This is a genomic window from Quadrisphaera sp. INWT6 (assembly GCF_015390235.1).
Classification (GTDB): Bacteria; Actinomycetota; Actinomycetes; order Actinomycetales; family Quadrisphaeraceae; genus Quadrisphaera.
Genome location: NZ_VUOH01000004.1, coordinates 224609 through 338689 on the forward strand (window position 1 = coordinate 224609; position 114081 = coordinate 338689).

Below are 114081 nucleotides of genomic sequence, written 5' to 3' on the forward strand. Positions count from 1 at the left end.
GGCCACCAGGCCCAGTGGTCTCGATCCGGGTGATACGCGCATCGGTCTGCACCCCCTGCGTGTGCAGCTGCACCGCTCGGGCATCAGCGCCGGGACCAGAGCGCAGGATCGCGAACCCGATGAGCAGGAGCAGTGCAGCCAGCACCCCCGCCAGCAGCCACTCCCACTCCGTGCCCGGCCAGCGCCACAGGCTGATCGGCTCAGTACGCGCGCTGGGCTCGGCCGAGCTCATCTGCGCTGCCCCGCCGCATCGGTGTCAGCGGCGTCAACCGACCACAGGTACCGGTCCAGGAACCGTTCAGCGGCCCCCCTCTCGCGTAGCAGCCGCACCGATGCGGTCGCGAAGAGCACCAAGCAGAGCACCCACACCCACAAGAACACCGGCCGCTGGGGAGCCCCAACGGCCTGAGCGGCGACGTTCGTGATCGACCCGCAGATCGTCAGCACGTACCCCCACGGCCGCAGGAGCCCTGCGGCCACTGCCAGCAGGACCACCATGCGCTGGTCGTCTGCGGTGTCCACGGGCAGCTGGCCGCGCAGCTGGCGCATCACCAGTCGTCGCTCGGGCCGGTCCAGGAGGCTCAACGGACCGCGGGCAGCAGCTCGCCAGGTGCCGCTGCGCACGATGACGACGACGCCGGTCACCAGCAGGGCTAGGCCGAGGACGGTCAGGCCAAGCTGCAGCTCCAGACGCGTCTGGGACGTGCCGGAGGCTGAGGCACCGGAGGCCAGGTGTCGCCCGTAGGCCAGCACCAGGCCGGTGGCTGTGAGAGACAGGACGACTGCGGCTGAGGCTGCCTCGTCTCGGCGGGCCCGCCGAGCCTGACCATCTCGAGGCGGCAAGGCGATGGTGCGAGCGATGGCGAGGGCGTGTTGCCACTGCCCCTGGCCGGCGGCCTGGGTCAACGGGAGCGGCGCTGGCTGGGAGGGGTCGGGCGCCATGAGTGCTCCAGTGGTGTGAGTGCTTCGCCGCAAGGTAGTGCGCTCAGGCTCTTGTCGCCGCAGCAGGTGGTCCAGGTGTGGAGCCTGCTCGAGGAGCCGATCTCGTGCTGGCGGCGGCACGCTCCGGGTGGGTCGTCGCGCCTCGGTCTTGTTTTGAGAGTCGTGGGGGCGCGCCACTGGGGACCGCTCACCGGACGGCTACGTGCTCGCTGGAGACATCGGGCCGACGTGGTGGTCACGGTCGCCTCATGATGAGGGGCTGGCGTGACGAAACCGATGGATTCGGGACGAACCGTGCCTGCATGCTGACCTCTGTGGAGAGCGGCGGGGGGCAGCAGGCGTACGACGAGGGGTACGACCTCGCTGAGGAGGGTCGCCACGTGGAGGCGATCGAAGCTTTCCGTCGTGCTGCTGAAGTAGGCCACCCCGATGCCCTGTTGGGCTGGGGGAACTCGCTGTACGCCCTTGACCGCAACGCCGAGGCCGCGCAGGTCTTTGCCCGCGCCGAAGCTGAGGGTGATGTCAGTGCTGTGCTCAACCTCGGTCTGGCGCTTGACGCGACCGGTGACCGCGAAGCCGCCGAGCTGGCCTACCGGCGTGCCCACGACGCTGGCGACCCGAAGGCCCGCGCGGTGCTAGCCGACCTGTGGCGTTGGCACGGACGCCCCGATGATGCCCGTGCCCTGCTGCGCGAAGCAGCAGAGCGCGGCGACCCGTACGCGGCTGGGTACCTCGGGTGCTGGCTCTACCTCGACGCCGACCACGGCCTGCAGCACGGCGGCGAGCGCGAGGCCGAGTCCGTGATCGAGGCCCTGCTGCGCGCGGGCGCGGAGGTCGACGACGACGCGTGCGGTGATCTGGGGTGGCTCCTGCGGCGTCGCGGTGATCTCGATGAGGCAGAGCAGGTGCTGCGCACGGGCCACGAGCGCGGTGCGCTCGACTGCTCCATCAAGTTGGCCTTCCTGCTGGAGGAAGACCGCGGCGATGTGGCTGCGGCGGAGGTGGTGCTGCGGGTGGCCGTCGAGGGCGGTGAGCGGAACGCCTACAACAACCTCGCGAACCTGTTGTGTGACCGGGGCCTGCTGCTGGAGGCTGAGCGGCTCTACCGGGAGGGCGCCGCGCGCGGTGATGCGGTGGCCCGTCAGAACCTGCGGCGCCTGCGCCGCGACCACCACCGCCAGCTCGGGCGCGCTCACCGTCGAGAACATCGCCGTACGTCTCAGACTGAAGCGTCCCGGGTTCGCTGCCGTTTCCTTGTGAGCAAGGATGGCGGGGAGGCCGTCGCTGTCGAGTGAGAGCGACGACGCCTTGACGAGCGTGAGTTCCTCGCTGACTACCGCTGTCCGGTCAGCGTCTCGCTTATCACCGCCGCCCGGTCGGCCTCCCGCTGACCGCCGTCGAACGGGCCGCGAGCTACTCGCTCAGACACAGCCGGGCAAGTGCAACGCGCACGTGGCCACCGGCGTCTTGCTCTCGTCCCCAGCCAGGCTCACGGAGGAGTGCCGGTGCTTCGACGCATCGCTCTGCCAGCCGCGGCACTGCTCACCTGCGTCGCAGGTGCAGCGGCGTGCTCGTCGTCGGGATCACGGCTCACGCTGGATGACGGCACGGCGGTTTTCGTCGGTGAGGCGTACGACGGCGCCGTCGCCGCGATCGGCATTCCCGGCACCGTCGTGCGGCTCGACGGTGACTGCTGGGGGCTCGACGACGGAGGCTCGGGCCTTGACGTCCTCGTCCTGGAGCACGGTACGACCGTGTCCGAGGACGGCGGCGGTGTCGTCACCCCGGACGGGGTCGAGCTGCACGTGGGCGATGACATCTACGGGGGTGCAGGTGTCGTCGTCGACAGCGGCCTCGTGGAGCAGTGGCGCGAGGAGCTGCCCGTGTGCTTCTCAGAACGGGGGCTTGCAGCGGTCAGCGACATCGAGGTCGAGATCCAGTAACCGTTCGCCTGTCCGGTCCGCTCAGGGACCGCTCACCGGGCGCACCGGAGCGGACGCTCAGGGTTGACGGCCGCGGTCGATCGGCGACGATCGGAGTGCATGCGTGGCAGCCCAACGCGACGCGGCGGTCTTCCTCATTAGACCGTTCAGGCGGACCGCTGGTCTAGGCCATCCGTGGGCCTCGAGGTGACACGTCAGCGCCTGCTCCCACAAGATCATGCGTGAGCGGGCTCCCTTCGCTGCTCCGTCAGGGCCGTCTGAGGGCGCCAGCTCGCTCGACTGCTCCTCTGGATGTCTTGCGCATGGCTGGCCGCTGGACGGCACAACTGCCCACGCTCTCTGGAGTCACGATGGGAATTCTGAGCCTCGTCCTAGGCCTCACTGCCATCACTTCGGTAGGCGGAGTCATCTTCGGGCCCATTGCCTTCTTCGTGGGTGTTCTCACTCACAAGCGAGCGGCAGTGGACAGCGACCGCAAGCTGGGCAGGGTCGGCGCCTGGCTCGGCGCCATAGCTTTCGTGGTGTGGTCGTTGATCGTGGCCATCTCGATCGTGGTTATCGTCCATTCCGAGTAATCATCAGGTAATCTCGTGCAGCGCTAATGAAGTCGGCAGTTGGGCCTGCGGCGTCACTGACGCTCATACCGCTTGACTGGCTGCCACCGCTACCCAGTCAGCGTCTCGTTGACCACCGCTAACCGGGTGGCGGGAGCGGAGAGGTCAAGGCGTCGTGACGCTCGTGATGCTCAGGTAACCCGTGAGGCTGTTCAGACAGGCGGCCGGAGCGTCGGACCACTGGTCCCGCACCTGGTGGAAGTCACCGGGGCCACCCTGACCGCCGCCTCCTTCCAACACATCTCCAACGGCGTACGTCAAGTTCTGTCCTGTCTGCGGGTCCCTACCCACGATCACCGCGCGCCCCGACGCGTCGGCGCGTGAGCCGGCTGGCAGGCCGAGGAAGAAGGTGCCGCTTTCGTTCTTGATGGCCAGGCAGCCGCCGTCAGAGACAACCAGTTCCCCGCCAGCGGGGAGAGCGGCGCTACCACCGGCAAAGGACAGGGGGTTAGTGAAGGCAGTGACCCCGTGCTTGAGCTTGATCTCGCCACCGGTGTGGGTGACGTAGTAAAGGGCAGAGAGACCAACTACCGCGATCGCCATCCCCGCCAAGACGACGCGCGTCTTCATGGGAAGTGGAGTCACGGTGTTCTCCCTGGTCGGAACGCACAGTGGTGTGATCGCCTACTTGGGCAGGTGAGCTGCTTGCGAGCCGCCGGTGACGGCTGGCGGTTGGCACTTAGATGATCTCATCGACTCTCCTCTGACGTCGCGCTTGTTGTGCATGTTGCGCATGTGCCTGATCAAAGGAGTTGGCGGATCAGGAGGCAGGCGAGGCTCACGCACATGCGCCAGATGACCTTGCCCTAGTCGGCGTCTCGCTGACCGCCGCTGTCCGGTCAGCGTCGCCCCGCCCTGTTAATGGCTCGAAGGACGACGACCAACACCGTCACTGCCACCGCAGCGAAGGCGAGAAGCACGAGCAGAAGCGCCGGGTTGTCAAAGATCGCTCATATGGCATGAACGTAGACCCAAGGACGAGTTCCTGCGCCAAGTCTCGTGGCGTGTCTTACAGACGACCGCTGTCCGGGGGGTTCGCCCGTACGACCCCACTCACTTCGAGGGCCACTAGGTAGCCGCTCTCTGGGCGTCGCAGGCCCTTTCGCTAGCCCGGCGGCTGGCTTCGCTTGCCGTCTCACGCGGGACCGCTTACCGGGCCAGTGTGCGCAGAAGCGCTCATCGGGCTCACCGGCGCGAGGCGTCGCCGCTTAGCTCAGGGCGCATCCTTGGGCGGCATCATCAGGCCCGTTGAGTCCGCGAACTCTGCGAGAAAGTCCAGGTGGCCGTCGTCTTCGGCGCCAGGGGTCAGCTCTGAGCGGCAGTGCGTCACCCATGCCTCGAACTGCTGCTGGGCTGCCTGCCGGCTCCCGGCGCCCAGGTGCATCCGCACCGCCAGCAGACGGTCCGGGCCAGCGCCGGCATCACCGCAGATGTCGCGGGAGTCCACGGGCACGGCCTCGAGCTGCTCGAGGATGGACTGCCGCGTGCTGAAGCGCTGCAGCCAGGGCAGGGCGTCGCTGTGTAGCAGCTGAACCTGCAGCGCTGCCGCGGACTGTGGATCGTGCAGGGAGAACATCCAGTTCAGGTCTGGATCAAAGCTGACGAGCTGCTCGCGGATGTCGCAGTCGTAGTCGTTCACCCACTCCTTCGCGGCGCGGCTGCTTGAGGTCGCTGGGTCGGTGTCGCTGCGGTGGACGTGCTGCAGCTGCCAGGACTCAGCGATGTGCACCCCGAGTTGGACGCCGAACAGGCCCCGCAGGTTCATGTGCACCCCGGGAACCTCCCCGACGCCGGACGGGTCGGCGGGGCCGAGTAGGTACTTGATGACGTGTACAAGGCCGGGCTGGACGGTGCGGTTGAAGGTGTACCGGCGTTTGCGGAACCCGGCGGCTGTCAGCGCTGGGTGGATCTGGGCCACGACCTCGCGCATCGCGTCGGCTTGCGGTGTCCCCACGCTGCCAGCATGCATCCCGCTCACGCCGGAGTCACCGTAGGCGCCCGCCGGCCGCGACACGGAGCTCCTCGCCGGTGATGACGAACGGCGCCGCTGCTCATCGCACTAGGGACCGCTCACCGAACGTTGTGAGCGTCCGTCACTCCTGGGACCAGTGGCCTGTCCACAGGGAGGGGTCGGGCCAGCCATGGTCGGAGTCGGTGAGGAAGGGATAGGTCTCCGAGCCCAACGGGCTGCCGTTGTGGTCGAGCGCCCGCACGAGCACCTCATCTCGCCAATTGCGCACCGGACGGGCCACGCTGAGCAGTCCGCTGGCGGGCACGGGAAGACGCCTGTGCTCCTCGCCGTGCACGAACTCCACCGAGGTCACTGCCTTGGAGGCCATGACCGTGACGTCCCCACACCAGCTGTGGCCCCCGACGAATGCGAGCTGTCCGGTGAGCACCCACAGGTGTTCACCGTGCCAGGGCTCGAAGGCACCCTCGGGACGGTGCAGCACCCACTCGGGCATCACAGAGCCAGCTGGTGTGTCGGGTGCGCGCCACCGTCCGCCCCCGTCGTGGGAGAGCAAGTAGGTGTCATCGAGGAGCTCTCCGTCTGCGTCGCGACGCAGGACCAGGACGGAGCCGAGCTGGTCCCAGCTGCCAGCTGCAGCGATGGCCTGTTGCTCAGGTAGGAGTTGTGGAGGCAGCGGCGGGGGGCCACTGGTTAGAGCGTCGACCATGTCTTCTGTGGTCATCTCGGATCGATCACCCATCACGGCACCGTAACCACGTTGCCGCTGGATGCCGCTGATGAAGTTGGCTGGGGCGTTTCCCGCCTCCTCGCCCGCTCATGGCGGTGATCCCGGCACCAGTCTCAAGTGGGACCGCTGGACGGTCAGCGTCTCGCTGACCACCGCTGGACGGACGCCTGCTCCCCCGTAAGCGACGATGACGGACACAACTGACCGTCTCGGAGGGGTTCGCTGGGCGCAGCGCTCAGGTCCGACGAAGGTGGACCCAGACGACAACCAGCACACTGACCAGCCAGGCGCCGACGGCGACGAAGACGGAAGTAGCTAGCCGTCCGCCGAAGACGACACCGAGGTAGGCCAACGCTGCGAAGAAGACAGCCAGCAGGACTACGCGCAGCCACATCAACCTGGAACCAGTCCTCAATGTTGCTCCCCATCTTGGGTGCTGGCTGCCGCGTCCTGCTGGCGTCAGTCCAGCGACGGACTGTTCTGGCGCGTCAGGTTCGTGTGCAACTTGGACCCCCGCTGTTCGGTCAGCGTCTCGCTAACCAGCAAGACCGTTGCACCCCACGTCACAAGAACAGGAAAAGCGTCCCTGTGGCGCAGAGGGCGACCCCCAGCACGAGGGCTCTGACACGGAATCGACGTCGCTGACGGGTGTCCACTCCGGCGCCACGGGCGCCGGCGCCAAACGCCATGAAGACCCCGACGAGCAGCAGCAACATGCCTGGGGCCAGTAGTAGGGCGCCGACACTTGTCATGAGTGGTGTTCCTTCCGCGGTCCTGTCAGCCGTTCAGTGACCGCTGAAGTGTCCGGTCTGCGTTTCGCTGACCACCGCGGTCACTGACGCGGACAGGCGGGCCTCCACAGGTGGGGGAAGGGCGATGCCTTCGGTGTCCTGCGCTGACGTGGCGCCGTGGTGGGGCCGACGATGGTCAGTGGGCCAGGAGTGCCGGTGTCAGCGGCTCAGTGGAGTGCGCACCTGACCGCCGTCAGCGACGGCCCCAGGCCGCGGATCCGGTTGTTGTCACTCTCAGTGCGCAAGTCTCGTTCGACCCGCCCGGTGGTCCGTCTCACTCCGGTGCGGCGACTGAAGATCGACATGGGTCGCCTGTGCTTGCGGCATCGGCGACCCCTTCGCACAGACGACCGGTCCCGCGACGTCGCACCGCTCCCGTGTCGTCCAGGGGGCGCTGTCCCTCCACACGTGGTCTCCGTGGCCCTGCAGAGGCGACTCGTGGTGCTGACGAGTTCTGCGACGCCTGCAGTCAGCCGGTGACTCCCGCGCAGGCCGCGGCTGTGCGTACGGAACCGCTGGTCGGGCGGGGGGCAAGGCCCGGAAGGAGGCAGCGCTGCCCCCAGCCGGGTCGACCCCCAGCACGACCCTTCTGACCTGCGAGCCCCCGCCGCAACCCGCCGTCCGCAGTCCGCCGTCCACAGCCCACCGCCGTACGACGTCGTCAGTGGTGGCCGGCGACCCTCCCCGCGAGCCCCGCGAGCGGTGACGTCCGGGTGCGCCCGCGCGCCTCCGCCGCGTCCGCGGCCCGGTAGGCGGCGTACAGCCCGTGGACGGCGAGCCACCGCAGGGGCTCGGGCTCCCACCGGCGCACCCGGTGCCCCACCCACGGCAGCTCGGTGAGCGTCGTGCGCTGGCCGAGCACGAGGTCGCGCAGGGTCCGGCCGGCGAGGTTGGTGGCGGTGACGCCGGTGCCGACGTAGCCGCCCGCCCAGGCGAGCGCCGTGCCGTCGTCGGCGCGCTCGAGGCCGACGGACGCGTGCCAGTCGCGGGGGACCGCCAGGACCCCCGACCACGCGTGCTCCAGCGGCGCGCGCCCGTCGGGGGTGAGCTCGCGGAGCACGGGGAAGAACCGCTCCAGCACGGTGCGGAGCCCCTCGACCGTGCGGGCGGGGGTCTCGCCGTCGGCGGTGGTACGGGCGGTGCGCGAGCCGTAGGAGTACGGGACGCCGCGGCCGCCGATCGCGATCCGGTCGTCCGCGGTCCGCTGCGCGTACGCGTAGACGTGCGCCGCGTCACCGAGCGTGGCCCGCCCGTCCCACCCGATCGCTTCCCACACCGCCGCCGGCAGCGGCGCGGTCACGACCATGGAGGAGTTCATCGGGAGCCAGTCGCGGTGGTGGCCGGCGAGGTCGGCGGTGTACCCCTCCGTGGCGCGCACGACCACGCGGGCCCGCACCTCACCGCGCTCGCCCCCGAGCCCGCCGACCTCCGTCACCACCCGACCCGGCGCGACCGAGGTGGCGCGCGTCCCCTCGTGCAGCTCCACCCCGAGCCCGACGACGGCGTCCGCCAGACCCCGCGCCAGCTTCGCGGGATGGATCCGCGCGCAGTGCGGGTGCCACAGCGCCGCCGACGTCCCCGCCACGCCGATGCGCGCCGTCGCCTCCTCGGCGTCGAGCCACCGCACGTCGGTCCCCGCGCGCGACGCCATCGACGCGTGCAGCGCCCGCAGCCTCGCCAGCTGCGCCGGCCCGCGCGCCACGGTGTGCTCCCCGCCGAGGTGCACGTCGGCGTCGATCCCCTCCGCCGCGGCGACGCGCACCACCTCCTGCACCGTCTCGTCCACCGCGAGCTGGAACGCGTCGACGGCGGCCGCCCCGTGGGAGCGCCGGTACCCCTCCACCCCGCCGGTGATCTCGTTGGTGAGCCAGCCCCCGTTGCGCCCGGACGCCCCGCACCCCGCGAACTCCCGCTCCAGCACCACCACCCGCAGCGACGGGTCGGCGCGCTTCAGGTAGTAGGCGGTCCACAGCCCCGTGTACCCGCCGCCCACCACCGCGACGTCGCACTCCAGGGGCGACGACGACGGCGGCAGCGGCGCCCGCCGCTGCCCGGCGGCCGGGAGCCCCAGCTGCTGCCACCAGAAGGACGTCCCGCCGTCACGAACCCCGCCCACCGCGCGCTCCACCGGTCGATCTTCTCGCGCGCGAGCGGGCCCGCGGCGCGACGATGGGCGGGTGCCCGCTGTGAACCCCGCCGTGCTGCGCCAGCTGGTCGCGCTCGCGGCCAAGCGCGGCCCCGACGCCATCCGCTGGATGACGATCGTGGCGCCCTACCTGCGCGAGCCCGAGACCCGCGACAGGTTCCGCTCGCTGACCCAGCGCTGGTCCGACGCGCGCTCGGCCAAGACCCCCGAGTCGCGCCTGGCGCAGCAGATCGCCGCCCTCGTCGACCACGCCACCTCCGCCCGCGCCGACGCCGACGGCGACGCCCAGCGCGCGCAGGCCGACGCCTGGCTCCGCCGCGCCCGCGCCCTGGAGCGCTCGCGGCACCTGCTGCTCGGCACCACGACGCCGTCGAAGGCCGACGCCCCGCGCCGGCGCCAGGCGGTGGAGCGGCTCACCCCGGAGATCGAGCGGCTCCGCACCGAGATGCTCGAGGCGATGCTCACGCTCGGCCACGGTGACGGTGACGGGTCCGACGGCGGCGCTGCGACGACCTGACGTCCGGGTGCTCCGCAGATGGGCCCCTTCAGCGTGACCAGACGGTCACGCCGAAGGGGCCCATCTGCGGAGCAGCGCGACCCGGCTCCGCGGCCCTCAGACCACCGGGCCGCGCCCGAGGCGCACGGTGCTCGACTCGACGCGTCGCCTCAGGTCCGACCACCGCGACCACACGGCCCACCCGAGCAGCACCACGGCGCCCACGGCGGCCAGCGCCGCCAGCACCCCGCCGCCCTCGCGGGCACCCGCCCCGAACGCCACCGCGAGCAGCCCCCACACCGCGGCGAGCGTGCTCGCCGCCCGGGCCCGCCACCGCGAGACGACGGCGGCGCCCGCCCCCAGGGCCAGCAGCAGAGCGCCCGCCTGCCACGCGGCGGCTCCCGCGCCGACCACCGGCAGGCCCAGCCCGGCCAGCGCCGAGGCGAGGTTCACCGGCACGGCCACCGCCGACCACCCCGTGTACACGCCGAGCGTGCCGATCAGCAGGAGCCGGGTGGGGACGCCCATCAGACGCCGGTGCCGCAGCGCGGTGCTGTACGCGACCACCAGCAGCGCGAGCACCACCACGAACACCGCGAAGGTCGCCCACGCCGGGGCCGTCGCCGCGACCACGAGCCACGCCGTGAAGCCCGCCATCGCCCCCATCAGCGGCCAGGCCACCCGGCGCAGGGCGGGCTCGTCACCGCGGTGCGCCGGCAGCTGGTGGACGCCGTACAGCAGGCACCCCGCGACCACGACGCCCCAGATGCTGAAGGCCCACCCCGCCGGCGTGATGAGCAGGTCGGCGCTGGTGCCGGAGGGGCGGCCGCCCCCGGTCGCCGTGGCCACGACAGCCGCCAGGACCTGCGCGACGGCCAGCACGAGCACCCCCCAGCGGCGGCCGCGGGAGACCAGCGACGGGCAGGCCGGGGCGGGCGGGGGAGCGGAGGGGAGGACGCCGGCGGGCATCCCCCAGTGTCCCACCGCTGGGTCAAGAGACGGTCAAGAGATGGCTGGGAGGTCTTCCGGGGCGAGCACGCTGCGTCGTCGTGAGCCTCGTCCGACGCAGCGCGCGAGGAGGCTGCTGACCCGCCCGGGTGGCCGGGGCGCGGCGGGGGAGGACCTCCGCGCCACCCTGCCCCGGTGATGATCACCGCCCTGCGCCGGACGACCCGTCGCGCGGGCGCAGCGCTCGTGCTCGTGGTCCTCCTCGCGGCCACCTCCTCTCCTGCGACCGCAGCTGCGAAGACCTGCGGAGGCGTGGGCAGCGCGGCGAAGGAGGCGACGGTCCACGTGCGCGGCTGCCTGAGCGGCCCCGGAGGTGGGCAGGCGCCCGGCTCGAGCGGTGAACCCGCAGGCGCCGGGTCGGGGGCGACCGGCCCGCGACCCGTCGTCAAGTACGTCATCGCCTGCCCCGGCAACAGCGTCGACACCCCCGCGGAAGCCGTCATGTGCGCCCAGGCGGTCGCGGCCTGCGACCCGCCCCGCCTGCTGCACTGGCGCTACGCCGCCCCCGCGGGGCAGGCCCTGCGCCTCGACGGCACCCGCTGCCTCACGGGGGCCGAGGCCGCCGCCGGCGACGGCGCGGCGTTCCCCGGCTTCACCGTCGAGGACCTCCGCCGCCTCCCGCTGCCCCCGGGGGGCGTGGTGCTGGAGCCCGGCAACGGGTACGCCCTGACCGGGGTGCCGCTGAACGCCGTCGCCGAGGCCGCCGCGCTGGTGCTGCCCGCCGACGTCGCCGGCTTCGCCGTCCAGGTGCGCGCCACCCCGGTCAGCTACGCGTGGGACTTCGGCGACGGCACCGTCCTCGGTCCCACGGCCGACCCGGGCCAGCGGTGGGCACCCGGCCGGGGCGGCGGCGCAGCCGGCGGGGTCCAGCACACCTACCTGGCGGGCGGCGCGGTCGGCGTCGTCCTCACGACGACGTACGCGGGCGAGTTCTCGGTCGACGGCGGGGCCTTCCAGCCGGTGGTCGGCACGGCCGAGGTGGCCTCCCCGGCGGTGCCGCTGGACGTCCTGGAGGGCCGCGGGGCTCTCGTCGCCGGCGCGACACGCCGGTAGCGGCACCAGATGCCCGCCGTCGAGGCTCGGCGGGGGCACCATCGTCTGCACCAGAAGCACCACGAGTCACACCCGACTCACGCGAACGCCCGTTCGTCCGCTTTTCCCGCCGGTCCCGCCTCCGCGCGACGCACGGAGACGTCATCCGCGGCGACGCGCCGGACGCCGCACCACACCCGACGCGCCGGAAGTCCCACGCGGAGAGCGTTCGAGGTGTCACGATCCGTGCATGGAGACGCCGCGACCCGGGTACCCGGGCGAGCCGTCTCCCTGGCAGTCCGCTGAGGACGACGCCGCCGCCGCGCTCCCGCGCGTCCGCGTCGCCTCGCACCGCCAGCACACGTCCGTCGCCCTGCCGGCGGTGGCGCCCGGCGCACCGGTGCCCACTCCCACCCCCGTCGGGGCCGCCACCCGACCCGGCGCCCGGGGGCGCCCCGCCATCGACGTCCGTGACGGCCAGCCCAGGGTCTCCGACCACCTCGACCAGTGGCTCGGCACCGCCCCCGCCGCTCAGCGCCGCGCGGCCCCCGCCGTCGTCCAGCCGCAGCTGCAGCACCAGGCGCAGGCCCCCGCGCCCGCCGCCCCGGCCCCCGCGGCCCCGGCCCCGGCTCCCGAGCCCGAGCACTGGTACGGCTCCCCGCCGGCGGCCCAGGCCACCCAGCAGCCCGTGCACCACCAGCAGCACGTGCTGCCGCCGTCGTCGCAGCCGCTGGCCCCCCAGTCCGCGCGCTACGCGGCCCCGCCCCAGGCGAGCCACCAGGCCAGCTACCCGGTCGGCTACCAGGCGTCCGCCTCGTACGCCCCCGCCGCACAGCCCGCACCGCCCGCGCCGCCCGCCGCGCAGGAGCCCGGTCCCTACGAGCGCGCCGTCGAGCTGCTGAGCCTGGCCCAGCGCCACGCCGACGAGGTCCGCGCCGCCGCCGACCGCGACGCCCACGAGGCCGTCGAGCGCGCCACCGCGCACGCCGCCGCCGAGCGCGGGGAGTCCGCCCGCCAGGCCGCCGTCCTCATCCAGGCCGCCGAGGCCCGCGCCGCCGTGCTCCTGGAGCAGGCCGAGTCCGAGGCCGCGCAGTTCGACGCCCGCACCGAGGAGGGCCGCCGCGCCCTCGCGGCGATGGGCGAGGAGTACACGACGCTGCGCGAGCAGGTCGCGCTGCTCCGCACCGACCTGGGCGCGCTGCGCACCCGCCGCACCGAGGTGGGCGCCGAGGCCGCCGCCCTGGAGGACCGCGTCAGCGTGCTCCGCCAGGTCGCCGACTCCGTCGTCGACGAGGCCGCCGCCCGCGCCGCCGAGGTCACCCGCGAGGCTGCGAGCACCGTCGAGCTGGCCTCCGCGGCCCGCTCGCGCGCCGAGGCCGACGCCGCCGAGCTGCGCCTGCAGCTGGAGGCCGACCTCGAGGAGGCCCGCGCCGCGGTCGCCGCCGTGCGCACCTCCGCCGACGACGACGTGGTCCGCCTCCTGTGCGAGGCCGAGCAGACCCTCGCCGCCGCCGAGACCGACGCCGCCGCGCGCCGCGAGGCCGCCGCCGCGGACGCCGACGCCGTGCGCGCCGAGGGCCGCGCCGACGCCGACCGCCTCCGCTCCGACGCGAGCAAGCAGGCCGCGGCCGCCGTCAGCTACGCCGAGCAGCTGCGCGCCGAGGTGGCCGAGGAGGCCGACCGCATCCGCAGCGAGGCCACCGGCGTCGCCGAGCAGATGCTCGCCCAGGTCCGCGCCGACGTGGAGCAGGTGCGCGCCGACGCCGACGCCGACCGCGACGAGGCCGACCGCCTGCGCGCCGAGGCCGCCCAGCACGCCGACGACGCCGTCCGCCAGGCCCTGGAGGCCGCCCGCGCCGAGGGCGAGCGGGTGCTCGCCGACGCCGCCGCGCGCGCCGACGCCCTCGACGCCGAGGTCGCCGCGGCCGCGGAGGCCCGGCTCGCCGAGGCCGCCGCCCGGGCCGAGGCGCGCCTCGCCGAGGCCCTGACCGCCGCCGAGCAGCTGCGCTCGGAGACGGCCGCCGCCGCCGAGGAGGTCCGGGCCCGCGCCGTCGCGACCGCCCAGGCGCGCGTCGCCGAGGCCGAGGCCCACGCCGCGCGCGTGGCCGGGGAGGCCCAGAGCACCGCCGACGCCCTGCACGAGGACGCCGAGGCCGCCCGCGACGAGGCCGAGCGCATCTGCGCCGAGGCCACCGAGCTCGCCCACGAGGTCCGCGCCCAGGCGCAGGCCCTGCACGCCGAGGCCGCAGGTGCCGCTGAGGCCGCCCGCGCCGAGGCCGCGGCCCTGGTGGAGCACGAGCTGCGCGCCGTCCGCGGCGACCTCGACGCCGAGCGCACCGCCGTCTTCGCCGCCCTCGACCTCGAGCGGACCGCTGCCCTGGAGGACCTCGAGCGCCTGCGCGAGGCCGCCCGCTCGGAGAGCTCCGCGCTGCTCGAGGGGGCTCGCACGGAGGCCGCCGAGCTCGTCGCGCTGGCCCGCGCCGAGGCGTCCGCCGCGTCCGGCGACGCCGACCGCGTGCTCGCCGAGGCCACCGCCGAGGCGTCCGCGCTGCTGGTGCAGACCCGCACCGCCGCCGAGGCGATGCGCACCGAGGCCGTCTCCGACCACGAGACCGCCCTCGCCGCCGCCCGCACCGGGGCCGCCGCGCTGCTCGCCAGCGCCCGGACCGAGGCCGACGAGCTGCGCGCGGCCGCCGAGGTCGAGGCCGCCGGGCTCCGCGCCGCCGCCGAGGCCGACGCCGCGTCCGTGCGCGCCCTGGTCGAGGAGGTGCGCGAGGCCGCGCGCCTGGAGTCCGAGGCCCTGGCCGCGGACCTTGAGGGCGCCCGCACCGAGGCCGCTGCCGTGCGGGAGCGGGCCCGCGCCGAGGCCGAGGCCGCCCGCGCCGCCGTCCAGGAGCTGCAGCTCACCGCCGTCGCCGACGTCGAGGCGCTGCGCGTGCGCGCCGAGGCCGACGCCCACGCCCTGGTCACCGCCGCCGACGCCGAGGTCGCCGCCCTGCGCGCCGAGGCCACGGCCGACGCCGAGGCCCTGCTGGAGCAGGCCCGTGCGGACGCCGACGCGGTGCTGCTGGCCGCCCAGGAGCACGACGCCACCGTCCGCGGGGCCCTGGAGGCCCTCGCCACCGCGGCCCGGGTCGACGCCGCCGCCGTGCAGACCGCCGCCGCTGCCGACGCGGACGCCGTCCTCACCGCTGCCCGCGCCGAGGTCGAGGCCCTCCTCGCGGCCGCCGAGGCCGCGCGCGCCACCCAGCAGGCGGCCGTGGACGCCGACCTCGGCGCTGCCCGCGCCGAGGCCCAGCAGCTGCGCGTGGTCGCCCGCGCCGCCGCCGACGTCGTCGCCGACCGCGCCACCCGCGAGGCCGCCACCACCCTGGAGGTGGCCCGCACCGCGGCCGCCGCCGACCGCGCCCAGGCCCAGGCCCTCCTGGACGGGGCCCGCCGCCACGCCGTCGCCAGCCGCGACCGCGTCGAGGCCGTGCGCGCGCAGGCCCAGGCCGACGCCGTCGAGCTCGGCGAGGCCGCCCGCGCGTCCGCCGCCGTGCTCCACGCCGAGGCCGAGGCCGTGCTCGAGGGCGCCCGCCAGGCCGCCACCGCCACCCGCCGCGCCGCCGAGCAGCACGCCACCACCTCCGCCGACGCCGTCGACGCCCTCACCGCCGCGGCCCGCGCCGCGGCCGAGGAGCTCAACGTCGAGGTCGCCGCCGAGCTGGCCCGCACCCGCGCGCACGCCACCCACGCCCGCGGCGAGGCCGAGCGCCTGGTCGAGGAGGCCCGCGACCGCGCCCGCGGCGTGCTCGCCGAGGCCGCCGTCGACGCCGACCGGCTCTGGAAGACCGCCGCCGCCGAGGCCGACTCCCTCCACGACGACGCCGTCGAGCTGGCCGACGTCGTCCTCGAGCGCGCCCGCACCACCGCCGAGGAGCTCTGCACCGAGGCCGAGAGCGCCCTCGCCGACGCGCAGGCCGCCGTCGAGCAGGTCCTCGTCGACGCCACGGCCGAGGCCGAGTCCGTGCTGCTCGCCGCGCGCGCCGAGGCCGACGAGGTCGCCCGCGACGCCGACGCCGCCCGCGAGGAGGCCGCCGTCGAGCTCGACGAGCTGATGGCGGTGGCCCGCGCCCAGGCCGAGCGCAGCGCCGTCGCCGCGGCCGCCGAGGCCGACGACGTGCGCGCCGCCGCGCAGGTCGACGCCGAGGAGCTGCTCACCCTCGCCCGCCAGCGCGGGATCTCCCTGCTCAACGACGCCGAGGCCGCCCGCACCGCGCAGGAGGTCGAGGGCGCCGAGCTCCTGGCCTCCGCCCGCGCCGAGGCCGCGCAGATGCTGACCAGCGTCCAGACCGCCGCCGACGAGATCACCGGCCGCGCCCAGGCCCGACAGCGCGCCGCCGAGGCCGAGGCCGAGCGCGTCACGGCCCTCGCCCAGGAGCGCGCCGTGCGCGAGCGCAGCGCCGCCGAGCAGGCCGCCGCCGCCGTGCGCGCCGAGGCCCAGGGCCAGGCCCAGCGCATCGTCAAGGAGGCCACCTCGGTGCGCGAGCGCGCTCAGGCCGAGCTGGCCCGCGCCGCCACCGAGGCCGCTGCGCTGGTCGAGCGCACCGCCGCCGACGCCGTCATCACCGCCGAGCAGGCCGCCTCGGCCGCCGCCGCGCTGCGCGACGAGGCCGTGCTGCTGCGCGAGCAGGCCGACGGCGTGCTGGAGCGCGCCCGCGCCGAGGCCGCGGCCCTGCTCGCGACCACCCGCGAGAGCGCCGACGCCGAGGCCGCCCGCACCCGCGCCGAGGCCGACGCGCTGCTCGCCGCGGCCGTCGCCGAGGCCCGCCGGGCCACCAGCGACGCCTACACCGAGGCCAAGAAGGCCCTCACCGCCGCCACCGCGCACGCCGAGGCGCTGCGCGAGGGCGCCGCCGACGAGGTCGACGCCGCCCGCGCCGAGGCCCAGCGCACCCGCGCCGCCGCCGAGGCCGACGCCGCCGAGGTGCTCGCCGGGGCCCGCCGCCGCGCGGACGCCGAGGTGGCCGCGGCCGAGCAGGACCGCGGCGCGGCCGCCGAGGTCCTGGTCGAGTCGTCCCGCCGGGCGCACGCCGAGGCCGCGGCCCTGGTGCGCACCGCGCGCGAGCGCGCCCAGGAGCTCGCCGGCACGGCGCGCGCCGCCGCGGAGCGCGAGCAGGCCGAGGCCGAGGCCGCCGTCGCCGAGCTGCGCCGCACCGCCGAGGCCGAGGCCGCCCACCTGCGCACCAGCGCCGAGCAGTCGGCCGAGCAGGTCCGCACGTCCGCCGAGCGCGTGGCCGCCGAGCTGCGCGACGCGGCCAGCGCTGCCGCCGCCCAGCTGCGCGCCGACGCCGAGCACGAGGCCGACGAGGTGGTCACCTCCGCCGAGCACGAGGCCGAGGACCTCCTCGACGGCGCCACCCGCGAGGCCGACGAGCTCCGGACCAGCGCCGAGCGCGAGACCGCCGCGCAGCGGGAGCAGGCCCGCCGGGAGTCCGAGCAGCAGCGCGCCGAGGCCCGCCGCGAGCTCGCGGCCGCCCGCAGCGCCGCGCGCGAGGCGCTCGAGGTGGCGCAGTCCGAGGCCACCCGCCTCGTGACCACCGCCACGACCGAGGCCGCGGCGACCGCCGCCCGCGCCGCGGCGACCGCCGCCGACGCCGAGGCCGGTGCCCGTGCGCTGGTCGACCAGGTGGCCGAGGAGGTCGCCCGGGCCCGCAGCGAGGCCGCCGAGCAGCAGCGCAGCGCCCGCGCCGAGGCCGGGGCGCTGGTCGGCGAGGCCCGGGCCGCGGCGCAGCAGCTGCTGGCGAAGGCCACCGAGGAGTCCCGGCGGCTCCGCGCGGAGGCCGAGGAGGTGCTCGAGCAGGCGCACGCCGACGTCGAGGCGCTGCGCGCCCGCCACCAGCGGATCCTGTCGGACCTGTCCGAGCTCTCGGCCGCGGCGGCCCCCCGGCCGCGCAGCGGCTCCAGCCGCTGACCCCCGTGGCGCTCCGCTGGTGAGGGGGGCCCGCGCGCTCGTCGTCCTCGTGGGCGTCGTGCTCCTCGCCGCCTGCGGGGGAGGCCCCGCGGGCAGCAGCGCCGGCGACCCGTCGGGCAGCACGTCGGGCAGCCCGTCGGGCAGCACGACCAGCTGTCTGCCGGGCGGCGGGACGGGTGCGCAGGGCGACGCCGCGGGTGACGGCGTGGTGGGCCTGCCCGAGGCCGACGCCGTCGCGCGCGCCGAGGCCGCCGGCCTGACCGCGCGCGTGGTGGGGCGCGGGGAGGAGTGCTACGCGCTGACGATGGACTTCGTCCCCGACCGCGTGAACCTCGACCTCGACGCCGACGGCGTGGTCCGGGGCGCCTCGCGCGGCTGAGCCCGTGCCACCCTGTGGCGGGTGCTGCCCCACCACGACGCCCAGCAGGTGACGGCCGCGGTCAGCCCGGCCGACGCGGTGGCGCTCCTGCGCGGTGCGCTGCGCTCGGGGCTCGACCCCTCCGCCGACCCGCCCCGCACGGGGACCGACCTGGGCAGCGGACAGCTGCTCACCATGCCCGCCCGCGCCGGCGACCGCGTCGGCGTGAAGCTGGTCTTCGTCGCCCCCGGCAACCCCGCCCGCGGCCTGGCCAGCATCCAGGGCGTGTACCTGCTCAGCGACGCCGAGACGCTCGTGCCGCTGGCCACCCTGGACGGCGCCGCGCTGACCACCCTGCGCACCCCGGCCACCTCCGTCGCCGCGGTCGAGGCGGTGCTGTCGCGCGGCAGCGGGCCCGGTGCGCGTGGTGGTGGTCGGCGGCGGCGTGCAGGCGCGCGGTCACGCCGAGTGCCTCGACGCCGTGCTGGCCGGGTCCCGGCCGGTGGAGCGCTGCGACGTGCTCGTCCGCGACCCGGCCCGCGCCGGGGCGGTCGGCTCGTGGCTGGCGGGTGGGCGCTCCCGCGCTGCGGCCCTGGGGTCCGCGCAGGCCCGCGAGGCGCTGGCGGCTGCCGACGTCGTCGTGTGCGCCACCAGCGCCGGTGAGCCCCTCTTCGACTCCGCGGTCCTGCGCGACGACGTCGTCGTGGCCGCCGTCGGCTCGCACCAGCCCGACCGCCGCGAGCTCGACGCCGCGCTGCTGGGGCGGGCGACCGTGGTCGTCGAGGACCGCGCCACGGCCCTGCGGGAGGCCGGCGACGTGGTCCTGGCCATCGCCGAGGGGGCCCTGAGCAGCGACGACCTGGTCGACCTGGCGGCGCTCCTCGCCGAGGGCGCGACCCCGCCGGAGGGCGCCGTCGTGTTCAAGGGCACCGGGATGGCCTGGCAGGACCTCGTGGTCGCGGCGGCCGTGCACGACCGGCTCGGAGGGCCCTCGCGCTGATCGTGCGGGTGGGCGTGGGGCGTCGTGGTGGCGCTCAGCCGCATGATCGTCGCGGAGGGGGGGCCCCGGTGACGACCCTGGGGAGGGGCGCCACCGGGGTCAGGTGAGCTGGGCGCGCAGCGCGGTGACGACGGCGGCCACGGCGGGCTGGCCCACCGAGGCGGCCCGCTGGGCGGCGAACACCGTGCGCCGCGGCTGGCCGGGCAGCTCGACCAGCCGGCAGGTGGTCTCGCGGCCGGCGTGCACCAGGCCGGGGAGCAGCGCGACGGCGCAGCCGGTCTCCACCAGGCGCAGGTGGGTCTGGAGGTCGGCGCTGGTGAACCGGACGTCGGGCTCGAAGCCGCTCGTGCGGCAGGTCTGCTCGGCGAAGTGGCGGCTCGCCGTCCCCTCGGGCTCCGCGACCCACGGCAGCGCCGCGGCACCGGCGAGGTCGCTGGCGCCGGGCGCGAGGTGCTCCGGCGGCAGCGCCAGGCGCAGGGCGTCGCGGACCAGCTCGGTGCGCACCAGCCCGGGCAGGTGGGGGGCGGAGTGCGCCGGGTACTCCTCGGCGACGACGACGTCGAAGTCGCGCGCGAGGTCGTGCAGCGCCAGCTCCTCCAGCGCCGCCCCGGGCTCGGCCTGCACCACCTCCAGGCGCAGGTCGGGGTGGGAGGCTGCGAGAGACCGCAGCGCCCCCGGCAGCAGGGCGAGCGCCGCCGACTGGAACAGCGCCAGCCGCACCCGCCCCACCAGCGGCGCCTCGCTGCCGCGCCGGGAGGTCATCGCGACCCGGGTGCGGGCGCGCTCCAGCACGTCGAGGACCTCACCAGCCGCGGTGACGAGCTCCTCGGCCTCCGCAGTGAGCACCACGCGCCGTCCCGAGCGGCGCAGCAGCGGCGCCCCGGCCTCCTTGGCGAGCAGCGCCAGCTGCTGGGAGACGTGGGAGGGGGAGTAGCTGAGCGCCTCGGCGGCCGCGGCGAGCGTGCCGCGGGTCGCCACCTCGCGCAGCAGGAGGAGCCTCCGGACGTCGAGCACCGCGCCTCCTCCTCACCCTCGACCGGTCACCTGGGGTGAACGGTACTGCGCCACAACGCTCACCGGTGCTGACCTGTTGCGAGACGCCCGACCGGCGCAGACTCCCTGCATGACCGCCGCCGAGCTCAGCCGCCCCGCCGTCGAGACGGGTGCCGGCGCCCCCGCCGCGGTGAGCACCGAGGCCGTCGCCGCGCTCGTGCGGCGCTGGCTCGACGAGGCCGCGGCCCACCCGGTGAAGGGCGCGGAGGCCCGGGCCGCCGACCAGCTCGCGGGGCTCCTGCGCGACCCCGACGGCCTCGCCTTCGCCACCGGCTTCGTCGACGGCGTCATCAGGCCCGAGGACCCGGCCGCCGGCGCCGCCGTGCTGCGCCGCCTCGCGCAGCGCCCGCCGGCGTTCCTGTCCCCGGCGCTGCGGGCCGCGGTGAAGGCCGGCGGGTCGCTCGGTCCGGTGGTGCCCGGCGTCGTCGTCCCGGCCGCGAAGCGCGCGCTGCGCGAGATGGTCGGCCACCTCGTCGTCGACGCGACCGACGCCAGGCTCGGCAGGTCGCTCCAGCGCATCCGGGCTGCCGGTGACCCCGCGGCGCCGGTGCGCCTCAACCTCAACCTCCTCGGCGAGGCCGTGCTCGGCGGCCGCGAGGCCGACCGCCGCCTCGCGGGCCTGCGCCGCCTCGTGGAGCGCCCCGACGTCGACTACGTCTCGGTGAAGACCTCCGCCGTCGTCGGCCCGCACGCGCCGTGGGGGTTCGGCGAGGACGTCGAGCACGTCGTCGAGCGGCTGGCCCCGCTGTACGAGACGGCGGCTCGCACCGCCGGCCGACCGACGTTCCTCAACCTCGACATGGAGGAGTACAAGGACCTCGACCTCACCGTCGAGGTGTTCACCCGGCTCCTCGACCGCCCGTCGCTGCAGCGCTACGAGGCCGGCATCGTGCTGCAGGCGTACCTGCCCGACGCGCTCGCCGCCATGCAGCAGCTGCAGCGCTGGGCCGCCCGCCGCGTCGCCTCCGGGGGCGCCCCCATCAAGGTGCGCCTGGTCAAGGGCGCCAACCTCTCCATGGAGCGCGTCGACGCCGACGTCCACGGCTGGCCCCTGGCCACCTGGGACACCAAGGCCGCCTCGGACGCCCACTACAAGCGGGTGCTCGACTGGGCCCTCACCCCCGAGCGCACCGCCAACGTCCGCCTGGGCGTGGCCGGGCACAACCTCTTCGACATCGCCCACGCCTGGCTGCTCGCCGGCGCCCGCGGTGCCCGCGCGGGGATGGAGGTGGAGATGCTGCTCGGCATGGCCGCCGGGCAGGCCGCCGCCGTGCGCCGCGAGACCGGGTCGCTGCTGCTCTACACGCCCGTGGTGCACCCGCGGGAGTTCGACGTCGCCATCGCCTACCTCGTGCGCCGCCTCGAGGAGGTGGCCAGCCCCGACAACTTCATGTCGGCCATCACCGAGATCACGCCCACCTCGCCGCTGTTCGCCCGCGAGCTGGCGCGGCACGAGGACTCGCTGCGGCTGCTGGAGACCTGGCGCGAGCAGGCGCTGACCGAGCACGGCGACGCCGACGCCCCGCCCCCGGCGCACCGCCGCTACGACGCGCCGTCCGACCGCTACCTCGCGCTGCCGCACGTGCCCGGGGCGGCCGGAGCGCCGTTCGTGAACACCCCCGACTCCGACCCCGCCGTCGAGGGCCACCGCTCCTGGGTGCGTGCCGCCCTGGCGCGCGCCGCCACCTCACGCGCCGGCACCACCGGCCGGCACAGCGCCGCGGGCTCGCTGGTCGACGACGAGGAGCTGCTCGACGACCTCCTCGCCCGCACCGCCGCCGCGGGCGAGGCGTGGGGGCGCCGCCCCGCCGCCGAGCGCGCCGCCGTGCTGCACGCCGCGGGACGCGCCCTGGAGGCGCGCCGCGCCGAGCTCCTCGAGGTGATGGCCTCCGAGGCGGGCAAGACCGCCGACCAGGCCGACCCGGAGATCTCCGAGGCCGTCGACTTCGCGCACTACTACGCGCAGCAGGCCCTCGAGCTGGCCGCGCTCGAGGCCCGCGACGGCGTCCGCGCCGTGCCCGCCCGCCTGACGCTGGTCACCCCGCCGTGGAACTTCCCGGTGGCCATCCCCGCCGGGGGCGTGCTCGCGGCGCTCGCGGCGGGCTCCGCCGTCGTCCTCAAGCCCGCCGAGCCGGCCCAGCGGTGCGGTGCGGTGCTCGCCGAGGCCATCGCGTCGGCCCTCACCGAGGTGGGCGCGGCTGACGCGCTGCGGGTGGTGACCGTCGACGAGGGCGGCCTGGGCCGGCAGCTCGTGAGCTCGCCCCGGGTCGACCGCGTCATCCTCACCGGCGCGTACGCCACCGCCGAGCTGTTCCGCACCTTCCGCGCCGACCTGCCGCTGCTGGCGGAGACGTCGGGCAAGAACGCGGTCATCGTCACGCCCAGCGCCGACCTCGACCTGGCCGCGCGCGACGTGGTCGCCTCGGCGTTCGGCCACGCGGGGCAGAAGTGCTCGGCGGCCTCGCTCGTGGTGCTCGTCGGGTCGGTGGCCACCTCGCGCCGCTTCCACGACCAGCTGCTCGACGCCGCCGCCTCCCTCGTGGTCGGTGCCCCGTGGGACCCGCGCACGCAGGTCGGGCCGGTCATCGAGCGGCCGGAGCCGGGGTCCGCGCTGCACTGGGGGCTCACCGAGCTCGAGCCCGGGCAGCACTGGGCGCTCGAGCCCCGTGCGCTCTCCACCGACGACGCGTCGCTGGAGGGCCGGCTCTGGACGCCGGGCATCCGCTCGGGCGTGGCCCGCGGCTCGAGGTACCACCGCACCGAGGTGTTCGGCCCCGTGCTCGGCGTGATGACGGCGCGGACGCTCGACGAGGCGGTCGACGTCGTCAACGACGTCGACTACGGCCTCACCTCCGGCATCCACTCCCTCGACGCCGGTGAGCTGCGCCGCTGGGCCTCGCGGGTCCAGGCGGGCAACCTCTACGTCAACCGCGGCACGACCGGCGCCATCGTGCAGCGCCAGCCGTTCGGCGGGTGGAAGCGCTCCGCCGTCGGCGCGGGCACCAAGGCCGGCGGCCCGTCCTACCTGCTGGGCCTGACCCGCTGGGAGCGCTCCGAGGCGCTGGAGGGCCAGGCGTTCCTCGAGCGCGCCGCCGCGTCCGACGCCGCCGCGTGGGAGTCGCTGCTCGGTTCCCCGCAGGACCCGAGCGGCCTGGTGTCCGAGCGGAACTGGCTGCGGCACGTGCCGACGCCGGTGACCGTCCGGGCCGTCGAGGGTGCGTCTCCGGTCGACGTCGAGCGCGTCCTCGCCGCTGCCGCCCGGACGGGGGCGCCCGTCGAGGTGTCGCTGGCCGCGCCGATGGGCTGCGCGCCCGCCGCCGTCGTGGAGGACGACGCCGCGTGGCTGGCCCGCGCGGCGGCCCTCCCCGCCTCGCAGCTGTCGCGGGTCAGGCTCGTCGGCCCCTCCGGGGCCGCTGACGGAGCAGCAGCCGCTGCCACCGCGCTCGCGCAGGCCACCGGCGGGCGCCCCGACCTCGCGGTGTGGCACGGCCGGGTCACGGCGTCGGGTCGTCTGGAGCTGCTGCCCTTCACCCGCGAGCAGGCCGTCAGCGCCACGGCGCACCGCTTCGGCACGCCGTCCACCCTCGTGGACGACCTCCTCGCCTGACCCTCCCCCCTCCCTCGACGATCACGCACCTGCGCGTCATCACCGGCGGCACCGGGTGGCGCTGATGTGCATGATCGTCGGGGTCGGGGGTAGGCGCTCGTGAGCGACCGGTGGCCAGCGGCCGACGTGCCGGTCGCGGCGGCCGCACCTACGGTCGAACGATGCCCCTCGAGTTCGGAACCACCGTCCCCTTCGTCACCCTCAACGACGGCGTGCAGATCCCGCAGGTCGGCCTCGGCGTCTTCCAGGTCGCTCCGGAGAAGACCGACGAGACGGTCCTGGAGGCCCTGGGCGCCGGGTACCGGCACGTCGACACGGCCGCCGGGTACCAGAACGAGGCCGGCGTGGGTGACGCGCTGCGCACCGCGCAGGACAGCCTCGGCCTGACCCACGAGGACGTCTTCGTCACCACCAAGCTCGCCAACGGCGACCGCGCGGGCGGCCGCGACGCCGCGCTCGCCGCCTTCGACGACTCGATGGCCAAGCTGCAGCTCGAGCGCCTCGACCTGTGGCTGATCCACTGGCCCGGGTCCGACCAGGACAACTACGTCGAGGTCTGGAAGACCTTCGCCGAGCTGAAGGACGCCGGGCGCATCCGCTCCATCGGCGTCTCCAACTTCCAGAAGACGCACCTGCGCGCGCTGTTCGACGAGACCGGCGTGGTGCCCTCGGTGAACCAGGTCGAGCTGCACCCGTGGATGCAGCAGGAGGACCTGCGCGCCTTCCACGCCGAGCACGGCATCGCCACCGAGGCGTGGAGCCCCATCGGCCAGGGCGGCGACCTGCTCGCCGACGAGACGATCGCGAAGATCGCGGCCGCGCACGGCAAGGAGCCCGCGCAGGTGGTGCTCCGCTGGCACCTGCAGCTCGGCACCATCGTCATCCCGAAGTCGGTGACGCCGGCGCGCATCCGCTCGAACATCGACCTGTTCAGCTTCCAGCTCACCGACGACGACATGGCCGCCATCAAGGGTCTCGAGCGCGGCGAGCGCCTCGGCCCGGACCCCGACGTCTTCGGCTGAGCCCTGCGCCCAGCCCGCGCCCTCCCCGCGACGGTCGACGACGTCGCGGGGAGGGCGGGCGTCAGGCGGTGACGCGGGGGCGCTGCTGGTGGGGGACCGCCGCCGCGGCGGCGTCGAGGTCGACGACCTCGGCGGCGGGCGCAGGCTCGGGCCAGCCGATGCTCGGCGCGTGGCCGCGGAAGTTCTTCAGCCACCAGCCGTAGTCCTCGGGCACCAGGTCGAACGGCGACTCGTGACCCAGCTCGCGGGCCGCCCACACCGGCCAGTGCGGGTTGGCCAGCGCCGGCCGTCCGAGGAAGACCAGGTCGAGCCCGGCCCGGACGGCGCGCTCGGCGTTGGCCGGGACGCCGAGGTTCCAGCTGACCCCCACGGGCAGCCCCACCTCGCGCTTCACCCTCAGGGCCCGGTCGAGGAAGCCCGACGGCTCGCCCAGCGGCGTGCCGTCCATGTCGGGGGTGTTGAAGCCGGCGGAGATGTCGGCCAGGTCGAGCCCGTGCTCCTTCATCAGGGAGATCGCGGCGACCGCCTCGTCCATCGTGGCGCCGGCGGGGTGCAGGTCGTCGGCGCCGAGGCGCATCGTCAGCGGGATGCGCTCCGGGATGACCGAGCGGACGGCGTCGAGCGCCTCGGTGTGGAACCGCGCCCGGTTCTCGAGGGAGCCTCCGTACTGGTCGGTGCGCTGGTTGGCGATCGGTGAGAAGAAGCTCGCGCCGAGGTAGCCGTGCGCGTAGTGCATCTCGATCCACTCGTAGCCCGCCTCCACGGCGCGGACGGCGGTGTCGGCGTACGCCTGGTGGACCTCCCGGATCTCCTCGACGGTCAGCTCGTGCACCGGGTGCGCGCCCTCACCGCCGTACGGCACTGCCGACGGCGCGCGGCACTCCCAGCCCTCGGGGTGGTCGGCGGCGAGCTGGTGCCCGCCCTCCCACGGAGCGACCTCGCTGCCCTTGCGGCCGGTGTGCCCGAGCTGGATGGCGCTGACGCCGCCCATCGCCTTCACGATGTCGGTGGTGCGCTTCCACCCCTCGACCTGGTCGTCGTCGTAGAGCCCGCCGCAGTGCACGGTGGTGCGGCCGTCGGGGGTGATGGCGATCTGCTCGGGGAACAGCAGCCCGAAGCCGCCGGCGGCCCGGGCGCCCATGTGCATGACGTGGAAGTCGTCCGCCCGCCCGTCGACGGAGCGGTACATGGTCATCGGCGACATGACGATGCGGTTGCGCAGCGTCACGCTCTTGAGGGTGAAGGGGGAGAAGAGCTCGGCCACGGCACGTCCTTCGCTCGGGTGGGCTGTCGTCCGGGAGCAGTCGACGACGCCCGCGCGTCGCCCGTGTGACGAGCGGTGGCGCGCTGCGTCACGACGTCCTCACACCGCGCAGCGGTGTCGGAGAGCGGGCGGAGCGGGCACTGTGGCCGGGTGCACCTCGAGAACGTCGTCTGGGACGCCCGCGACCCCCACCGGCTCGGCGGCTTCTGGGCCGCGGCGCTCGGCGCCCGCGTCATCACCGACGAGCCCGACCAGGTCGAGGCGCGCCTGGACCTCGGCGGCGGCGCGTTCCTCGACCTCTGCTTCTGCCGGGTGGGTGAGGTGGACGACGACGTCGAGCGCGACACCCGGCTGCACCTCGACCTGCGCGGGGGCGCCCAGCAGGGCGCCGTCGTCGAGCGCCTCATCGGCCTGGGTGCCGCGCCGGCGGACCGCGCCGGGGCTGACCAGGTCGACGTGCCCTGGGTCGTCCTCGCCGACCCCGAGGGCGGGGCGTTCTGCGTCATGGAGGACCGGCCCGCCCACCGCTCCGGCACCGGCCCCGTCGCGGCGCTGCCCCTCGACAGCGCCGACCCCGGGCGCGACGCCGCGTTCTACGCCGCCGTCACCGGCTGGGTGGTCGCTCCCGAGCTCGCCCAGGACGGGTTCGCGGTGCTGCGCCACCCCGCGGGCGTCGGCCCGCTGCTGACGCTCTGCCCCGAGCCGGAGCCGAAGCGCGGCAAGAACCGGATCCACCTCGACGTCCGCCGCAGCCCCCACGACGGCGACGACGACGCCGTCGTCGCCCGCCTGCGCGACCTCGGCGCCACGAGCCTGTCCGCTCCTGGCGACCTGCCGTGGCTGGTGTTCGCCGACCCCTCCGGCAACGAGGTCTGCGTGCTCAGCCCCGCCAGCTCCGCAGGTGCAGCGACCTGACCCGGTCTGCCAGCTGCGGAGCGGGCCCGTCGACGACGGCGCCCGGGAGCACCGCGCTGACGGGCAGGGCGGCCACCGGCGAGGGCGGCCCGCCCCGCTCCCGCTGCCACGCCGCGAGCTGCTCGGTGGTGGTCGCGACGACGATGCGCCCGAGCCCCGCCCAGCCGTGGGCCGCAGCGCACATGGGGCAGTGCTCGCCCGAGGTGTAGGCGGTGGCCCCGGCCCGCTCCCCGGGCGGCAGGTGGGCGCCCGCCCACCGGGCGAGCGTGAGCTCGGGGTGGGCGGTGCCGTCGCCGCCGCCCACGCGGTTGCGGTCCTCCACGAGCACCTCGCCGGCGGCGCTGACGAGCAGCGACCCGAACGGCTCGTCGCCGGCGTCGACGGCCTCCTCGGCGAGGTCGACGCAGCGGGTCAGGTGCGCGAGGTCGCGCTCGTCGAGGGCCACCCCCCGATCCTCAGTGACCAGCGGCCTTCTGGCGCCTCGGCACCAGGTGCATGACGACGACGGCCAGCGCACCGACCACCAGGCCGACCACCGCCGAGAACGCCGTGTTCACGAGCCAGCCCAGGACGCCGCCCAGCGCCCCGGTCGCGGCGTGGACGGCCTCCTCGGCGTGGTGCACCAGGCCGTAGGGGCCGTGCCAGCCGAGCTCGTCGGACCCCACCAGCAGGATGTGGCCGCCGACCCAGAGCATCGCCACGACCCCGACGGTCGACAGCGTCGTGAGCACCACGGGCATCGCCTTGACCAGCCCGCGCCCGAACGCCGCCACCGCGCTCGAGCTGCGCCTCGACAGCGCCAGGCCGATGTCGTCCATCTTCACGATCAGCCCGACCGCGCCGTAGACGGCCGCGGTGATGAACACCGCGACGACGGCCAGGATGACCGCGCGCTGCACGATCCCCTCGGCGGCGACCTCGTTGAGCGCGATCACCATGATCTCGGCCGAGAGGATGAGGTCGGTCCGCACCGCAGACGAGACGATCTTCTTCTCGCGCTCGGCGGGGTCCGCGACGGCGTCGTCCTCAGCCGCCGCCGCGTGGCCGTGACCGCTGACGCCCCGTCTCTCCTGGACCTTCTCCCAGACCTTCTCGGCCCCCTCGTAGGAGAGGTACAGGCCGCCGAGCATGAGGATCGGGGTGAGCAGCCACGGCAGGAACACGCTCAGCACGAGCAGCACCGGCAGGATGATCAGCAGCTTGTTGCGCAGCGAGCCCTTGGTGATGCGCCAGATGATGCTCAGCTCGCGCTTCGGCTCGATGCCCTGGACGTAGCGGGGCGTGACCGCGGCGTCGTCGACGACGACGCCCGCCGCCTTCGCGCTCGCGCGCCCCGTGGCGGCGGCGACGTCGTCGATGGACGCCGCCGACATCCGCACCAGGGCGGCGACGTCGTCGAAGAGGGCGAACAGGCCGCTCACCGGGAGCCGCCTGCGCTCAGCAGGGGAGAGGACGTCGCTCGCTGGGGCACGTCCGGAGCCTAGGCCGCGCGGGTGCCCCGGGCACGGGTGGTGACGCGGGCGTCGTCGTCGTTTAACGTGACACCCGTGAGCGACGGAGCTGCAGCACAGGACCTGAGGTTCGGACTGTTCGTCCCCCAGGGGTGGCGACTCGACCTCGTGGGCGTCGAGCCCGCCGACCACTGGAGCGCGATGCGCTCGGTGGCCGAGCTGGCCGACCGCGAGGGCACCCCGTGGGAGTCGGTGTGGGTGTACGACCACTTCCACCCGGTGCCGAGCCCCACCGACGACGCCGTCCACGAGGCGTGGACGCTGATGGCGGCCCTGGCCGCGGCCACCTCGCGGGTGCGCCTGGGCCAGATGTGCACGTGCATGGGCTACCGCAACCCCGCCTACCTGGCCAAGGTCGCCGCCACCGTCGACGTCGTCTCGGGCGGCCGCGTGGAGATGGGCATCGGCGCCGGCTGGTACGAGCACGAGTGGCGCGCCTACGGCTACGGCTTCCCCCGCGCCGGCGAGCGCCTCGCGCAGCTCGCCGAGGGCGTGGAGATCTTCAAGCAGCTGTGGACGACGGGCGAGTCGACCTTCTCCGGCCAGCAGTACACGACGACGGTGCGCTGTGCCGCCCGCTGCCGCTGCAGGACGGCGGCATCCCGCTGTGGATCGCCGGCGGCGGCGAGAAGAAGACCCTGCGCATCGCCGCGCAGCACGCGCAGTACACGAACTTCTCGGGCGACCTCGAGGGCTTCCAGCACAAGTCGGCGGTCCTCAAGGGGCACTGCGAGGACCTGGGCACGTCGTACGACGCGATCACCCGCAGCGCCAACTACAACGTGATCATCGCCGAGACCGAGGCGGATGTCGCCGACCGCCGCGCCTGGGTGCTCGACCGCCTCACGCAGCGCGTGGGCGCCGAGGTGGCGCAGGCGGAGGTGGAGAAGTCGTACGACGCCTCGATCACCGTCGGCACGCCGGAGCAGGTCGTCGAGAACCTGCGGCCCCTCATCGAGGCCGGCATGAAGTACCCGATCGTCTACTTCCCGGAGATCGCCTCGGACACCACCTCGGTGGAGCTCTTCGAGAAGACCGTCATCCCGGCGCTCAAGGGCTGACCCGGCCCTCGTCGGCGGCTCGGCAGGTCACCCGCACCCCAGGGCGACCTGCCGAGCCACCCACGCCGCGCCGGTGGTGGCGTCGAGCAGGGAGTTCGTCCCGCCGTCGCTCCTGGCTGTGACGAGGTCCACCTGCAGGCCGTAGGGGTCGCGCTGCCCCACCTCGCCCAGCTGGGAGCAGTCCGGGTCGAGGGCCAGCGCCACCTGGAGCCTGCCGCGCGGGGGACCTCGGCCGGCAGCGCCGGCTCCACGACGGTCCGCAGCGCCGCCGACGTCCGCAGCTCCACCCGCAGCAGTTCGTCCGTGGTGTTGAGCAGGTCGACGGTCTGGCGGCCGTCGTCGTCGACCTGGCCGCTGGCGGACAGCGCCTGGCCGTAGGCGTCCGGGGAGCACGCGTAGGAGAGCTGCTCGCCGAGCCCGCCCCACTGGGCGTCGGGCAGCAGGTAGTCGCGCTCGGCCGTGTCGCCGCTCCCGCCCCGGGTGCTCACCGCGAGGCGCAGCAGGTCGGTGGCGACCGGCGGGACGTCCGTGCCGGAGGACGAGCTGGTCGGGGGCGGGACGGCCCCGCAGTCGACGTCGAGCACGACGGTCATGCCGCCGCCGGTCCCGGCGCGCAGGGAGACGCCCTCCGCCCCGGGCACCACGCGGGCATGCTCCACGGTGGTGGAGACGGGGGTGATCCGGAGGTCCTCGTCGCCGGTGTTCCGCACGCCCACCTGCACCCGCTGCTCCAGGTGCCCGTCAGCACCGGGCCGGCCCGCCTCCGGCGCACCGGAGAAGAACAACGAGGCGCTGCCCAGCTGCACGGACGTCATCCGCTGCAGCTCTCCGACCTCCGCCGCGGCCGAGGCGCGAGCCTGCTGCAGACCGGCCACCCCGAGCAGGAGCACCACGCCGGTCACCGCGGCGGGCACCGCCCACCGCGAGCGCGCCCAGCGGGGCAGCCTGCGGCCGGGGGTCGTCTCGCTGCCGTCGTCGCCGTCGAGGTCGACGAGCTCGTCGAGGTCGGCGTCGGCGCGGTCGGGCACGGGGCGAGCGTAGGAGGTCACTCGTCGTCGGGGGCGCAGGCGAAGGCCAGCTGCTCGCCGAGGTCGGTGCCCCACACCTGCCCGGGCAGCAGGTAGCGCTGCTCGCTGCGGCGGCCGCCGGCCTCGACCGCCAGCTGCAGCGACGACACCGTGGCCGGTGCCGAGTCGAGGTCCGTGGTCGGGGTGGTGCTCACGAGCCCGGACGGCGGCGGCACCGCGGAGCAGTCGACCGCCAGCACGAAGCTCAGCAGGCTGCCGGTCCCGGGGGCGAGCGAGAGGGGCTCCGCGCCGGGGGCCATCGCGGCCGCCGCGAACGAGGTGCCCACCGGGGTGACCCGCACCGACCCGGTGCCGGCGTTGTAGACCTGCACCTGGACCTGCTGCAGCAGGCGGCCCCGCGCGTCGTGCTGGGGCGTCCTGTCGGTGGAGAAGACCGACGGCACGTTGAGCTGCAGCGAGGCGAGCTGCTGGGCGCGGGCGAGGTCGGCCACCGCCGTGGCCCGCGCCTGGTGGAGCCCCGCCGCCCCGCCGACCAGGACGACGGCGGCCGCAGCCACGGGGACCGCCCACCGCGAGCGCGCCCAGCGGGGCAGCCTGCGGCCGGGGGTCGTCTCGACGCCGGAGCCCTCGCCGTCGTCGTCCAGCTCGACGACCTCCTCGGGGTGCGTCATCCGCAGGCCAGGGCGACCTGGCGCGCCACCCACGCCGTGGTGACGGTGCCGTCGGTCAGGCCCCAGGAGGAGCCCTGGCCGAGGTCGAGGGACACGCCGGCCTGGAGCGGGTACTCGCCCGGGTCCTGCCCCACCAGGGTGCAGTCGGGGTCGAGCGACACCGCCAGCTGGAGCGAGCTGCCGGCGGGGAGGTCCGCGGGCAGCGCGGGCTCCAACGACGCGCGCAGCGCGGTCGGGACGTCCAGCACGAGGCGGGCCGGGTCCTGGGAGCGGTTGGAGACCGACGCGACGAGGCGGCCCCGGACGTCCACGCCGGTCGAGGCGGTGACGTCCTGGTTGTACGGGTCGGGGGTGCACGCGTGGGCCAGCTGCTCGGAGAGGCCGCCCGTCCAGGACTGGCCCGGGACCAGGTAGCGCCGCTCGGCGCGCTCGCCGTCGACGTCGACCGCCAGCCGCACCCAGCTGGTCTCGCCACCGGCGTCGGCGACGCCGGTCTCGGGGTCGGTGGTGACGACCTGGTCGAGAGGGGGCACGGCGCCGCAGTCGACGGCCAGCGGCAGGACGAGCAGGCCGCCCTCCTCCGGACCGAGCTGCAGGGGCTCCTCGGACGGCAGCAGCGCCGCTGCGGTGAGGGAGGTGGCCAGCGCGGTCAGCGCGACCGGCTCGCTGCCGGCGTTGAACGCCTGGACCTGCACGTCGGCGAGCATCCGCCCGTCGGCGTCGCGCCGCGGGGTGCGGCTGTCGAACCCCACCGTCGAGGTGCTCAGCTGGACCGCTCCCAGCTGCTGGTCGCGCGCGAGCCCGTCGGCGGCCGCGACGCGGACCTGGTGCAGGCTCGCGGCCCCCAGGAGCAGGACGACGGCGGTGGCCAGCGCGGGGACCGCCCACGGCGACCGGGCCCACCGCGGTCGCCGGTGCGGCCCGTCCCGGCGCGCGGCGTCGTCGTGGTCCCCGGCCTGGGCACCGGGCTCCTGGCCGAGGTCGTCCACGACGTCGGCGTCGTCGGCGTCCAGCACGCGGTGAGCGTAGATCGCGGGAGGCCGCGGACCCGTCGGACACGACCGGAGTGCGGACCCGGGTCCGGCGGGGGAGGGTCGGACCATGACCATCACCGGCCTCCACCACGTGCGCCTCTCCGTCAGCGACATCGAGCGATCGCGGGCCTTCTACGCCGAGCTCCTCGGGTCCGAGCCGGCCCTCGACATGACGTCGGAGCTGTCCGACCCCGCCGCGGTGGACGACCCGCAGCGCTTCTTCGGCGGCGTGGTCTTCGAGGTGGGACAGAACGTCCTCGGGCTGCGCCCCGTGCCGGGTGCCGCCGGCGAGACCTTCACGCCGACGCGCGTGGGCCTCGACCACGTCAGCCTCGCCGTGGCCTCCCGCGCCGACCTCGACGCCGCGGCCCAGCGCCTGGCCGCCGCGGGCGTCGAGCACGGCGAGGTCATCGAGCTGCCGCAGCAGGGCATCCAGGTGCTGTCGCTGCAGGACCCCGACGACATCAACCTCGAGCTGACCGCGCCGCTGCCCTCCTGACCCGGTCTGACACGGCCCGACGAGCGGGCCGGGGTCAGCACCCGGCCTGCTCGTAGGCGCACAGGCGCTCCCACGCCTGCTGCGCCAGCGCCACCACCGTCGCACGGGCGCGGTCGGTGCTGTCCTCCCCGCCCGACTCACCGACCAGGGTCACCGCGGTGCCGCGCCGCACGAGCACCACGTAGTCGCCGATGACCACGGCGTCGGGGTCCCCGGCGCTCGCGCCGTAGTAGTCGGTGGCGATGCCGGTGCCGTCGGCGCCGACGGGCACCTGCTCCACCAGGTAGCGGGTGTTCCCGCCGTCCTCGCTCGGACCGGCCTCGGCGGCCTCGGCGCACGCGCGCGCGGCCGCCCCCACGCGCTGGGCCTCGGCCTGCGCCGCCGCGGCGTCGGCGTAGACGGCCACCTGCTGCAGCCCGACGGGCACCTCGAACTGCCCGTCGCCCTGGCGCACGCTGGTCATCGACGCCGCGCCGCTGGGACTGCCGAGGTCGCAGCTGGTCGACAGGACCCAGGGCTCGACGCCCTCGGAGACCGCGCGCCCGCCGTCGCGCGGGGCGAAGGCGCTCTCCGGCAGCAGCACCGCCGCGTCGACCGCCGTCGGCACGGGTGAGGGCGCCGCAGTCGTCGACGTGGCGCTGGTGGGCGAGGCCGAGGTCGGGGCCTCCGAGGGACTCGCCGTCGACAGCGGGGGCGGCGACGTCGTCGGGTCGTCGCCGGCCGCCCCGGCGCCGCACCCCGTCACCCCCACCAGGCCGGCGGCGAGCACAGCGACGAGCAGGGGGGCGGCGGTGGTGGTGCTGCGCATGGTGGTCTCCCCGGGTCGGCCTGCCCCTGCGACGCTGCAGGGCCCTCGAGTGTCGCGCTCCGCGAGCGTTCGGTCACCCGCTCGGGAGCGGGGCTGCCGCGCCGGTCAGGCCGACAGCACGGCGAGCACGAGCGGGGTGTCCTGACCGGCCCAGGTGCCGGTGAGGGCCAGCGGCTCCGCGCCGGGGCGGGGGAACCGCAGGACGGTCAGCTCGCCCCCACCGTCGCCAGCCCCGGTGCCGGTGCCGCGGACGTGGGCCGTCGCCTCGCGCGGCACGAGGCCGGTGTCGGTGGCCACGAACTGGTCGGCCTGGCGGCCCCCGGCGGTGATCGCCTCGCGGTAGGCGGCCAGGAACACCGGGTCCGCGCAGCCGTCGTACACCCAGCGCTGCCCGAGGGCGGTGTGCTCCATCGTGGTGATGAGCGCGTCGTCCGCGCCGTCGAGGGGAGCGCCGCGGTAGGTGACGGGCACGTGCAGCACCCGGCCGTCGGTCGTGGCCAGCAGGTGGGCCTCGAGCCCGACCTCGCCGTCGGGGTCGTCGAGGCGGTAGGCCCCCAGCAGCTCCAGCTGCGAGGCGTCGGCGCCGTCGAGCCAGGGCTGAGCGGGCACCCACGCCTGCAGGGCCTCCAGCTTGGTGGGGCGGATGGTCGCGGGGTGCAGGACAGCCACCGCGCGAGTCTGGCAGTCCCTCCCAGCATGCAGAAGAGGCCTTGAGAGGGCCCTGGAGGCGTCGGAGGGGGTCGTGTGCATGCTCGGCGGGGCACCTGTGGACAAGATCCACATCTCGGGGGCCACCCCGGCACGGTCGAGGGGTGGACGTGACCGAGGTGTGCCGCGAGATCTGGCGACGGGGCGGCACGGCGCTCAGCGCCGAGCTGGACCTCGACCGCCGCTCGCTGCGCCGAGCCGTCGCCAGCGGCGACGTCGTGCGGCTGGCGCGAGGTGTGTACGCGCTGTCGAGCCACCAGGCACCGGTCCTCGCCGCGGCTCGCGTGCGCGGCACGGCCTCGCACGCCAGCGCCGCGCAGCTGTGGATGCTCGAGCTGGTGAAGGATCCGGTCCTGCCGCACGTGACGGTCCGCCGCAACCGGAGCGCGCTGCCGGCCGGGCTCGTCCTGCACTGGTGCGACCTGCCCGGCTCCGACGTCGACGGCCTGGTGACCACGCCCCTGCGCACGGTGGTCGACTGCGCCCGCACGATGCCGCTCCCCGAGGCGCTGGCGGTCGCCGACTCGGCCCTGCGGCGCGGACTGCTCACGGAGGACGAGCTCGTGGCGCGCGCCGCCGCGACCCGCGGCCCGGGCAGCAGCGCGGTGCGGCTCGTCGCACGGAGCGCCTCGGCCGACGCGGCCAACCCGTTCGAGTCCGCACTGCGGGGGCTCGCCCTCGAGGCGGGGGTCCGGGGGCTGCGCCCCCAGGTGGTGCTGGAGGTGCGCAGCGGGAAGGTCCGGCCCGACCTCGTCGACCGTCGACTCCGGCTCGTCGCCGAGGCCGACAGCTTCGCCTGGCACGGCCAGCGGTCCGCGCTCGCATCGGACTGCCAGCGCTACGACGAGCTGGTCGCCGACCGCTGGACCGTGCTCCGGTTCGCGTGGGAGCAGGTGATGTTCGACCAGGAGTGGGTCCGGGAGGTGCTCCGCGACACCGCGGCCTGGCTGGAGACCGTCCCGTCCAGTATGCACGAGGCCGCCTAGGTCACCGCAACGGAGCGCCCGCCGGGGTCTTGTGCATGCTCGGCGGGACGCCCCGCAGGTGGCTCAGGCAGCTCAGGCAGCGGCGCGGGGGCCGTACATGATCAGCGCGACCCCGGCGAGGCAGACGAGCGCGCCGGCCAGGTCCCACCGGTCGGGGCGGAAGCCGTCGACCAGCACGCCCCACAGCAGCGACCCCGCCACGAACACCCCGCCGTACGCGGCGAGGACCCGCCCGAACTCCGCGCTCGGCTGCAGCGCCGCGGCGAAGCCGTAGAGCCCCAGGGCGATCACCCCCGCGCCCACCCAGCCCCAGCCGCGGTGCTCGCGCACCCCCTGCCAGACGAGCCACGCCCCGCCGATCTCCAGCGCGGCGGCGAGCACGAACAGGACCAGGGAGCGCACGGGCACCGCCGCAGTCTGGTCGCTCAGCAGCCCGGGAGGTCGGCGAGCGCCCGCTCCGCCCGCCACCGGGCCAGGTTGGCCGCCGCCCAGCCCCCGCCGTCAGGGGTGTGCGAGAGCGCGAGCAGGCACGCGCCGTCAGGGCCGAGGGCCCCGGGCCGCTCCCGCAGCACGGCCGCCACCGCGGGGACCGCGTCGGCCGACAGCGACCACAGGTACGGCAGGTCAGGGCCCGCCGGCTGGTCGAGCCGCGCCAGCTGCGACCGCGCGACCAGCGCGTCGGGGTCCGCCGCCGCGAGACCCAGCACCGACGCCGCCGCGACCAGCACCGCCACCTGCGGCACCCACCCCTGCCGACGGGCCCGCGACCGGCCGTCCCGCAGCGGACCGTCCCGCAGCGGACCGCCGCGCAGCGAGCCCGCGACCAGCAGCAGCACCAGCAGCCCCGCGAGCCCGGCGCACACGACGCCCACCGAGACCCGCAGCCGCGTCAGCCCGTACGCGTCGACGTAGGCGACCAGGTCGCTCACCGCGGCGGCGTCGACGCCCAGCGACAGCAGGCACAGCACCGCCAGCGCGGCGCGCGGCCCGGCGGTCACCGGGGTCCACCGGACGGCGAGCGCGACGACGCCGAGCACCAGCGCCGTGGCCACCACCAGCTGCGCGAACCCCGCGTGCAGCTGCTCCGCGAACGACCCCCCGCCCGCGGGAGCGGTGACGCGCACCAGCAGGAAGGCCGCGAAGAGCGCGTCGAGGGCGCCCAGGGGCAGCAGCCACTCCACCCGGCGGCCCAGTACCCGGCCACCCCGGCCACCCCGGCCGGTCGGACCAGCAGGCGCGCTCGCGCTCACCTCGCGGCGCGGCTCCCACGCCACCACCAGCGCGGCGCTCGTCGCGAGCGCGGCGAGCCCGAAGACGACGGTGCGCCCCAGCACGACGTCCACCCGGGTCAGCCCCAGCCACGCCCCGAGCTGGGTGACCGCGGCGTCGAGCCAGGCGCCGGCCCCGGTGAACAGCGACCCGAACCGGGCGTCCGCACTGGCCAGCAGGGGGACGAACACCGCCAGCAGCACCGCGGTGAGCGCCGCCCCGCGCACCGCCGGTCCGATCCGCCGCCAGCGCCGCCGCGCCGTCGGCCCGGCCTGCCCGCGCGCCCCGAGCACGCGTGCGGCGGCCCGCCCGAGCGCCACCTCGACGCCGCGCACCAGCCACCCCGCGCCCGTCGCCAGCCGCCCCACCGGACGCAGGGGAGCAGCCAGCACCGCTGCCCACGTGCCCGCCGGCGCGAGCGCCAGGGTTCCGAGCAGCAGTGCCCCGAGCAGGCACAGCGCCACGACCCACCCCGCGTCGCGCACCGCGGCGCTCGCGGCCAGCAGCACCGCGGCGCCCCCGTGCACGGCCTGCCACCGGCTGCGCCGCTGCGGCTGCAGCGTTCCCGGCGTCGCCAGCGGCCGCACGAGCAGGACGACGGCGGCCACCGCCACGGCGAGCCCCAGCAGACCGACACCGGGCGGCTCGGGGACCACCAGCGCCGCCACCAGCGCGACCACCCCCACGCCCAGCTGGACGGACGGCGGGGCCCCCGGCCGGCGCACCGCCGGGACCGGGGTGGCGGGTGACGGGGGTGTCGGGGGTGTGGTGGTCACGGGGGGCCTCCGGAGGGGTGTGCGGGCAGGGCTGAGCGCCCCGGCGGCCAGCGGCCGCGAGGTCGGGTGGGAGGAGGGGCTAGGCGGGGAGGTCGACGACGACGCGGCACCCCGCGCCGGGGCCGTGCACGGCGCTGCCGGGCGGGTCGCCGATGCGCACCGAGCCGCCGTGCAGCTCGACCACCCAGCGGACGATCGCGAGCCCCAGCCCGGTGCCGCCGGTCTCCTGGGTGGTCCGGGCGGTGCGGGCGCGGGCGTCGTCGGCCCGCGCGAACCTGTCGAACACGCGCTCGCGGTCGGCGGCGGCGACGCCGGGCCCGTCGTCGAGCACCTCGAGCCGCACGCCCTGCTCCGACCCGTGCAGCGAGCGCCGGGCCAGCAGCCTGACGGTGCCGCCGTCGGGGGCGTGGCGGGTGGCGTTGTCGAGGAGGTTGGCGAGCACCTGCGCCAGGCGCTCGCCGTCGGCCTGGACCTCGACGGGCTCGGCGTCCACCACCACCCGCACCCTCCGGCCCAGCGACGCGCAGTGCGAGCGCGCCTCCGCGGCGGCCCGCTCGGCCAGGTCCGCCACCGCGACCGGGGTGCGGTGCAGCGGCACCTCCCCGGCCTCGAGGCGCGAGAGGTCGAGCAGCTGCTCCACGAGCCGGCCCAGCCGCTCGGTCTGCGCGAGGGCCACGGCGAGGGCGTCGGGGTCGGGCCGGGTGACGCCGTCGGCGAGGTTCTCCAGCAGCGCCCGCAGCGCCGTGATCGGGGTGCGGAGCTCGTGGCTGGCGTCGGCGACCAGGCGCCGGCGCTGGGCGTCGACGCGCTCCAGCTCGGCGGCCATCGTGTTGAAGTCGGCGGCGAGCTGGCCGACCTCGTCGCGCCCGCGGGTCGACGCCGCCGACACCCGCGCGGTGTGGTCGCCGGCCGCCATCCGCCGGGAGGCCGCCGCCATCTCGCGCAGCGGCGCCGTCATCCCGCGGGCGAGCACCTGGATGGCGATGAGGCTGATCACCACCGCCACGACCAGCGAGTAGCGCATGCGCACGTCCTGCAGCAGCAGGAACGCGCCGCCGGCGAGGCCCGCCACCACCGACCCGAGGACGACGACGCCGAGCTTCGCCTTGATCGACGTCATCCACGCCAGCGGGATCATGAGTCGCTCGCCGGGGCGCTCGCGCCGCTGGCGTACCCGACGCCGTGGACGGTGCGCACGACGTCGTCGCCCAGCTTGCGGCGCAGCGCCGCGACGTGGCTGTCGACGGTGCGGGTGGTCGTGGTGCTGGTCGCCGTGCTGGAGGAGCCCAGGTCGCGCCAGCCCCACACGTCGGTGAGGAGCTGCTCGCGGCTGACGACGGCGCCGGGGTGCTCGGCCAGCCGCACCAGCAGGTCGAACTCGGTGGGGGTGAGGTGCACGGCCTCGCCGCCGCAGCGGACCAGGCGGGTCGCGAGGTCGAGCTCGGCGCCACCGACCCTCAGGAGCGAGGCGGCCGGGGCCGGGGGAGCGGCGCGGCGGCCGGCCCTGCGCAGCAGCGCAGCGACCCGCGCCGACAGCTCGCGGGGGCTGAAGGGCTTGGTGAGGTAGTCGTCCGCGCCGACGCGCAGGCCGACGACCAGGTCGGTCTCGTCGGCGCGGGCCGTCAGCATCAGCACGGCGACGCCCTCGAGGCCCGGCTCGGCCTGCACGCGGCGGCAGACCTCGTAGCCGTCGAACCCGGGGAGCATGAGGTCGAGGACGACGAGCGCGGGCCGCACCCGCCGGCACAGCTCGACGCCGGAGGGGCCGTCACCGGCGACGGCGACGTCGTGCCCCTCGGCGCGCAGCCGCGCGGCGACCGCCTCGGCGATCACCGGCTCGTCCTCGACCACGACCACCTGCGCCATGACGGAGAGGCTAGGGAGCGCCGGCCGTGAGGTGGCGGAGGTGGCGTGCCGGGGATGTGGAGGACCTGTGGAGACCGGTCGGCCGCGCCGTCAGCGGCGCAGCACCCTGTCGACCACGACGCCGGTCACGAGCGCGTAGACGGCCTTGTGCGCCACGTCGACCACGAGGTCGGTGCGCGACCACGTCCACGGCGGGGTCCCCACGCCGGTGCCGTTCTCGACGGTCTGGTCCGTGGCCAGGCGCACCGCCGTGAAGACGGGCCACGCGGTCGGCCCGCGCACCCCGCGCTCGGCGAGCAGCGCTCGCAGGACGCCCACGGCGGCGCCCTGCCCGTAGTGCATCGCCCAGTTCCACGGCGTGCTGTCGCGGACCTCCCGCCCCAGCACCCCCTGCAGCGCGTGGGCCGGCACGAACGACGGCGGCCGTCCCGTCACCGCCTGCTCCGCCTTCTCCGACAGCGTCATGACGACGACGCCGACCGCTCCGCCCAGCAGGCCCGCTGCGACCGTGCGCCGCCCGGTGCCCACGGGGGCGGCGGCGTCGAGCGCGTCCTTCGCGCGGTCGGAGACCGCCAGGCCGACCGCCGCGAGGGCGTTCCACGGCGGGCGCCGCGAGACCCGGGGGTGGGGGCGCGTGGGGGAGGCCACCCGTGCCGCCTCCCACGCCGCGCCTATGGTTCGCAGCTCGTCGTCGTCGGCCACCTGCTGGAGGCGGGGCAGCAGGTCGTCCTCCTCGTCGTGCGCGTCGTGGCGGATGGCCGCGAACGCCCGGGCCACCGCCTCGTCGTAGCCGTCGGAGCGGGGTCGGTGCGCTGCAGGTCGCGCAGCAGGTCGTTGACCTCCTGGTGGTCGCCCTCGATGTGGGCGGTGAGCTCGTCACCGGAACCGGCACCGGGCAGGTGCCTGCGGTAGGCGGGGAAGAGCACGGTCTCCTCGGCGAAGGCGTGCCGCAGCGCCCGCTCGCCGAGCTCGGCGAGGACCTGGCCGCGCTCGTCGGGGTCGGTCGCGGCGTCGTGGGCGCGCATCAGGTCGTCGAGCGCGCGGTGGTCGGCGCTCTGGCGCGACAGGATGCTGCCGGGGCCACCGCGCTGCTCCTCGGTCTGGTCGGCCACGGACGTCAGGCCGTTCCGGCGGGGGTTCGCCACGGGGTGCTCCTGGGGGCTGGGGACCGCACCGGCGCGGGCTCCACCGTCTCGGGGCGTCCCTACCCCGGGGTGCCCACCGCACACCGGGGGTCAGCCAGACTGCGCGGGGTGAGCACCGCCTACGACGTCGACGCCCTGCGCTCCCGCTTCCCCTCCCTCGGCCCCGCCGGCGAGGGGTGGGCGCTGTTCGACGCGCCCGGCGGCACGCAGACGCCCCGCGAGGTGGGTGAGGCGGTGGCCGCCGCGCTGGTCGGGCCGCTGTCGAACCGGGGGACCTCCGCGCCGTCGCAGCGCAACGCCGAGGACGCCGTCGCCGCGTTCCGCGCCGCGGTGGGCGACCTGCTGGGGGCCGACCCGGCCGGCGTCGTCCACGGCCGCTCGGCCACGGCGCTGACCTACGACTTCTCCCGCACCCTGGCCGCCACCTGGCCCGACGGCGCCGAGGTGGTGCTCTCCCGGCTCGACCACGACGCGAACGTCCGGCCCTGGGTGCAGGCCGCGGCGCGCGCGGGCGCGGTGGTGCGCTGGCTCGACGTCGACACCGCCACCGGTGAGCTGGTCATCGACGAGTCGGTGCTCACGGAGCGGACGGTGCTCGTCGCCGTCACGGGGGCCTCGAACCTGCTGGGCACCCGGCCCGACCTGGAGCGCATCGCAGCGGCGGCGCACGCCGTCGGCGCCCTGCTCTGGGTGGACGGCGTGCACGCCACCGCCCACCACCTGCCCGACCTGCGCTCGAGCGGGGCCGACTTCTGGGTCTGCTCGCCGTACAAGCTCCTCGGCCCCCACCACGGGGTGCTCGCGGCGCGCCCGGAGCTGCTGGAGCGCCTGCACCCCGACAAGCTCGCGCCGTCGACCGACGCGGTGCCCGAACGCTTCGAGCTGGGGACGCTGCCCTACGAGCACCTCGCCGGGACCACCGCCGCCGTCGACGTGCTCGCCTCCCTCGGCGTCGCGGCCCCGGGGGCGTCTCGGCGCGAGCGGCTGGTGGCGGCCTTCGAGGCGACCGACGCGCACGAGACCCGGCTGCGCGTCCGCACCGAGGAGGGGCTCGCGAGCCTCGGCGACGCCGCCGTCGTCCACAGCCGCGCGGAGCGCCGCACGCCGACGCTGTACTTCTCCACCCCCGGCCGCCCCGCCGGCGAGGTCGCCGCGGCGCTCGCGGCGCAGCGGGTGCTCGCGCCCGCGGGGCACTTCTACGCGTGGGAGCCCTTCGGGCGCCTGCGCACCGCCGGGGTCCTGGGCGACGACCCCCTGGGCGGCATCCGCGTCGGCATGGCCCCCTACACCAGCGACGACGACGTCACCCGCCTCCTCGACGCCCTCGCCACCGTCCTCTGACCCCGCCCCCGCCGTGATCATGGGCGGTCGGCCACCTCGGCAGGGTGGCGACCGCCCATGATCACGGCGAGGGGGTGGCGAGCGGGGTCCTGGTCCAGCGGGGCAGGCGCAGGCGGCCCTGGGCCAGCAGCACGCTGACCACCACGACCACCGCTCCGACCGGCTCGTTCCAGGTCAGGTGCTCGCCCAGGACCAGCACGCCTGCGACGACACCGACCACCGGCGTCAGGTACGTGACGCTCGAGGCCGCCAGCGACCCCCACTCCGCGAGCACCCGGGTGCTCCACACGTACGCGAGTCCGGTGCCCAGCGCGCCGAGCGCCACCAGGGCGCCGACAGCGGCGGCCGGGGGCGCGACCGCGGGCAGCACCGGGCCGCCGCCCACCACCGCCAGCACCCCGGCGAGCAGCAGCCCCAGCACCGCGGCGATCCCCACCTGGCCCGTCGCGACGGCCAGCGGCCCGTGCGCGTGCCGCCCGGTGACGAACCGCCGCATCCACGCGAACCCCGCGCCGTAGCAGGCGGTCGCGCCCAGGCACGCGGCCTGCGCCGGCAGGGAGCTCGCGAACGCGGCGTCGTCCACCACCCGCCACAGCCCCATGACGACGGCCACGCCCACCACGCCGAGCGCCACCCCCGCGACCTGCCCGCGGGTGAGCCGCTCGCTGCGCACCGCGGCGGTGACGGCCAGCGCCGTCCAGATCGGGGTCGTGGCGTTGAGGATGGCCGACAGCCCCGACGGCAGGTGCTGCCCGGCCCACGAGTAGAGCAGGAACGGCGCGAGGCACAGCAGGACGCCGACGACGGCGAGGTGGCCGACGAGCGACCTCTCGCGGGGCCACGCCGTGCGGCTGACCGCCATGAGCACCACCAGGGTCAGCGCCCCCAGGGCGATGCGCCCGACCGCCACCTGCGTGACGTCGAAGCCCGTGAGGGCCACCTTGATGAGCAGGAAGCTGCTGCCCCAGACGAGGGCGAGCGCCGCGTACGCCGCGAGGACGCCGGCGCGGGGCCGAGTGGTGGGAGCGGTGGAGCTGGGCACGACGACGAGCCTGCCCCCCGCGCGCGCCTCGGCGCCAAGAACCGCGCCGCGTCATCCATAAGATCTCCCTCTGGCTCTGACCCCAGCGCAGCTGCGCGCCCTGGCGGCGGTGGAGCGCCACGGGTCGTTCTCCGCGGCGGCCGACGCGCTGCGCGTGTCCCAGCCGGCGGTCTCCGGAGCGGTGAAGGCGCTGGAGGTCGAGGTCGGCGGGGTGGTCCTCGACCGGCGCTCCGGCCGGCTCACCGACCTGGGCTCCGCGGTGCTGCCGCACGCGCTCGCGGCCCTCGCGTCGCTGGACGCCGTGGTCGCCGCCGCTGCCGAGCACCGGGGCGCACCGCACGGCACCGTGCGGCTGGCGGTCGTGCCGTCGGTGAGGGCGGGCCTCGTACCGCGCCTGCTCCAGACCTGGGCGCAGCAGCTCCCCGCGGTCACCGTCGAGGTGGTCGAGGGCGACGACCCCGAGCTGCCCGACTGGCTCGACGCCGGCCTGGCCGACGCCGCGGTGCTCGTCGACCCCGACGACCGCGACCTCGGCCCCGGCGCCGTCGAGCTCGCCGGCGACCTCCTGCGCGCCGTCGTCCCCGCTGACCACCCGCTGGCGGTGCGGGCGTCGGTGCACCTCGAGGAGCTCGTGGCGGAGCGCCTGCTCTCCAGCGGCGGGGGGTGCCAGGTGCAGCTGAGGGCGCTGCACCGCTCGACGGGCCTGCCGTTCCGCCCGGTCGCCGAGGTGGCGGGGCTGCCGTCGCTGCTGGCGATGGTCGCGCGAGGAGACGGCGTCGCCGTCGTCCCCGAGCTGGCGGCGCCGCTCGTGCCTCGCGGGGCGCGCCTGGTGCCGCTGGAGCCCGAGCTGCGCCGCCGCCTGGTGCTGACCGGGCCGCCGCCCAGCGCGGGGCGGGAGCAGCACCCGCTCGTCGGCGCGCTCCTGACCGCGGCGGGTGGTGGGGGCGCGGGCTAGCGTGGCGGGGTGCCAGCTCAGGGAGAGCCGCTGGAGCGGCTCGGCTTCCTCACCATCGGGACCTTCGCCGAGGACGACCCGGGCCCCGGCCACGAGGAGGTCCTGCGCGTCATCGAGCTCGGCGAGCGCCTCGGGTACGACTCCGCCTGGCTGCGCCACCGCCACCTCCAGCCCGGCATCTCCTCACCGGTCGCCGTGCTCGCGGCCGCCACGCAGCGCACCACCCGCATCGAGCTGGGAACGGCCGTCACGCCGCTGGGGTTCGAGAACCCGCTGCGCGTCGCCGAGGACTGGGCCACGGTCGACGTTCTCGCGCGCGGGCGGCTGAACCCGGGGTTCTCCACCGGCACCCCGATGCGCTACGACGACGTGTGGGAGTCGCTCTACCCCGACACCGCCGAGCTGGAGGACTTCAGCCACCGCCGCGGCGAGCGGCTCCTCGCCCTGCTGCGCGGGGCGACGGCGGGCACGGCGGGCGTGCAGGGCAGCGAGGTGTTCTCCTCGCGGGTGCAGCCCCACGTACCGACGCTCGCGGCGCGCACCTGGTGCGGCGCGGGCAGCCTCGCCTCGGCGCAGTGGGCGGGGGAGCAGGGGCTGAACCTGCTGACGTCCTCGGTGGTGCGCGCTCCTGCCGACGAGCCGCTGGGCGGGTGGGACTTCGCCGCGATCCAGGCCGAGCAGGTGCGGGCCTTCCGCGCGGCGCACCCCGACGGGGAGCGGGCGCGGGCGTCGCAGGGGCTGGTGGTCGTCCCGACCGACTCGGCCACGCCCGCGCAGGCGGCGCGGTACCGCGAGTACGCCGCCGCGCGCGACGAGCGGACGGCCGCCCCCGTGGGGCCGGGGCGCCTGCTCTTCGCGCGGGACCTCGTCGGCACCTCCGAGGAGATCGCCGACCAGCTCTGGGAGCACGCCGGCTTCCGCGAGGTGCGGGAGGCGGTGTTCGCGCTGCCGTTCAGCTTCGAGCGCGAGGACTACGAGCAGATCCTCACCGACGTCGCCGAGCGGCTCGGACCGCTGCTGGGGTGGTCGCCCGGGAGCTGACCACCCCAGCAGGCGAGGTGGTCAGCGGGGCAGGTGCCCCAGGCGGACGGCGCCGGCCCTCGCGGCCAGGCCCAGCAGCACGCCCGCGGTGGCGCGGGCGTCCGCGCCGGCCTCGTGCAGCGTGAAGCGGGGCAGGCCGAGGGCGGCGGCGACGTCGGGCAGCGCCGAGCTGTGCAGGCCCAGCACCTCGCGGGCGATCGTCTCGGTGCAGTGCCACTCCCACGACGGGGCGGCGACCTCGGCGACCTCGCAGGCGCGCGCCAGGTGCGCGGCGTCGGCCTCGGCGTCGTGCGCCACGACGGGCAGGTCGCCCACGAAGGCGCTGACCGTCTCGAAGAGGTCGGCGAACGACTGCGCGTGGTACAGGTCGCCCAGCTGCAGCTTGTTCGCGGCCATGTGGCGGTAGTCGGCCTCGCCGAACGCGCCGTCGGGGCGGCACAGCGCGGAGTACTCGTCGACGACGGCACCGCCGCGCACCACGGCCAGTCCCACCGCGCAGACCGAGCCCTCGCGGTTGTTCCAGGTCTCGACGTCGACGGCGACGAAGTCGAAGCCGCTCAGGTCGCGGCGCTGGTGGGGGACGGGGGCGGTGCGCACCGCAGCGGAGGGGGAGGTCATGGGCGGACGTCCTTCAGGCAGGGGCCGGCCCGGGGCTCGGGTCGATCTCGCACCGGGCATCGGGGACGCCCCCGACCCGGTTGAGCCCAAGATCGTCACGCCCACCCGGTCGCAGCAGCGCGTCAGCCGTTCAGCCGCAGGAGCCCCGGCACGGCGTCGGGTGCGAAGCCGCGCTCGCGGAGCAGCGCCGCCACCGCCGGGTGCGACGGCACCGGGCTGACCACCCGCCGGGCGCTCCCGACGGCGGCCAGCGCCGCGCCGACCAGGGCAGCAGCGCCCGCGAGCTGCTGGGGCGGCAGCAGCACCCAGGCGGTCTGCGCCTCCCGCGCCTCACCGCCGGGCAGGGGGTCGAGCCCCAGCTGCACGTGCGCCATCCACGCCATGGCGCTGACGTCCGGGTGCCCGCCCGGCGGCAGCAGCGCCGCCGCTGAGGTGAGCGGGCCACGACCGTGCCGCGCGCGCAGCACCCACAGCCCGCCGGACGTCAGCGACAGGTGCGCGAGCCCGAGCCGCAGCAGGCCCTCGGACTCCCCGGCGTCCGCGACCACCCCCGCCGGCGGCTGCACCAGGCGCGCCGCCGCGTTGACGTCACCCAACGACCCCCGCTCCACGACGACGCGTGCGGTGTCGGCCGGTGTCGTCAGAGGCGTCGTCGTCATCACCACACCGTCGGCCCGCGGGCTGTGAGCCGGCTGGGCGGTCCGCATGCGCCCGCTGCGACCACCGGCCACGATCAGCGGGTGCTGCTCAGCGAGGTCGTCGACGCGTCGCGCGAGGTGGGCGCCACGCGCTCGCGGACCGCCAAGACGCGGGTGGTGGCCGCGCTGCTGGCGCGCGCCGAGCCGGCCGAGTGCGCGGTGGTCGCGAGCTGGCTGGCGGGGGAGCCGCGCCAGCGCAAGGTCGGCGTGGGGTGGCGCACCCTGAGCTCCCACGCCGAGCCGGCGCCGGGCACGACGACGGCGGAGGGGAGCGCCCCGCTCGACGTCGTCGCCGTCGACGCGCTGCTCGACGGGCTCGCCACCACCGCCGGGGCCGGCGCCGCCGCCCGCCGCGGCGCGCTGCTCGACGAGCTGTTCGCCCCCGCGACGGCCGACGAGCGCTCCTTCCTCGTGCGCCTCCTCACCGGCGAGCTGCGCCAGGGTGCGCTGGAGGCCGTGGTGCTCGACGCCGTGGCGCAGGCCTCCGGCGCTCCGGCGGCGCTGGTCCGGCGGGCGGCGATGCTGTCCGGGAGCCTGCCCACCACCGCGCACGCGGCGCTCAACGGCGGGGCGGAGGCGCTGGAGGCGGTGCGCCTGGAGGTCGGCCGGCCGGTGCACCCGATGCTCGCGAGCCCCGGCGGCACGCTGGAGGACGTGCTCGCCGACGCCGCGCAGCGCGCCCTCGACGTCGTCGTCGAGCCCAAGCTCGACGGCGCCCGGATCCAGGTGCACCTCGACCGCGGCGCCGACGTGCCGGTGCGGGTGTGGACGCGCACTCTCCGCGAGGTCACCGACGGCCTGCCCGAGGTGGCCGCGCAGGTGCTCGCGCTGCCCTGCGAGACCGCGGTGCTCGACGGCGAGACCCTCGCCCTGGACGACGACGGCCGCCCCCGCCCGTTCCAGGACACGATGAGCCGCTTCGGCAGCGACGAGGGCTCGGAGGTGCTGCTCTCCCCGTTCTTCTTCGACCTGCTGCACCTCGACGGGCGCGACCTGCTCGACGAGCCCCTCGCCGCCCGCCTCGTCGCGCTCGACGGGCTGCTCGCCGCCCCCGGGCACGCGCCGCTGCGGATGCCCGGAGCCCGGGGGGCCAGCGCTGACGAGGCCGCCGCCGTGCTGGAGCGGGCCCTGGCCGACGGCCACGAGGGCGTCGTCGTCAAGGACCTCGCGGCGCCCTACGCCGCCGGCCGCCGCGGCCGCGCCTGGCAGAAGGTGAAGCCGGTGCACACCCTCGACCTGCTGGTCGTGGGCGCCGAGTGGGGCTACGGGCGGCGCACCGGCTCGCTGTCGAACATCCACCTCGCTGCCCGCGACCCCGGCGGCGGCGCGCCGCTGGTGGTCGGCAAGACGTTCAAGGGCATGACCGACGCGCTGCTCGCCTGGCAGACCGCGACCTTCCCGGGCCTCGCGACCGCCGAGCACCGCTGGGGACTGGAGCTGCGGCCGGAGCTGGTGGTCGAGGTGGCCGTCGACGGCGCCCAGCGCAGCACCCGCTACCCCGGCGGTGTGGCGCTCCGGTTCGCCCGGGTGCTGCGCTACCGCCCCGACAAGACCGCCGACCAGGCCGACGACGTCGAGGCGGTGCGCGCCCTGCTCGTCTAGTCCGCTCAGCCCGCGGCGGGCATCCCGCCGTCGGCGGCGGGAGCGGCGTCACCGCTGCCGGACGAGCCGGAGCCGGAGTCCGACCCGGAGCCCGACCCTGAGCCCGAGGCGGGGGCCGGTGCGGCGGTCGGGGCGGGGGCGCTGTCCTGGGCGGGCATCCCCGCCGCGTCGGCGGTGGCGGGCTCGTCACCGTTCGTCGAGGGCCGCGCGGAGGGCTGCGCCGCAGCCGAGGGCCGGGCCGAGGCGACGGCGGACGCGGCGCTCTGGGCGGTCTGCGCGGCTCCGGTGGCGGCCTCGCGGGCCTGGTCGGCGGTGGCCGCGGCCTGCTCGAGCCCGGCCTGGACCTGCTCGGCGGTCGACAGCTGCTGCTCGGCGGTCTGCTGCGCCTGGTCCGCGACCGAGGTCACGCCCCCGACCGCACCACCGACGGCGCCGGCGGCGGGGCCGCTCGTGGAGGAGCCGAGCACGAAGCCGATCGCGCCTGAGAGCAGGACGGCGACGGCCACGAGCACCCAGGTCCAGGCCGAGGTCCGCTGGGGCGCGCGGTCGACGTCGTACCGGTCGTCGTAGCGGGTGCCGTAGCGCTCGTCGCCCTGGTCGTCGGCGGCGGCGTCGTCGTCGTCGTAGTGGTCGTCGTAGGCGTCGGCGTAGTAGCCGTCGACGTCCTGCAGCTGCGGGCGCACGGGGGCGGCGGACGGAGCCGGAGCCGCGAAGCGCGGGACCACGACCGGGGCCGCGGGCGCGGCGGCGGGCGCGGCGGCGGGCGCGGCGGCGGGGGCGGCGACGGTCGCCTCGGCGGCCATCGCGGCGCGGCGGTCGCGGCGGCGGACCACCGGCTCCGGCTCGGGGTCGAGGAGGTGCTCGCCCTCGGGCAGGCCCAGCTCGGTCCACGACGGGTAGCGCGGGGCGGGGACGGACGAGCGCGCCTGGAGGGCGGTCTCGGCGAACACCGTGAGGTCGATCGAACGGTCGCGTGCCACGGGTCCCCCTGGTCGGTGCGGTCCGGCGCCCTCGTGGTGGCCGGTGGTGGCTGGTCGCGATCACGGTAGGTCGGGCGCGAGCGATCCCGTCGGCGCCACGCCGCGCGGGATCTCAGACCGCGTCGTGCACGACGCGGCCCGCCGCCGCGGTGAGCGCCACCCCGGGGCGGCGCCCGGCGTCCAGGAGCGCCAGGGGCTCGTCGTCGACGGCGACGACGTCGGCGGGGTCGCCCGCAGCCACCGCCGACCGACCCCGCGTGGAGGCGGTCAGCGCCTCCAGCGGCGTGACGGCCTGCTCCGGGTGCCAGCTGCGCGCGACGGCGGCGGTCATCGCCAGCCACGGGTCGAGGGCGGCGACGGGGGCGTCGGACCCCAGCGCGAGCCGGGCGCCGGCGTCGAGCAGCGAGCGCAGCGGGAACGCCCGGTGGGTGCGGCCGGGCCAGTGCACCTCGGCGGTCTCGCGGTCGTCGAGGAGGTGGGCGGGCTGCGCGCTGGCGGTCACCCCGAGCGCCGCGAAGCGCGGCACGTCGTCGTCGGCCACCAGCTGGGCGTGCTCGATGCGGGCGCCGCGCCCTCCGGCCGGCCACGGGCCCGCGGCCTCCAGGGCGTCGAGGGCCGTGCGCACCGCTGCGTCACCGATGGCGTGGACGGCGGGCACCAGCCCCGCCGCGCGGCCCCGGCGCAGCAGGGGCACGAGCTGCTCCAGCGGCCAGGTGAGCTCGCCGTGGCTGCCCGGTCCGGTGCGGCCGGGGTAGGCGTCGAGGCAGCAGGCGGTGCGGGTGCCGAGCGAGCCGTCGGTGATGACCTTCAGCGGGCCGCCCACCACCAGCGAGCTCGCGCCCGGCGCGCCTGCGAGGGGAAGCCCGCTGCGCACCCCGAGGGCCACCGCCTCCTCCAGGTGCTGGGGATACGTGCCGGCCTCGACGCGCAGCCCCGCGGAGGCGGTCCGCCCCGCGGCGTCGACCCGACGGGCCCACACCGCGGCGGTGCCGCCCGGGGAGTCCGTCATCTCCAGGTCGACGACGCCCACCACCCCCAGGCTCGCGGCCCGGGCCAGCGCGGCGGCGACGGCGGCGTCGAGCGCGCCGTCGTCCAGGGCGGCCAGCGCCCGCTGGACGGCGAAGGCGGCCTCCTCGCGGACCAGACCGCACGCGTCGGGCACCACGCCGAGCGGCCCGGCGACGTCGCGGGCCGCGGCGCTGGACAGCCACGCGCAGTGCAGGTCGCCCGAGACCAGCACCACCGGGCGGTCACCGGCCCCGGCGACGGCGCCGTCGAGCAGCTCCGCCGAGGGCGCATCGGGCCAGAGGCCGTCGCGGAACCCCGACCCGACCAGCACGCCGGTGGTGCCTCCTGCGACCGCGGCCTCGGCCTCGGCGGCGGCCCGCTCGCGCACCAGCTGCGCGGCGTGGGCGGCGCTCGTCGCCCCCGAGACGTCGAGGCGGCGCTGCACCAGCGCCCACTGGCCCAGGTGCACGTGCTCGTCCCAGAGACCCGGGAGCAGCCAGCGGCCGTCCAGGTCCACCACCTCGGCCGGTCGGCCCTCCGAGCGCGCAGCCGTGCCGGCGGGGAGGACCGACGCCACCCGGCCCCCCTCCAGGAGCACGTCGACCAGGTCGGGTCCTCCCGGCCGGTCCGCCACGAGGCGGCACCGGCGGAGGAGCAGTGCTGGGGTCAGGCGTGTCACAGCGCAGGAGTCTGGCCGCCGCGGCCTGCGGCAGACTCACCGGCATGGCCGAGGGGGAGCAGCTGCTGGACGGGCGCGAGGTGCCGCTGGGCGGCGTCCGCGGCATGAGCGTCACCCGGTGGCTGCCGCACCGCGAGCTGCCGACGGTCGGAGCCTGGTGCTTCCTCGACAGGATCGGCCCGCAGCGCGTCGACATGCGCGTGCAGCCCCACCCCCACACCGCGCTGCAGACGGTGACCTGGCCGCTGGTCGGCGAGATCCTCCACCGCGACAGCGTCGGCAGCGACGTCGTCGTGCGCCCGGGTGAGCTGAACCTCATGACGGCGGGCCGCGGGGTCAGCCACAGCGAGGACTCCCTGGGGGAGCAGCCCCTGATGCACGCCGTGCAGCTGTGGGTGGTGCTGCCCCCGGAGCAGGACGACGACGAGCCGCGCTTCGAGCAGCAGCGCGAGCTCCCCGTGCTGGAGGTCCCGGGCTCGCGCGGCGCCCAGGGATCACCCGGTGCGGGTGCGCGGGCCACCGTGCTGGTCGGCTCGTTGGGGGAGGGCTCCGGCGCCGCTGCGTCTCCGGCGCGCGTGGCCCCGGGGCTCGTGGGCGCCGACGTGGTGCTCGACCCGGGCGCCGACGTCGAGGTCCCCGTCGACCCCGCCCACGAGCACGCCCTGCTGACGCTCGACACCGACGGAGCCGGCGCTGGGCCCCCGGCGCTGCGGTACCTCCCGCCGGGGGCGTCGAGCCTGCGGCTGCGCCACGCCGACGGCGCCCGCCAGCTGCTGCTCGGCGGCACGCCGTCCACCGACGACCTGGTGATGTTCTGGAACTTCATCGGCCGCACCCACGACGACGTCGAGCGCGCCCGCGCCGACTGGGAGGACCCCGACGCCCGCGCCGAGCGCTTCGGCGCCGTGCCGGGGTGGACCGCCGAGCAGCGCATCCCCTCGCCGCCCCTGCCCCCGGTGCGCCTGACCCCGCGCCGGCGCCGGGCCCGCCTGGTCGGGGCGCCGCCGCCCGCGTTCAGCTGATGGGCGACCCCCACACCGACCCCGTCCTCGAGGCCGAGCGCACCTTCCTGGTCCACGTGGGCGCCTGCCTGGCCCACATGCGGGGCCTGGCGGAGGCCCTGGTCGACGTCGGCGGCGACGCGTACGCCTCGGAGCGCCTGGGCGCCCAGCGCGCCGAGCGGCTGCGGGCCCTGGAGGACCTGCCCGACGTCCCGCCCTTCTTCGGGCGCCTCGAGATGCCCGAGCGCGCGCTGCACGTCGGCCGCCGCCACGTGGCGGACGCCGAGGGCGAGCCGCAGGTCATCGACTGGCGGGCACCGCTGAGCCGTACCTACTACCAGGCCAGCGCCACCGACCCCCAGGGCCTGCTGGGCCGCCGCCGCTTCGGGTTCGACCGCGGGGTGCTGACCAGCTACGAGGACGAGGACCTCACCGACGGGCAGGAGCGAGGACCGGGCTCGCTGCTCGTCCAGGAGATCGAGCGCCCCCGCAGCGGGCCGATGCGCGACATCGTCGCCACCATCCAGCCCGACCAGGACGAGATCGTCCGCGCCCCGCTCGAGGAGACGGTGTGCATCCAGGGCGCCCCCGGCACCGGCAAGACCGCCGTCGGGCTGCACCGCGCGGCCTACCTGCTCTACACCCACGCCGAGCGCCTGCGCCGCAGCGGCGTGCTCGTGGTCGGCCCCAACAGGGCCTTCCTGGAGCACATCGAGAAGGTGCTCCGGCGCTGGGCGAGGTCGACGTCGTCCAGCGCACCGTCGCCGAGCTCGGCCCCGAGGTCGTGGTGCGCGCCGTCGACGGGCCCGCCGCCGAGGCGGTGAAGAGCGACGCGCGCATGGCGGAGGTGCTCGCCCGGGCGCTGCTCGGCGGGGTCAGCGAGCCCGTCGACGACGTGCACCTGGTGCTGGCGGGCCGGCGCTACCGGGTGCCCGCGCACCGGGTCGCGGCCGCGGTGCGCGCCCTGCGGGACAAGGTCGCCGCGCCCGCCGAGCGCCGGGAGGTCTCCTACACCGCTGCCCGCACCCGCCTGGGGATGGCGGTGGCCGAGGACGCCCGCCGCCGGGCGGAGGCCGCCGGCCACACCCCCACCGACGCCGAGACCGCCCGCGCCGCGCGCAGCCGCGAGGTGCGCGCGCTCCTCGACGCCGCGTGGCCCGCGCGCACCGCCGTCGCCCTGCTCATCGGCCTGTTCACCGACCCCGCAGCGCTGGCGCGGGCGGCCGACGGCGTGCTCGACCCCTCCGAGCAGGCCCTGCTCGTGTGGGAGGCGCCCCCGCGCTCGAAGGCCAGGGCGCCGTGGACGACGGCGGACGTCGTGCTGCTCGACGAGGTGGAGGGCCTGCTCACGCGGCAGCCCAGCCACGAGCACGTCGTCGTCGACGAGGCGCAGGACCTGACCGCGATGCAGTGCCGCGCGATCAGCCGGCGCCTGGGGACCGGGTCGCTGACGGTGCTGGGCGACCTCGCGCAGGCCACCCACCCCTGCACGCTGGGGCGGTGGGCGGAGGTGATGACCCACCTGGGCCGTCCGCAGGCCGGAGTCCGCCCCCTGACCGTCGGGTACCGCGTGCCCGGCGAGGTCCTCGACCTCGCCGCGCGCCTGCTGCCGGCGATCGCCCCGGAGCTGCCCGCACCCCGGGCGGTGCGCCGCGCCCCCGGGTCGCTGCGCCTGCGGCCGGTGGACGACCTGGTCGCCGCCGTGGTCGACCGCGCGGGCCAGGAGGGCTCCACCGCCGTGATCTGCGCCGACGACGACGTCGCGGCCACCGCCGCCGTCCTGCGGGGCGCGGGCCTGCACCCGGGGGTGCTCGGTGTCGACGCTACGCCGTCGGACCACCTCGTGGTCGTCCCGGCGGGGCTCGCGAAGGGCCTCGAGTACGACCACGTCGTCGTCGTGGACCCCGCCGCCGTCGTCGCGGCGGAGCCCCGCGGGCTGCAGCGCCTCTACGTCGTCCTCACGCGCGCCCGTCACGAGCCTGACCGTCGTCGGTGCCGAGGGGCTCCCCGCTCCGCTGTCGTAGGCCGCGCTCACCCGGTGCCCCGGATAGCCACGTAGCCCGTCAGGGCGTCGAGGCACTCGCGGGGAGCGCCGGGCCAGTACTGGTGGACGCGGCTCCTCCAGGAGCTGTCGTCGACCTGGCCGCCCGACCCCTCGATGACGTCACCGACGGCGTACCGCTGCTCCTCGCCGGTGCTCCGGGACGTGCCGGTGACCACCGCCGTGCCGGACGCGTCGGCGCGGGTCCCCGAGGGGAGGGCGAGGAACGCGGCGCCCCCGCGGCCGTTCGTGACGGCGAGGCACCCGCCCGGGGAGATGACGAGCGTCCCCCCGGCGGGGATCCCCCCGTCGGCCCGAGCGGCGGACGGGGGGAGGGTGAACGCCGTCACGCCACCCTCCAGCTCGAGCTCGCCGCCGTGGCGCAGCACGAAGAACAGCGCCACGAGCCCGACGACCGCCAGGCCGACGACGGCCCAGAACACGCGCTGGCCGCTCGTCATCGCTCCGCCGTCCGTCGTCGGGTCCCGGGTGCGCCCTCGGCCCGGAGATCATCCGTCGAGGCGGGCGGTCCTGTCCACGCTCTGCTGGAGGAAGGCGAGGGCCCGCTCCCACAGCAGCTCGGCCGCCCGGGGGTCGTGCTCCGCCGGCAGGCTCGGGTCGGTGAACAGGTGCCCGGCGCCCGGGTAGTCGAACTGCTCGACGCCGCTGCCGCTGGCACTCACGTCGGCGAGGAGCGCGTCGACCCACTCCTGGCGGCGGAACGGGTCGTGCTCCGCGTAGTGGACCTGCACGGGGGTGCCCGCGGGCCAGGACGAGGCGCCGAGCATCCCGAGCGGCAGCGCGCCGGAGAGCAGCAGCGCCCCGCTGCACCGGCGCTGGGTGGCGACGACCTCGGCCATCGCCGCGCCGTTGGAGAACCCGGCTGCGACGAGGCCGTCGGGCAGGTCGGCGACGGCCTCCAGCCCGCGGCGCACCAGCTCGGGGTAGCCGACGGACCCGCTGAACGCGCCCGCCTCCTCGTAGTCGTCGAAGACCCGCCCCTCGTACTGGTCGACCACGAGCACCTCGTGGCCCGCCGCGCGCAGGCGCTGGGCGGCGTCGTGGATGCCGGGGCGGACCCCCGAGGACGGAGTGGAACAGCGCGATGTCAGCCATGGACAGCACTGTGGGAGGCCCCGGGTGACAACGGGCTGTCACCGACCTCGGCGGAGTCGTCGCACCTGCCAGAGTCGTGGGCGTGAACCGCACCGAACGGCTGCACGCGCTCGGTGAGGAGCTGCGCCGCGCCGGTCCCCGCGGCCGCACCGCGGCCCGGCTCTCGGCGTGGCTCGAGGTGAGCACCCGGACCGTCAAGCGCGACGTCGCGGCGCTGCAGCAGGCGGGCCTGCCGATCTGGGCGCAGGCCGGTCCCGGGGGCGGCTACGTGCTCGACGCGCAGGCCACCCTGCCCCCGGTCAACCTCACCCCGGCGCAGGCCGTCGCCCTCGCCACGGCGCTGGCGGCGCAGCTCTCCACCGCGGGCGCGCCCTGGGCCGCGGACGGCCGCGCGGCGCTGGAGAAGCTCCTCGACGTCATGCACCCGGCCGACCGGCGCCGGGTCGAGGAGCTGGGCGCCCGCGTCTGGCTGCGCGGCCAGGACGCCGCGCCGGGTGCCGCTACCGCCACCGCCACCACCACCGCTGCGCTGGAGCGGGCGCTGGCCGACCGCCGCGTGGTGGCCCTGGAGTACGAGGACGGCGAGGGGCGGGCCACTCGCCCGCCGCGTGGAGCCCCACCTGCTGGTCCGCACCGGCGAGCACTGGTACCTCATCGGCTGGTGCCGGGAGCGGGAGGCGCCGCGCTGGTTCCGGCTCGACAGGGTGCGCGCCGCCCACGTCACCGACGAGACCGCGCCCGAGCGCGACCCCCGCGGTGTTCGGAAACCCCTCCCGCCGACGCCCGCCCCGTCCGTCAGCGGTGACGGCCCGCCGGGTGCCGCCCGGCCCGGGCGGTGGTTGGCTCGGAGGATGCGCATCTTCTTCACCGGCGGCAGCGGCAAGGCCGGGCACCACGTGGCGCCCTTCCTCGCCTCCCAGGGCCACCAGGTCACCAACGCCGACCTGACGCCCCTGCGCCACCCCGACGTCAAGACCTGCGGGTCGACCTCACGGACACCGGGCAGGTCTACTCGGCGCTGGCGGCGACCCCCACGGGCGAAGACCTCGAGTCTCCCGCTCGCCCGTCGGCGACGGGCTCGTCGTACGACGCCGTCGTCCACTACGCCGCGATCCCCAGCGAGTTCCTCGCCCCGGGACGCGCACACCTTCGCCACCAACATCGTCAGCACCTACAACGTGCTGGAGGCGGCGACCCGGCTCGGCATCCGCAAGGTGGTCTTCGCCTCGTCGGAGACGACGTACGGCATCTGCTTCGCCCACGGCGAGCGCAAGCCGCTGTACGTGCCGGTCGACGAGGAGCACCCCGTGGTGCCGGAGGACTCCTACGCCATGTCGAAGGTCGCCGGCGAGGCGACCGCGCGGTCCTTCCAGGCGCGCACCGGCCGCCGACGTCTACGGCCTGCGGATCAACAACGTGATCGAGCCGCACGAGTACGAGTCGACGTTCCCCGCGTTCCTCGCCGACCCGTCGCTGCGGCGGCGCAACATCTTCGCCTACATCGACACCCGCGACCTGGGGCAGATGACGCTGCGCGCGCTGCAGACCGACGGCCTCGGGTACCAGGTGTTCAACGTGGCCAACGCCGACCTGTCGGTCGCCGCCACCACGCAGGAGATCGTCGAGCGCTTCTACGACGGCGTGGAGGTGCGCCGCGAGATGGGCGAGCACGAGACCTTCTACAGCATCGACAAGGCCCGCGAGCTGCTCGGCTACGAGCCCGAGCACTCCTGGCGCGACGTCCTCACGGGGCGGTGAGGACCGCCACACCCCGCTCGGCGAGCCCGTCGAGCACCTCGCTCGGGGGTGCGTCGGTGATGACCCCGGCGACGGCGTCCAGGGGCAGCACCTGGAAGGGCGAGGCGGCACCGACCTTCTCGCGCGACGCCAGCACGTAGGTGTCGGCGGCGCGGGCGGCGAGCGCGCGCTTCATGGCCGCCTCCTCGGGGTCGCCGGTGGTCAGCCCCTGCTCGGGGTGGATGCCGGTGACGCCGAGGAGGAACAGGTCGGCCGAGACGGCCTGCGCCGCCTCGACGGCCGCGGCGCCGCACGTGACGGCGGAGTGCTTGAACAGCGCCCGCCCAGCACGTACACGTCGACCGCGGGGTGCTCGACGAGGGCTGCGGCCACCGTCGGGCTGTGCGTCACCACCGTGCAGCGCAGGTCTCGGGGGAGGGCGCGGGCGACGGGCGAGCGCCGTCGTCCCGCCGTCGAGCAGCACGGTGCTGCCCGGCCGGACGAGCTGGACGGCCCGGGCGGCGACCCGGGCCTTGCTGTCGACGGCGACGGACCCGCGGGCGGCGTAGTCGCCGACGGCGGGGGAGACCGGGAGGGCCCGCCGTAGACGCGCTGGCACAGCCCGGCGGCGGCGAGCTCGCGCAGGTCCCGGCGGACGCTGTCCTCCGAGAGCCCCAGCTTCGGCGGCCACGTCCTTGGCGACCACCTTGCCGTCGCGGGCCAGCCGGGCCAGCAGGTCGTCACGTCGCTCAGCGGCCAGCACGCCGTTCTCCCCCGTCGAACTGCTTCTGCACGTTATCAGCGATTCTTGCACGTTCCTGTACGTTCCTGCCATGACCCAGGACCCGCGTCCCGTGGCCGCCTCGGAGCTGTCAGGCCGGGGACGGCGGGGCGTCGACGTCCCCGACGGCCGGGGCCGCACCGGCCTCGACAGCGCCGGGCGCGGCCTGGCGGGGAACCCGGGCGTCGTCTTCCGCGACGTCGAGGTCACCTCCGACGGCTGGCACGTGCTGCGCCGCACCACCTTCGACCTGCGCCGCCGCGACGGCACCTGGGAGACCCAGCAGCGGGAGACGTACGACCGGGGCGACGGCGCGACCCTCCTGCCCTACGACGACGAGCGCGGCACCGTGCTCCTCACCCGGCAGTTCCGCTACCCCGCCTACGCCAACGGCCACCCCGACGGGATGCTCCTCGAGGCCGCTGCCGGGCTCCTGGACGCGGACGACCCGGAGACCGCCGTCCGCCGAGAGGCCTCCGAGGAGCTGGGGGTGGAGCTCGGCGAGGTCGAGCACCTCTTCGACCTGTTCATGAGCCCCGGCTCGGTGACGGAGCGCGTGCACTTCTGCGCGGCGCCGTACACACCGTCTGCGCGCACGGGCGACGGCGGGGGCGTGGTCGAGGAGGGGGAGGACATCGAGGTGGTCGAGCTGGCGCTCACCGACGCGCTGCAGATGTGCCGCGACGGCCGCATCTGCGACGGCAAGACCGTGGTGCTGCTGCAGTGGGCCGCGCAGCAGCACCACGAGGGCGCCGGTCAGCGCAGGACGTCGGCCAGGTCGGGCAGCAGCGGGGTGGCACGGCGCTCGTAGACCCGCCCCGTCGGGGAGGTCCACACGAAGCTGCCCGGAGTCGGCTGGGCCAGGTCCCAGCCGCCGTGGGTCTTGGCGTTGTGCCAGGACTGGCAGATGCAGCCCAGGTTGCCCGCCTCGGTCAGCCCGCCCCGCAGCCTGGTGGGCGTGGACGGCCCCCAGGCGGTGGTGTGGTCGAGCTGCGTGGCCCCGCCGCGGGCGGCGTGTGGCAGACCGGGGAGATGCAGACGCCGTCGCGGGCGCGCACGTGGGCAGCCAGCAGCGTCGAAGGCCGGTAGGAGACCTCGATGCGGGTGGCGGGGTCGGACGGGTCCGGAGCAGCGACCTGGTCGAGCAGCAGCGCCAGGTGCGCTGCAGTGCTCGCACCGCTGGTGTCAGCGCCGGTCGTGGGCGGGGGCAGCGTCCACCGGGAGCGGTGGATGAGCACCCCGGTGCCGGGGTCGGCGACCAGCCGCCGCCAGCAGGCAGCGCGGACGGCGGCGCGGGTGGTCTCTGGCGACAGGCGTCCGATGCCGGGGACGTGCCCGAAGGGGCCGTGCCCGGCCAGGGCCCGGCGGGCGGCGCGCTCGCGGCGGGTCCTGGTCAGCCGCTCAGCGCGCGTCGAAGGACCGGCGGGGCTCCGCCGCGGCGCAGGCACGCGGGGGTCGTGGGGCGGGCGGGGTCGTTCACCGCCCTGCGGCCCTTGGGGGTCCGTCGTTCTGCCGCTCTCGGGCCCGCCGTCTGGTCCGGGCCCACCGTCAGGCCCACGGTCAGGCCCGTCGTCCGGCCCGCCGCCGGGGTCTTCGGGGCCCTCGTCGGCGAGGTCGTCGGCGAAGACCACGACGTGGATCTCCGACAGGCGTGCTCGCTGCTCGGGGGTGGGAATGATCACCGGCGCGCGGGTGTCCGGGGCCAGCCCCAGTTCCGTGCCCTCCGCGTCGCCTGCCTCCTGGTCGACGCCGTCGTCGAGCACCTCCGGCGTCAGGCTGACGTCGCCCACGACGAGGCTGACCAGCACATCGGCCCGGATCTGCGGCAGGGAGCGCCGGTCCTTCGCGCCGTCCTCGCCCGCGTCCTTCGCCGCGGTGGCCACCTGCTGGATCACCTGCCACACGCGCGCGGCGTCCGCCGCCTCCAGCTCGGCCACCACCTGGCGGCAGCCCGCCCTGCGCGAGCGGCGCAGGAAGACGTCGCGCTCCTGGACGCCGGCGGCCATCGACCGCGCCGCGAACCCCGGGTCGGCCGCCAGCGCGGCCTCCTCCAGGGCGTCGGCCAAGCGGGCCCGGCTGAGCGTCGTCGCCGCCTCGACGGCCTTCGCCTCGACCGTCCGGCGCGCCCGGTCACCGGCGGGCCCCTCGGGCAGGCGCCGGCACACGTCGGCCAGCGCCTCCAGCTGCGCGGGGTCATCACCCCGCGGGTGAGCGCCTCCTCCGCCGTCGGCAGCTCGGCGAGCTGGCGGGCCAGCCCGACCAGGTGCGTGGCGGTGCGACCAGCGACGCGAAGCACCGGGGCCAGCTCGTCGGAGGCCGGCCGGCGGGAGTCCCTGGCGTGGGCCCGGGAAGGCTGCTCGGCCAGCTTGGCGGCGTCCAGCCGGGCCACCGACTCCAGCTTCAGCGAGAACAGGTAGGAGGTGGCCCGCTCCACCGCGGCGGTGACCTCGGTCCACTCCCTGCTCGTCAGGTCGAGCTCGGACGACGCACCGAGGGCGGCGTGCAGGGCGTCCACGGCGGCGACCAGCCCTGGGCCGGCGGGCTCGTCCAGGGCGTCGGCGAAGGCGGGGCGGATGCGGCGGCGCTCGGCGAGCGAGCCCGTCAGCGGGTCGGCGCGCAGGGCCCGGACCCACCACTCCTCGCTGGAGCGGCGCACCTCCCGGGCGGGCTCCCCGGCCGGGTCGCCGAGGGCCCGCTCGTGAAGTGCGCTCGAGGTCATGTCTCCGACGCTAGAAGTCGCCACCGACAGCCCGGTGTCGGCGTCGTCGCAGGTCAGGAGTGTGATCGGGACCTCACGGAACGCGACGAGCCGCGCCCGAGAGGACCAGCGCAGGCCGGCTCACACCGGAGCGGTGAGCGGGTCGGGCGCGCTGCGGCTGCGTCCGCCGTCGCTCACGACGGCGAACCCCTCGCGCGCCCAGTACTCGAACCCGCCGACCAGCTCCTTCACGCGGCTGTAGCCGGCGGTCGCCAGCACGAGACCCGCCTTGGTGCTGCCGTTGCACCCCGGTCCCCAGCAGTAGACGACGACCTCCGCGTCGAGGGAGGGCGCGTGCTCGCCGATGCGCGCATCCAGCTCGGCGAGCGGCACGTGCACGGCGCCGGGGATTCGCCCCTGCGCCCACCCGGCGTCCGAGCGGACGTCGACGACGAGCGGGCCGCTCCCGGTGGCCCGCGCGTGCGCGAGGTCGGCGGGGTCCGTCTGGTGCGCGAGCCGCGCGGCGAAGAACTCGACGGCTGAGGCGGCGCTGTGGGTGGGGGTGCTCATGACTGCGATCGAACGCCACCGGCACCGCGCCGAACAGGGGACGACGACGGCGAGCGCCTCCGCCCGCCGTCGATCCGCCGGTACTTTCCGTGTCATGCCGTCGAACCCACGGGTGGTCCTGGACGACGTCGACCGGAGGGTCGTCGAGGCCCTGCAGCGCGCCGGACGGATGAGCGTCGCCGACCTCGCCCGCGCGGTGAACCTGTCGCCCAGCGCCACCGCCGACCGGCTCCGCCGCCTCACCGACGGCGGCGTCATCACGGGGTACGCCGCGACCGTCGACCCCGAGGCCCTGGGCTACACCGTGCAGGCGTTCGTGCGCCTGGCCTACCCGACCGGCAACTACAAGCCGTTCCACGACCTGCTCGCCGTGCTGCCCGAGGTCGTGGAGGCCCACCACGTCACCGGCGACGACTGCTTCATCCTCAAGGTGCTGGCCCGGTCGATGCGCGACCTGGAGCGCATCGCCGGCAAGCTCGCGACCCTCGGCGCGATCACCACCAGCGTCGTCTACTCCAGCCCGCTGCCGTCGCGCCCGCTCGCCCCCGCCTGACCCGCGAGGTGCCCTCATCAGTAGGAGGCGTCACCGATCCGGAACCAGACGGCCTTGCCCGCCGCACCGGGCTCCACGCCCCACTGCGACGACAGCAGGTCGACCAGGGCCAGCCCCCGCCCGCTCTGGGCGTCGTGCCCGAGGTCCCGGACCACGGGGGCGTCGGCGGAGCCGTCGCTGACGCGCACGTGCATCCCCTCCTCGCCGCGGCACTCGATCTCGGTGGTGATGGGCGGTGAGCCGTGGCGCACCGCGTTGGTGACCAGCTCGCTGACCAGCCACCGCGCGTTCGTCAGGACCCGGGAGGCGTGCACGGGGCAGTGGGCCTCCTCGACGAAGGCGCGGGCCCTCGCCGGGGCCTCCAGGTCCATCGGGAGCGTCAGGGAGACCGACGGGGTCACGTCACACACGTGGTGGTTCCTGCCCTGCCGCCCGCCGTTGACACACCCGTCTGCGCCAAGATCCCCCTCACGGCTGCCAACCGGTCGACCACCCGCCGCGTATGGAGTGCCGAGGAGGTGGGGCATGGGTGCGTCGGGTCCGTCGGTGGTGGAGTCGTTCGAGGAGTTCGCCGCGTTCGCCATCCCCCGGCTGCGGCGGGTGGCCTACGCCTACTGCCAGGACTGGCACCGCACCGACGACGCCGTGCAGAGCGCGCTGGAGCGCGTCTACGGGGCGTGGGCGCGCGTCCGCCCCGGTGACGCGTACGGCTACACCCGCACCACGCTGGTCCGCCTGCTCGTGTCCGAGGGCCGCCGCCCGTGGCGCCGCCGCGAGGTCACCACCGACGACGTGGCCCTCCACGAGCCGGTCCGTCGCCGGGGCGACGACGACGGCGATCCCGCCGCCACCGGCGAGGCGGACCTGTTCGCGGTGCTGTCCGGGCTCACCGGCGGGCAGCGCGCCGTCGTCGTCCTGCGGTACTTCGAGAACCTCTCGGTCAGCGAGACCGCGCACGTCCTGCGGTGCAGCGAGGGCACCGTGAAGAGCCAGGCCCACGCCGCCCGGCAGGCCCTGCGGGCGCTGCTGGCCGACCCCGTCGAGCGAGTCGAGCGAGGAGCGCAGCGGTGAACCAGCCCGAGGAGGACGCCGTCGACCTCGACGTCGTCGCAGACCCCACCGCCTCCGCGCGCGACCGTGCCGACGACGCCGCACTCGGCGTGCTGGTGCGGACGCGCCTGCAGGCGCTGGAGCTGCCGCCCTCGCGGGTCGACGTCGCGGCCGCCACCCGGCGCGGCGCGGACCTCGGTGCCCGGGCGAGGCGGCGCACGGCGTGGGCGGCGGTGGGCGCGGTGGCTGCGGCGGCCGCCGTCGTCGCCGTGGTGGTGGTCGGCGGGGGTCACAGCGGCCCGGCTGAGCGAGGCGACGTCGACGCTTCCGTCGCCACCGACGGAGGCGGTGGGACGACGGCGGTGCCCCTGCGCGCCGGGGTGCCCGACCTGCCGCCGGACGAGGTCGAGCGCTTGCAGGCGCTCCAGGACGCCGGGTACACGGGCGCCAAGTTCTGGGGATCCATCGCCTCGTCGGTGACCCTGGCCGCCTGCTCCACCACCGAGTCCGAGATCGGACACATCCCCTCACCTGCCGCTCTTGACGGTCTGGCGACCAGTGCTCTGCAGCAGCAGTGCGCCACCGCAGATGTCGGGGGAGCGCGGTTCCTGTACCGCTTCTACCTCCCGCAGGGCGTCAGCCTCGACGACGTCACCTTCGGCGATGCGACGGACCACGGGGTCTCCTGGACCCAGACGCAGGTGGACGGCTCTGCCGACCACGTCGCCACGGAGGACGCACCTGATTCACCGGGCGGTGGCGTCACGACCGTCGTGTGGCGCCAGTCGTCCGCGTCGGTCCACCGCTACGGACCCACGCGGACCGAGGTCACGTGGACAGAGCCTGACGCGTGGGCCGACCAGGACGGCACCCACCCCGTCACCGTCCGCGCCGTCGTGGCGGCCGACCCCGTGCTCGCCGTCCGCGCCGCCAACGGCTTCGTCAACCAGGGCGGGATCCGGGTGCTGCACGACGACGACGGCACCCTGCTGCTCGTGCCGGACTCAGCGCCGGGCTTCGAGATGCAGGCCCTGGGCGGGGGGACGCTCGCCCGGACGCCCGAGGGCTGCCTGGTCCTCGAGCACGGGTCGTACGGCGTCCAGCTGGTGCTGTGGCCCTTCGGCACGACGTGGGACCCGACGTCGCAGGTGCTCACCGTGCCCGCCGACCGGAACAGCACCACCGACTACCGCCTCGGTGACGAGGTGAGCCTCGGCGGCGGCGAGAGCGACGGCCAGTACGCGAAGGACCTCGTCCCGGCCAGCTGCGCTTCTGACAAGGTCTGGATCGGGGGCTCCGCGGTGGTGCTGCCGGGAGGGTGAGGGACCGCCCACCGGTAGACAACTGCCATGACCGTCTACCTCGGCGGCGGCGGCAGCGCCCAGCAGGAGGCCGCCGTGTGGCGCCCGATGTTCGCCCGCCGTCCCCGCGTCCTCTACTGGCCCTTCGCCCTGGGCCACCACATGCTCCCGGCGCCGAGGGCTGGCTGCGCGGCTCGCTCGAGGAGTTCCAGAGCGGCCTCGACGTGGTCACCTGGACCACCCTCGACGGGCACGACCAGGCGGAGCTGGCCGGGTCCGACCTGCTCTTCATCGGCGGCGGCAACACCTTCGACCTGCTGGCGCACCTGCGAGCGCACGGTGCGCTGGGCTGGGTCCGCACCCACCTCGACGGCGGCGGAGACCTCTACGGGGGCAGCGCGGGGGCGGTCCTGGCCGGTGCGTCGGTCGACATCGCTGCGTGGGCCGACGAGAACACCACCGGGCTCGCAGCCCCCGACGAGCTCGCGGGCCTGGGGCTGCTGCCCGGGGGCGCGCTGCTCCCGCACTTCACCGAGGACGACGTGCCGCGCGCCCGGGAGTGGTCGGCGCAGCACGGGCTGGAGGTGCTCGGGGTCCCCGAGGCGTCCGGCCTCGTCATCGACGGCGACGACGTCGTGGTGGCCGGCCCCGAGCCGGTGTGGCGCTGCACGCCCCAGGACGCCGAGGCCCTCCCCGCTGGCACCCGGTTCCCGGTCAGTCCTCCAGCAGGAGGTGCTCGTGCACCAGGACGACCGCCTGCACCCGGTCGCGCAGGCCCAGCTTGGTGAGCACGCGGGAGACGTGCGTCTTGACGGTCTGCTCGCCGATGAAGCAGGCCCGGGCCACCTCGGCGTTCGACAGGCCCCGCCCCACCTGGAGGAGCACCTCGCGCTCGCGGGCGGTGAGCGCCTCCAGACCGGGCGGCGGCGGCCGTCGCGGTGACGGGCGGTCCGCGGCCACCCCGGCGGCGAAGCGCTGGGCGAGCCGGCGCGTCACCGAGGGGTCGATCAGCGCGTCACCGCGGGCGGCGACCCGGATGGCGCCGAACAGCTCCTCCGTGGGCATGCCCTTGAGGCAGAAGCCGCTGATGCCGGCGCGCAGCCCGCGGAGCACGTACCCGTCGTCGTCGTAGGTCGTCAGGAGCACCACGCGGGTCGCCACCCCGCTGCCGACGATGGTCTCGGCGGCCTCCAGCCCGTCGAGCACCGGCATGCGCACGTCCAGGACGGCGACGTCCGGCTGCAGCCCGGCGACGGCCTCGACGGCTGCCCGGCCGTCGCGCACGTCGGCCACGCAGGTCAGGTCGGGCTGGGTCTCCAGGGCTGCGCGCAGGCCGCTGCGGAAGAGGTCGTGGTCGTCAGCGAGCAGCACCCTGAGGGGCTCGGGACCGCGGCGCTCACGGGGCCTCCACCGCGAGGTCGACGCGCGTGCACCACGAGCCCCCGTCGTCGGAGGGCCCCGCCGTGGCGGTGCCGCCGAAGAGCTGCGCCCGGTGGGCCATCCCCGCGATCCCGCGCCCGGACCCTGCGGCGCCGCGTCGGGCCCCGGCGGGCGCCACGGGGTTGCGCGCGATGACGGTCAGCGCGGCGTCGTCCTGCCGCAGGAGCAGGTGGAGCGACCCGTCGCCGTGCCGCTGGGCGTTGGTGAGCACCTCCTGCACGATGCGGTACGCCGCCAGCTGCGTCGAGCCGGGGAGCGCCGCGGGGTCGAGCCCCGGGGCCTCGAGGTCGACGCGCAGACCCGCGCGGCGGCTGCCCTCGAGGAGGGTCTCGACGTCGGCCAGGCCCGGCTGCCGCGCTCCGTCGTCACCGCGGTCGGCGCCGCGCGCGAGGACGCCCAGCATGCGCCGGAGGTCGGCCATCGCGGCGCCGCTGGCACCCTCGACGTGCTGCAGCGACGCCAGCGCCGGGCGGTGGTCGTCGCTCCCCGTCCTCGCGTCCGCAGCGGCCAGCGCGAGGCGACCGGCGGCCGCGTGGACGCCGATGGCGCTCACGTGGTGGGAGATCGTGTCGTGCAGGTCGCGGGCGATCGCCCCGCGCTCCTCGGCGCGGGCCCGCTCCACCTCCGCCACCGCCCTCCTGCGCCGCTCCTCGGCGGCGCGCTCGACCTGCTCGATGTGGCCGGCGCGGCCCGTGGTGTACCGGCCCATCAGCCACGGGAGCAGCGTGTTGGCCACCGTGGTGACCGCCGCCCCCGCCGTCGGCACCCGGCCCGCGAGCTCCACCACCTGCGCCCCCGTCATGCCCAGGGCGAGCGCGGCGAGGGCCGCCCACGACCGCCACCCCACCGTCCACGCCCCGGCCCGGTACCCGGCGACGGCCAGGCCGGTGGAGTTGCCGGTGCCCAGGTCGCGGACGCCGGTGAGCTGCCACAGGAGGACGGCCGTCGCGCAGCGCACGACGCCGTGGACGACCGCCACCCACCCCGCGGTCCGCGCCGGTAGGGCGAGCAGCAGGTCGGCGGCCACGACGACGGCCCCCGCGCCCCACAGCAGCACCTCAGGCGCCGCTGCTGCCGAGGCGGGCGCGGCGCGGACGGCGAGGGCGAAGAGGAGGCCGTCGCCCGCCGCTGCCAGCAGGGCGATCAGCAGCGCCTGCCGCCGCAGCCCCCCGTGCTCGTCGCTGCTCGTCATCGGGCTCGTCGTCGGGCTCGTCGTCGGGCTCATGGTCGGGGGCTCACGCCTTCCCCTCGGAGATGAAGGCCAGGATGGCTCCCAGCCCCTCGGCCGTGGTGGCGGGGGTGTGCCCGGCGCCGGCGACCTCGACGAAGGTCGCGTCCGGGAACTGCGCCGCCGCCTCGCGACCCGCGGCGGTGGTGGTGTTCGCGTCGAGGTCGCCGTTGAGCACGAGGACGGGGACGTCGGGCAGGTCGGCCCCGGGTGCGAAGGGCGCCTCGGCGCCGGCGTCAGCGGGCCACTCCACGCAGGCTCCGGCGTCGTAGTCGGCCCGCGTGGTCCAGGCGCGGGCGCTGAAGGGCGCGAACGCCGCGGCGCCGAGGCCCGCCAGCTCGTCGACGGAGGCCTCGAGCTGCGCCGCGCGCTGGGCGGGGTCGGCGGTGGCGTCGAAGGGGCGCACGTAGTCGTGGCAGGTCGTGGCCCAGCTCTGGGCGACGGACACGGCGCCGGAGGTCGCGTCCTCGGCCACGGCGGTCAGGCTGGCCGCCACGAGCTCGCGCAGCGGTGCCAGGTCGTCGTCGCGGGCGGCGGCGGCGGCCCCGGCGAGGGCGAGCAGCCCCTCCGGGTCGGGCTCCTTGGAGAAGACCCGGCCCGCGGCGGAGGCCAGCTGCCACTCGTCCAGGACGACGTGGTGCTCGGTCCCGTCGAAGGTGACGTCCACGGCGTCGGGCTCGGCGCGCAGCCGCTCGCCGAGGGCCGCCAGGTCGGACAGCACCTGCTCCGACGAGCACGCGCCCGTGCTCTCGCAGGTCAGCTGCACGGCCCTGCGGAAGGCCTCGGGCCCGCGCGAGGTCATCGGGTCGTCGTCGACGGGGTAGGCGCCGGCCATCGTGACCGTGCGGACGTGCTCGGGGTGCCGCTCGGCGTAGACCGGCATCAGGAACGTGCCGTAGGAGACGCCCAGCAGGTCGAGGCGGTCGACGCCGAGGGCCTCGCGCACGGCGTCGACGTCGTCGGCGACCGCAGCGGTGCCGTAGGCCCCGGCGCGCTCGCCGAGCTCCTCGCCGCAGGCCCCGATGGCGGCCCGCTGCCGGGCGAGGTCGGCGAAGGCCTGGTCCGGCCCGTCCAGCGCCGGGCAGGAGAGGGCGTCGGAGCGGCCGACCCCGCGGGGGTCCACGAGCAGCACGTCGCGGCGGTCCGCCAGCGGGGCCAGGGCCTGCGTGAAGAGCTCGCCGGTGGCGTCGATGGTGGAGGTCCCCGGGCCCCCGGGGTTGGGGACGACGGTGCCCAGGCCCGGCCGGCTGGTGTCGGTGTGGGGCACCAGGGCGAAGGCGACCTCGGTGAGGGGCGACTCCGGGTCGGACCGGTCCAGCGGGACGACGACCGAGCCGCAGCGGGCCGTCGGGAGTGCGGGGAGGTCCTCGCACGGGGCGAGGGCCGCGACGGTGGCCGGCTGCGCCGCCAGCACCTCGGCCCCCGCGTCGTCAGGGGGTCCGGTGGGTGCGGCGGCGCAGCCGGCGGTCAGTGCGGCGATCGCCAGCGCCGCGTGGAGGCGGGAGAGGGGCTTGGACATGGGGGCCGGTCCGATCGTCGAGGTGGGTCGTGCGTCCACCTCGAGGGTCCGGGCCGGGGCGCCCCCGGGTCGTCACGCGCTCGCGGGACCTGACCTCCCTCTCGAGAGGGACCCGGCCGGCTCTGCCCCGGGAGTGTCGGCAAGGGCCCGGCGGGTTGCACGAGCGCCTCCGCCCTGCTCACCTCCAGCACAGCTGCCACCCGACCTCGACCAGCCCGAGCCTCTCTGCCAGGCGGCGCGAGGCCGGCGGCTGCGCCCGCCACTGCACCAGGAGTCCCTGCCGCAGAGCCGCCTCCACCGCCGCTCCTGCCACGGCTGACGCGGCTCCGGTGCCCCTCGCGCGCGGAGCGGTCAGCACCCCCACGTGCGCCAGACCAGCCGCCCAGCACTCCCAGCCGGCGGCCGCGACGACGACCCCCGAGGCGTCGCGGGCGACGTGCACGTCCACGAGGTCTTCGACGGCGCTCTCGGTCACGTCCTCCGCCGAGCACGCCTCGACGAGGTCGACCAGGTCGCCCCGGCGGGCGCCGTCCAGCTCCTCCGAGACCCAGCTCGTCGTCGGGTGCGGGCACGGGGCGCCAGGCACCCCGTAGCTGAGCCATGCCGGTCCCAGCACCTCCTCGACCCCGGGCAGGCTCCCCGTCGTCACCGCACCCAGCAGGCCCTCGTAGTCGGTGACGCCGGCGCCGGTCAGGGCCCGGCCCAGCGCCCCGGCACAGACCCCGTCGGGCGCGGTGACCAGCGCCCGGTCTCCGACGACGACGGCGCCGCACCACCCCGGGGGAGCCGTGCTCCCGCCCGCAGCAGCGGTGACGCCGAGGCCCCGGGTCGTGAAGGCGGTGACCGGAACTCCCGCGGCGTCCCCCCAGAGCTGGCGCACCCGGCCCGTCAGCGCTTCGTCCACACCTTCATGGTGCCCGTGGCCCTGGCGGTGCAGGTGCTGGACGGGGCGGCCCGCGCGGTCGATGATCAGCGGGTGTTCGCCCTCGGGCCGGTCGAGTCCGGATTCCTGCTCCTGTCCCTGGCGGGGGTCGCGGCCGCCGTCGTCGGGCGCTGGTCCGGCGTCCTCACCCTCCGCGAGTCGCTCCTGGCCCTCGCACTGGCCCTGGTGCTGCCGGTGGTCGGATCCGCGGCGACCCTCCTGCTGGTGGCGGACCGGTGGCGCCGGCGCCTGGTGCCAACGGCCAGCACCGGAGCCACGGCGCCCCCTCGTCGCCGATGAGTCAGCGCCGCCCGGCCGGTCCTCCCCGGCATGGCGCAGCTGCGGTACTGGATGAACACCTCCCTCGACGGGTGCATCGCCGACGCGGAGGGGAGCTTCGACTGGGGTGAGCCGGACCCCGAGCTCCACGCGTTCTTCAACGAGCAGGAGCGCTCGCTCGGCACGCACCTGTACGGCCGGCGCCTGTACGAGCTGATGCGGTTCTGGGAGACCGCACCGGACCAGCCCGACCGCCCGCCCGTCCAGGCGGAGTACGCCCGGATCTGGCAGGCGGCCGACAAGGTCGTCTACTCCCGCACCCTGGCCCAGGTGGACACCCGGCGCACCGAGCTCGTGCGCGACTTCGACGCCCAGGACGTCGCGCGGCGCAAGGCCTGCGCCGACCGCGACCTGAGCATCGGCGGCGCGGAGCTCGCCGCGGTCGCGCTGCGCGCCGGCCTCGTGGACGAGGTCGGGCTGGTCGTCCACCCGGTGGTCGTGGGAGGTGGCACCCGCGCGCTGCCCCGTGACGTGCGCCTCGACCTGGCCCTGCTCGAGGAGCGCCGCCTGCCCGGCGGCGTGGTCCACCTCCGCTACCGGGTGAGGTCCTGACGACTCCGTCCAGCCGGTGGAGGCACCTCAGGCCGCGTCAGCCCGGGCGGCCGAGCACCTGCCGCGCGCTGAGCTGCGCCTGCACCAGCGAGGCCGCGACCGCGTCCACCGTCATCCCTCGAACGCGCCGTAGGTGCGCAGGGCCTCCAGCGCGAGCGCGGGGGTGAGCGACGGGTCGTGGTCGACCAGCACCGCCTCGGCCACCCACACCCTCCCGCGGCGCAGCGTCGACGACGAGTCCAACCACACCGGCCCGCCGCTCGCCATCGGCGGCGAGGCGGCGTCGAGCACCTCGCGCAGGGCGGTGGCGACGACGCCCGCCGCCGACCACCACGGGTCGGCCTCCAGCGCCGACCCGTAGACGGTCAGCACGAGGTCCAGGCCCGAGGCCAGCCTCACGGGGACCGCGACGACGGCGTCGTAGTCGACCTCGCGCCGCAGGGACAGCGCGTACACCGGCCAGCGCCGCGCCGCGCCCGCGGTGTCGCCCAGGTCGGCCACCACCACGCGGCCCTGCTCGTGGGCCTCCCAGCAGGGCCCCTCCCCGGCCGAGAACTGCACCTCCTCGGCGCGGGCCGCCAGGGGGTCGCTGACCCCCACCGGCACGGACATCCCGGCGGTGAACTGCGCGCACAGCGTGGCGCCGCGGGCGCCGACGGCGCGCACGGCGGCGGCGCACAGGCGGTCGGCGAGGTCGCTCGCCGGGAGGCCCGGAGCGGCCGCCGCGCGCAGCGCAGCCGCCAGGCGCTGCGCCCCCTGCTCACCCACGACGGACCCTCACCTGCGGTGCGCGGCCGGCGGGGCGATCCACCTCGCCGCGGCACCCTCGGTGACGGGCGACGCGGCTACTGTGGCCAGCCTGCGCCTCACCCGCCGTCTCCGCCTGACAGGACCGCTGATGCCCGACAGCACGTCCCGCCTCGACATCCCCTCCCAGGCCGCCTCCGCGGCGTCGTGGGCCTCGCTGCTGCAGGCCGTCGCCGACGGCGGGGTGCGGGTGGTGCTGAGCACCGACGACGGCAGCCGCGTCGCCCTGCTGGCCGAGAAGGAGCTGCTCGACCTGCAGCAGGCCGCCGACGGGCGCGAGCGCGACCGGGTGGTGCTCACCGCCCGGGAGCGCCAGGCGCTGCTGCTCGTGGAGGAGGGGCTGTCGACCGCGCAGGTGGCCGAGCGCCTCGACATCGCCCACGGCACCGTGGTGCAGCACCTGGCGGCGGCCCGCCGCAAGTACGGCGTGCGCACGTCCGTGGAGGCCGCGGCGCGCGCCCGAGAGGCCCTCGCGCTCGACTGAGCCGCCAGTGAGTACTACGAGCACCCGCGAAAAGTACTAGTAGGGGTTGCTCAGGTCGGCTGCTGGTCGCGCTGGGCCTGCGGGGCGGGCTCCTCGCCGCCGTCGTCGTCCTTCGCGAAGGTCGCCGTCACCGTCTCGAAGCCCTTGTAGGTCTCGGCGCGGGCGTACCCGGTGTACACCTTCACGTCCTGCGGGGTCAGGTCGACGTCGTCGGTGAACACGGTCATCAGCGCGCGGGGGTACAGCTTGCGCTGGCGCACCACGTTGATCTCGGCGGCCACCACCAGGGCCAGGGCCTGCAGGTAGATCCAGACCACCAGGCCGAGCACGACGCCGAAGACGCCGTAGACGTCACCGGAGTGCTGCAGGTAGGAGCCGGCGAAGGCGCTGAAGCCCCGCTGGATCAGCTCCCACAGGCCCGCCGCCACGAGCGCCCCGATGACCACGTTGCGCCAGCCCAGCCGCTCGGCGGTGAGCACCTGGAAGATCACCAGGAAGATGCCCGTGTTGATGGCCAGCGGCACCAGCGTGCCGGCGGCCAGCAGCAGCCCGCCGCCCACCGGCACGGCGTCGGCCACCCGCGGCAGCGCCACGGAGATCGCCGTGGCGAGCACCGCCGCGAGGCCGAGCGCCAGCATGAGCACGAAGCTGCGCAGCCGGGCGCGCACCGGGTCGGGGTGGCGGAACCGCGGGACGGCGTAGATGCGGTTCAGCGCAGCCTGCATCGCCTGCATGACCCCGAGACCGCCGTAGGCGGTGCCGATCGCGCCGACGGCCAGCGCCGCCCCGCTGCCGCGCAGCCCGGTGATGTTGCCCTGCAGCGCGCTGCCCAGCACGGGGACGCCGGCGAGGGACTCCAGCGCGGTCGAGACCACCCGCCCCTGCAGGTCGCTGTCGGCGCCGACCACGGGGGCCAGCACGAAGCCCAGCACGGACACCAGGAGCAGCAGCAGGGGGAAGACCGAGATGAACCCGTAGTAGGCGATCAGCGCCGCCAGGTGGGGCCCGCGGTCGTCCACGAACTTGTAGGTGACCGCGATCGGGAAGGCGCTCGCGGGGTGGCGCCGCTGGAAGGCGTCGAGGCGGTCGGTCAGTCCCGGTCGTCCCACGCGGCCATCATGCCGGGGCCGTCCGGGGGACCCGGGGCGGCACCGCGTGGGCCGACCGGGTGAGGGGCGCCGTCCGTACCCCGTCGGCCCGCACACCATGCGCGCGACCAGCGATGTTTGTGTGTTTCTGTCACTAACCGGTACTTTCTGCTCGCTCCTGGTTCGTGCCCGGAGCCGTCGACGCGCACGCCGAGCCCCTGCCAGCGCCTCCGACGCCACACCACCCGGATGGCAGGGGACGGGGGAACCACTTTTGCGGGCGCGCCGCCCTTCAGCGCGTCCTTGGGGTGAAGCTCGCTTGCGAGCCGGGGGACCTCACCTCCCGAACCCGACAGCTCACCTCGCAGGCGTCGGAGAGGCTCACCCACAGATGTCGATCTTCCACGCCCGAAAGCCCTTCCTGCGCGTCGCCGCCGGCCTCGCCCTCTCGGGCGGCCTCCTGGCCGCCGCGGCCGTGCCGGCCAACGCCGCCGGCGTCGTGAACAGCGCGGCCGTCCTGGCCACCGCTGACGACTACCTCGGCACCCCGTACCGCTTCGGCGGCACCACGCCCGCCGGCTTCGACTGCTCGGGCTACACCCAGCACGTCTTCGCCCAGAACGGCGTGTCGATCCCGCGCACCGCTGACGCCCAGATGGACGCCAGCACCCGCATCAGCGCCTCCAGCGCCCAGCCCGGCGACCTGGTCTTCTTCGTCCGCAACGGGCGCGCCTACCACGTGGGCATCTACACCGGTGACGGCCGCATGATGGACTCGCCGCGCTCCGGCAAGACCGTGACCGAGCGCTCCATCTGGGGCAGCAACGTGGTCTACGGCCGCTTCTGAGCCGACCCGGGGCGGCCTCGAGCCGCCCGCGGGTGAGCCTCACCTCCCTTGACGGGGCGGTCCCGGGCGCGCGAGAGCGCCCCGGGGCCGCCCCGTCGGGCATGCTGGGGCTGTGATGAGCGCATGAGCAGCGGCACCGTCCGGGTCGTCGGGTTCCTGGTGTCGCTGGCGGCCTTCGTGCTGGTCCGCAGCCTGACCCGCGGGCTGCCGTGGTGGCTGTCGGTGCTGCTCGCCGTCGCCGCCATGCTGGTGGCGGGCCGGCTGGCCGGGGTCGCCCTGGTCGACCTGGACGCCCGGCTGCGCCGCCGCCGGGCCGACGCCCTCAGGCGCGGGGTGCGGTGACGCGCTCGTAGAGCTCGGGGCGGCGGTCGTCCCACAGGTGGGCCGCGCCCGCCAGGTGCTTGTCGCGGGAGGCCTCGAGGTCGAGGTCGGCCCAGGCGGTGCCCGACCCGGCCCCCACGGCGTCGACGATCCAGCCGTCGGCCGAGACCACGCAGGTGCCCTCGGTCCACGCGACGCCCCGCTCGGCGCCGGTGCGGTCGGCGCACGCGATGGCGAGGTGGTTCAGCCGCGCCGTCGACATCGCGACCTGCTGCTCACCCGGGCGCTCCCCGGCGGGGCGCTCCTCCAGCGGCCAGTTGGTGGGGACCACGAGCAGGTCCGCACCGCTGAGGGCGACCGTGCGGGTCCACTCGGGGAACTCGAGGTCGTAGCAGACCACCACGCCGATGCGCCCGTGCACGGTCTCCACCACCGGCGGCGCCGCGGACCCGGGGGTGAACACCCGCTTCTCGGTGTCCCACAGGTGCGCCTTGCGGTAGACGGCCCGGACGCCCGAGGCGTCGACCAGGGCCGCGCTGTTGTAGAGCTGGCCGTCGTCGCCGGCCTCGCAGAAGCCGCCGACCACCACCGCCCCCTGGTGGGCGGTGCACGCCGCGGCCCAGGCGGCGAAGACGCCGTGGTCGGCGCGCACGGCCACCGACCGCGCCTCCTCGGCGTCGGCGAAGACGTACCCGGACGTGACGAGCTCGGGCAGGACGACGACGTCGGCGCCGTCCGCGATCGCCGCGCGCGCCGCACCGGCGGACAGCTCGGCGTTGGCGGGGAGGTCGGCGATCGAGGGGGCCAGCTGGCAGGCCGCGATCCGGGTCACGACCCCATCCTGCCCGGTGCCTCCCCTCACGCGATGCGCTGCACCGCCGTGTTCGCGAACTGGTAGCGGTACCCCGCCTCGCGCACGGCGGCGTCGTGGCGGGGGCTCGCGCCGTACGGGGTGCCGTGGAGCCACACGAAGGCCGGCGCGCTCTGGCCGGTGGCGGCGTCCATCCGCCGCTTCGGGTCGAGCACCTCGCGCTCGAGGTCGTCGTCGGTGACCACGTCGGCGATCCCGTCGTGGCTGGCGGTGTGGGGGGTGACCACGTGGCGCTGCGCGAGCTCACCCACCTCGTCCCAGTCCAGCGCCACCCGCTCGCCGGGCGTCGCCATCTCCTCGGCGGTCAGCCCGATCCAGTGGCTGCGCGCGAACGCCTCCTGCTGCGCGGGCGGGCAGTCGACGAAGCCCGTGCACACCATGAACCAGGCCGTCAGCCCCAGCTCCTCGCACACCGGGGCGACGACGTCGTACCCGGTGCGGTACCCCTCGTAGAACACGGGCAGGAACCCGGGGGCGTCGCTCGCCCAGGCCCCGGTGGCGAAGAACCCGTCGAGCTCGGCCAGGTCGATGCTGCGGTAGCGCGCCGCCCAGGCCGCCAGCTCGGTGCGCAGCGCCTCGCGGCCGCTCGCGGGGGTGGAGTGGTGATTGACCACCCGCACGAGCCGCCCGGCGGCGACGGCGTCGCGGTGCGCCCCGTAGGAGAGGTCGACCGCGCCGGTCACGGGAGGCGTCCGAAGTCGGCGTAGGAGACCGCCTGGAGCACCGCGGTGGTGGCGCCGAGGTCGCTGCCGCGGTGTCCCGGCAGCAGGGCCCCGCGCACGTCGTCCATCGCCGCCGCGAGCCGCTGGCCCTCGGCGTGCGCGGCGCGCTCCGCGCCGGTCCCGACCCGGTGGTCGAGCAGGGCCAGGACCATCGGGATGCCCTCGGACTCGAGCGCGCGGTCCTGGGCCTCGCGCAGCAGCGCGAGGTGGGGGTGGGGGGTGGTCGTCACCGTCCGATCCCACCACCTCCGGCGCTCACGGGCGCGTGAGGCGGGTGGCGCTGATCAGGTGCGGGTACCCCGCGGCGCGGACGGCGTCGTCGTGGCGCGCGCTCATGCCCGGTCCGGAGCCGTGGAGCCACGCGAAGGCCGGCGGGGTGGCGCCGGTGAGGGCCCGCAGGCGCTGGGCGGGGTCCAGCACCTCCCGCTGGAGGTCCTCGTCGGTGGGGGTCTCCTCGATGCCGGCGTGGGAGGCGGTGTGGGGGAGCACCGCGTGGCGCTCCGCCAGGTCCGCCACCTCGTCCCAGGTCATCGCGAGCCGCGGGCCGGCCAGGTCCTCGGGCACCAGCCCGATGCTGTGCGACCGCGCGAAGAGCTCCTGCTCGGCGGCGGGGGCGTCCACGAACCCCGTGCACACGGCGAACCACGCGCTGATGCCCAGCTCGTCGCACACGGGCGCGGCCACCGACGCCGAGGCGGCGTAGCCCTCGTAGAAGACCACGAGCGCGCCGGGGCGCGGGTCGTCGGGCCAGGCGCCGCCCGCCGTGACCGCCGCCAGCTCGACGGGCGTCCACAGCCGGTGGTGCGCGGAGAACGCCGCGAGCTCCGACCGGAGCGCCTCCCGGCGCGAGGGCGGGGTGTTGTGGAAGTTGAGCACCCGCAGCACGCGGCCCTGCTCGAAGGCGGCCAGGTGCGCCGAGAAGCCGCGGCCGTCGGCAGAGGTGCTGGTGGTGGCGCTGTGCGCGGGCCGCCGGGGTCCGGGCACCGCCCCCTCCGCCGCCCCCTCCGCCGCCCACTCGTGCACCTCGCCGTGGGCGAGCGAGTGCAGGACGCTCGTGGTGACGCCGAGGTCGTCGTCGCGCTGGCCGGCCGCCAGCGCCCGCCACTCCGCCCGGGCCCTCGCCGCGAGGCGCGCGCCGTCGGCCAGCACCGCTGCGGGCGCCGGCCGCGCGGCGACCCCGGGCGGTGGTCCGCCCAGGGCCAGCAGGGCGGCCACCCCCGGGCCCCGGGCGCCCGCCCTGGCGTGGAAGGCCCGCAGCCGCCGGAGCGCCGGCGGCGCGCCCGTGGCGGAGGCGGTGGAGGTCCTGGCGGTGGTCGTCGCGGTCACGGCTGCCTCCGGGGGTCGCGGGCGGTGCTCGGACGCTAGGCCGGTGCCCACCGCTGCCGGGTGCGCCGCGCGCAGACGTCACACAGACGTCACACGAGCACCGGGTTGCGCGTTCTGCTCCGCCGGGGTGCGAGGTCGGCCAGACTCGACGCAAGGGTCCGCTGGGGCGGACGTGACGGGCGATGCCGGAGGGGTGTGCTGTGGGTGTGCTGGACCGTCTGACGAGGCGCCTCGACGGCTCCCGCCGCTTCTCCGTGGTCGCCACCGGCGCCGGGAGCACCCCCGCCGGCGTCGCCGTCATGCCGTTCGCGCTGCGTCCCGCTGCCGTGACCGCCCTCGGCGCCGCCGACCGCAGCGCCGGCGCCACCACCGAGCAGCTGGCCGTGCTGCGCGCCGGCCAGACCGGCGTCCTGACCGCGGTCATGAGCAGCGTGCCCACCGCGCCCACCACCCTGTCCGCCGCTGCGGCAGCGGCCCCCGAGCGCACCGGCGGCTACGCCGTCGTCGACGTCGTCACCAGCGGCATGTCGCCTGAGCTAGACCGCGTCGTCGAGCTGGCCGTCGTCCGCCTCGACGAGGACGGCGCCGTCGTCTCCGAGTGGAGCTCCCTGCTGCGGCCCTCCGTGGTCGCGGTCGCCCCGGGCGCCCCCACCGACCTGGTCGGCCTCGCGCGCACCGCCGGCGTCACCGTCGAGGAGCTCTCCACCGCCCCGACCCTCGCCGACGTCGCCGCCGAGGTGGTCGACGCCCTCGCGGGCCGCGTGCTGGTGGCCCACGGCGCGGCCGCCGACCTGGCCTTCCTGCGGGCCGAGCTGGGCGCCGCCGGCGTCGAGCTGCCCGCGGTGCCGGTGCTGTGCACCCTCGAGTCGAGCTGGCGGCACCTGCCCGCCCTCTCGCGCCGCCGCCTGGCCGACTGCTGCGCCGCCGCCGGCGTCGCCCTCGACGGCGTGCCCACCGCCCTGACCGACGCGCGCGCCGCCGCCGGGCTCCTCCAGCGCTACCTGGCCCGCTCGGGCGAGCGGGGCGAGGCGCAGAGCGGGCTCCTCGCGCGCGCCGCCGCCGTGGTCTGGCCCGACGTCGAGCTGCCGCCGCTGAGCTCGGCCGCTCCCCGCGAGGGGGCGCAGCCGTCGCTGGCCGGGGAGCCGGGCCGCCTGGCCGTGGTGCTGGAGGCGCTGCCCCTCGACGGCCCCGGGCTGCCGCTGCCCGCCGTCGCCGGGCACGTGGAGCTGCTCGCGGCGGCGCTGGCCGCCGGGCCCCTCGACGACGACGCCGCCCGTGCGCTGGCCCTCCTCGCCGATGCCGCGAACCTCACCCGCGCCCAGGTGCGCGCCGCCTCCCGCGGCGTGGTCCTGGCGCTCGCCGGCGCGGTGGGCCGGGAGCCCACCGCCGGTGCGGCCGAGCGCGAGGAGCTGCTGACCGCGGCGCGCGTGCTGGCGGTGGACGTCGACGACGTGCTCGCCGCCCTCACCGCCGCTGCGGTCGCCACGGGCGCGGTGCCGGTCGTCACCGGCGTCACGGTCACCGCCCCTGCGGGAGAGGCCACCTCGCCGTTCGCCACCTCCGGGGCCACCCGTGACCTCGAGGCGGCGCTCGCCCGCGCCGGAGCGGCGGCGGCCCGCGTCCCCGCCCCCCGGGTCAGTGCCCCCACCAGTGCCCCCGGCCGGCTGGACCTCACCGACGCCGGGTCCCGCGCCGCCGTGCGCGCCTGGGCCCGCCAGAACGGCATCGAGGTCAGCGACCGCGGCAAGCTGTCGCGCTCCGTGGTCCAGGCCTACGAGGCCGCCCGCTGACCGTCGGCGCCCCTCAGCCCTCTCCCGTCTGAGCGGTGTCGACCAGCTCGCGCAGCTCGGCGAGCGCCCGCACCGCGCCGCTGACCACCGCGACGGCCACCAGCGCCTCGCCCCGGTCGGTCACCACGGCCGGCCGGCCCGCCGTCGGCGGCAGCAGCGGCGCCAGCGCCGCCCGGAGCCGCAGGCCCGCGTAGGGCGCGAGGTCGGGGTCGAGCAGCACCTGCTGCACCACCTGCGGTCGCGGTCCCCTCAGGCAGCGGCGCAGCGCACCGGCACCCACCGCGGTGGCCAGGGCCGCTGCGGCCTCGTGGTGCCCGTCGTCGTAGGCGTCCAGCGCCGCCCGCGCGAGGCGCTTGTCGTCGGCGAGCTCCCCGTGCCGCACCCCGCGCAGCGCGTCGCGGCAGTCGGCGAGCACGTCGCCCTCCCGCGCGAGCAGCACGCGGAGGCGCTCCGCGCGGTCGCCCGCGGCGAGCAGCGCGCTGACGACGCCGGCGCGCGGCACCCCCACCAGGGGGATCCCCTCGGCGGTGACCACCCGCTCGACGACGGCGGGGTCGGCGTGGGCGGGCAGGGTCGCGGGCGGGTCGTGGCGCAGCTGCTCCAGGGCCGACCAGAACGCCGGGCCCCACGCGGAGACGTCGACCCGCGGCGCCACCCGCGCGACCCCGGCCCGCGCCAGCAGACCGCTGACGTCGAAGCGCGGGGCGCTCACCACCGGCGGGGCGGGCGGAGCGGGCGCGGTCTCGGGCTGCTGCCCAGGCTGCTCGTCGGGCTCCTCGTCCGGTCCGGGGGCGCCGATGCCGCGGAGGAGTCCGGGGTCGACCCCGCGGCGCAGCGCGGCGAGCATCCGCCGCGCGTCGTCCTCAGCGGTCACCCCGCGACGCTAGTGGCAGGCTCGCGGGGTGCAGGGGCGGGTGCTGGGTGCCGACGTGTGGGACGGCCGCTGGGTCGGGGTCGTCCTCGAGGAGGGGGCCGCCCCGCGGGCGCTGGTGGCGCCGACGGTCGCCGAGCTGGTCGCGCGCGCGGAGGACGGCGGCCCGCCGCTCGCCGTCGTCGGGCTCGACATCCCGGTCGGGCTGCAGGACGACGCGCCGCGCGCCGCTGACCTGGCCGCCCGCCGGGTGCTGGGGCCGCGGGCGTCGTCGGTGTTCGCGACGCCGGTGCGGGCCGCGCTGGTGGCTCCCGACCACGCCGAGGCGGTGCGGGTGTCGCGGGCCGCGATCGGCGCCGGCGTCAGCGTGCAGGCCTACGGCCTGCGGCACCGGGTGCTGGAGGTCGACGGCTGGGTGCGGGCCGTCGGGGCCGAGGGCGCGGGCGGGCGGCGCGTCGTGGAGGTGCACCCGGAGGTGTCGTTCGCCGCGATGGACGGCGGTCGTCCACTGGCGGCGCGGAAGAAGAGCTGGGCGGGGGCGGTGCGGCGGCGCTCGCTGCTCGCCGCGCACGGCGTCGTCCTGCCCGACGAGCTGGGGGAGGCCGGGGCTGCGGCGGTCGACGACGTGCTCGACGCCGCCGCCGTCGCGTGGACCGCCCGCCGCGTCGCCCGCGGCGAGGCGCGCTCGCTGCCCGACCCGCCCGAGCGCACCCCCGACGGCTGGGACGCGGCCATCTGGACCTGAGTCAGCGGGGGAAGGCCCCGCTGTGGAAGCCGCTGACGTCCCAGTAGCCGTTCCCGTCGCTCAGCACCCCGCCCGGTGCTACCGTCCCGAGGCAGCCGAGGTCAGCGGTGGTCACCGGCGTGACCGAGCGCTTGGCGGACACCACGAAGATGCGGGTGGTGACGTTGACCGCCCGGCCGTACCCGGTCGGGTCCGGGCCCGCGCCCGAGCTGGTGCCGGCGAGGCAGAAGTCGGTCTCCGTCCTCCACACCACCGAGGCGCGCACGGTCGGCGACGTCTTCAGCACCACGCCGGCGCCGTCGAGGTCCGTCGCCGTCGGGTACCTGCCGTCGGCCAGGCCCTTGGCGTGCACCTGGGTGGCGATGTTCTTGAGGTCCGAGCGCAGCGCGGTCTCCTGCGCCTTCTGCCGCTGGTTCAGGAAGACCGGGACGGCGATCGCCGCCAGGACGCCGATGACGATCATCACCACGAGCAGCTCGACGAGCGTGAAGCCGTGGTCGTGGTGGCGCAGGCGTCGCGGTGCGTGGTGCTGGGGTCTCACCCCGCACGCATCGGCACGCCCGGGCGTTCACAGACGTTCGGACAGGCGACGATCTTCGTCCCCCGCGGGGGATCACCCGGGCGGAGCAGCCGCGCGTCCGCCGATCGCCAGGCACAGGTCGCGCAGCACGAGCAGCTGCTCGTCGTCCAGGTGCTCCCCGAGGGCGGCGGCGATGGACGCCGCGTGGCGGCGCCCCACCTCCCGCTGCACCGCGAGCCCGGTGTCGGTGAGCACCAGCACCACGCCGCGCCGGTCGGCGGGGTCGGGCTCGCGGGCCAGCAGCCCCCGCGCCACGAGCCTGTCGACCAGCCGGCTCAGCGACGGCTGCGGCAGCAGCACCGCCTCGGCGAGCGCCCCCAGCCGGGAGCGCCCGCCGTCGGCGGAGCTGAGGGAGTAGAGCACGTCGTACTCGCGCAGGCCGACGCCGTGCTCCGGGGCCCAGACGTCCTGCTCGCCGAACCGCCGGATCAGCGAGGCCTGGGTGCGGAAGAGCGCCTCCCAGGCCTCGACCGCCAGCCTCGTGCTGGTCATCGGCCGGTCACGCCTGCTGGCGGGCCTGCTCGCGGGTGGCGACGCGGCTCGCGTGGCTGGGCGGGTCGCTCGGCACGCCGGCGGGGCGCCGCGCCTCCATCTCCTTGCGGAGCACCGGCACGACCTCCTCGCCGAGCAGGTCGATCTGCTCCAGCACCGTCTTCAGCGGCAGACCGGCGTGGTCGACCAGGAAGAGCTGGCGCTGGTAGTCGCCGAAGAACTCCTGGAAGGTCAGCGTCTTCTCGATGACCTGCTCGGGGGTCCCGACGGTCAGGGGCGTCTGGCGCGCGAAGTCCTCCAGCGACGGCCCGTTGCCGTACACCGGCGCCACGTCGAAGTACGGGCGGAACTCCCGCACGGCGTCCTGGCTGTTCTTGCGCATGAACACGTGGCCGCCCAGCCCCACCACCGCGGTGCTGCCCGGCCCGTGGCCGTGGTGCTCCCAGCGCTCGCGGTAGAGGTTGATCAGCCGGATGTAGTGCTCCTTCGGCCAGAAGATGTTGTTGGCGAAGTAGCCGTCACCGAAGTAGGCGGCGATCTCGGCGACCTCGGGGGTCCGGATCGAGCCGTGCCACACGAAGGGCGCGACACCGTCGAGCGGGCGCGGGGTGGCGGTGAACTGGTGCAGCGGGTTGCGGAACTGGCCCTGCCAGTCGACGGGGGAGTCCTCGTCCCACAGGCGGCGCAGCAGTTGGTAGTTCTCGACCGTCAGCTCCACCGAGGCGCGCGGGTCCTTGCCGAAGGCGGAGTACCCGGCCATGGAGTTGCCGCGGCCGAACATCACGTCGGCGCGGTCGTCGGAGAGCAGCTGCAGGGTGGCGTAGTCCTCGGCGAGCTTCACCGGGTCGTTGGTGGTGATGTGCGCGATGGACGTCGACAGGCGGATGCGCGAGGTCCGGCCCGCGATGTAGCCCAGCACCGTGGTGGGGCTCGAGGTGACGAAGCCCGTCTCGTGGTGCTCACCGGTGGCGAAGACGTCTAGGCCGGCGGCCTCGGCGTGCTGGGCGATGGTCACCAGCGACTTCATCTTCTCGACGTCGTCCGGGACCCGTCCGGTGTGCGGGTCGGGGGTCTGGTCGGCCACGGTGAACACGCCGAACTGCACGGTCTGCCTCCTGGAGCGGGATGAGCGGCAAGTCTATGCATGTGCATGGACTTCGGGCTCAACCGCCCCGCGGTCGGGGGTGTTCCCCCGGCCCCGCGTCCCGCCGAGCATGCACGAGTCCGCCCACTGGCTTCGTCCCTGCACGGCCGCAGTCCCTTGTGCATGCCCGACGGCACACCCACCCGGGATGATCGGCCCCGTGAGCGACGACGGCGCGTACGTGAGCCACCTGGAGATCAGCGTCGACACCCGCGTGCCGGTCGAGCTCCAGGTGCAGGCGTGCACGAGTCGGTCGTCGAGCGGATGCTGGGTGAGGGCCGTGACGCCGGGCGGGCAGAACCGACCTGAGCACCCCCGCTCATGAGCCGAGCCGGACTTCCGCCCGTCCGACGTCACGACCGGAAGCGTCAGCGCCCCGCGTCACCGCCGCAGGGCGCGCTGCACGTGCTCGACGACGGCGCCGGCGGCGGCCTCCACCTGGTCCAGGCACTCCTCGAAGTCGCGGAGGTCGCCGTACCAGGGGTCGGCGACGTCGAGGGCCCGCCCCTCCTGGCCCGCGGCGGCGGGGTCGAACGAGCGGTACATCCGCACCTTCTCCGAGGCCCGGGGTGCGATCCGCAGCAGGGCGCGCTGGTGCGCCGTCGTCATGGCGAGCACCAGGTCGCTGTGCTCGACGTCGCCGGCGCTGACCTGGCGCGCGCGGTGTGCCTCCGGGGAGGCCGCCGGCTCGACGTCGTACCCGGCGTCCTCCAGCACCTTCCGGGCGCGCCGGTCGACCGGGTTGCCCTCCTCCTCGGAGGTCGTGCCGGTCGACTCCACGACCACCTCGTCGGGCCCGAGCCCCGCCTCGTCGAGCCGGCGCCGCAGCACCACCTCAGCCATGGGGGAGCGGCAGATGTTGCCGGTGCAGACGGTCATGACGCGGTACGGGGCGCTCGGGGTCACCCGCCGATGATGGTCGACGCCTCCGGCAGCTCGCCGCCCGGCGCCAGCACCTGCGCCAGGGCCACCACCAGCAGCGCGACCGCCACGGCGCCCGGGTCGGGGGCGCCGAGGGCCCGGTCGCCCAGGTAGCGCGACCTGCCCCGCCGGCCGACCAGCTGCGCGCTGGAGCGCGCCCCGTCGGCGGCGGCGCGCGCGGCACCGTCCAGCGACCCGCCGGCGAGCAGCGCCTCGGCCGCGGGGACCAGCGCGTCGAGGAAGGTGCGGTCGCCCACCTCCGCCCCGCCGACGCGGGTGACCGCCTGCGCACCTCGCCGCAGCGCGGCCCCGACCTCCTCGGCGGGCGCGCCGCGGCGGACCGCGGGCGCCAGCTCGCCGAGCAGCAGCCCCAGCAGGGGGCCGCTGCTGCCGCCGACCTCGTCGAGGAAGGCCCCGGCGGCGCCGGCGAGGGTGCCGCCGCGGCGCTGGGAGCGCCCCAGCCCCGAGGTGAGGTTCGCGCCGAAGTCGCCGTCGCCGGCCAGCTGGTCGAGCCGGGTCAGCTCGTCGACCACCCCCTCGCAGGCCCGCGTCCAGGCGTCGAGGACCGCCGCGCCCGCGTCGTCCGGGTCCTGACCCGCGCCGGCGCCACCGTCCTCGCTCCCCGCGGCGGAGCCGGGCTCCACCTGCGGGGCGAGGTCTCCGGGCAGCGACGGCAGCGAGGGCGTGGCGGTGGGAGCGGTCAGCAGCTCCAGCCACCCGGGGCGCAGCGACAGCAGCGTCAGGGAGAAGCCGCGCATGTCGAGGGCCGCGGTGAAGGTGCCCACGAGCGACGTGGCGACCCGCACGCCGCGCTCGGCCAGCTGGTCTCCCACCAGGGCGCGCAGCGCGTGGAGCTCCAGCGAGGTCGCGCCGCCCAGGCCGTTGACCAGGAGCGCGACGCCGTCGTCGCCCCCCGGGGCGCCGGCGTCCTCCAGACCGGCGAGCAGCTCGTCGAGCATCCCCGCCACGAGGCCGCGCGTCGGCGGGCGCGAGGTGGTGGAGGCCGCGCGCTCGCCGTGGATGCCGACGCCGCGCTCCAGCTCGCCCGGCGCCAGCGAGAACGCCGGCTCACCGGTGGCGGGGGAGGTCTGGGCCCGGGAGGCCACCGCCAGGCTCCGCGACCGCGCGACCACCTCGCGGCCGAGGGCCGCCAGGGCGGCGAGGTCGTCGCCGCGGTCGGCGGCCGCGCCCAGCACCTTCTCCACCAGCACCGTGGCGGCGGTCCCGCGGCGGTCGGGATCGCTCGCGAGGTCGTCGTCGACCAGCACCGTCTCGACCTGCACCCCCTCCGCGCGCAGGCGCTCGGCGGCGATGGCGAAGCAGATGACGTCGCCGGTGTAGTTCTTGACCACCAGCAGCACCCCGCCGGGGCCCGCGACGCGGCGGGCCGCCGCGTGCACCTGCCGGTGGTGGGGCGAGGTGAACACGAGCCCGGGGCAGGCGGCGTCCAGGCCGCCGGGGCCGAGGAACCCGGCGTGCATCGGCTCGTGCCCGGCGCCGCCGCCGGACACCAGCGCCACCCGCCGCCCGGGCGCGCGGCGCAGCGCGTGCAGGTGCAGCGGGTCGAGCACCACGCCGACGTCGGCCGGGTGCGCCATCGCCAGGCCGCGGGCGGCGTCGGCCACGGCCGAGGCCGGGTCGGGCAGGAAGTGGGTCTCGGCAGCGGGGGAGGGGTGGACGTCGTCAGCCACGCCTCGACGCTACTGGCGCGCCCTCAGGTGCGCAGGACCAGCGGTGCCTTGGTGCGCAGGTCGATGACGACGGCCTCGTCGCCGTCGGCCCACGCCTCGAGCCCCACCGGCTCGGGCACCGGGGGCGGGCCCTGGGCCACGTGCAGGCTGATCATCCCGGCGGGCCCGTCGAGCGCTGCCGGCCCCAGGCCGAGCGGGGAGTCCTCGAGGCGGCCTCCGCGCTGGTGCAGCCGCACCTCGGCGCCGGGGCGCAGCTGGTCGGCGAGGTCGGCGTGGTGCCAGGCGTGCACGACGGCGCGCAGGGCGCCGTCGCGGCACTCGAGCAGCATCCAGCCGTCCGGGCTCACCGACACCACCGTCCCGCGCCGCCAGCCCCAGGGGCTGCGGCGCACCACCTCGGCCAGCATCCGCGGCATCCGGTGCCCCGGCAGGTGCGAGCGGCACCCGCCGTCGCCGGAGGCCAGGGGCGACAGGCACGCGTCGGCCACGGCTGCCTCCTCGGGCGTCACGGGGTGCGCCGAGCGGTGGCTGCGCGGCGTCGTCGACCCTAGCCGCGGTCCCCCCCGCGCGAGGGACGTCGCGCGGGGTCGTGCGCCGTCCGGGTGACAGCGTCAGGAGCCGCAGCTCTCCCGCACCACGAGGCGGTAGGGGGTCTGCACGTGCCGGGGCGGGAGGGACGGGTCCTCGAGCCGGCTCACGAGCAGCGCCAGCGCCTGCTCGGCGATGAAGGCCCTGTCGATCGCCACCGTCGACAGCGACGGCGAGGTGTAGCGCCCGGCGGGCACGTCGTCGACGCCGACGACGGCGACGTCGTCGGGCACCCGGCGCCCCGCGGCCCGCAGCGCCGCCATCGCCCCGAGGGCCATCTGGTCGTCGGCGGCGAAGACGGCGTCGACGTCGGGGCGCGCGCGCAGCAGGGCGGCGGTGGCGTCGAGCCCGTCCTGCGGGGTCCAGTCGGCCACGTGCGGCACGAGGCCGGCGTCGTGCGGCAGGCCCGCGGCGTCCAGCGCCGCCCGGTACCCCTCCAGCCGCTGCCGGGCGGTGTTGTGCGTGATGTCCTTCCACCCCAGGAAGGCGACGCGCGTGCGCCCGGCGGCCAGCAGGTGCTCCACGGCCAGGCGGGCCACCCCGGTGCTGTCGATGCCGACGGTGTCGACCGGCACCGCCTCGCCGGCGTGCTCGCCGATGAGCACCAGCGCCGTGTCGGGGTGGGGGGCGGTCAGCTCGGCCTCCGGCATCTCCAGCGGGGAGAAGATCAGCCCGTCGGCGAAGCGCACCGGCCGTCCCTCGGCCACCTCGCGCTCGCGCTCGAGCTGCCCGTCGGTCTGCTCCACCGCGAGGACCAGCCCGCGCTCGCGGGCGCGGACGGCGACGTGGGCGGCGAGGTCGGCGAAGTAGGGGGCGGCGATGGTCGGCACGGCCAGCGCGACCATGCCGGTGCGCCCGCTGCGCAGCTGGCGGCCGACGGCGGAGGGCCGGTACCCCAGGGCGTCGATGACCTCCTGCACGCGGCGGCGGGTGTCGGGGTGCACGTGCACGTAGGCGTTGACGACGTTCGAGACCGTCTTGGGCGAGACGTCGGCGGCGGCGGCGACGTCTCGGATGGTGACGGGACGCCGCGGGGCTCCGGCGACGTGCGGGGTGGTCATCCGAGGAGTGTGGGTCATCGGGGGTGGGTGCCGTCCAGCCCGATGATCTCGAGGGTTGACACGGGCGGGCACCGACCCACAGGATTTACCACGTTGTAATCCCCGTCAGCGTCGTCGGGTAGAGACGCCGCTCCACCCCTGGAGGACCGCCGTGCCCCGAGCCAGAGCAGCTCTCGACGCCAGCTTCACCACCGCCCCCGTGCCCCGCCGCCTGTTCGGCTCGTTCGTGGAGCACATGGGCCGCTGCGTCTACACCGGCATCTACGAGCCCGACCACGCCACGGCCGACGCCGACGGCCTGCGCTCGGACGTGCTCGACCTGGTCCGCGAGGTGGGCCCGACGATCGTGCGCTACCCCGGCGGCAACTTCGTCTCCGGGTACGACTGGGAGGACGGCGTCGGCCCCGTCGCCGACCGCCCCCGCCGCATCGACAGGGCGTGGCGCACGGTCGAGACCAACGCCTTCGGCCTCGACGAGTTCTCCCGCTGGGCCGACAAGGCCGGCACCGAGACCATGTACGCCGTCAACCTGGGCACCCACGGGCTGCAGGAGGCGTGCGACGTCCTCGAGTACGCCAACCACCCGGGCGGCACGAAGTTCTCCGACCTGCGCCGCTCCCACGGGCGCGAGCAGCCGTACGGCATCGAGTGGTGGTGCCTCGGCAACGAGATGGACGGCCCCTGGCAGACCGGCCACAAGACGGCCTTGGAGTACGCCCGCCTCGCCGGCGAGACCGCCCGCGCCATGCGGCAGGTCGACCCGAGCGTGAAGCTGGTCGCCTGCGGCTCCTCCTCGCGCGCCATGCCCACCTTCGGGGAGTGGGAGCGCGTGGTGCTGGAGGAGTGCTACGACGACGTCGAGCTCATCAGCGCGCACGCCTACTACGAGGAGTCCGAGACGACGCCGCTGGCCGACTTCCTGGCCTCCGCCGTCGACATGGACCTCTTCATCGGCTCCGTCGCCGCCACCGCCGACGCCGTGGGCGCCAAGAAGAAGAGCGCGAAGAAGATCGGCATCTCCTTCGACGAGTGGAACGTCTGGAACCAGACGGCCTGGAACACCTCCGAGCGCGCCGCCGGCCGCACCGAGTGGGACGTCGCGCCCCGCGTCATCGAGGACGAGTACTCCGTCACCGACGCCGTCGTCGTCGGCACCCTGCTCAACTCCCTGCTGCGCCACGGCGACCGCGTGCTCGTCGGCTGCCAGGCCCAGCTGGTCAACGTCATCGGCCTGCTGCGCAGCGAGCCGGGCGGCGCGGCGTGGAAGCAGCCGATCGCCCTGCCGTTCCAGGAGATGAGGAACCGGGCGCTGGGCGCCACCATCCTCGACGTCCGCACCACCTCCACCACGTACGAGACCGGGCGCTACGGCGCCGTCGACCTCGTCGACGTCACCGCCGTGACCCACGACGACGGGCGCGTCACCGCCTTCGTGGCCAACCGCTCCCTCGACGAGGCCGCCGACGTCGACGTCGCCCTCGGCGGCTTCGGCCCCCTGGTGCCGGGCGAGGCGCTCGTGCTCGCCGCCACCGACGGGCAGGACCGCTGGGCCACCAACACCGCCGACGCCCCCGACGCCGTGCGCCTGCGCCCGCTGTCCGGCGTCACCGTCGAGGCCCCCGAGCGCCCGGGCGCCGCGGCCGTCGCGCGGTTCCAGCTGCCGCCGCTGTCGTGGGCCGTCGTCGAGCTGGTGCCCGCCAGCTGACGGGTGCGCCCCCGGGGGGCCGTGTCGCTAGCGTGGCGGCATGGCCTCCCGGGGGATCCTCAGCCAGCTGACCGAGCTCGTCCGCGCGGTGGCCGACGCCGCCCGGTCGACGCCCCCCGCCGAGCAGTGCAGCACCGAGCAGCACACCACCGAGCAGCACACCACCGAGCAGCGCACCCCCGAGCAGCGCACCCCCGAGCAGCGCAGCCCGCGGCTGCGGCGCGAGCCCACCCCCGCCGAGCGGGCTGAGCGGGTCGAGCGGGTCGAGCCGACCTACGCCCCCGAGCGCGACGGCGAGCCCGACCCGGGCGAGGTCGTGTGGGCCTGGGTGCCGTACGAGGAGGACGCTTCCCGCGGCAAGGACCGCCCGGTGCTGGTGCTGTCCGTCGCCCCCTCCCGCCGCGGGCGCGAGGTCGTGGCCCTGATGCTCACGAGCAAGGAGCACGCCGACGCCGAGCGCGACGGCCGCCGCTGGATGGACGTCGGCACCGGGGCGTGGGACGCCCAGCGCCGTCCCAGCGAGGTGCGGCTCGACCGCGTCCTCCACCTCGACGCCGGCGCCGTGCGGCGCGAGGGCGCGGCCCTGGACGAGCGCGTCTTCACGCGCGTCGCCGAGGCCGCCTCCCGACTGCACGGCTGGTGACCTGCGCACTCGTCGACTCGCAGTGCCCCTGTGATGACTCGTGCGTCAGTCGTCACGTCCGCGAGTGCGCGTAACGACTGGCGAGTAGCGAGTCGCGTCGCTACTGCACCAGCCCTCCGCGCTACTCGCCTTCCGCGTCGAACGCCCGTCGGAGCGGACGGTCTCGCGTAGACGGGCGCGCCGTTGCGCCGTCCGCCGCTACTCTCGTCCCGTGGACGTCGTCGAGGTGCTGCGCCGGGCTTCGGACGTCGTGGAGCGGGCCGGGGTCCCGGCCGACCTCCGCCCGGTGGCCTTCTCCACCGCCGTCGACCTCCTGATGAAGGACCCGTCCGCGGCCTCGCGCCCCATCGCCCCCTCGCTCCCGGCGCCGCAGCGCTCCCGCGAGCCCGAGCCGCGCGAGGCCCTCGACCTCGAGGACGAGGAGCCCGCCGAGGAGGTGCCCGCAGCCTCGGTGAGCCGGCTCGGCGCCCGCCCGAGCCACCGGCCCGTCGACAGGCCCCTCGACAGGCCGGCGCCCTTCCAGGGCTTCGGCGCCCGCTCGTCCGGCCGCAGCGACCGCCTCGTCAGCGTCGGCCCGACCCGCGGCCCGGCCCCCGCCGGTGACGACCCGTGGGGCCACATCGCCGACGCCCTCGGCGTGCGCCCCGAGCTGCTCGACAGGGTCTGGGAGGAGCGCGGGGGCCGCCTGCAGCTCGCCGGCGACCCCTCCCGCCTGGGCCGCACCCGCGCCCAGCGGGTCGGCACCGCGGCGGTCCTGCTGCTGGCCGCGCTGCGCTGGAGCGGGCAGGACGGCGGGGAGCCCGTGCCGGACGCCGTCGTCCGCGCCGAGGTCGAGCGCCTGGGGCTGCTCGACACCGGCAACTACACCAAGCACCTCGCGGGGCGGCGCCACCTGCTGTCGGTCAGCGGCTCCGGCCGCACCGCCACGTACAAGCTCCGCTACGACGGCCTCGAGGAGGCCCGCGCGGTCGCGCAGGCGCTCCTCGAGGACTGACCCGCCCCTGAGGCCCCGGGAGGGCCCCGTCAGCTGGCGCGGCCGCCGGTGATGGGACGGGTGCGCTGGACGACCGCCGCCGCGCCGTAGGGGTAGTCGCCCACCTGCGGGCGGCTGGCGGCGTCGAGGCGCTCCAGCTCGCCGGCGTAGAGAACCAGGTCAGCGGCCCCGAGGTTGTCGGTGAGCTGCTCGGTGGTGCGGGCGCCGAGGATCACCGAGGTCACCGACGGCTGCTGCGACAGCCACGCCAGGGCCACCTGCGCCATGGAGGCGCCGCGGGCGGAGGCCACGGCCTCGACCGCGCCGACGACGTCCCAGGTGCGCTCCTGCGCCGAGCGGGGGCCGTAGGCCTCCATGCCGCGGGCCGGGTCCTCGCCGAGGCGGGTGGCGCCGGTGGGGGCCTGGTCGCGGCGGTACTTCCCGGTGAGCCAGCCACCGCCGAGCGGCGACCACGGCAGCAGCCCGAGGCCGGCGTCGAGGCAGGAAGGCACGACCTCGAGCTCGACCTCTCGGGCGAGCAGGTTGTACTGCGGCTGCAGCGTCACCGGGACCGACAGCCCCAGCTCGCGGGCCAGGGCCACGACCTTCTGCACCTGCCAGCCGGTGAAGTTCGACAGGCCGACGTAGTGGACCTTGCCGGCGCGGACCGCGTCGTCGAGGAAGCGCAGGGTCTCGTCCAGCGGCGTCAGGCCGTCCCAGGCGTGCACCTGGTAGAGGTCGACGGCCTCGACGGAGCTCCCGAGGCGGCGCAGCGAGGCGTCCAGGGCGCGGGACAGGTGCCGGCGCGAGAGGCCGACGTCGTTCGCGCCGGTGCCGGTGGGGAAGCGCCCCTTGGTCGCGAGGACGACGCGGTCGGTCACGTCGGCGGGCCGGGAGGCGAACCACCGGCCGATGACCTCCTCGCTGACGCCGTCGTTGTAGACGTCGGCGGTGTCGACGAGCGTGCCGCCCGCCGCCACGAAGGCGTCGAGCTGGGCGTGGGCGCCCTCCTCGTCGGTCTCCTTGCCGAACGTCATCGTCCCGAGCGCGTACGCCGACACGGCGCACCCGCTGCGTCCCAAGAGCCTGGTCTCCATCACCCCACCCTGCCCCGTGCGGACCGTCCGCGCCCCCCGCGAGCGCCCCGACCTGCGAGTCAGTGAGCGTTGCGGTGCAGTACCAGCGCGTCAGGACCGCGTAGCCACCACCCGTGTGTTGCGTGTTCGTGACATGACTGGCACCCGTGTAGCGCGTCGCACCGACGTGAATAACACGCGACGGGCGCGTCGTGACGTCGTGAACCACACGCGCGGAACGCGTAGGGCGGACCTGAACGACACGCGCGTGGTGCGTCACCACGGCATGAACCACACGAGCGCGACGCGTCACCGGTACCTGAACCACACGGGTGTGACGCGTCCTCGCTGGTCAGCCCGTCGATCATGGGGCGTCACCCCCTTCCGGTCGCGCGCGACCCGGTCTAGGGTCCGTCGGGTGCCGCGCACCACCCCCCTCCTCGGTGACGCCTCCCGCCCCGGCGAGCTGGTCGGGCGGGCCCGGCTGCTCTCCGCGCTCCTGCTCTCGTCGAGCGGTGACCGCTGGCAGCACACGCGCTCCGTGGCCCGGCGCGCCCGCGAGGCCGTGCCCGCGGTGACGCCCACCGGTGGGCAGCGCGCGGGCGAGGTGCTGGTCGCCGCCGCCTGGCTGCACGACATCGGCTACGCGGCGCCCCTGGTCGACCACGGCTTCCACCCCGTCGACGGCGCGCAGCACCTGCGCTCCACCGGGTGGCCCGAGGAGGTGGTGGCGCTGGTCGCCCACCACTCCGGGGCCCGCTTCACCGCCGCCGAGAGCGGGCTGGGCCACCTCCTGGACGGCTACGACGCCGACCTCGGGCACCGCTCCCCGGTGGCCCAGGCGCTGGTGTGGGCCGACCAGACCACCGGCCCCGCCGGTGAGCTGGTGCGCGTGGAGGAGCGCACCGCCGAGGTGCTGCGCCGCCACGGCCCGGACAGCGCGCAGGCCCGCTGCGCCGCGGAGCGCGTGCCCGCCCTCCTGCACGACGCCGCCGCCACCGAGGCCCGGCTGGCTCACCTGGTGGGCCGCGAGCGGTGCTCCCCGGCCTGCGCCCACGAGGGCGTCTGGTACCTCACGGCCTGACGGCGCGCTCCAGCTCTGCCACCACTGCCGCGACCGCGGGCACCCGCTGGGCCTCGGGCCGCAGCAGCACCTCGACCACCCGCTCGTCGACGCCCGCCAGCGGGCCGTGCGCCGTCCCCGCCCGCGCTCCCGCCAGCAGCGCCCACGTCGGCAGGAGCGCCACCCCGAGACCGGCGGCGACCAGCGCCTGCACCGCGGCGTGGTCGTCGGTCTCGTGCCGGACGTCCGGCACGAACCCGGCGGCCGCGGCGCAGCGCACCAGGTGCGCCCGGCAGCGCGGGCACCCGGCGATCCACGGCTGGTCGGCCAGGTCGGCCAGGTGCTGCGGCAGCGGCCGCCCCGCGGGCACGACGGCGTGCACCGCGTGCTGGCCGACGGGGCGGCGCACCAGGTCGCCCGGGGGCGGCTCGGGGTCTCCCCGGTGGCGGAACACCAGCGCGACGTCGACGTCACCGGCGCGCACGGCGGCCTCGGCCTCGGGGGGCTCGAGCTCGGTGAACCTGACGGACAAGCCGGGCGCCCGCGCGGCGAGGGCCGCCAGCGCCGGGGGCAGGACGGCGACGGCGGCGGTGGGGAAGGCCGCCACCGCCACCCGGCCGCGCACCAGGCCGGCGAGGGCCGCCAGGTCGTCCTCGGCGGTGCGCAGCACCGCGGCCAGCGACGCCGCGTGGCCGGCGAGCACCCGGCCCGCCTCGGTGAGGGCGCTGCCGCGGCCCTGGCGGACCAGCAGCGGCGCACCGGCCTCGGCCTCCAGGCGGGCCACCTGCTGGCTGACCGCCTGCTGGGTGGTGCCCAGGCGCGCGGCGGCCGCGGTCAGGGAGCCGGTCTCGCCGACGGCGTGCAGCACCAGGAGGCGTCGGGGGTCCACGCGAGCAGCCTCCCACAAGCAGCGCTTGTGCCCGGTCTGGTGACCGCGGGCCTGGTGGCTGCACGCCGCGCACCCCACCGTGGAGGGATGAACACCACCTCGACGTCGACGATCGGCGTCCTCGGCGGCATGAGCTGGGAGTCGACCGCCCTCTACTACCGCCTCGCCAACGAGCTCGTCCGCGACGCCCGCGGGGCCGCCTCCCCGCTCGCCAGCGCCGACCTGCTGGTGCGCAGCCTCGACTTCGCCGGCGTCCGCGAGCTCCAGCTCACCGACCGCTGGGACGAGGCCGCCGAGCTCCTGCGGCGCGAGGGGCTCGCCCTCGCCGACGGGGGAGCGGGCGTCGTCCTGGTCGCCACCAACTACATGCACAAGGCCGCCGGGCCGCTGGAGCGCGCCCTCGCCGAGCGGGGCGCGCGGCTGCTGCACCTGGCCGACGTCGTCGCCGACGCCGCGCTCGCCCGCGGCGCGCGCACCGTGGGCCTGCTGGGCGCGGGCGGCACCATGACCGAGCCCTTCTACGCCGAGCGGCTCGCCGCTCGCGGCGTCGACGTCGTCGTCCCCGACGCCGCCGGGGTCGCCCGCGTCGACGAGGCCGTCTTCGGCGAGCTGTGCGCCGGGGTCTTCTCCGACAGCACGCGCGCCGCCGTCGCGGCGGTGGTGGCCGACCTGGTGGAGCGCGGCGCCCAGGCCGTCGGGCTGTGCTGCACCGAGCTGGAGCTCCTCGTGCGCCCGGAGGACTCGCCCGTGCCGCTGCTGCCCTCGGCCCGCCTGCACGTCGAGGCCGCGCTCGCGGCGTCCGGGCAGGTCGCTGGAGGTGTCGCGGGCCAGCAGTAGCCTCCCGCGGTGCGCGCGCTGCAGTACACGGCCTTCCACGGACCCCTCGAGCTCGTCGACCTGCCCGACCTCGAGCCCGCCCCCGGGGCCGCGGTCGTCGCCGTCGAGGCGACGGGCCTGTGCCGCAGCGACGTCCACGCCTGGGCCGGCCACGACGGCGACGTCACCGCCAGCGCCGACCGGCCCCACGTCCCGGGCCACGAGCTGGTGGGGCGGGTGGCCGCGGTCGGCACCGGGGTCGACCCCTCGTGGGTGGGGCGCCGCGCGACGACGCCCTTCGTGTGCGCCTGCGGCCGCTGCGCCGAGTGCCGCAGCGGTGACGGCCAGGTGTGCAGCGCGCAGACCCAGCCGGGGTTCACCCACCACGGCTCCTGGGCCGAGCAGGTGCTGGTGCACGACGCCGCGACCAACCTCGTCGAGGTGCCCGACGACGTCGACGCCGGGGCCGCGGCCCTCCTCGGGTGCCGCTTCGCCACCGCCCACCGGGCCCTCGCCCAGCTGGCCCGGGTGCGCGCCGGCGAGGTGGTGCTCGTGCTGGGGTGCGGCGGGGTGGGCCTGTCCGCGGTGATGATCGCCGCGGCGCTGGGCGCCGACGTCGTCGCCGCCGACGTCGACCCGGCCGCGCTGGAGCGCGCCACGGCGCTGGGGGCGGCGGCCGCCGTCGTCACGCGCGGACTGGCACCGGCGGAGGTCGCCGAGGCCGTCCGCGGTGTGCGGCCCGCCGGCGCCGCCGTCAGCCTCGACGCCGCCGGGCGCCCCGAGACGATGACCGCGGGCCTGCTGTCGCTGGCGCGCCGCGGGCGGCACGTGCAGGTGGGACTGCTCGCGGGCGACCCGGTGGTGCCGGTGCCGCGGGTGGTCAGCCACGAGCTCTCGCTGCTCGGGAGCCACGGCATGGACGCCCGCGCCTACCCCGAGCTGCTGGGCCTGGTCACCAGCGGGCGGCTCGACCCGGCCGCGCTCGTGGAGCGGTGGCTCCCGCTGTCCGACGCCGCGGGGGTCGAGGCGCTGGTGCGCGCGATGGACGCCGGCACCGCCCCGGCGGGCGTGACGATGCTCCGGCCGTGAGCACGGCCGACAGCACCGCCGACAGCACCGCCGAGGTCGAGGCGCTCCTGCGGGCCGAGCGCGCGGCGGCCCTCGCCACCGTGCGCGACCTCGACCGCGTGATCGCCGGGGTGGTCGAGGCCACCGAGGGCGCCAACACCGACGACGAGCACGACCCCGAGGGCGCCACCATCGCCTTCGAGCGCGCCCAGGCGAGCGCCGTCCGCGACCGGCAGCTGGCCCGCGTCCGCGAGGTCGACGAGGCCCTCGCCCGCGTCGCGACGAGCACCTTCGGCACCTGCGCCCGCTGCGGCGGCCCGATCGCCCCCGGCCGCCTGCTGGCCCGCCCGACGGCCACCCGCTGCATCACCTGCGCCGCGCTGGGCAGGTGACCGGGGTGCCCCAGGACTACAGCCCGCGCGGCTCGGACCGGCCCTGCGTCTTCTGCGCGATCGTCGAGGGTCGCTCGCCCGCCCACGAGGTGCACCGCAGCGACCGGCTGGTCGCCTTCCTCGACGTCCACCCGCTCTTCCCGGGGCACGTGCTGGTGGTGCCGACCGTGCACGTGCAGACCTACGACGAGCTGCCCCGCGACCTCGCCCAGGAGTGGCTCGACACCAGCCAGGCGCTGCAGCGCGCCGTCGAGAGCGCCGCCGGCGCCGAGGGCGCCCTGCTGCTCCTCAACAACGTGGTCAGCCAGAGCGTGCCGCACGTGCACCTGCACGTGGTGCCGCGCTCCCGGGGTGACGGGCTGCGCCTGTTCCTCGGACCGCGGCAGCGCTACGCGCCGGGTCAGGCCGAGGAGGTCGCGGCGGGGATCCGAGCAGCGCTCCAGCTCGGCTGATCAGCCCTCGACCAGGTCGGTGATCCGGTCGGCGCCGAAGAGCTTGAGCGCGGTCAGCGGCTGCTTGCTCGCGCCGACCACCCGGAGGCGGTGGGGGCGCACCAGGCGCGCGACCTGCGCCACCAGCCGCATGCCCGAGGAGTCGAGGAAGGTGACGGCGCTGAGGTCGACGACGCGGACCCCGGTCCACGTCGAGAGCTCGGCGAGCGCCTCGTCGCTGACGGCGACGTCGACCTCCCCGGTCATCACGAGCACCTCGGGCCGCTCCGGCGACATCGACACCGAGCCGTAGGGCCCCACGGGTCCCTCGGGCGGTCGCGGATCGTGGTGCACCGCGCCATCTTGCCAACCGCCCGCCGCGCCGCTGCGGCAGGCTGGATGCATGGGCGGTGGAGGCACGCGCTACGAGTTCGACGCCGAGCTGTGGCGCTGGGAATCGCGCACCGACGAGTGGGTGTTCGCACGGCTGCCGCTGGACGCCTCCGACGAGATCGCCGACGTGCCCCGCCCGCGCGCGGGCTTCGGGGCGGTGAGGGTGCGCGTCACCCTCGGCGGCAGCCGGTGGACGACGTCGGTCTTCCCCGAGGGCCGCGAGGGCGGCGCGTACGTGCTCCCCGTGAAGAGGTCGGTCAGGACGGCGGAGGGCGTGGGCCTCGGCGACGTCGTGCGCCTCGCGGTGGAGACCCTCGGCTGACGTCGGCGGCGGGCCTCAGGTCCGCTTGAGCAGCGCCAGCGGGTAGACCGGGCCGCTGCCCGCCTCGCGCAGCAGCGCGCTCGCCACGGTGAGCGACCAGCCCGAGCGGGTGGTCGCGTCGACCAGCAGCAGCGGCGCCCCGCCGGAGGCAGCGACCGCGTCACGGCCCTCGTCGGACAGCTCCAGGCGGGCGAGCGCGGTCGCGGCGGCGGCAGACGCCGGGGCCGGGCCTGCGCCCTCACGGGTCGGCGGCTCCAGGGGCGCCCCGGGCACGGCGGCCAGCGCTGGCACCACCCGCAGCCGGCCCACCTCGCCGAGGTGCTCGGCCAGCCCCCGCGCCACGGCCTCGCCGGCGGACGAGCCCGGCAGCCACGTCACCCACGCGGGCCGTCCGGCCGGCCACCCCCAGCGCGACAGCGTGCGCACGCAGCCGTCGAGGACCTCCTCGCTGAGCGCCCCCGAGCGCAGCACGTCACCGACGGCCGCACCCCAGGCCGGGTCCTCGCCGATGGCCAGCGCCCGGCCGGGCTCGGCGCGGGCCCCCTCGGCGATGCGCCCGCGGCGCCCGAGCGACTGCACGCCCGAGGGCCACATCTTGCGGGGCTCCAGCACGGTGGTCTGGCTGCGCAGGTGCCGCAGCGCCACGGCCGCCAGCTCCGGGTCGACGTCCAGGCCCGGGGCGGGCAGCGCGCCGGTGCAGGCCGAGCAGCGACCGCAGTCAGCGGCGCCGTCGTCGTCGAGCTCGGCGCGCAGCAGGCGCAGCAAGCAGGGCTCGCTGCCGGGGGCGGCCTGCGCCGGAGTGGCGGCGTAGCGGCGCATGACCGCCTGCTCCGCGCGGCGGGCGGCGGCGACCCCGGCGATCCGCTCGGCGTCGTAGTGCCACGGCTCGCCCGTGGTGCGGTAGCCGCCGGCGACGCGCTCGACGGCGCCGTCGACGTCGAGCACCTTCAGCAGGGCCTCCAGGCGCCCGCGGCGCAGGCCCGCCTCGACCTCGAGCTTGGGCAGGCCCACACCCTCCTGCCCACCGCTCAGCCTCTCGAGCGCGTCGACCACGCGGCGCACCACCGGCTCGGGCGGGAAGGCGGTGGAGTCGAAGTACGCCCAGATCCGCTCGTCGGCGGCCGTCGGCAGCAGCACCCCGACGGCGGCGCCCAGCGCGCGGCCGGCGCGGCCCACCTGCTGGTAGTAGGCCACCGGCGAGCTCGGCGCCCCGAGGTGGACGACGAAGGCCAGCCGCGGGTGGTCGTACCCCATGCCGAGGCTGGAGGTGGCGACCAGGGCGCGCAGCTCACCGCTCAGCAGCGCCGCCTCCAGGCGCTCGCGCTCGGCCGGGTCGGTGGCCGAGGAGTACGCGGCCACCGCCTGGCCGCCCCCCTCGGGGGAGGCGAGGAACTGCGCCAGGCGCTCGGTCTCGGCGACGGTGAGCGTGTAGACGATGCCGCTGCCGGCGCTCTCCCGCAGGAACTGCGCGGTCCACGCGTACGCGTGCGCGACGTCGGGGGTGGGAACGACCGACAGGGCCAGCCCCTCCCGGTCCAGGGGCCCGCGCAGCGTCAGCGCGGGGGTGCCGTCGGCGGAGAGCTGCGCGGCGACGTCGGCGGAGACGCGGGAGTTGGCCGTCGCCGTCGTCGCCAGCACCGGCGTGCCCTGCGGCAGCCCCGCGAGCACCGAGGCGAGGCGGCGGTAGTCGGGGCGGAAGTCGTGGCCCCAGTCGGAGATGCAGTGCGCCTCGTCGACCACGAGCAGACCCAGGCGCGGCGCGAGCCGGGGGAGCACCCGCTGGCGGAAGCCCACCGAGTTGAGCCGCTCGGGGCTGACCAGCAGCACGTCGACCTCGTCGTCGGCGATCTGCTCCTCGATGCTCGACCAGTCGTCGACGTTCGCGGAGTTCAGCGTCACCGCCCGCAGGCCCGACCGCGTGGCCGCGGCGACCTGGTCGCGCATGAGCGCCAGCAGCGGCGAGATGACGAGCGTCGGCCCCGCCCCGCCGACCTCCGCGTGCCGGCGGCGCAGCGCCGTGGCCACCCAGTACACGGCCGACTTGCCCCACCCCGTCCGCTGCACGACGACGACGCGCCGGCGCTCCTGGACCAGCGCGCTGATGGCGGCCCACTGGTCGTCGCGGAGGCGGGCGCCCTCACCCGCCAGGGCCCGCAGGTGCTGCTCGGCGGCGTCGCGCAGGTCGGTCACAGCAGGAGTCGCAACGTCCGTCACGGGGGACCACTCTGCACGCCGCCACCGACAGCGCCCCCGGACCTCCGTCAGACGGCGGCGAGGAAGGCCCGCACCCGCTCCAGGAGCAGGGCCGCGGCGACCGGGTCGTAGGACGGCAGCGAGGAGTCCGCGAACAGGTGCTCCTCCCCGGGGTAGGTGAACAGCTCGCCCCGGGGAGCCGACGCGACCAGCTCGCGGGCGGCGGGCAGGTCCTCCAGGAAGAACTCGTCGGGGTCCTTGCCGTGGACCTGGACCGGCACCTCCTCCGGCCAGGAGGTCCCGAACTCCGAGACCGGCAGGCAGGAGTGCAGCAGCAGGGCCCCGCGGGCACCCGGACGGATCTGCGCCAGCTGCTGGGCGATCGTCACCCCGAACGAGGAGCCGGCGTAGACGAGCCCGTCGCCGGTCCCGTCACCGAGCCCCCCGGCCGCCGCGGCGCCCCGCTGCCGGAGCAGGTCCAGCCCGACCGCACGGGCGTGGGCGAACCCGTCCTCGAGCGAGCCGAAGGTGCGGCCGTCGAACAGGTCGGGCGCGTGCACGACGTGCCCGTCCTGCCGCAGCGCGTCGGCGAAGCCCCGCACCCCCGCGGTCAGCCCCTGGATGTGGTGGAACAGCACGACCTCGGCCACGAGGGCGAGCCTGCCGCACCCCGGCCCGGGGGGCCAGGCGCGTCGTGGCGCGACGGCGTCCACGCGGACCGGAGGTCAGCCGCGAGCCGCACTGACGCTCAGGCCAGGCCGAGCACGTCCAGGGCCCAGGCGTCCTCGAAGGCCCGCTCGCGCCACGCCTCGTAGCGCCCCGAGCGGCCGCCGTGCCCGCCGTCGACCTCCGTCTTCAGCAGCACCTGCGGCGCGCCGTCGCCGGAGAGCAGGCGCATGCGGGAGACCCACTTGAACGGCTCCACGTACAGCACCCGGGTGTCGTGGAGGCTCGTGGTGACCAGCACCCGCGGCCAGGTGCCCCACGCGGGCGAGCCCCCGGCCGGGAGGTTCTCGACGGGGGAGTAGCTCTTGATCAGCGCGTAAGCCGCGGCGTCGCGGATCGGGTCGCCCCACTCCTCCTGCTCGGGGACGGTCAGGGGGAGCGACTCGTCGAGCATGGTGGTGAGCGGGTCGACGAACGGCACCGCCGCGCTCACCCCGGTGAACAGGTGCGGCGCGAGGTTCAGCGCCGCCCCGACGAGCAGCCCGCCCGCCGAGCCCCCGGACGCCACCAGCCGTGAGGGGTCGACGAACCCGGCGGCTCCCAGGTGCTCGGCGACGGCCACGAAGTCGGTGAAGGTGTTCCGCTTGTGCGTGAGCTTGCCGTCGTCGTACCAGTGGCGGCCCATCTCCCCGCCGCCGCGCACGTGGGCGACGGCGAAGGCGACGCCCCGGTCGAGCATCGACAGCCGCGACGTGGAGAACCACGGGTCGAGGCTGACCTCGTAGCTGCCGTAGCCGTAGAGGTACCCCGGGGCGGGCTCGCCGGCGGCCGCCACCGACGCGCGGCGCACCACCGAGACCGGCACCCGGACGCCGTCCGGGGCGGTGGCCCAGGTGCGCTCCTCGACGTAGTCGGCCGCGTCGTACCCGCCGAGCACGGGGGTCTGGCGGCGCAGCAGCACCTCGCCGTCGGACGGGCCGCCCGACAGGTCGAGGTCGACCACGCGGGTCGGCGTGGTCCACGAGGTCTGCTGCAGCCGCAGCAGCGGGGCCTCGAACGACGGGTTCGACGCCACGCCGCTCGAGGCGAGCGCCGTCGGCGACGCCACCTCGACCGGGGCGCCGAGCGTCCCGTCGGGCTGCACGCGCAGGACGGCGACGCGGGGGGTCGCCTCGCGCCGCCACGACAGCGCCACGTGCCCGGCGAACGCGTCGACGTCCTCCAGGCGCCGGCCCTCCTCGTGGGGCACGATCACCCGCCAGCGCTCGTGCGCGCCCTCCCCGACGTCGGCGGGGTCGAGCTGGGCGAGCTCGAAGTCGGGGGCGCCGTCGTCGTGCAGCACCAGGAGGACGTCGTGACCGCCGAGCACCGCGTGGTCGACGTGGTGCTCCACGCCCTCGCGGCGGCCCGCCACGGAGAGGGGCTCCTCCCCGGGGGCGCGGTCGACGCCGCCGGCGTCGAGCAGCCACACCTCCGAGGTGGTCTTGGACCCGCTGGACAGCACCAGGTACCGCCCCGAGCGGGTGCGCCCGACGCCGAGCCAGTACCGCTCGTCGTCCTCGCGCAGGACGACGGCGTCGCCCTCGCCGTCGGGGGAGCTCTCCCCGACGACGTGGCGGCGCACCTCGTGGGGGCGCCAGGCCTCGTCGACGGCGGAGTACAGCAGCGTGCGCGAGTCCGAGCCCCAGGTGGCGCCGTGGCCCAGCCCCGGGACGGCGACGTCGAGGTCGGCCCCCGTGACCAGGTCGCGCACCCGCAGGGTGAACCGCTCGTCACCGGTGGTGTCGGTCGACCAGGCGAGCAGCTGCCCGTCGGGGCTGACCGACGCCGCCCCGAGGGCGAAGAAGGCCTCCCCGCCCAGACGGGGCGCCTCGACGTTGCCGTCGAGCATGACCTGCTCGCCCGGCAGCGCGGACCCGTCCTCCGGCAGCACCGGCGGCGTCCACCCGTCAGGTCCGTCGACCGCGGAGGCTGCTTCGACGGCGACGCGGCACAGCAACCCGTACTGCTGCCCCTCGACCGTGCGCCGGTAGTACCACCACGCGCCGTCGCGGGCGGGCACGGACAGGTCGCTCTCCTGGGTGCGTCCCTTCACCTCCTCGAAGAGCCGCTCGCGCAGCGGCTCCAGGTGGGCGGTGCTGGCGGCGGCCCAGGCGTTCTCGGCCTCGACCAGCGCGCGCACGCGCGGGTCGTCGGTGTCGCGGAGCCACTCGTGCTCGTCGACGACGACGTCGCCGTGGTGGGTGCGCTCGACGCGCTCCCTGTCGGCGACGGGCGGGGCGGAGGGGGCGACGGGAGGGACGCTCACCCCCCGACCCTACGGAGTCCAGCCGACGGCGAGGACTGTCGTGTCGTCGGCGCGGGCCGAGACCGAGCGGAGCAGGCGGTCGCACAGCCCGTCGAGGGAGGCCACCGGTCCGCTGGCGGTCTCGAGCACCCGCTCCAGGCGCTCCTCCCAGCTGCTCCGCCGCTCCTCCACGAGGCCGTCGGAGTACAGGACCAGCGCCCCGCCGGCCTCCAGCCGGACCTCGCCGGCCTCGTACGCGGCGTCGTCGAGGAGCCCGAGCGCGGGGCCGGGGCTCACCTGGTCGACCAGGGCCGCGGCGCCGTCGGCCCCGCGGACCACCAGCGGCGGGTGCCCGGCCCCGGCGACCTGCGCGCGCCCGGTGGCCGGGTCGACCACCACGACGACGGCGGTGGCGAGCTCGCCGGCCATCAGGGAGGTCACGAGCTCGTTCAGCCGGTCGAGGGCCTGCGCGGGGTCGCGGGTGGCGAGCACGTGCGCACGCAGCGCGTTGCGCATCTGGGCGCTGATGGCCGACACCGCCAGGCCGTGCCCGGCGACGTCGCCCAGGACGACGGCGGTGCGGCCGTCGGGCAGCGGGACGATGTCGTACCAGTCGCCGCCGACGACGTCGTCGCTGTGCGGCACGTACCGCACGGCCAGGTCGAGGCCGGGGACGTCGGGCAGCTTCTCCAGCAGCAGCGTCTGCTGCAGCGCGGTGGCGAGCCGGTTGGTCCGCTCCACCTCGCGCAGCATCGAGTCGGACAGGTGCTGGGCGAGCCCGAGCGCGGCCTCGACCTCGTGCGGCGCCCACGCGGTGGCGGTGCGGCGCACCGTCTCGCTCCAGGCGTCGAAGGAGCGCCGCGGAGACAGGCGCAGGTGCCCGCCGCGGTCCTCGACGACCTTGGACGAGCGGGGGTCGCCGCCCCAGGTGACCTCGCGCAGCACCTCGGGGCGGAACCAGGCGACCAGGTCGCCGGGCTGACCGCCGACCACGGGTGCGGCGAGCACGCCGCTGGCCTCGGCCCAGGCCTCCTCGCCCAGCCAGGGGGCGTCGGCGGCGGCCGCCGAGGTGACCAGCGGGGTCAGCTCGCGGCCCTCCTCGAGGTCCGCGGCGAACCGGTCGGACAGGGCGGTGACCACGCCCTCGGGCGGGGTGGTGCCGAGCAGGCGCAGCTCGCCGTGCAGGCGCACCGCGACCCCGCCGCAGGGCACGAGGTCGGCGACGGTCACCTCCTCGCGGGTGAGCGCCTCCACCGGCAGGGCCAGGTGCTCGGCGAGCAGCTCGGTGAGGCGGGCGCGCACCCGCGCCGAGGCCACCACCTGCGCGTCGGCCTCGCGACCCACCACGGTCGGCAGCAGCAGCGACGCGGTGCGCCCCAGGAACTCCGCCGCGGTGCGCACGGGGACGCTCGGGCGGTGGGGCCCGGCGTAGTGGTGGCACGCGATGAGGCCCCAGAGCCGGTCGCCGTGGAGGAGAGAGATGGACATCGAGGCGGCGACGCCCATGTTGCGCAGGTACTGCAGGTGCACGGGGGAGACGCTGCGCAGCTGCGCCAGCGACAGGTCGAGCGGCTGGGCGCCGGCCGGTCCGGGGACCAGCGCCGGCTCCAGCGGCAGCGCCTCGTAGGTGGAGGTGGGGATGATCCGCAGCCACTGCCGCGCGTACAGCGCACGGGCCTGCGCGGGGATGTCGGAGGCGGGGTAGCGCAGCCCGAGGAAGGGCTCGAGGTCGTCGCGGCGGTCCTCGGCGAGCACCTCCCCGTTCCACTCGGCGTCGAAGCGGTAGACCATGACGCGGTCGAAGCCGGTGAGGTGGCGCACCCCCGTGGCCAGGCCCTCGGCGAGCCCGGCCACCGAGCGCGCGTCCTGCAGGCGGCGCAGCACCGGGGGCAGCTGCAGGTGCCAGGGGCTGCCGGGCCCCTCGTCGCCCTCGGCGGCCTCGAGCTCGACGACGGCGGTGCCGCCGTCGACCCGGTGGGCGACGGCGTGGTGCAGGCGGCCCGACCCGGACGGCAGCTCGACGGGGGCGGGCGTGCTGGCCTCCGCGTCCTCCCCGGAGGCGACGGCGCGCACCAGGTCGGCCAGCGGTCCCGACAGCTCCGCCAGGTCGCCGCCGGCCACCGCCTGCGGGCCGAGCGCGGCGGCGGCGCCCGCCGACGCGGTCAGCACGGGCAGGGCGCCCGGCGAGCGGGTGTCGACGGCCAGCAGGTGGCCGTGGGGCTGCACGCTGCCCGGCACGCGGATCGGCTCGTCGGCGCACGCCGCGGCCGCCGCCTCCAGCGCCGTCTCCTGTGCCGTCTCCTGTGCGGTGTCGGGCACGGAGCTCCAGCCGTCGTCGTCGGTCCGGCGCTCACGGGGCGTGGGGCGCTGTGCACGGGGCGTGCCGTGCCATCATCGCACCCTGCGCGCCAGCGCACCGGCCGACGACCTGGAGGATCCCGTGCACCTCAGCTACGGGCTCCGCCTGCCCACCGACGTGCGGCACGTGCCGGTGGTCCGCCACCTGGCCACCGCCACCCTGCGCGAGCTCGGGGTGCGGCGCGAGAGCATCGACGACATCGCCCTGGCGGTCACCGAGGCGTGCGCGAACGTGGTCCAGCACGCCGGCGCTGCGGCCAGCGGGCACAGCGACTTCGAGGTGCGCGTCTCGGTCGAGGGCGTCTGGTGCCGCATCGAGGTCGTCGACTCCGGGGCGGGGTTCGACCCCGAGCAGGCCGCGGCCGACGTCCGCGAGGAGGGGCCGATCGCCGAGCTGACGCACGGGCGCGGCCTGGGGCTGATGCGGGTGCTGATGGACGAGCTGCACTTCGAGCCGGGCGAGAACGGCACCACCGTGGTGCTGCTCAAGCGGCTCCAGCTGCGCGAGGGGTCGGTGCTGGCAGCAGAGGGCCCCGGCACCCCCGTGGGGGGCACCGGGGCCTGACCCGCTGGGGTCTCAGGACTCCAGCGACGCGTCGAGCGTGATCTCGACGCCGGTGAGCGCCTTGCTGACGGGGCAGCCGGCCTTCGCGTCGGCGGCGGCCTTCTGGAAGCCGGCCTCGTCGAGGCCCTCGACCTCGCCGACGACGGTCAGCTTGATGCCGGTCAGCTTGAACCCGCCGGCGGCGGAGTCCGGGCCGAGCGACACGTCGGCCTTGACCTCGAGCGACTGCGGGGTGCCGCCGGCCTGGGCGATGAGCGCGGACAGCTGCATCGCGAAGCAGGAGGAGTGCGCCGCGGCGATGAGCTCCTCGGGGCTCGTGGTGCCGTCGGCGTCGTCAGCGGCGCGCTTGGGGAAGGACACCGTGTAGGTGCCGACGCCCGAGCTGGTGAGCTCGACCTGGCCGGAGCCCTGCTCGAGGGTGCCGTTCCAGGCGGTGCGCGCGGTGCGGGTGGGCATTGGGTCTCCTCGTGGTTCGGGGCTGGTGCTGTGACCAGAACATATCGTGCACGACAGATCTCTGGCGACCCGGGGCGGGCGCCGTCAGCCGGCGATCTCCACCCTGCCCGGCGGCAGCACGGCGTGCACCCCGTGGACGCCGCCGTTGACCACCTGCGTGACGCGCAGGTCGACGGCGGCCGAGGCCAGCGCCAGCGCGCGCTGCCGGCTGAGGCCGTGGCGGGCGACCAGCAGGTCGACCACCCCGCCGAGGGCGTCGGCCGCCGCCTCGTCGAGCGAGGTGCCCGTGCCCAGCACCACGAGCCCCGCGGGGGCGGTGGCCCACGGCCGTCCGCCCGGCAGCGCCACCCCGCTGGCCCCGCCGCCGTCCCGGTGCAGCACGAGCTGCAGCTCCAGCAGCTCCAGCGGGCACTCCAGCGCCACACCGGCCACCTCGCCGTCGCCCTGCGCGGCGTGCCCGTCGCCGAACGAGAGCAGCGCCCCCGTCACCTCCACCGGCAGGAACAGCGCGGACCCGGCCACCAGCTCGCGGCAGTCGACGTTGCCGCCGGTGCGCCGCGGCGGCACCGTCGAGCGCGGCCCGGCGCCGGCCGGGACGGCGGGGCAGGTGCCCACCAGCCCCGGGAAGGCCCGGACCGCGACGGCGTCGCCGAACTGGTCGACGGCGCGGCGCCGCTCGGCGTCGAGCCGCCACACCAGCACCTCGCGGGGCAGCCCGTCGACGCCGGCGGCGCGGTCGGCGTACGTCTCCCGCGAGCCGGCGCCCGTCAGCGCCCAGGCGCCGGGACGCACGTCGAGGACGCGCACCTCGAGCACGTCACCGGGCACCGCGCCGCGCACGGCCACCGGACCGGTGAGCGCGTGGCCCGGGTCCCGGACGGGGTCGTGGGCGGCCCAGCGCTCCAGCACGCCCGACCGCAGCGCCTCCTCGGTCTGCTCCGGGGCGTGCCACCCCGAGTCGAGCGTCGACGCCGCGACGACGTCGCCGTCGTCCACCACCAGAGCGGGCTCCAGCGACGGGTCGAACCGCCCGTGCGGACGGGCGGGCTCGAGCAGGTGCCTCACCGGTGCCTCGTCCCGGTCTCAGGCCAGCCGCAGCACCAGCTCCGGCAGCGGCAGGCGCTCGCGGGCGGTCTCGCGCTCGCGGGTCCTCTCGTCGAGGACCGACAGGTCGCCCTGGCGCCCCACGGCCACCACGACGAGCGGCTCGACGCCGTCCGGGACGTCGTAGGCGGCGCGCACGGCGTCGACCTCGAACCCGCCCATGCTGTGCACCACGAGGCCGTCGGCCGCGGCCTGCACCGTCAGGTGCGCCAGCGCCTGCCCGGCGTCGAGGTCGGCCCAGCGCAGCTCCTTGCCCTCGGGGGTGGTCCGCTGCACCGCGACGAGCACCAGCGCCGAGGCGCTGGCGGCCCAGGCGCGGTTGAAGCCCATGAGGCTGTCGAACAGGACCTGGTGCTCCGGGGTGCCGCGCAGGGCCAGCGCCAGGCGCCAGGGCTGGGTGTTGCTGGCGCTGGGCGACCAGCGCGCGGCCTCCAGCAGGCGGGCGGCGGCGCCGTCGTCGAGCACGTGCTCGGGGTCGAAGGCGCGGGTGCTCCAGCGGGTGGAGAGCAGGGGGTGGATCTCGGAGCGGGTCTCGGTGTCGGTCAGGGTCACGGGCACGGCAACAGGCGGGTGACACCCGTTTGTTCCGGCTCCCGCACGTGCCCTACAGGTGGCCCAGGCGCGCCCTCACCGCCGCGTACACCCCGTACGCCGCGAAGCCCGTGCCGACCGCCACCAGCACCCCGGGCCCGGCGGGCAGCTCCAGCAGCGCGCGCAGCGCGGCGTCGAGCCCGCCGGCCTCGCGCGGGTCGTTGGTGGCGGCCGCCCCCACGAACAGCACCCCGACCACGCCGAGCGCCAGCCCCTTGGCGGTGTACCCGAGCACCCCGGCGACGTCGACGGCCATCCGCCCCGGGCCCTCGGGCAGGCGCACGTCGTCCCGGAAGCGCAGCCGCACCCCCTTGACCACGTGGTAGACCCCGACGCCCAGCACCGCCAGGCCCGCGGCCCCCACCGCCAGCGTGCCGAGGAGGTTCTCCATCAGCTGCTCGGTGACGTCGTCGCTGGTGTCCTCGGTGTCCGTCTCGCCGCCGGCGGCGTACGTCGCCGCCGTCACCACCACCGCGCTGTAGACCAGCCCCTTGGCGAGGTCCTTCACGCCGTCGCCGTGCTGGCGCCACCGCAGCTCCAGCGCGCCGTCGACCAGGTGCCAGACCGCCAGCGCCGCCAGCGCCGCGCTCGCCGCCCACAGCAGCACCTGCCCGCCCGGCGTGCCGGCCACCGCCGCCAGCGCCCCGCTCTGGTCGGCGCTGCCCCCGCGCACCCCCAGCGCCAGGCGGACCGCCAGCACGCCGATCAGCACGTGCAGCACGCCGCTGATCGCGTAGCCCACCCGCGCCACCGGCTCCAGGCGCTCCCGGGTGGCGCGCGCGCCGTCCTCGACGTCGTCGGAGACCTCGCCGTCGCCGTCGCGGTCGAGCAGGCGGCGCAGCGCGCTCAGGGCGAGCCCCAGCGGGCCCGCACGAAGCTCCACACCCCGTAGAGCACGAAGCCCGCGCCCACCGCCACCAGCAGCGCGACGCCGAAGGGCGCGCCCACCAGCGTGCGCATCGCCGCGTCGATGCCTCCGGCCTGGGAGGGGTCGGCCCGGACGGCCGCGACGACGAAGAGCACGCCCACCACGGCCAGCGCGACGCCCTTGGCGACGTACCCCGCGCGTCCCGCCCACAGGGCCCCGCCCGGGGGGCGGCCGCCCCTCCCACCGGCGCCGCCGTCGAGGTCGTCGCGGACCTTGCGGGAGCACCCCTTGTAGACGAGGTACCCGCCCCCGCCGAGCACCGCCAGGCCCACCGCCCCCACGAGCAGCACCCCGCCGGGGGAGGCCATGAGGGTCGCCGTGGCGTCGTCGGTGGAGCCCTCCGACGACGACGAGCCGCCGCGCGCGAACGTCAGCGCCGTCGCGGCGAGCGCCAGGAACACGACGCCCTTGCCGAACCCCTTCGCGGCGTCCCCCGCCTCGCGCGCCCGGGCCCGCAGCGCCCCGTCGAGCAGCTGCCACAGGCCGAGGGCGGCCAGGGCGACGACGGCGGCCCACAGCGCGAACGCCCCGAAGGGCGTGGCCGCGACCTCCCCGAGCGCCCCGCTGGAGTCAGCGCTCCCCGATCCGCTGCCCGACCCGCCTCCGAGCGCGATCCGCACCGCGAGCACCCCGATGAGCACGTGCAGCAGCCCCGAGACGACGAAGCCCGCGCGGGCCACCGGCTCGAGGCGGCGGTGGAGCTCCTCAGCGCTCTGCTCGGCGGACACAGCGCACATCGTGGCGCTGCGGCCGCCTCAGCGCGATCGCTGGGCCCCTCCGGGCAGGACCGCCGCCACGTCGGACACGACGGCGCCCGCGGCCCCCAGCGCGCGGGCCCGGTCGAGCTGCGCGGACGTCGTCAGCACGTGGGCCAGCACCGGCCTGCCGAGGCCGCGGACCTCCGCCCACCGGGCGTCGGGGGCGCCGACGTCGAGGCCGAGCAGGTCCCACGACGCCGCGGTCCGGGCCAGCAGCTGCGGGTCGGCGTCGAACTCCCTCGCCCAGCAGAAGCCCCAGCTGCGCCACCCCTCGCGGCGGGCCGCGGCGGCCCAGCCGGTGGTGGCCACCGGCGCCTTGGCCACCACCCAGTCCTGCGACGACGGCACGCGGCGCAGCGCGGTGACCAGCTCGCCGTGGAAGCGGGCCTCGACGGCCTTGGGGTCGACGAACAGCACCCGGCGTCCGCCCCACCGCTCCAGCACCGCCTCGAGCCGCGCGTAGGGCCGGGTGGGCTGCTGCGGGTCGCGCGTGCCGGCGGGGCTGATGCGGAAGGCGTTGACCTCGGCCCAGGTGCGCTTCGCCGCCACGAAGCCGGTGGTGCCCGACGTCCTGTCGAGGGTGCCGTCGTGCAGGCCGAACCACACGCCGTCGGCCGTGCGCGACAGCGACAGCTCCAGGGCGTCGGCCCCGAGGTCGGCGGCGCTCGCGTACGCGTGCAGCGACATCTCCGGCCAGTCGCGCGAGCCGCCGCGGTGGGCCACGACGAAGCCCGGGGAGGCCAGCAGGTCGTCGACGTCGGGCGCGGCCGGCGGTGCGGCAGCGGCGCCCGCACCCGCGCCCGCCGCACCCGCGCCCGCCGCACCGGCGGCGGCGCCGAGGGAGGCGAGGACGGCTCGGCGGCTCCAGCTGCTGCTCTGGGGGCTGATCTGGCCTCGGGGGTGCACGGTCTCGTCCTACCGGACCCCTCCGCTAGCGTCGAGGGGGTGCTGGACCCCACCAACCCCCTGGCCGCACCGAGCACCCTCCCGCACGGCCTGCCGCCGTTCGACAGGCTGCGCACCGAGCACCTCCTCCCCGCGCTGCGCGAGGGCATGGCGCAGCAGCGCGCCGAGGTCGAGGCCGTCGCCGCCGAGACCGCGCCCGCCGCGTTCGCGAACACCGTCGAGGCGCTGGAGCGCTCCGGTGAGCTGCTCGCGCGGGCCTCCAACACCTTCCACGCGCTGGTCTCCTCCAGCTCCACCCCCGAGCTGCGCGCGGTGGAGGCCGAGGTCGCCCCGGAGCTGAGCGCCCACTGGGACGCGGTCCTGCTCGACCCCCGGCTGCACGCCCGTCTGGCAGCGGTGGGCGAGGAGCCCCTCGACGCCGAGCAGCGCGCCGTCCTCGACCGCTGGCGCCGCGACCTGGAGCGCGCCGGCGCCGCCCTGGACGACGCCGCGAAGGAGCGGCTGCGCGAGATCAACGGCGAGCTGAGCCGCCTGACCACCGAGTTCGGCACGCAGCTGCTCGCCGAGGCCAACCGGCTCGCGGTGCACGTCACCGACGAGGCCGAGCTGGCCGGCCTGGGCGCGGGCGAGCGCGCCAGCGCCGCCGCGGCCGCCGCCTCGCGCGGCCTGGAGGGCTGGGTGCTGCCGCTCTCGCTGCCGGTCGACCAGCCCGTCATCGCCTCCCTCGACGACCGCGGCCTGCGCGAACGGGTCTTCCGCGCGTCGGTCTCCCGGGGCCTGGCCGGTGAGCACGACGTGCGCCCCCTGGTCAGCGCCATCACCGCGCTGCGCGCCGAGCGCGCCGGTCTGCTGGGCGCCGCCCACCACGCCGAGCACGTCATCGCCGACGCGACGGCCCCGAGCGTCGAGGCCGTCGAGCAGCTGCTGCGCTCGGTGGTGCCGGCCGCCACGAGCAACGCCCGCGGCGAGGCCCTCGAGCTGGCCGCCGAGCTGGAGGCCTCCGGGCAGGCCGCCGCCGCCGACTTCGCCCCCTGGGACTGGACCTGGGCCGCAGCCCGGGTGCGCGCCCGCCGCTTCGACCTCGACCCGGCCGAGCTCAAGCCGTACTTCGAGCTCGACGCCGTGGTCCGCGGCGTCTTCGCGGCGGCCACCGGCCTGTACGGCCTGACCTTCACCGAGCGGCCCGAGCTGCCGACGTACCACCCGGGCGTGCGCACCTGGGAGGTCTTCGACGAGGGCGGCGCCTCCGTCGGCCTGTTCCTCGGGGACTTCTTCGCCCGCGAGTCCAAGCGCGGTGGCGCGTGGATGAGCAACTTCGTCGACCAGAGCGCGCTGCCGGGCCGCCCGGCCGCGCGGCCGGTGGTCTACAACGTGCTCAACATCCCCGAGCCCGCGGCGGGCGACCCGGCGCTGCTCACCCCCGACGAGGTGACGACGGCGTTCCACGAGTTCGGGCACGCGCTGCACGGCCTGCTGTCCGACGTGCGCCACCCGCGCCTGTCGGGCACGAGCGTCCCGCGCGACTTCGTGGAGTACCCCAGCCAGGTCAACGAGGTCTGGGCGTGGGACGCCGGCGTGCTGGCGGGGTACGCCCGCCACTGGTCCACGGGGGAGCCCCTGCCCGCCGCGCAGGTCGAGCGCCTGCTCGCGGCGCAGTCCCACGGCCAGGGCTTCGCCACCACCGAGATCGTCGCGGCGATGCTGCTCGACCAGGCCTGGCACCAGCTGGCCCCGGGGGAGTCGGTGTCCGCCGAGGACGTCGAGGCCTTCGAGGCCCGTGCGCTGGACGACGCCGGCATCCCCGCCGACGTCCTCGCCCTCGTGCCGCCGCGGTACCGCACCACGTGCTTCAACCACGTCTTCTCGGGCGGGTACTCGGCCGGCTACTACTCCTACCTGTGGAGCGAGGTGCTCGACGCCGACACCGTGGAGTGGTTCGCCGAGAACGGCGGGCTGCGCCGCGAGAACGGCGCCGCCTTCGCCCGCGAGGTGCTCTCGCGCGGCGGCACCGTCGACCTCGCCGAGGCCTACCGCGCCTTCCGGGGCCGCGACCCGCGCGTGGAGCCGCTGCTCCAGCGCCGCGGGCTCGCGGCCACCGGCTCCTGAGGGGCGGGCGCCGTGCCGCGGGTGCCGGGGGAGAACGACGGGCTCGGCCGGCTCGCCGCCGTGGTGGGCGTCGTCTCGCTCGTCATCGGCGTGGTGGTGCCCCTGTTCGCCCTCGGGGGCGTGGCGGGCCTGTGGCTGTCGCTGCGCGCCCGGCAGCGGGTGCTCGACGGCGACGCCTCGAACGGGCGCGCGGTGCTGCTGGGCCTGGTGACCTCCTCGCTCGCGGCCGCCTGGTTCCTGCTGCTGCTCGTGGTGGGCGTGCTGCGCGAGGCGGGCGTCGTGGTCCCCGGGTTCGGGTTCCTGACCTCCTCGTGACGATCAGCGCAGGGCGCTGATCGCCGCGGCCACGCGCTTCTCGCTCACCGGGCCGCTGGCCCCGACGGTCTGCGCGAAGAGGCTGACCCGCAGCTCCTGCAGCATCCAGCGCACCGCCCGCACCTCGCGGGCGGTGCGGCGGGCCGAGGGCAGCGCCGCGACGGCGCGCTCCAGGTCGGCTTCGAGCCGCTGGACGACGCCGGTGCGGTCCCGGTCGCGCTGCACGGCCTGGGGGCTGGACAGCACCTCGAGCCGGCGCAGCAGCGCCTGCAGGTAGCGCTGCAGGTCGGGCAGGCGCTCGAGCCCGGTGCGGGCGACGAAGCCCGCGGGCACGAGCACGCCGAGCTGGGCGCGGACGTCGGCCAGGGACGCGACCAGCGGCAGCGACGCCGGGGTCCGGTCGAGGGCGTGCTCGACGTCGCGGGCCGACTTCAGCACCCGCTGCACCAGGCCGAGGACGGTCTTCGTGGTGGCCAGCACGTCGGGTCGCACGGCGCGCAGGACGGCGTCGAAGGCGGCGGCGTCGCGCACGCCCAGCCCGCCGCCGGGCGCCCGGGTGAGCACGAGGTGGTCGACGGCGGCGTCGGCGCAGTCGGCGAGCAGCGCGTCGACGCTGCCGTGCGGCGAGCGCGCCAGCGCCAGCTTCCCCGGGGTCCCGAGGCCGTCGAGCAGCGCCTTGGTGGGGTTGGCCACCACCGTGCGCGCCAGGCGCGCCACGCCCGCCGGGTGGGCCGCGGCGGCCTCCGGCTCGGTGGCCAGCACCCTCACCGCGACCGCCCTCGCAGCGCCCTCCACGACCAGGCTCGGGAAGCCCACCACGGGCCGCCCGTCCGGCGCGGCGGTCTCCACCTGCTCCGCCAGCACCAGACCGGCCGGCCACGACGTCAGCGCCTCGTGCTCCAGCTGCTGCCCCGACGCCTTCGCGCCCGCCGTCACGGCCTGCACGACGGCGGCGCGCTGGGCGCCGGCGGTCCTCTCGCGCAGCGCGGCGAGGTCCTTGCCGGTGGCCACGACGCGCCCGTCGGCGTCCTCCAGCGCGTAGGTCGGGAGGAGGTGGGGGGCGGTCTCCGCGAGCTTGCGCGAGTCCCAGGCGTCCGGCGGCACGACCACGCCGCGGCGCGCGCGCAGCACCTCGGCGACGGCGTCGACCAGGCGCACCCCGGCGGGCGGGACCTCCGGCAGGGCCGCCGCCACCTCGCGGGCGGTGTCGGGCACCGGCACCAGCTGCACCCGCAGCGGCTTCGGCAGCCCCCGCAGCAGCGCCGTCACCAGCTCGGTGCGCCACGCGGGCACGCCCCAGTCCAGACCCGTCTCGGGCACCTGGGCCAGCACCGCCAGCGGCACGTGCACCGTCACGCCGTCGTCGCTGGCGCGGGGGTCGAACCGGTAGCTCAGCGACAGGTCGAAGGCTCCCGAGCTCCACGACGTCGGCGCCTCGCCGACCTCCGCCTCACCCGTCGTCAGGTCGGCGACGGTGAGGGTCAGCAGGTCCGGGCGGGTGCGGCGCTCTCGGCGCCACCAGGACTCGAACGCGCGGGCGCTCGTGGCGTCGGCGGGCAGGCGCGCGTCGTAGAAGGCGACCAGCGCCTCGTCGTCGACCCGCAGGTCGCGGCGGCGGGTGCGGGCCTGCAGCTCCTCGACCTGCTCCGCCGTGCGCGCGTTCGCGTCCACGAACGCCACCGCTGCGCCGCCGGCCCTCCCGGCGTCCCACTCGCCGCCGACGAGGGCGTGGCGGATGAACAGGTCGCGGGCGGCCTCCGGGTCGAGCCGCGCGAGCTGCACGGTCCGCCCGGCCACCAGCGGCAGGCCGTAGAGGGTGACGCGCTCGGTGGCGACGGCGGAGCCGCGCTGCTTGCTCCACCGCGGCTCGGAGTGGCTGCGGACCACCAGGTGCGCCGCGAGGCGCTCCACCTGCTCGGGCTCGACCCTCGCCACCACGCGGGCCCACAGCCGGGAGGTCTCCACCAGCTCGGCGGCCACCACCCACGACGGCGAGCGCTTGGCCAGCACCGACCCGGGCGCGATGGCGAACCGGGTGCCGCGGGTGCCCAGGTACTCGGCAGGGCCCCTGCGCCTCCTGTCCCTGTCGCGCGCGCCCTTCTCCTCGGCGCGCTCGTCCTTCGTGCCCACCTGGGTGAGCAGCCCCGCCAGCAGCGCGGTGTGCACCTGCTCGCGGACGGCGTCGAGCTCCTCGCCGGTGCGCACGCGCGCGGCCTCGGCGCCCGAAGGGGCCTGGACGCCGAGCTGGCGCAGCACGCGGCGCAGCTGGGCGTGCACGTCCTGCCACTCGCGGATCCGCAGGTGGTGGAGGAACTCCGCCTTGCACATCCTGCGGAACGAGGACGAGGACCTCTCCGCGGCCTGCTCGGTGAGGTAGGCCCAGAGGTTCAGCGTGGAGGCGAAGTCGGAGTGCTCGTCGGCGAAGCGCCGGTGGCTCTCGCGGGCGGCGTCGGCGTTCTCCAGGGGGCGCTCGCGCACGTCCTGGACGGACAGCGAGGCGACCAGCACCAGCAGCTCGGGGACCACGCCCTCGACGTCGGCCTGCAGCAGCATCCGCGCGAAGCGCGGGTCGGCGGGCACCTGCGCGAGCCGCCGGCCGATCTCGGTGAGCCTCGGGCTGGCGCCGGCGGGGGCGGCGGCCGGGTCGTCGATGGCGCTGAGCTCGTGCAGGAGGGCCAGGCCGTCGCGCACCTGGCGGCGGTCGGGGGCGTCGAGGAAGGGGAAGTCCTCCACGGCACCGAGACCGAGGGAGGCCATCTGCAGGATGACGCTGGCCAGCGACGTGCGCTGCACCTCGGGCTGGGTGAACCGGGGGCGGGCCTCGAGGTCGCGCTCGCTGTAGAGGCGGATGGCGACGCCGTCGGCCACGCGCCCGCAGCGGCCGGAGCGCTGGGCGGCGCTGGCCTGGCTGACCGGCTCGATGGGGAGTCGCTGCACCTTGGTGCGCGCCGAGTACCGGGAGATGCGGGCCGTGCCGGTGTCGACGACGTACCGGATGCCCGGCACCGTCAGCGACGTCTCCGCCACGTTGGTGGCCAGCACGATCCGCCGCGACGTGCCCGCCCCCGGGGCGGAGAACACGCGGTGCTGGTCGGCGGCCGACAGGCGGCCGAACAGCGGCAGCACCTCGGTGGCGCCCGCGCCGCCCGACCCGGCGGCCCGCAGGCCGGGGATCTCGCGGCGCTCGATGGCGGCGGTCAGGGCGTCGGCGGTGTCGCGGATGTCGCGCTCGCCGGAGAGGAACACGAGCACGTCGCCGTCGCCCAGCGCGGTGAGCTCGGCGACGGCGTCGATGACGCCCTCGGTCTGGTCGCGGTCCTGGGAGTGGTCGACGCCCTCGTCGTCGGGGTCGCCCTCGAGCTCGTCGTCGTCCTCGCCCCCCTCGCCCCCCTCGCCCCCCAGCGCTGCCTCGTCGAGGCTGAGCGGCCGGTAGCGGACCTCGACCGGGAAGGTGCGCCCGGAGACCTCCACCACCGGGACCTCGCCGACGGCGCTGGCGAAGTGGTCCGCGAAGCGCTGCGGGTCGATGGTCGCCGAGGTGATGACGACCTTGAGGTCGGGACGGCGCGGCAGCAGCCGGTGCAGGTACCCCAGGAGGAAGTCGATCGTCAGCGACCGCTCGTGGGCCTCGTCGATGATGATCGTGTCGTAGGCGAGAAGCTCGGGGTCGCGCTGCACCTCGGCCAGCAGGATGCCGTCGGTCATGAG

At 76.4% G+C, this 114081-nt stretch carries 106 protein-coding genes, 7 pseudogenes and 1 riboswitch (2 of these 114 only partly in view); of the genes and pseudogenes, 47 read left to right on the forward strand and 66 right to left on the reverse strand.

Annotated elements, in window-relative coordinates; translation table 11 throughout:
- Both F1641_RS13545 and F1641_RS13550 read right to left on the reverse strand, forming a co-directional pair.
- On the reverse strand, positions 1-232 hold the 5' end (the start) of the coding sequence (locus tag F1641_RS13545; RefSeq protein ID WP_194906424.1) for a DUF3592 domain-containing protein. It extends 284 nt beyond the left edge of the window; 232 of the gene's 516 nt are visible here — the first part of the coding sequence; the start codon lies at positions 230-232; its stop codon lies off the left edge, out of view.
- Positions 229-753 (reverse strand): hypothetical protein, encoded by a 525-nt coding sequence (locus tag F1641_RS13550; RefSeq protein ID WP_194906426.1) that lies wholly within the window; start codon positions 751-753, stop codon positions 229-231. The genes F1641_RS13545 and F1641_RS13550 overlap by 4 nt, the downstream gene beginning before the upstream one ends.
- Before the next feature lie 491 nt (positions 754-1244).
- Between F1641_RS13550 and F1641_RS13555 the strand changes: the two genes are divergently transcribed.
- Positions 1245-2237 (forward strand): lipopolysaccharide assembly protein LapB, encoded by a 993-nt coding sequence (locus F1641_RS13555; RefSeq protein ID WP_255514713.1) that lies wholly within the window; start codon positions 1245-1247, stop codon positions 2235-2237.
- A 288-nt stretch (positions 2238-2525) separates the two neighbouring features.
- Here F1641_RS13555 and F1641_RS13560 read toward each other — a convergent pair whose 3' ends face one another.
- Entirely contained in the window at positions 2526-2687 is a 162-nt protein-coding gene (locus F1641_RS13560; protein ID WP_194906430.1) for a hypothetical protein, read from the reverse strand.
- Positions 2688-2696: 9 nt separating this feature from the next.
- Here F1641_RS13560 and F1641_RS13565 point away from each other — a divergent pair, with 9 nt between their 5' ends.
- Positions 2697-2885, forward strand: a complete 189-nt coding sequence (locus tag F1641_RS13565) for a hypothetical protein (protein ID WP_194906431.1) — start codon at positions 2697-2699, stop codon at positions 2883-2885.
- A 719-nt stretch (positions 2886-3604) separates the two neighbouring features.
- On the opposite strand, the gene F1641_RS13570 is transcribed toward F1641_RS13565, so the two are convergent.
- From F1641_RS13570 to F1641_RS13585, 4 genes are all read right to left on the reverse strand, one after another.
- Positions 3605-4069 carry a hypothetical protein gene (locus tag F1641_RS13570; RefSeq protein WP_194906433.1) on the reverse strand — a complete coding sequence of 155 codons (465 nt, stop codon included), beginning with the start codon at positions 4067-4069 and terminating at the stop codon, positions 3605-3607.
- A 643-nt stretch (positions 4070-4712) separates the two neighbouring features.
- The gene (locus tag F1641_RS13575; RefSeq protein ID WP_194906435.1) at positions 4713-5513 is read right to left on the reverse strand and encodes a DUF4304 domain-containing protein; all 801 of its coding nucleotides are present in this window, start codon (positions 5511-5513) and stop codon (positions 4713-4715) included.
- 79 nt (positions 5514-5592) lie between these two features.
- Positions 5593-5964, reverse strand: a complete 372-nt coding sequence (locus F1641_RS13580; RefSeq protein ID WP_194906436.1) for a hypothetical protein — start codon at positions 5962-5964, stop codon at positions 5593-5595.
- Between the two features lie 1686 nt (positions 5965-7650).
- Positions 7651-9117 (reverse strand): FAD-binding oxidoreductase, encoded by a 1467-nt coding sequence (locus F1641_RS13585; protein ID WP_219729558.1) that lies wholly within the window; start codon positions 9115-9117, stop codon positions 7651-7653.
- Between the two features lie 49 nt (positions 9118-9166).
- On the opposite strand from F1641_RS13585, the gene F1641_RS13590 reads away from it, so the two are divergent.
- Positions 9167-9652 carry a hypothetical protein gene (locus F1641_RS13590; protein WP_194906438.1) on the forward strand — a complete coding sequence of 162 codons (486 nt, stop codon included), beginning with the start codon at positions 9167-9169 and terminating at the stop codon, positions 9650-9652.
- A gap of 96 nt (positions 9653-9748) precedes the next feature.
- On the opposite strand, the gene F1641_RS13595 is transcribed toward F1641_RS13590, so the two are convergent.
- Positions 9749-10600: a hypothetical protein gene (locus F1641_RS13595; protein WP_194906439.1), complete on the reverse strand. Its 852-nt coding sequence runs from the start codon at positions 10598-10600 to the stop codon at positions 9749-9751.
- 174 nt (positions 10601-10774) lie between these two features.
- On the opposite strand from F1641_RS13595, the gene F1641_RS13600 reads away from it, so the two are divergent.
- From F1641_RS13600 to F1641_RS20010, 5 genes and pseudogenes are all read left to right on the forward strand, one after another.
- Positions 10775-11692: a hypothetical protein gene (locus F1641_RS13600; protein WP_194906440.1), complete on the forward strand. Its 918-nt coding sequence runs from the start codon at positions 10775-10777 to the stop codon at positions 11690-11692.
- A gap of 229 nt (positions 11693-11921) precedes the next feature.
- A complete protein-coding gene (locus tag F1641_RS13605) occupies positions 11922-17627 on the forward strand; it encodes a hypothetical protein (protein ID WP_194906441.1) in 5706 nt (1901 codons plus the stop codon).
- A gap of 19 nt (positions 17628-17646) precedes the next feature.
- Positions 17647-18006 (forward strand): hypothetical protein, encoded by a 360-nt coding sequence (locus F1641_RS13610; protein ID WP_194906442.1) that lies wholly within the window; start codon positions 17647-17649, stop codon positions 18004-18006.
- A 174-nt stretch (positions 18007-18180) separates the two neighbouring features.
- Positions 18181-18312 (forward strand): annotated as a pseudogene (locus tag F1641_RS23890) (ornithine cyclodeaminase family protein); the annotation flags it as partial.
- A 91-nt stretch (positions 18313-18403) separates the two neighbouring features.
- On the forward strand, positions 18404-18985 hold the full coding sequence (locus F1641_RS20010; RefSeq protein WP_206691178.1) for a hypothetical protein: 582 nt from the start codon (positions 18404-18406) through the stop codon (positions 18983-18985).
- A 99-nt stretch (positions 18986-19084) separates the two neighbouring features.
- On the opposite strand, the gene F1641_RS13620 is transcribed toward F1641_RS20010, so the two are convergent.
- Positions 19085-19999, reverse strand: a complete 915-nt coding sequence (locus F1641_RS13620; protein WP_194906443.1) for a LysR family transcriptional regulator — start codon at positions 19997-19999, stop codon at positions 19085-19087.
- A 109-nt stretch (positions 20000-20108) separates the two neighbouring features.
- Here F1641_RS13620 and F1641_RS13625 point away from each other — a divergent pair, with 109 nt between their 5' ends.
- Positions 20109-23645, forward strand: a complete 3537-nt coding sequence (locus F1641_RS13625; protein ID WP_194906444.1) for a bifunctional proline dehydrogenase/L-glutamate gamma-semialdehyde dehydrogenase — start codon at positions 20109-20111, stop codon at positions 23643-23645.
- 161 nt (positions 23646-23806) lie between these two features.
- Entirely contained in the window at positions 23807-24667 is an 861-nt protein-coding gene (locus tag F1641_RS13630) for an aldo/keto reductase (RefSeq protein ID WP_194906446.1), read from the forward strand.
- Between the two features lie 61 nt (positions 24668-24728).
- Here F1641_RS13630 and F1641_RS13635 read toward each other — a convergent pair whose 3' ends face one another.
- Complete coding sequence (locus tag F1641_RS13635; RefSeq protein ID WP_194906448.1) at positions 24729-25931, reverse strand: NADH:flavin oxidoreductase/NADH oxidase; 1203 nt, start codon at positions 25929-25931, stop codon at positions 24729-24731.
- Positions 25932-26081: 150 nt separating this feature from the next.
- Between F1641_RS13635 and F1641_RS23310 the strand changes: the two genes are divergently transcribed.
- Positions 26082-26846, forward strand: coding sequence for a VOC family protein (locus F1641_RS23310; protein WP_194906450.1), 765 nt, complete (start codon positions 26082-26084; stop codon positions 26844-26846).
- On the opposite strand, the gene F1641_RS13645 is transcribed toward F1641_RS23310, so the two are convergent.
- Together F1641_RS13645 and F1641_RS13650 are read right to left on the reverse strand one after the other, a co-directional pair.
- Entirely contained in the window at positions 26812-27291 is a 480-nt protein-coding gene (locus tag F1641_RS13645) for a nucleoside deaminase (protein WP_194906452.1), read from the reverse strand. The two genes, F1641_RS23310 and F1641_RS13645, sit on opposite strands and share 35 nt — an antisense overlap.
- A 10-nt stretch (positions 27292-27301) precedes the next feature.
- Complete coding sequence (locus tag F1641_RS13650; protein ID WP_194906453.1) at positions 27302-28267, reverse strand: DUF808 domain-containing protein; 966 nt, start codon at positions 28265-28267, stop codon at positions 27302-27304.
- Between the two features lie 153 nt (positions 28268-28420).
- Between F1641_RS13650 and F1641_RS13655 the strand changes: the two are divergent.
- Positions 28421-29418, forward strand: a pseudogene (locus tag F1641_RS13655) (TIGR03560 family F420-dependent LLM class oxidoreductase).
- Here the strand turns inward: F1641_RS13655 and F1641_RS13660 are convergent.
- From F1641_RS13660 to F1641_RS13670, 3 genes are read right to left on the reverse strand one after another with little or no spacing between them, the layout of a single operon-like run.
- On the reverse strand, positions 29340-30446 hold the full coding sequence (locus tag F1641_RS13660; protein WP_194906454.1) for a hypothetical protein: 1107 nt from the start codon (positions 30444-30446) through the stop codon (positions 29340-29342). The pseudogene F1641_RS13655 and the gene F1641_RS13660 sit on opposite strands and share 79 nt — an antisense overlap.
- Before the next feature lie 17 nt (positions 30447-30463).
- The gene (locus F1641_RS13665; protein WP_194906456.1) at positions 30464-31117 is read right to left on the reverse strand and encodes a hypothetical protein; all 654 of its coding nucleotides are present in this window, start codon (positions 31115-31117) and stop codon (positions 30464-30466) included.
- The gene (locus F1641_RS13670) at positions 31114-32133 is read right to left on the reverse strand and encodes a hypothetical protein (RefSeq protein WP_194906458.1); all 1020 of its coding nucleotides are present in this window, start codon (positions 32131-32133) and stop codon (positions 31114-31116) included. Before F1641_RS13670 ends, F1641_RS13665 begins: the two co-directional genes overlap by 4 nt.
- 85 nt (positions 32134-32218) lie before the next feature.
- Here F1641_RS13670 and F1641_RS13675 point away from each other — a divergent pair, with 85 nt between their 5' ends.
- Complete coding sequence (locus F1641_RS13675) at positions 32219-32650, forward strand: VOC family protein (RefSeq protein ID WP_194906460.1); 432 nt, start codon at positions 32219-32221, stop codon at positions 32648-32650.
- 34 nt (positions 32651-32684) lie between these two features.
- Here the strand turns inward: F1641_RS13675 and F1641_RS13680 are convergent, their stop codons facing one another.
- Together F1641_RS13680 and F1641_RS13685 are read right to left on the reverse strand one after the other, a co-directional pair.
- On the reverse strand, positions 32685-33458 hold the full coding sequence (locus F1641_RS13680) for a hypothetical protein (RefSeq protein WP_194906462.1): 774 nt from the start codon (positions 33456-33458) through the stop codon (positions 32685-32687).
- Between the two features lie 105 nt (positions 33459-33563).
- A complete protein-coding gene (locus tag F1641_RS13685; RefSeq protein ID WP_194906463.1) occupies positions 33564-34127 on the reverse strand; it encodes a hypothetical protein in 564 nt (187 codons plus the stop codon).
- A 143-nt stretch (positions 34128-34270) separates the two neighbouring features.
- Between F1641_RS13685 and F1641_RS13690 the strand changes: the two genes are divergently transcribed.
- Positions 34271-35152, forward strand: a complete 882-nt coding sequence (locus tag F1641_RS13690) for a type IV toxin-antitoxin system AbiEi family antitoxin domain-containing protein (RefSeq protein ID WP_194906464.1) — start codon at positions 34271-34273, stop codon at positions 35150-35152.
- 72 nt (positions 35153-35224) lie between these two features.
- Here F1641_RS13690 and F1641_RS13695 read toward each other — a convergent pair whose 3' ends face one another.
- The 6 genes from F1641_RS13695 to F1641_RS13720 form a co-directional block, all read right to left on the reverse strand.
- Positions 35225-35560, reverse strand: a complete 336-nt coding sequence (locus F1641_RS13695) for a YnfA family protein (RefSeq protein WP_194906467.1) — start codon at positions 35558-35560, stop codon at positions 35225-35227.
- Positions 35561-35577: 17 nt separating this feature from the next.
- Complete coding sequence (locus F1641_RS23315) at positions 35578-37197, reverse strand: DUF4153 domain-containing protein (protein WP_194906469.1); 1620 nt, start codon at positions 37195-37197, stop codon at positions 35578-35580.
- Between the two features lie 79 nt (positions 37198-37276).
- On the reverse strand, positions 37277-38335 hold the full coding sequence (locus F1641_RS13705) for a cell wall metabolism sensor histidine kinase WalK (RefSeq protein ID WP_194906471.1): 1059 nt from the start codon (positions 38333-38335) through the stop codon (positions 37277-37279).
- On the reverse strand, positions 38332-39063 hold the full coding sequence (locus F1641_RS13710) for a response regulator transcription factor (RefSeq protein WP_194906472.1): 732 nt from the start codon (positions 39061-39063) through the stop codon (positions 38332-38334). The genes F1641_RS13705 and F1641_RS13710 overlap by 4 nt, the downstream gene beginning before the upstream one ends.
- A gap of 90 nt (positions 39064-39153) precedes the next feature.
- Positions 39154-39840, reverse strand: coding sequence for a hypothetical protein (locus tag F1641_RS13715; protein ID WP_194906474.1), 687 nt, complete (start codon positions 39838-39840; stop codon positions 39154-39156).
- Positions 39735-40208, reverse strand: coding sequence for a hemerythrin domain-containing protein (locus tag F1641_RS13720; RefSeq protein ID WP_194906476.1), 474 nt, complete (start codon positions 40206-40208; stop codon positions 39735-39737). The genes F1641_RS13715 and F1641_RS13720 overlap by 106 nt, the downstream gene beginning before the upstream one ends.
- 108 nt (positions 40209-40316) lie before the next feature.
- On the opposite strand from F1641_RS13720, the gene F1641_RS13725 reads away from it, so the two are divergent.
- Positions 40317-41549, forward strand: coding sequence for a cysteine desulfurase-like protein (locus F1641_RS13725; RefSeq protein ID WP_194906478.1), 1233 nt, complete (start codon positions 40317-40319; stop codon positions 41547-41549).
- Between the two features lie 61 nt (positions 41550-41610).
- Here the strand turns inward: F1641_RS13725 and F1641_RS23320 are convergent, their stop codons facing one another.
- Positions 41611-42591: a DMT family transporter gene (locus tag F1641_RS23320; protein WP_194906480.1), complete on the reverse strand. Its 981-nt coding sequence runs from the start codon at positions 42589-42591 to the stop codon at positions 41611-41613.
- A gap of 100 nt (positions 42592-42691) precedes the next feature.
- Here F1641_RS23320 and F1641_RS13735 point away from each other — a divergent pair, with 100 nt between their 5' ends.
- Both F1641_RS13735 and F1641_RS13740 read left to right on the forward strand, forming a co-directional pair.
- Positions 42692-43546, forward strand: coding sequence for a LysR family transcriptional regulator (locus tag F1641_RS13735; RefSeq protein WP_375541493.1), 855 nt, complete (start codon positions 42692-42694; stop codon positions 43544-43546).
- A 9-nt stretch (positions 43547-43555) separates the two neighbouring features.
- A complete protein-coding gene (locus tag F1641_RS13740) occupies positions 43556-44587 on the forward strand; it encodes an LLM class flavin-dependent oxidoreductase (RefSeq protein ID WP_194906481.1) in 1032 nt (343 codons plus the stop codon).
- A 21-nt stretch (positions 44588-44608) separates the two neighbouring features.
- Here the strand turns inward: F1641_RS13740 and F1641_RS13745 are convergent, their stop codons facing one another.
- Both F1641_RS13745 and F1641_RS13750 read right to left on the reverse strand, forming a co-directional pair.
- Complete coding sequence (locus F1641_RS13745; protein WP_194906483.1) at positions 44609-45205, reverse strand: exonuclease domain-containing protein; 597 nt, start codon at positions 45203-45205, stop codon at positions 44609-44611.
- 122 nt (positions 45206-45327) lie between these two features.
- Positions 45328-45864, reverse strand: coding sequence for a hypothetical protein (locus F1641_RS13750; RefSeq protein ID WP_194906484.1), 537 nt, complete (start codon positions 45862-45864; stop codon positions 45328-45330).
- Positions 45865-45945: 81 nt separating this feature from the next.
- Here F1641_RS13750 and F1641_RS13755 point away from each other — a divergent pair, with 81 nt between their 5' ends.
- Positions 45946-47505: an ATP-dependent DNA ligase gene (locus tag F1641_RS13755; RefSeq protein ID WP_194906486.1), complete on the forward strand. Its 1560-nt coding sequence runs from the start codon at positions 45946-45948 to the stop codon at positions 47503-47505.
- A gap of 5 nt (positions 47506-47510) precedes the next feature.
- Here F1641_RS13755 and F1641_RS13760 read toward each other — a convergent pair whose 3' ends face one another.
- Both F1641_RS13760 and F1641_RS13765 read right to left on the reverse strand, forming a co-directional pair.
- On the reverse strand, positions 47511-48485 hold the full coding sequence (locus tag F1641_RS13760; protein ID WP_194906488.1) for a hypothetical protein: 975 nt from the start codon (positions 48483-48485) through the stop codon (positions 47511-47513).
- 112 nt (positions 48486-48597) lie between these two features.
- Positions 48598-50172, reverse strand: a complete 1575-nt coding sequence (locus tag F1641_RS13765; protein WP_206691181.1) for an amidohydrolase family protein — start codon at positions 50170-50172, stop codon at positions 48598-48600.
- Positions 50173-50216: 44 nt separating this feature from the next.
- On the opposite strand from F1641_RS13765, the gene F1641_RS13770 reads away from it, so the two are divergent.
- Together F1641_RS13770 and F1641_RS23895 are read left to right on the forward strand one after the other, a co-directional pair.
- Positions 50217-51194, forward strand: a complete 978-nt coding sequence (locus F1641_RS13770) for a pirin family protein (RefSeq protein ID WP_194906490.1) — start codon at positions 50217-50219, stop codon at positions 51192-51194.
- Positions 51194-53197 (forward strand): annotated as a pseudogene (locus F1641_RS23895) (HelD family protein). Before F1641_RS13770 ends, F1641_RS23895 begins: the two are co-directional and overlap by 1 nt.
- Positions 53198-53204: 7 nt before the next feature.
- Here the strand turns inward: F1641_RS23895 and F1641_RS13780 are convergent.
- The gene (locus tag F1641_RS13780; protein ID WP_194906492.1) at positions 53205-53675 is read right to left on the reverse strand and encodes a hypothetical protein; all 471 of its coding nucleotides are present in this window, start codon (positions 53673-53675) and stop codon (positions 53205-53207) included.
- 48 nt (positions 53676-53723) lie between these two features.
- The gene (locus F1641_RS13785; protein ID WP_309225602.1) at positions 53724-54239 is read right to left on the reverse strand and encodes a dienelactone hydrolase family protein; all 516 of its coding nucleotides are present in this window, start codon (positions 54237-54239) and stop codon (positions 53724-53726) included.
- A gap of 173 nt (positions 54240-54412) precedes the next feature.
- Here F1641_RS13785 and F1641_RS23900 point away from each other — a divergent pair.
- From F1641_RS23900 to F1641_RS23910, 3 pseudogenes are all read left to right on the forward strand, one after another.
- Positions 54413-54538: pseudogene (locus tag F1641_RS23900) on the forward strand (transcriptional regulator); the annotation flags it as partial.
- A 400-nt stretch (positions 54539-54938) separates the two neighbouring features.
- Positions 54939-55019: pseudogene (locus tag F1641_RS23905) on the forward strand (WYL domain-containing protein); the annotation flags it as partial.
- Positions 55020-55181: 162 nt separating this feature from the next.
- A pseudogene (locus tag F1641_RS23910) lies at positions 55182-56088 on the forward strand (NAD-dependent epimerase/dehydratase family protein).
- Here the strand turns inward: F1641_RS23910 and F1641_RS13800 are convergent.
- Positions 56075-56830 (reverse strand): annotated as a pseudogene (locus F1641_RS13800) (DeoR/GlpR family DNA-binding transcription regulator). The pseudogenes F1641_RS23910 and F1641_RS13800 sit on opposite strands and share 14 nt — an antisense overlap.
- Before the next feature lie 70 nt (positions 56831-56900).
- Here F1641_RS13800 and F1641_RS13805 point away from each other — a divergent pair.
- Positions 56901-57659 carry an NUDIX domain-containing protein gene (locus tag F1641_RS13805; RefSeq protein WP_194906494.1) on the forward strand — a complete coding sequence of 253 codons (759 nt, stop codon included), beginning with the start codon at positions 56901-56903 and terminating at the stop codon, positions 57657-57659.
- A 121-nt stretch (positions 57660-57780) separates the two neighbouring features.
- Here the strand turns inward: F1641_RS13805 and F1641_RS13810 are convergent, their stop codons facing one another.
- Positions 57781-59013 carry a hypothetical protein gene (locus tag F1641_RS13810; RefSeq protein WP_194906496.1) on the reverse strand — a complete coding sequence of 411 codons (1233 nt, stop codon included), beginning with the start codon at positions 59011-59013 and terminating at the stop codon, positions 57781-57783.
- A gap of 674 nt (positions 59014-59687) precedes the next feature.
- On the reverse strand, positions 59688-60116 hold the full coding sequence (locus F1641_RS13815; RefSeq protein WP_194906498.1) for a rhodanese-like domain-containing protein: 429 nt from the start codon (positions 60114-60116) through the stop codon (positions 59688-59690).
- Positions 60117-60210: 94 nt separating this feature from the next.
- On the opposite strand from F1641_RS13815, the gene F1641_RS13820 reads away from it, so the two are divergent.
- On the forward strand, positions 60211-60669 hold the full coding sequence (locus F1641_RS13820) for an Lrp/AsnC family transcriptional regulator (RefSeq protein WP_194906500.1): 459 nt from the start codon (positions 60211-60213) through the stop codon (positions 60667-60669).
- Positions 60670-60686: 17 nt separating this feature from the next.
- Here F1641_RS13820 and F1641_RS13825 read toward each other — a convergent pair whose 3' ends face one another.
- Positions 60687-61079, reverse strand: a complete 393-nt coding sequence (locus F1641_RS13825) for an ATP-binding protein (protein WP_309225603.1) — start codon at positions 61077-61079, stop codon at positions 60687-60689.
- Positions 61080-61194: 115 nt separating this feature from the next.
- On the opposite strand from F1641_RS13825, the gene F1641_RS13830 reads away from it, so the two are divergent.
- The 3 genes from F1641_RS13830 (at position 61195) to F1641_RS13840 (ending at position 63808) form a co-directional block, all read left to right on the forward strand.
- Positions 61195-61740, forward strand: coding sequence for a sigma-70 family RNA polymerase sigma factor (locus tag F1641_RS13830; RefSeq protein ID WP_194906504.1), 546 nt, complete (start codon positions 61195-61197; stop codon positions 61738-61740).
- Positions 61737-63041, forward strand: coding sequence for a hypothetical protein (locus tag F1641_RS13835; protein WP_194906505.1), 1305 nt, complete (start codon positions 61737-61739; stop codon positions 63039-63041). Before F1641_RS13830 ends, F1641_RS13835 begins: the two co-directional genes overlap by 4 nt.
- Positions 63042-63244: 203 nt before the next feature.
- Entirely contained in the window at positions 63245-63808 is a 564-nt protein-coding gene (locus tag F1641_RS13840; protein WP_194906507.1) for a Type 1 glutamine amidotransferase-like domain-containing protein, read from the forward strand.
- On the opposite strand, the gene F1641_RS13845 is transcribed toward F1641_RS13840, so the two are convergent.
- The 4 genes from F1641_RS13845 to F1641_RS23330 form a co-directional block, all read right to left on the reverse strand.
- Positions 63735-64391, reverse strand: coding sequence for a response regulator transcription factor (locus F1641_RS13845; protein ID WP_194906510.1), 657 nt, complete (start codon positions 64389-64391; stop codon positions 63735-63737). The two genes, F1641_RS13840 and F1641_RS13845, sit on opposite strands and share 74 nt — an antisense overlap.
- A gap of 25 nt (positions 64392-64416) precedes the next feature.
- Positions 64417-65685: a sensor histidine kinase gene (locus tag F1641_RS13850; RefSeq protein WP_194906512.1), complete on the reverse strand. Its 1269-nt coding sequence runs from the start codon at positions 65683-65685 to the stop codon at positions 64417-64419.
- A gap of 10 nt (positions 65686-65695) precedes the next feature.
- Entirely contained in the window at positions 65696-67207 is a 1512-nt protein-coding gene (locus tag F1641_RS13855; protein ID WP_194906514.1) for an alpha/beta hydrolase, read from the reverse strand.
- A gap of 178 nt (positions 67208-67385) precedes the next feature.
- On the reverse strand, positions 67386-68111 hold the full coding sequence (locus F1641_RS23330; protein WP_194906516.1) for a GNAT family N-acetyltransferase: 726 nt from the start codon (positions 68109-68111) through the stop codon (positions 67386-67388).
- 6 nt (positions 68112-68117) lie between these two features.
- Between F1641_RS23330 and F1641_RS13865 the strand changes: the two genes are divergently transcribed.
- Both F1641_RS13865 and F1641_RS13870 read left to right on the forward strand, forming a co-directional pair.
- Positions 68118-68429 (forward strand): hypothetical protein, encoded by a 312-nt coding sequence (locus F1641_RS13865; RefSeq protein ID WP_194906518.1) that lies wholly within the window; start codon positions 68118-68120, stop codon positions 68427-68429.
- A gap of 30 nt (positions 68430-68459) precedes the next feature.
- Positions 68460-69020: a dihydrofolate reductase family protein gene (locus tag F1641_RS13870; protein ID WP_194906521.1), complete on the forward strand. Its 561-nt coding sequence runs from the start codon at positions 68460-68462 to the stop codon at positions 69018-69020.
- 111 nt (positions 69021-69131) lie between these two features.
- On the opposite strand, the gene F1641_RS13875 is transcribed toward F1641_RS13870, so the two are convergent.
- The gene (locus F1641_RS13875) at positions 69132-69788 is read right to left on the reverse strand and encodes a hypothetical protein (protein ID WP_194906522.1); all 657 of its coding nucleotides are present in this window, start codon (positions 69786-69788) and stop codon (positions 69132-69134) included.
- A 130-nt stretch (positions 69789-69918) separates the two neighbouring features.
- Between F1641_RS13875 and F1641_RS13880 the strand changes: the two genes are divergently transcribed.
- Positions 69919-70311, forward strand: coding sequence for a response regulator transcription factor (locus F1641_RS13880; RefSeq protein ID WP_194906524.1), 393 nt, complete (start codon positions 69919-69921; stop codon positions 70309-70311).
- Between the two features lie 50 nt (positions 70312-70361).
- Here the strand turns inward: F1641_RS13880 and F1641_RS13885 are convergent, their stop codons facing one another.
- On the reverse strand, positions 70362-71420 hold the full coding sequence (locus F1641_RS13885) for a YihY/virulence factor BrkB family protein (RefSeq protein ID WP_194906526.1): 1059 nt from the start codon (positions 71418-71420) through the stop codon (positions 70362-70364).
- 203 nt (positions 71421-71623) lie between these two features.
- Positions 71624-71783, forward strand: a riboswitch (cyclic di-AMP (ydaO/yuaA leader).
- A 7-nt stretch (positions 71784-71790) separates the two neighbouring features.
- Here F1641_RS13885 and F1641_RS13890 point away from each other — a divergent pair.
- Both F1641_RS13890 and F1641_RS13895 read left to right on the forward strand, forming a co-directional pair.
- Positions 71791-72246 carry a C40 family peptidase gene (locus F1641_RS13890; protein WP_194906528.1) on the forward strand — a complete coding sequence of 152 codons (456 nt, stop codon included), beginning with the start codon at positions 71791-71793 and terminating at the stop codon, positions 72244-72246.
- A 123-nt stretch (positions 72247-72369) separates the two neighbouring features.
- Positions 72370-72588 (forward strand): hypothetical protein, encoded by a 219-nt coding sequence (locus tag F1641_RS13895; RefSeq protein ID WP_194906530.1) that lies wholly within the window; start codon positions 72370-72372, stop codon positions 72586-72588.
- Here F1641_RS13895 and F1641_RS13900 read toward each other — a convergent pair.
- Genes F1641_RS13900 through F1641_RS23335 form a run of 4 tightly spaced genes read right to left on the reverse strand, consistent with a single transcriptional unit; the run spans position 72569 to position 75486 of the window.
- Positions 72569-73399: a nitrilase-related carbon-nitrogen hydrolase gene (locus F1641_RS13900; RefSeq protein ID WP_194906532.1), complete on the reverse strand. Its 831-nt coding sequence runs from the start codon at positions 73397-73399 to the stop codon at positions 72569-72571. The two genes, F1641_RS13895 and F1641_RS13900, sit on opposite strands and share 20 nt — an antisense overlap.
- 26 nt (positions 73400-73425) lie before the next feature.
- Positions 73426-74121, reverse strand: a complete 696-nt coding sequence (locus F1641_RS13905) for a polysaccharide deacetylase family protein (protein ID WP_194906533.1) — start codon at positions 74119-74121, stop codon at positions 73426-73428.
- Positions 74118-74390 carry a hypothetical protein gene (locus tag F1641_RS13910; protein ID WP_194906535.1) on the reverse strand — a complete coding sequence of 91 codons (273 nt, stop codon included), beginning with the start codon at positions 74388-74390 and terminating at the stop codon, positions 74118-74120. Before F1641_RS13910 ends, F1641_RS13905 begins: the two co-directional genes overlap by 4 nt.
- Positions 74391-74415: 25 nt before the next feature.
- On the reverse strand, positions 74416-75486 hold the full coding sequence (locus tag F1641_RS23335; protein WP_194906536.1) for a polysaccharide deacetylase family protein: 1071 nt from the start codon (positions 75484-75486) through the stop codon (positions 74416-74418).
- Positions 75487-75686: 200 nt separating this feature from the next.
- On the opposite strand from F1641_RS23335, the gene F1641_RS13920 reads away from it, so the two are divergent.
- Complete coding sequence (locus tag F1641_RS13920; protein ID WP_194906539.1) at positions 75687-77276, forward strand: histone-like nucleoid-structuring protein Lsr2; 1590 nt, start codon at positions 75687-75689, stop codon at positions 77274-77276.
- A gap of 13 nt (positions 77277-77289) precedes the next feature.
- On the opposite strand, the gene F1641_RS13925 is transcribed toward F1641_RS13920, so the two are convergent.
- Positions 77290-78150 carry a hypothetical protein gene (locus F1641_RS13925; RefSeq protein WP_194906541.1) on the reverse strand — a complete coding sequence of 287 codons (861 nt, stop codon included), beginning with the start codon at positions 78148-78150 and terminating at the stop codon, positions 77290-77292.
- Between the two features lie 28 nt (positions 78151-78178).
- On the opposite strand from F1641_RS13925, the gene F1641_RS13930 reads away from it, so the two are divergent.
- Positions 78179-78892, forward strand: a complete 714-nt coding sequence (locus tag F1641_RS13930) for a DUF429 domain-containing protein (protein ID WP_194906543.1) — start codon at positions 78179-78181, stop codon at positions 78890-78892.
- Between the two features lies 1 nt (position 78893).
- Here F1641_RS13930 and F1641_RS13935 read toward each other — a convergent pair whose 3' ends face one another.
- The 7 genes from F1641_RS13935 to F1641_RS13965 form a co-directional block, all read right to left on the reverse strand.
- Positions 78894-79433, reverse strand: coding sequence for a type II secretion system protein (locus F1641_RS13935; RefSeq protein ID WP_206691186.1), 540 nt, complete (start codon positions 79431-79433; stop codon positions 78894-78896).
- 72 nt (positions 79434-79505) lie between these two features.
- Positions 79506-79964, reverse strand: a complete 459-nt coding sequence (locus tag F1641_RS13940) for a MarR family winged helix-turn-helix transcriptional regulator (RefSeq protein ID WP_194906545.1) — start codon at positions 79962-79964, stop codon at positions 79506-79508.
- A 7-nt stretch (positions 79965-79971) separates the two neighbouring features.
- Complete coding sequence (locus tag F1641_RS13945; protein ID WP_194906547.1) at positions 79972-81069, reverse strand: CE1758 family FMN-dependent luciferase-like monooxygenase; 1098 nt, start codon at positions 81067-81069, stop codon at positions 79972-79974.
- A 420-nt stretch (positions 81070-81489) separates the two neighbouring features.
- Positions 81490-81987 carry a low molecular weight protein-tyrosine-phosphatase gene (locus F1641_RS13950; RefSeq protein ID WP_194906920.1) on the reverse strand — a complete coding sequence of 166 codons (498 nt, stop codon included), beginning with the start codon at positions 81985-81987 and terminating at the stop codon, positions 81490-81492.
- A 23-nt stretch (positions 81988-82010) separates the two neighbouring features.
- Positions 82011-83720 carry a dihydroxyacetone kinase subunit DhaK gene (locus F1641_RS13955; protein WP_206691187.1) on the reverse strand — a complete coding sequence of 570 codons (1710 nt, stop codon included), beginning with the start codon at positions 83718-83720 and terminating at the stop codon, positions 82011-82013.
- Positions 83721-83743: 23 nt separating this feature from the next.
- On the reverse strand, positions 83744-84208 hold the full coding sequence (locus F1641_RS13960) for a hypothetical protein (protein ID WP_194906550.1): 465 nt from the start codon (positions 84206-84208) through the stop codon (positions 83744-83746).
- A gap of 123 nt (positions 84209-84331) precedes the next feature.
- Entirely contained in the window at positions 84332-85369 is a 1038-nt protein-coding gene (locus tag F1641_RS13965) for a LacI family DNA-binding transcriptional regulator (RefSeq protein ID WP_194906552.1), read from the reverse strand.
- A 151-nt stretch (positions 85370-85520) separates the two neighbouring features.
- Here F1641_RS13965 and F1641_RS13970 point away from each other — a divergent pair, with 151 nt between their 5' ends.
- From F1641_RS13970 to F1641_RS13980, 3 genes are all read left to right on the forward strand, one after another.
- Complete coding sequence (locus tag F1641_RS13970; protein WP_194906553.1) at positions 85521-87074, forward strand: alpha-N-arabinofuranosidase; 1554 nt, start codon at positions 85521-85523, stop codon at positions 87072-87074.
- A gap of 40 nt (positions 87075-87114) precedes the next feature.
- Positions 87115-87717: a type II toxin-antitoxin system PemK/MazF family toxin gene (locus tag F1641_RS13975; protein WP_194906555.1), complete on the forward strand. Its 603-nt coding sequence runs from the start codon at positions 87115-87117 to the stop codon at positions 87715-87717.
- Positions 87718-87928: 211 nt separating this feature from the next.
- On the forward strand, positions 87929-88711 hold the full coding sequence (locus F1641_RS13980) for a hypothetical protein (protein WP_194906558.1): 783 nt from the start codon (positions 87929-87931) through the stop codon (positions 88709-88711).
- Positions 88712-88740: 29 nt separating this feature from the next.
- Here the strand turns inward: F1641_RS13980 and F1641_RS13985 are convergent, their stop codons facing one another.
- Positions 88741-89787 (reverse strand): aldo/keto reductase, encoded by a 1047-nt coding sequence (locus F1641_RS13985; RefSeq protein WP_194906560.1) that lies wholly within the window; start codon positions 89785-89787, stop codon positions 88741-88743.
- A 397-nt stretch (positions 89788-90184) separates the two neighbouring features.
- Between F1641_RS13985 and F1641_RS13990 the strand changes: the two genes are divergently transcribed.
- A complete protein-coding gene (locus F1641_RS13990; protein ID WP_206691188.1) occupies positions 90185-90850 on the forward strand; it encodes an HD domain-containing protein in 666 nt (221 codons plus the stop codon).
- On the opposite strand, the gene F1641_RS13995 is transcribed toward F1641_RS13990, so the two are convergent.
- Entirely contained in the window at positions 90840-91718 is an 879-nt protein-coding gene (locus tag F1641_RS13995) for a LysR family transcriptional regulator (protein ID WP_194906562.1), read from the reverse strand. The genes F1641_RS13990 and F1641_RS13995 overlap by 11 nt on opposite strands.
- A gap of 87 nt (positions 91719-91805) precedes the next feature.
- Between F1641_RS13995 and F1641_RS14000 the strand changes: the two genes are divergently transcribed.
- From F1641_RS14000 to F1641_RS14015, 4 genes are read left to right on the forward strand one after another with little or no spacing between them, the layout of a single operon-like run.
- Positions 91806-92555, forward strand: coding sequence for an aspartate/glutamate racemase family protein (locus F1641_RS14000; RefSeq protein WP_194906564.1), 750 nt, complete (start codon positions 91806-91808; stop codon positions 92553-92555).
- 9 nt (positions 92556-92564) lie between these two features.
- The gene (locus F1641_RS14005; protein WP_194906566.1) at positions 92565-93623 is read left to right on the forward strand and encodes a zinc-binding dehydrogenase; all 1059 of its coding nucleotides are present in this window, start codon (positions 92565-92567) and stop codon (positions 93621-93623) included.
- Positions 93620-93994, forward strand: a complete 375-nt coding sequence (locus F1641_RS14010) for a TraR/DksA family transcriptional regulator (RefSeq protein ID WP_194906568.1) — start codon at positions 93620-93622, stop codon at positions 93992-93994. Before F1641_RS14005 ends, F1641_RS14010 begins: the two co-directional genes overlap by 4 nt.
- The gene (locus tag F1641_RS14015; RefSeq protein ID WP_206691189.1) at positions 93991-94446 is read left to right on the forward strand and encodes an HIT family protein; all 456 of its coding nucleotides are present in this window, start codon (positions 93991-93993) and stop codon (positions 94444-94446) included. Before F1641_RS14010 ends, F1641_RS14015 begins: the two co-directional genes overlap by 4 nt.
- Here F1641_RS14015 and F1641_RS14020 read toward each other — a convergent pair whose 3' ends face one another.
- Positions 94447-94779, reverse strand: a complete 333-nt coding sequence (locus tag F1641_RS14020; protein WP_194906570.1) for an STAS domain-containing protein — start codon at positions 94777-94779, stop codon at positions 94447-94449.
- Between the two features lie 49 nt (positions 94780-94828).
- Here F1641_RS14020 and F1641_RS14025 point away from each other — a divergent pair, with 49 nt between their 5' ends.
- Positions 94829-95140: a DUF1905 domain-containing protein gene (locus tag F1641_RS14025; RefSeq protein WP_194906572.1), complete on the forward strand. Its 312-nt coding sequence runs from the start codon at positions 94829-94831 to the stop codon at positions 95138-95140.
- A gap of 15 nt (positions 95141-95155) precedes the next feature.
- Here F1641_RS14025 and F1641_RS14030 read toward each other — a convergent pair whose 3' ends face one another.
- The 4 genes from F1641_RS14030 to F1641_RS14045 all read right to left on the reverse strand — a co-directional run bounded on the left by F1641_RS14030 (position 95156) and on the right by F1641_RS14045 (position 102605).
- On the reverse strand, positions 95156-97330 hold the full coding sequence (locus F1641_RS14030; protein ID WP_219729560.1) for a DEAD/DEAH box helicase: 2175 nt from the start codon (positions 97328-97330) through the stop codon (positions 95156-95158).
- A gap of 71 nt (positions 97331-97401) precedes the next feature.
- Entirely contained in the window at positions 97402-97983 is a 582-nt protein-coding gene (locus F1641_RS14035) for a dienelactone hydrolase family protein (protein ID WP_194906576.1), read from the reverse strand.
- A gap of 98 nt (positions 97984-98081) precedes the next feature.
- Positions 98082-100307, reverse strand: coding sequence for a S9 family peptidase (locus F1641_RS23340; protein ID WP_194906578.1), 2226 nt, complete (start codon positions 100305-100307; stop codon positions 98082-98084).
- Positions 100308-100316: 9 nt separating this feature from the next.
- A complete protein-coding gene (locus tag F1641_RS14045) occupies positions 100317-102605 on the reverse strand; it encodes a SpoIIE family protein phosphatase (RefSeq protein WP_194906580.1) in 2289 nt (762 codons plus the stop codon).
- Positions 102606-102726: 121 nt separating this feature from the next.
- On the opposite strand from F1641_RS14045, the gene F1641_RS14050 reads away from it, so the two are divergent.
- Positions 102727-103209 carry an ATP-binding protein gene (locus F1641_RS14050; RefSeq protein ID WP_194906582.1) on the forward strand — a complete coding sequence of 161 codons (483 nt, stop codon included), beginning with the start codon at positions 102727-102729 and terminating at the stop codon, positions 103207-103209.
- 12 nt (positions 103210-103221) lie between these two features.
- Here F1641_RS14050 and F1641_RS14055 read toward each other — a convergent pair whose 3' ends face one another.
- From F1641_RS14055 to F1641_RS14080, 6 genes are all read right to left on the reverse strand, one after another.
- On the reverse strand, positions 103222-103665 hold the full coding sequence (locus F1641_RS14055) for an OsmC family protein (RefSeq protein WP_194906584.1): 444 nt from the start codon (positions 103663-103665) through the stop codon (positions 103222-103224).
- An 84-nt stretch (positions 103666-103749) separates the two neighbouring features.
- Complete coding sequence (locus tag F1641_RS14060; protein ID WP_194906587.1) at positions 103750-104730, reverse strand: acetamidase/formamidase family protein; 981 nt, start codon at positions 104728-104730, stop codon at positions 103750-103752.
- An 18-nt stretch (positions 104731-104748) separates the two neighbouring features.
- Complete coding sequence (locus tag F1641_RS14065; RefSeq protein WP_206691190.1) at positions 104749-105327, reverse strand: nitroreductase family protein; 579 nt, start codon at positions 105325-105327, stop codon at positions 104749-104751.
- Between the two features lie 46 nt (positions 105328-105373).
- The gene (locus tag F1641_RS14070; protein WP_206691191.1) at positions 105374-106243 is read right to left on the reverse strand and encodes a DUF1206 domain-containing protein; all 870 of its coding nucleotides are present in this window, start codon (positions 106241-106243) and stop codon (positions 105374-105376) included.
- Positions 106207-107025: a DUF1206 domain-containing protein gene (locus F1641_RS14075; protein WP_194906589.1), complete on the reverse strand. Its 819-nt coding sequence runs from the start codon at positions 107023-107025 to the stop codon at positions 106207-106209. Before F1641_RS14075 ends, F1641_RS14070 begins: the two co-directional genes overlap by 37 nt.
- Before the next feature lie 18 nt (positions 107026-107043).
- Complete coding sequence (locus F1641_RS14080) at positions 107044-107952, reverse strand: glycerophosphodiester phosphodiesterase family protein (protein WP_194906591.1); 909 nt, start codon at positions 107950-107952, stop codon at positions 107044-107046.
- A 39-nt stretch (positions 107953-107991) separates the two neighbouring features.
- Between F1641_RS14080 and F1641_RS14085 the strand changes: the two genes are divergently transcribed.
- Both F1641_RS14085 and F1641_RS14090 read left to right on the forward strand, forming a co-directional pair.
- Positions 107992-110058 carry a M3 family metallopeptidase gene (locus F1641_RS14085; protein ID WP_194906593.1) on the forward strand — a complete coding sequence of 689 codons (2067 nt, stop codon included), beginning with the start codon at positions 107992-107994 and terminating at the stop codon, positions 110056-110058.
- A gap of 12 nt (positions 110059-110070) precedes the next feature.
- The gene (locus F1641_RS14090) at positions 110071-110373 is read left to right on the forward strand and encodes a hypothetical protein (protein WP_194906594.1); all 303 of its coding nucleotides are present in this window, start codon (positions 110071-110073) and stop codon (positions 110371-110373) included.
- 3 nt (positions 110374-110376) lie between these two features.
- Here F1641_RS14090 and hrpA read toward each other — a convergent pair whose 3' ends face one another.
- Positions 110377-114081, reverse strand: partial view of an ATP-dependent RNA helicase HrpA gene (gene hrpA / locus F1641_RS14095; protein ID WP_194906596.1) — the 3' portion only. It continues 516 nt past the right edge of the window; the window shows 3705 of its 4221 coding nt (coding positions 517-4221); its start codon lies beyond the right edge, outside the window — the gene reads right to left on this strand; the stop codon is at positions 110377-110379.

Coding starts and splice junctions, on each gene's coding strand:
- F1641_RS13770 (WP_194906490.1), top strand. CDS start 50,217: ATGGCCGAGGGGGAGCAGCTGCTGGACGGGCGCGAGGTGCCGCTGGGC.
- F1641_RS13625 (WP_194906444.1), top strand. CDS start 20,109: ATGACCGCCGCCGAGCTCAGCCGCCCCGCCGTCGAGACGGGTGCCGGC.
- F1641_RS13965 (WP_194906552.1), bottom strand. CDS start 85,369: ATGACCACCCCGCACGTCGCCGGAGCCCCGCGGCGTCCCGTCACCATC.
- F1641_RS14025 (WP_194906572.1), top strand. CDS start 94,829: ATGGGCGGTGGAGGCACGCGCTACGAGTTCGACGCCGAGCTGTGGCGC.
- F1641_RS13555 (WP_255514713.1), top strand. CDS start 1,245: ATGCTGACCTCTGTGGAGAGCGGCGGGGGGCAGCAGGCGTACGACGAG.
- F1641_RS13820 (WP_194906500.1), top strand. CDS start 60,211: ATGCCGTCGAACCCACGGGTGGTCCTGGACGACGTCGACCGGAGGGTC.
- F1641_RS13705 (WP_194906471.1), bottom strand. CDS start 38,335: ATGATCCCGCTGGCGTGGATGACGTCGATCAAGGCGAAGCTCGGCGTC.
- F1641_RS13570 (WP_194906433.1), bottom strand. CDS start 4,069: ATGAAGACGCGCGTCGTCTTGGCGGGGATGGCGATCGCGGTAGTTGGT.
- F1641_RS13605 (WP_194906441.1), top strand. CDS start 11,922: ATGGAGACGCCGCGACCCGGGTACCCGGGCGAGCCGTCTCCCTGGCAG.
- F1641_RS13750 (WP_194906484.1), bottom strand. CDS start 45,864: ATGACGACGACGCCTCTGACGACACCGGCCGACACCGCACGCGTCGTC.
- F1641_RS13895 (WP_194906530.1), top strand. CDS start 72,370: ATGAGCAGCGGCACCGTCCGGGTCGTCGGGTTCCTGGTGTCGCTGGCG.
- F1641_RS13680 (WP_194906462.1), bottom strand. CDS start 33,458: ATGCGCAGCACCACCACCGCCGCCCCCCTGCTCGTCGCTGTGCTCGCC.
- F1641_RS14000 (WP_194906564.1), top strand. CDS start 91,806: ATGAACACCACCTCGACGTCGACGATCGGCGTCCTCGGCGGCATGAGC.
- F1641_RS13580 (WP_194906436.1), bottom strand. CDS start 5,964: ATGCCCGAGTGGGTGCTGCACCGTCCCGAGGGTGCCTTCGAGCCCTGG.
- F1641_RS13780 (WP_194906492.1), bottom strand. CDS start 53,675: ATGACGAGCGGCCAGCGCGTGTTCTGGGCCGTCGTCGGCCTGGCGGTC.
- F1641_RS13865 (WP_194906518.1), top strand. CDS start 68,118: ATGGTGCCCGTGGCCCTGGCGGTGCAGGTGCTGGACGGGGCGGCCCGC.
- F1641_RS13815 (WP_194906498.1), bottom strand. CDS start 60,116: ATGAGCACCCCCACCCACAGCGCCGCCTCAGCCGTCGAGTTCTTCGCC.
- F1641_RS13985 (WP_194906560.1), bottom strand. CDS start 89,787: ATGGAGACCAGGCTCTTGGGACGCAGCGGGTGCGCCGTGTCGGCGTAC.
- F1641_RS13890 (WP_194906528.1), top strand. CDS start 71,791: ATGTCGATCTTCCACGCCCGAAAGCCCTTCCTGCGCGTCGCCGCCGGC.
- F1641_RS13940 (WP_194906545.1), bottom strand. CDS start 79,964: ATGACCAGCACGAGGCTGGCGGTCGAGGCCTGGGAGGCGCTCTTCCGC.
- F1641_RS13830 (WP_194906504.1), top strand. CDS start 61,195: ATGGGTGCGTCGGGTCCGTCGGTGGTGGAGTCGTTCGAGGAGTTCGCC.
- F1641_RS13850 (WP_194906512.1), bottom strand. CDS start 65,685: ATGAGCCCGACGACGAGCCCGACGACGAGCCCGATGACGAGCAGCGAC.
- F1641_RS13665 (WP_194906456.1), bottom strand. CDS start 31,117: ATGACGCACCCCGAGGAGGTCGTCGAGCTGGACGACGACGGCGAGGGC.
- F1641_RS13710 (WP_194906472.1), bottom strand. CDS start 39,063: ATGGCGCAGGTGGTCGTGGTCGAGGACGAGCCGGTGATCGCCGAGGCG.
- F1641_RS13595 (WP_194906439.1), bottom strand. CDS start 10,600: ATGCCCGCCGGCGTCCTCCCCTCCGCTCCCCCGCCCGCCCCGGCCTGC.
- F1641_RS13880 (WP_194906524.1), top strand. CDS start 69,919: ATGCCCGACAGCACGTCCCGCCTCGACATCCCCTCCCAGGCCGCCTCC.
- F1641_RS13630 (WP_194906446.1), top strand. CDS start 23,807: ATGCCCCTCGAGTTCGGAACCACCGTCCCCTTCGTCACCCTCAACGAC.
- F1641_RS13975 (WP_194906555.1), top strand. CDS start 87,115: ATGGCCTCCCGGGGGATCCTCAGCCAGCTGACCGAGCTCGTCCGCGCG.
- F1641_RS13950 (WP_194906920.1), bottom strand. CDS start 81,987: ATGACCGTCTGCACCGGCAACATCTGCCGCTCCCCCATGGCTGAGGTG.
- F1641_RS13855 (WP_194906514.1), bottom strand. CDS start 67,207: ATGTCCAAGCCCCTCTCCCGCCTCCACGCGGCGCTGGCGATCGCCGCA.
- F1641_RS14055 (WP_194906584.1), bottom strand. CDS start 103,665: ATGCCCACCCGCACCGCGCGCACCGCCTGGAACGGCACCCTCGAGCAG.
- F1641_RS13805 (WP_194906494.1), top strand. CDS start 56,901: ATGACCCAGGACCCGCGTCCCGTGGCCGCCTCGGAGCTGTCAGGCCGG.
- F1641_RS13745 (WP_194906483.1), bottom strand. CDS start 45,205: ATGACCTCCCCCTCCGCTGCGGTGCGCACCGCCCCCGTCCCCCACCAG.
- F1641_RS14075 (WP_194906589.1), bottom strand. CDS start 107,025: ATGTGCGCTGTGTCCGCCGAGCAGAGCGCTGAGGAGCTCCACCGCCGC.
- F1641_RS13870 (WP_194906521.1), top strand. CDS start 68,460: ATGGCGCAGCTGCGGTACTGGATGAACACCTCCCTCGACGGGTGCATC.
- F1641_RS13675 (WP_194906460.1), top strand. CDS start 32,219: ATGACCATCACCGGCCTCCACCACGTGCGCCTCTCCGTCAGCGACATC.